The 82,096-nt window shown below is 59.0% G+C and carries 82 protein-coding genes, 1 tRNA gene, 1 pseudogene and 1 other annotated feature; of the genes and pseudogenes, 48 read left to right on the top strand and 36 right to left on the bottom strand.

Annotated elements, in window-relative coordinates; translation table 11 throughout:
- The 10 genes from AB5Y92_RS10585 to AB5Y92_RS10540 form a co-directional block, all read right to left on the bottom strand.
- The coding region (locus AB5Y92_RS10585) for an SDR family NAD(P)-dependent oxidoreductase (RefSeq protein WP_368226736.1) at window positions 1-439 on the bottom strand (439 nt) is incomplete at its 3' end.
- Entirely contained in the window at window positions 436-864 is a 429-nt protein-coding gene (locus tag AB5Y92_RS10580) for a nuclear transport factor 2 family protein (RefSeq protein WP_164537548.1), read from the bottom strand. The genes AB5Y92_RS10580 and AB5Y92_RS10585, both read right to left, overlap by 4 nt.
- 1 nt (window position 865) lies before the next feature.
- Window positions 866-2,287, bottom strand: coding sequence for a deoxyribodipyrimidine photo-lyase (gene phrB, locus AB5Y92_RS10575; RefSeq protein ID WP_164537549.1), 1,422 nt, complete (start codon window positions 2,285-2,287; stop codon window positions 866-868).
- Complete coding sequence (locus AB5Y92_RS10570) at window positions 2,284-3,171, bottom strand: MerR family transcriptional regulator (RefSeq protein ID WP_164537550.1); 888 nt, start codon at window positions 3,169-3,171, stop codon at window positions 2,284-2,286. The genes phrB and AB5Y92_RS10570 overlap by 4 nt, the downstream gene beginning before the upstream one ends.
- Window positions 3,172-3,240: 69 nt before the next feature.
- On the bottom strand, window positions 3,241-4,188 hold the full coding sequence (locus tag AB5Y92_RS10565; protein WP_005343644.1) for a DUF523 and DUF1722 domain-containing protein: 948 nt from the start codon (window positions 4,186-4,188) through the stop codon (window positions 3,241-3,243).
- A 180-nt stretch (window positions 4,189-4,368) separates the two neighbouring features.
- Window positions 4,369-5,016: an autotransporter gene (locus tag AB5Y92_RS10560; RefSeq protein ID WP_005349637.1), complete on the bottom strand. Its 648-nt coding sequence runs from the start codon at window positions 5,014-5,016 to the stop codon at window positions 4,369-4,371.
- Window positions 5,017-5,205: 189 nt separating this feature from the next.
- The gene (locus AB5Y92_RS10555; RefSeq protein WP_118854234.1) at window positions 5,206-5,778 is read right to left on the bottom strand and encodes a DUF3157 family protein; all 573 of its coding nucleotides are present in this window, start codon (window positions 5,776-5,778) and stop codon (window positions 5,206-5,208) included.
- Between the two features lie 106 nt (window positions 5,779-5,884).
- Window positions 5,885-6,721: a hypothetical protein gene (locus tag AB5Y92_RS10550; RefSeq protein WP_042080710.1), complete on the bottom strand. Its 837-nt coding sequence runs from the start codon at window positions 6,719-6,721 to the stop codon at window positions 5,885-5,887.
- A gap of 79 nt (window positions 6,722-6,800) precedes the next feature.
- The gene (locus tag AB5Y92_RS10545; protein ID WP_005338699.1) at window positions 6,801-7,079 is read right to left on the bottom strand and encodes a DUF6482 family protein; all 279 of its coding nucleotides are present in this window, start codon (window positions 7,077-7,079) and stop codon (window positions 6,801-6,803) included.
- Window positions 7,080-7,097: 18 nt separating this feature from the next.
- Window positions 7,098-7,709 carry an HAD family phosphatase gene (locus AB5Y92_RS10540; protein WP_005338702.1) on the bottom strand — a complete coding sequence of 204 codons (612 nt, stop codon included), beginning with the start codon at window positions 7,707-7,709 and terminating at the stop codon, window positions 7,098-7,100.
- A gap of 170 nt (window positions 7,710-7,879) precedes the next feature.
- Window positions 7,880-8,001, top strand: a sequence feature (Phe leader region).
- 38 nt (window positions 8,002-8,039) lie between these two features.
- Between AB5Y92_RS10540 and pheA the strand changes: the two genes are divergently transcribed.
- The gene (gene pheA / locus AB5Y92_RS10535; protein ID WP_069529655.1) at window positions 8,040-9,212 is read left to right on the top strand and encodes a prephenate dehydratase; all 1,173 of its coding nucleotides are present in this window, start codon (window positions 8,040-8,042) and stop codon (window positions 9,210-9,212) included.
- Between the two features lie 77 nt (window positions 9,213-9,289).
- On the opposite strand, the gene AB5Y92_RS10530 is transcribed toward pheA, so the two are convergent.
- Both AB5Y92_RS10530 and AB5Y92_RS10525 read right to left on the bottom strand, forming a co-directional pair.
- On the bottom strand, window positions 9,290-9,715 hold the full coding sequence (locus AB5Y92_RS10530) for an LPP20 family lipoprotein (protein ID WP_005338717.1): 426 nt from the start codon (window positions 9,713-9,715) through the stop codon (window positions 9,290-9,292).
- A 10-nt stretch (window positions 9,716-9,725) separates the two neighbouring features.
- Window positions 9,726-10,346 carry a FlgO family outer membrane protein gene (locus AB5Y92_RS10525; protein WP_005338718.1) on the bottom strand — a complete coding sequence of 207 codons (621 nt, stop codon included), beginning with the start codon at window positions 10,344-10,346 and terminating at the stop codon, window positions 9,726-9,728.
- A gap of 206 nt (window positions 10,347-10,552) precedes the next feature.
- On the opposite strand from AB5Y92_RS10525, the gene AB5Y92_RS10520 reads away from it, so the two are divergent.
- From AB5Y92_RS10520 to AB5Y92_RS10490, 7 genes are all read left to right on the top strand, one after another.
- A complete protein-coding gene (locus AB5Y92_RS10520; RefSeq protein ID WP_368226735.1) occupies window positions 10,553-11,707 on the top strand; it encodes a flagellar assembly protein FlgT in 1,155 nt (384 codons plus the stop codon).
- Window positions 11,708-11,757: 50 nt separating this feature from the next.
- A tRNA-Arg gene (locus tag AB5Y92_RS10515) sits at window positions 11,758-11,834 on the top strand.
- A 189-nt stretch (window positions 11,835-12,023) separates the two neighbouring features.
- A complete protein-coding gene (locus tag AB5Y92_RS10510; RefSeq protein ID WP_164537554.1) occupies window positions 12,024-12,908 on the top strand; it encodes a DMT family transporter in 885 nt (294 codons plus the stop codon).
- 106 nt (window positions 12,909-13,014) lie between these two features.
- A complete protein-coding gene (locus AB5Y92_RS10505; protein WP_164537555.1) occupies window positions 13,015-14,952 on the top strand; it encodes a methyl-accepting chemotaxis protein in 1,938 nt (645 codons plus the stop codon).
- 501 nt (window positions 14,953-15,453) lie between these two features.
- Entirely contained in the window at window positions 15,454-16,584 is a 1,131-nt protein-coding gene (locus tag AB5Y92_RS10500; protein WP_164537556.1) for a porin, read from the top strand.
- A 95-nt stretch (window positions 16,585-16,679) separates the two neighbouring features.
- Entirely contained in the window at window positions 16,680-17,369 is a 690-nt protein-coding gene (locus AB5Y92_RS10495; protein ID WP_164537557.1) for a DUF2057 domain-containing protein, read from the top strand.
- A gap of 89 nt (window positions 17,370-17,458) precedes the next feature.
- Window positions 17,459-18,286 carry an SDR family oxidoreductase gene (locus AB5Y92_RS10490; protein WP_368226734.1) on the top strand — a complete coding sequence of 276 codons (828 nt, stop codon included), beginning with the start codon at window positions 17,459-17,461 and terminating at the stop codon, window positions 18,284-18,286.
- An 82-nt stretch (window positions 18,287-18,368) separates the two neighbouring features.
- Here the strand turns inward: AB5Y92_RS10490 and AB5Y92_RS10485 are convergent, their stop codons facing one another.
- On the bottom strand, window positions 18,369-18,701 hold the full coding sequence (locus AB5Y92_RS10485; RefSeq protein ID WP_201987937.1) for a DUF1904 family protein: 333 nt from the start codon (window positions 18,699-18,701) through the stop codon (window positions 18,369-18,371).
- Window positions 18,702-18,789: 88 nt separating this feature from the next.
- Here AB5Y92_RS10485 and AB5Y92_RS10480 point away from each other — a divergent pair, with 88 nt between their 5' ends.
- The 4 genes from AB5Y92_RS10480 (at window position 18,790) to AB5Y92_RS10465 (ending at window position 22,378) form a co-directional block, all read left to right on the top strand.
- Window positions 18,790-19,677: a TraB/GumN family protein gene (locus tag AB5Y92_RS10480; RefSeq protein ID WP_368226733.1), complete on the top strand. Its 888-nt coding sequence runs from the start codon at window positions 18,790-18,792 to the stop codon at window positions 19,675-19,677.
- A gap of 136 nt (window positions 19,678-19,813) precedes the next feature.
- A complete protein-coding gene (locus AB5Y92_RS10475; protein WP_139730425.1) occupies window positions 19,814-19,993 on the top strand; it encodes a DUF3149 domain-containing protein in 180 nt (59 codons plus the stop codon).
- 186 nt (window positions 19,994-20,179) lie between these two features.
- Entirely contained in the window at window positions 20,180-20,761 is a 582-nt protein-coding gene (smrA, locus tag AB5Y92_RS10470) for a DNA endonuclease SmrA (RefSeq protein ID WP_201944366.1), read from the top strand.
- A gap of 138 nt (window positions 20,762-20,899) precedes the next feature.
- Window positions 20,900-22,378 carry a carboxypeptidase M32 gene (locus AB5Y92_RS10465; RefSeq protein ID WP_368226732.1) on the top strand — a complete coding sequence of 493 codons (1,479 nt, stop codon included), beginning with the start codon at window positions 20,900-20,902 and terminating at the stop codon, window positions 22,376-22,378.
- A 118-nt stretch (window positions 22,379-22,496) separates the two neighbouring features.
- On the opposite strand, the gene AB5Y92_RS10460 is transcribed toward AB5Y92_RS10465, so the two are convergent.
- The 6 genes from AB5Y92_RS10460 to AB5Y92_RS10435 form a co-directional block, all read right to left on the bottom strand.
- Window positions 22,497-22,898, bottom strand: coding sequence for a VOC family protein (locus AB5Y92_RS10460; RefSeq protein ID WP_159143128.1), 402 nt, complete (start codon window positions 22,896-22,898; stop codon window positions 22,497-22,499).
- A 94-nt stretch (window positions 22,899-22,992) separates the two neighbouring features.
- Window positions 22,993-24,624: a hypothetical protein gene (locus AB5Y92_RS10455; RefSeq protein ID WP_368226731.1), complete on the bottom strand. Its 1,632-nt coding sequence runs from the start codon at window positions 24,622-24,624 to the stop codon at window positions 22,993-22,995.
- Window positions 24,621-25,181: a PilW family protein gene (locus tag AB5Y92_RS10450; protein ID WP_368226730.1), complete on the bottom strand. Its 561-nt coding sequence runs from the start codon at window positions 25,179-25,181 to the stop codon at window positions 24,621-24,623. The genes AB5Y92_RS10455 and AB5Y92_RS10450 overlap by 4 nt, the downstream gene beginning before the upstream one ends.
- On the bottom strand, window positions 25,175-25,567 hold the full coding sequence (locus AB5Y92_RS10445) for a prepilin-type N-terminal cleavage/methylation domain-containing protein (RefSeq protein WP_368226729.1): 393 nt from the start codon (window positions 25,565-25,567) through the stop codon (window positions 25,175-25,177). The genes AB5Y92_RS10450 and AB5Y92_RS10445 overlap by 7 nt, the downstream gene beginning before the upstream one ends.
- Complete coding sequence (locus tag AB5Y92_RS10440; protein ID WP_368226728.1) at window positions 25,564-25,983, bottom strand: GspH/FimT family pseudopilin; 420 nt, start codon at window positions 25,981-25,983, stop codon at window positions 25,564-25,566. Before AB5Y92_RS10440 ends, AB5Y92_RS10445 begins: the two co-directional genes overlap by 4 nt.
- Before the next feature lies 1 nt (window position 25,984).
- On the bottom strand, window positions 25,985-26,374 hold the full coding sequence (locus AB5Y92_RS10435) for a type IV pilin protein (protein ID WP_368226727.1): 390 nt from the start codon (window positions 26,372-26,374) through the stop codon (window positions 25,985-25,987).
- Between the two features lie 411 nt (window positions 26,375-26,785).
- Between AB5Y92_RS10435 and AB5Y92_RS10430 the strand changes: the two genes are divergently transcribed.
- Both AB5Y92_RS10430 and AB5Y92_RS10425 read left to right on the top strand, forming a co-directional pair.
- A complete protein-coding gene (locus AB5Y92_RS10430; protein ID WP_368226726.1) occupies window positions 26,786-28,330 on the top strand; it encodes a DNA-3-methyladenine glycosylase 2 family protein in 1,545 nt (514 codons plus the stop codon).
- Window positions 28,327-28,800: a methylated-DNA--[protein]-cysteine S-methyltransferase gene (locus AB5Y92_RS10425; protein WP_368226725.1), complete on the top strand. Its 474-nt coding sequence runs from the start codon at window positions 28,327-28,329 to the stop codon at window positions 28,798-28,800. The genes AB5Y92_RS10430 and AB5Y92_RS10425 overlap by 4 nt, the downstream gene beginning before the upstream one ends.
- Before the next feature lie 66 nt (window positions 28,801-28,866).
- Here the strand turns inward: AB5Y92_RS10425 and AB5Y92_RS10420 are convergent, their stop codons facing one another.
- The 3 genes from AB5Y92_RS10420 to AB5Y92_RS10410 all read right to left on the bottom strand — a co-directional run bounded on the left by AB5Y92_RS10420 (window position 28,867) and on the right by AB5Y92_RS10410 (window position 32,501).
- Complete coding sequence (locus AB5Y92_RS10420) at window positions 28,867-30,726, bottom strand: U32 family peptidase (protein WP_368226724.1); 1,860 nt, start codon at window positions 30,724-30,726, stop codon at window positions 28,867-28,869.
- Between the two features lie 97 nt (window positions 30,727-30,823).
- On the bottom strand, window positions 30,824-31,432 hold the full coding sequence (locus tag AB5Y92_RS10415; RefSeq protein WP_368226723.1) for a LysE family translocator: 609 nt from the start codon (window positions 31,430-31,432) through the stop codon (window positions 30,824-30,826).
- 127 nt (window positions 31,433-31,559) lie between these two features.
- Window positions 31,560-32,501, bottom strand: a complete 942-nt coding sequence (locus AB5Y92_RS10410; protein WP_107682532.1) for a LysR family transcriptional regulator — start codon at window positions 32,499-32,501, stop codon at window positions 31,560-31,562.
- Window positions 32,502-32,727: 226 nt separating this feature from the next.
- On the opposite strand from AB5Y92_RS10410, the gene AB5Y92_RS10405 reads away from it, so the two are divergent.
- From AB5Y92_RS10405 to AB5Y92_RS10355, 11 genes are all read left to right on the top strand, one after another.
- Window positions 32,728-33,816 carry a ketoacyl-ACP synthase III gene (locus AB5Y92_RS10405; protein ID WP_201987874.1) on the top strand — a complete coding sequence of 363 codons (1,089 nt, stop codon included), beginning with the start codon at window positions 32,728-32,730 and terminating at the stop codon, window positions 33,814-33,816.
- A gap of 253 nt (window positions 33,817-34,069) precedes the next feature.
- Window positions 34,070-35,284 carry a methyl-accepting chemotaxis protein gene (locus AB5Y92_RS10400; RefSeq protein ID WP_201987875.1) on the top strand — a complete coding sequence of 405 codons (1,215 nt, stop codon included), beginning with the start codon at window positions 34,070-34,072 and terminating at the stop codon, window positions 35,282-35,284.
- A gap of 9 nt (window positions 35,285-35,293) precedes the next feature.
- Window positions 35,294-35,662, top strand: a complete 369-nt coding sequence (locus AB5Y92_RS10395) for a response regulator (protein WP_005338778.1) — start codon at window positions 35,294-35,296, stop codon at window positions 35,660-35,662.
- Window positions 35,663-35,675: 13 nt separating this feature from the next.
- On the top strand, window positions 35,676-36,002 hold the full coding sequence (locus AB5Y92_RS10390) for an STAS domain-containing protein (RefSeq protein ID WP_005358513.1): 327 nt from the start codon (window positions 35,676-35,678) through the stop codon (window positions 36,000-36,002).
- A 22-nt stretch (window positions 36,003-36,024) separates the two neighbouring features.
- Window positions 36,025-38,235 carry a chemotaxis protein CheA gene (locus AB5Y92_RS10385; RefSeq protein ID WP_201987876.1) on the top strand — a complete coding sequence of 737 codons (2,211 nt, stop codon included), beginning with the start codon at window positions 36,025-36,027 and terminating at the stop codon, window positions 38,233-38,235.
- 10 nt (window positions 38,236-38,245) lie between these two features.
- Window positions 38,246-40,171: a methyl-accepting chemotaxis protein gene (locus tag AB5Y92_RS10380; RefSeq protein WP_201987877.1), complete on the top strand. Its 1,926-nt coding sequence runs from the start codon at window positions 38,246-38,248 to the stop codon at window positions 40,169-40,171.
- 12 nt (window positions 40,172-40,183) lie between these two features.
- Window positions 40,184-40,753, top strand: a complete 570-nt coding sequence (locus AB5Y92_RS10375) for a chemotaxis protein CheW (protein WP_164537572.1) — start codon at window positions 40,184-40,186, stop codon at window positions 40,751-40,753.
- 43 nt (window positions 40,754-40,796) lie between these two features.
- Entirely contained in the window at window positions 40,797-42,551 is a 1,755-nt protein-coding gene (locus AB5Y92_RS10370) for a methyl-accepting chemotaxis protein (protein ID WP_164537573.1), read from the top strand.
- Between the two features lie 56 nt (window positions 42,552-42,607).
- Complete coding sequence (locus AB5Y92_RS10365; protein WP_164537574.1) at window positions 42,608-43,411, top strand: protein-glutamate O-methyltransferase CheR; 804 nt, start codon at window positions 42,608-42,610, stop codon at window positions 43,409-43,411.
- 3 nt (window positions 43,412-43,414) lie between these two features.
- Window positions 43,415-43,906: a chemoreceptor glutamine deamidase CheD gene (gene cheD / locus AB5Y92_RS10360; RefSeq protein ID WP_164537575.1), complete on the top strand. Its 492-nt coding sequence runs from the start codon at window positions 43,415-43,417 to the stop codon at window positions 43,904-43,906.
- Window positions 43,903-44,970, top strand: a complete 1,068-nt coding sequence (locus tag AB5Y92_RS10355) for a chemotaxis response regulator protein-glutamate methylesterase (protein WP_101531219.1) — start codon at window positions 43,903-43,905, stop codon at window positions 44,968-44,970. The genes cheD and AB5Y92_RS10355 overlap by 4 nt, the downstream gene beginning before the upstream one ends.
- Window positions 44,971-44,981: 11 nt before the next feature.
- Here AB5Y92_RS10355 and AB5Y92_RS10350 read toward each other — a convergent pair.
- The 3 genes and pseudogenes from AB5Y92_RS10350 to AB5Y92_RS10340 all read right to left on the bottom strand — a co-directional run.
- Window positions 44,982-45,699: pseudogene (locus AB5Y92_RS10350) on the bottom strand (transposase); the annotation flags it as partial.
- Between the two features lie 173 nt (window positions 45,700-45,872).
- On the bottom strand, window positions 45,873-47,027 hold the full coding sequence (locus AB5Y92_RS10345; protein WP_164537576.1) for a 3-phenylpropionate MFS transporter: 1,155 nt from the start codon (window positions 47,025-47,027) through the stop codon (window positions 45,873-45,875).
- A gap of 289 nt (window positions 47,028-47,316) precedes the next feature.
- On the bottom strand, window positions 47,317-49,386 hold the full coding sequence (locus tag AB5Y92_RS10340; RefSeq protein ID WP_040066752.1) for a TonB-dependent hemoglobin/transferrin/lactoferrin family receptor: 2,070 nt from the start codon (window positions 49,384-49,386) through the stop codon (window positions 47,317-47,319).
- A 193-nt stretch (window positions 49,387-49,579) separates the two neighbouring features.
- On the opposite strand from AB5Y92_RS10340, the gene AB5Y92_RS10335 reads away from it, so the two are divergent.
- From AB5Y92_RS10335 to AB5Y92_RS10325, 3 genes are read left to right on the top strand one after another with little or no spacing between them, the layout of a single operon-like run.
- Entirely contained in the window at window positions 49,580-50,551 is a 972-nt protein-coding gene (locus AB5Y92_RS10335) for a ChaN family lipoprotein (RefSeq protein WP_368226722.1), read from the top strand.
- Window positions 50,552-50,576: 25 nt separating this feature from the next.
- The gene (locus AB5Y92_RS10330) at window positions 50,577-51,131 is read left to right on the top strand and encodes a cysteine hydrolase family protein (RefSeq protein WP_005348211.1); all 555 of its coding nucleotides are present in this window, start codon (window positions 50,577-50,579) and stop codon (window positions 51,129-51,131) included.
- Window positions 51,132-51,168: 37 nt separating this feature from the next.
- Complete coding sequence (locus AB5Y92_RS10325; RefSeq protein ID WP_005335256.1) at window positions 51,169-51,552, top strand: hypothetical protein; 384 nt, start codon at window positions 51,169-51,171, stop codon at window positions 51,550-51,552.
- Between the two features lie 87 nt (window positions 51,553-51,639).
- On the opposite strand, the gene hutZ is transcribed toward AB5Y92_RS10325, so the two are convergent.
- Window positions 51,640-52,197 carry a heme utilization protein HutZ gene (gene hutZ, locus AB5Y92_RS10320; RefSeq protein ID WP_005335257.1) on the bottom strand — a complete coding sequence of 186 codons (558 nt, stop codon included), beginning with the start codon at window positions 52,195-52,197 and terminating at the stop codon, window positions 51,640-51,642.
- On the bottom strand, window positions 52,194-52,706 hold the full coding sequence (hutX, locus tag AB5Y92_RS10315) for a heme utilization cystosolic carrier protein HutX (protein WP_005362516.1): 513 nt from the start codon (window positions 52,704-52,706) through the stop codon (window positions 52,194-52,196). The genes hutZ and hutX overlap by 4 nt, the downstream gene beginning before the upstream one ends.
- Before the next feature lie 170 nt (window positions 52,707-52,876).
- Here hutX and AB5Y92_RS10310 point away from each other — a divergent pair, with 170 nt between their 5' ends.
- The 8 genes from AB5Y92_RS10310 to pepE all read left to right on the top strand — a co-directional run bounded on the left by AB5Y92_RS10310 (window position 52,877) and on the right by pepE (window position 62,863).
- The gene (locus AB5Y92_RS10310) at window positions 52,877-53,728 is read left to right on the top strand and encodes a hemin ABC transporter substrate-binding protein (RefSeq protein WP_040066746.1); all 852 of its coding nucleotides are present in this window, start codon (window positions 52,877-52,879) and stop codon (window positions 53,726-53,728) included.
- Window positions 53,725-54,756 (top strand): iron ABC transporter permease, encoded by a 1,032-nt coding sequence (locus AB5Y92_RS10305; RefSeq protein WP_005335261.1) that lies wholly within the window; start codon window positions 53,725-53,727, stop codon window positions 54,754-54,756. Before AB5Y92_RS10310 ends, AB5Y92_RS10305 begins: the two co-directional genes overlap by 4 nt.
- An 11-nt stretch (window positions 54,757-54,767) precedes the next feature.
- Window positions 54,768-55,580 (top strand): heme ABC transporter ATP-binding protein, encoded by an 813-nt coding sequence (locus tag AB5Y92_RS10300; protein WP_368226721.1) that lies wholly within the window; start codon window positions 54,768-54,770, stop codon window positions 55,578-55,580.
- Between the two features lie 230 nt (window positions 55,581-55,810).
- Entirely contained in the window at window positions 55,811-57,172 is a 1,362-nt protein-coding gene (locus AB5Y92_RS10295; protein WP_368226720.1) for an endonuclease/exonuclease/phosphatase family protein, read from the top strand.
- A 246-nt stretch (window positions 57,173-57,418) separates the two neighbouring features.
- The gene (locus AB5Y92_RS10290) at window positions 57,419-59,113 is read left to right on the top strand and encodes a sensor histidine kinase (protein ID WP_164537582.1); all 1,695 of its coding nucleotides are present in this window, start codon (window positions 57,419-57,421) and stop codon (window positions 59,111-59,113) included.
- A complete protein-coding gene (btsR, locus tag AB5Y92_RS10285) occupies window positions 59,107-59,844 on the top strand; it encodes a two-component system response regulator BtsR (protein ID WP_164537583.1) in 738 nt (245 codons plus the stop codon). Before AB5Y92_RS10290 ends, btsR begins: the two co-directional genes overlap by 7 nt.
- A gap of 212 nt (window positions 59,845-60,056) precedes the next feature.
- Window positions 60,057-61,865: a carbon starvation protein A gene (locus tag AB5Y92_RS10280; protein ID WP_368226717.1), complete on the top strand. Its 1,809-nt coding sequence runs from the start codon at window positions 60,057-60,059 to the stop codon at window positions 61,863-61,865.
- Window positions 61,866-62,125: 260 nt separating this feature from the next.
- Window positions 62,126-62,863: a dipeptidase PepE gene (gene pepE / locus AB5Y92_RS10275; RefSeq protein WP_164537585.1), complete on the top strand. Its 738-nt coding sequence runs from the start codon at window positions 62,126-62,128 to the stop codon at window positions 62,861-62,863.
- Window positions 62,864-62,987: 124 nt separating this feature from the next.
- Here the strand turns inward: pepE and AB5Y92_RS10270 are convergent, their stop codons facing one another.
- The 3 genes from AB5Y92_RS10270 to dnaB form a co-directional block, all read right to left on the bottom strand.
- Window positions 62,988-63,407 (bottom strand): secondary thiamine-phosphate synthase enzyme YjbQ, encoded by a 420-nt coding sequence (locus AB5Y92_RS10270; RefSeq protein WP_164537586.1) that lies wholly within the window; start codon window positions 63,405-63,407, stop codon window positions 62,988-62,990.
- Window positions 63,407-64,480, bottom strand: coding sequence for an alanine racemase (alr, locus tag AB5Y92_RS10265; protein ID WP_164537587.1), 1,074 nt, complete (start codon window positions 64,478-64,480; stop codon window positions 63,407-63,409). The genes AB5Y92_RS10270 and alr overlap by 1 nt, the downstream gene beginning before the upstream one ends.
- A gap of 191 nt (window positions 64,481-64,671) precedes the next feature.
- Window positions 64,672-66,066 (bottom strand): replicative DNA helicase, encoded by a 1,395-nt coding sequence (dnaB, locus tag AB5Y92_RS10260; RefSeq protein ID WP_026035132.1) that lies wholly within the window; start codon window positions 66,064-66,066, stop codon window positions 64,672-64,674.
- 363 nt (window positions 66,067-66,429) lie between these two features.
- On the opposite strand from dnaB, the gene AB5Y92_RS10255 reads away from it, so the two are divergent.
- Window positions 66,430-67,290 (top strand): Tim44 domain-containing protein, encoded by an 861-nt coding sequence (locus AB5Y92_RS10255; RefSeq protein WP_005335275.1) that lies wholly within the window; start codon window positions 66,430-66,432, stop codon window positions 67,288-67,290.
- A 196-nt stretch (window positions 67,291-67,486) separates the two neighbouring features.
- Here AB5Y92_RS10255 and ushA read toward each other — a convergent pair whose 3' ends face one another.
- On the bottom strand, window positions 67,487-69,211 hold the full coding sequence (ushA, locus tag AB5Y92_RS10250) for a bifunctional UDP-sugar hydrolase/5'-nucleotidase UshA (RefSeq protein WP_164537589.1): 1,725 nt from the start codon (window positions 69,209-69,211) through the stop codon (window positions 67,487-67,489).
- Window positions 69,212-69,471: 260 nt separating this feature from the next.
- On the opposite strand from ushA, the gene AB5Y92_RS10245 reads away from it, so the two are divergent.
- From AB5Y92_RS10245 to AB5Y92_RS10235, 3 genes are all read left to right on the top strand, one after another.
- Window positions 69,472-69,816: a DUF2956 domain-containing protein gene (locus AB5Y92_RS10245; protein ID WP_139428679.1), complete on the top strand. Its 345-nt coding sequence runs from the start codon at window positions 69,472-69,474 to the stop codon at window positions 69,814-69,816.
- Between the two features lie 144 nt (window positions 69,817-69,960).
- Window positions 69,961-70,296 (top strand): hypothetical protein, encoded by a 336-nt coding sequence (locus tag AB5Y92_RS10240; RefSeq protein WP_005358483.1) that lies wholly within the window; start codon window positions 69,961-69,963, stop codon window positions 70,294-70,296.
- A 112-nt stretch (window positions 70,297-70,408) separates the two neighbouring features.
- Window positions 70,409-71,278 carry a hypothetical protein gene (locus tag AB5Y92_RS10235; RefSeq protein WP_368226714.1) on the top strand — a complete coding sequence of 290 codons (870 nt, stop codon included), beginning with the start codon at window positions 70,409-70,411 and terminating at the stop codon, window positions 71,276-71,278.
- 55 nt (window positions 71,279-71,333) lie between these two features.
- Here the strand turns inward: AB5Y92_RS10235 and AB5Y92_RS10230 are convergent, their stop codons facing one another.
- Window positions 71,334-72,740 (bottom strand): sigma-54 dependent transcriptional regulator, encoded by a 1,407-nt coding sequence (locus AB5Y92_RS10230; RefSeq protein ID WP_005348258.1) that lies wholly within the window; start codon window positions 72,738-72,740, stop codon window positions 71,334-71,336.
- A 151-nt stretch (window positions 72,741-72,891) separates the two neighbouring features.
- Window positions 72,892-73,695 (bottom strand): FKBP-type peptidyl-prolyl cis-trans isomerase, encoded by an 804-nt coding sequence (gene fkpA, locus AB5Y92_RS10225; protein ID WP_005335283.1) that lies wholly within the window; start codon window positions 73,693-73,695, stop codon window positions 72,892-72,894.
- 118 nt (window positions 73,696-73,813) lie between these two features.
- Here fkpA and AB5Y92_RS10220 point away from each other — a divergent pair, with 118 nt between their 5' ends.
- Window positions 73,814-74,782: a hypothetical protein gene (locus AB5Y92_RS10220; protein ID WP_236767669.1), complete on the top strand. Its 969-nt coding sequence runs from the start codon at window positions 73,814-73,816 to the stop codon at window positions 74,780-74,782.
- Between the two features lie 14 nt (window positions 74,783-74,796).
- Window positions 74,797-75,012, top strand: coding sequence for a SlyX family protein (locus AB5Y92_RS10215; protein ID WP_005335285.1), 216 nt, complete (start codon window positions 74,797-74,799; stop codon window positions 75,010-75,012).
- 100 nt (window positions 75,013-75,112) lie between these two features.
- Here AB5Y92_RS10215 and slyD read toward each other — a convergent pair whose 3' ends face one another.
- Complete coding sequence (gene slyD / locus AB5Y92_RS10210; RefSeq protein ID WP_100645229.1) at window positions 75,113-75,784, bottom strand: peptidylprolyl isomerase; 672 nt, start codon at window positions 75,782-75,784, stop codon at window positions 75,113-75,115.
- 143 nt (window positions 75,785-75,927) lie between these two features.
- The gene (locus tag AB5Y92_RS10205) at window positions 75,928-76,131 is read right to left on the bottom strand and encodes a YheV family putative zinc ribbon protein (RefSeq protein WP_005335287.1); all 204 of its coding nucleotides are present in this window, start codon (window positions 76,129-76,131) and stop codon (window positions 75,928-75,930) included.
- Window positions 76,132-76,170: 39 nt separating this feature from the next.
- Here AB5Y92_RS10205 and AB5Y92_RS10200 point away from each other — a divergent pair, with 39 nt between their 5' ends.
- From AB5Y92_RS10200 to AB5Y92_RS10190, 3 genes are all read left to right on the top strand, one after another.
- A complete protein-coding gene (locus tag AB5Y92_RS10200; RefSeq protein ID WP_368226712.1) occupies window positions 76,171-76,830 on the top strand; it encodes a hypothetical protein in 660 nt (219 codons plus the stop codon).
- 152 nt (window positions 76,831-76,982) lie between these two features.
- Window positions 76,983-77,882, top strand: a complete 900-nt coding sequence (locus AB5Y92_RS10195; RefSeq protein WP_368226710.1) for a chemotaxis protein — start codon at window positions 76,983-76,985, stop codon at window positions 77,880-77,882.
- 65 nt (window positions 77,883-77,947) lie between these two features.
- Complete coding sequence (locus AB5Y92_RS10190) at window positions 77,948-78,934, top strand: hydrolase (RefSeq protein WP_368226708.1); 987 nt, start codon at window positions 77,948-77,950, stop codon at window positions 78,932-78,934.
- Here the strand turns inward: AB5Y92_RS10190 and AB5Y92_RS10185 are convergent.
- A complete protein-coding gene (locus AB5Y92_RS10185; protein ID WP_368226706.1) occupies window positions 78,913-80,064 on the bottom strand; it encodes a membrane-associated sensor domain-containing protein in 1,152 nt (383 codons plus the stop codon). The two genes, AB5Y92_RS10190 and AB5Y92_RS10185, sit on opposite strands and share 22 nt — an antisense overlap.
- A 97-nt stretch (window positions 80,065-80,161) precedes the next feature.
- On the opposite strand from AB5Y92_RS10185, the gene AB5Y92_RS10180 reads away from it, so the two are divergent.
- Genes AB5Y92_RS10180 through AB5Y92_RS10170 form a run of 3 tightly spaced genes read left to right on the top strand, consistent with a single transcriptional unit; the run spans window position 80,162 to window position 81,858 of the window.
- Window positions 80,162-80,386, top strand: coding sequence for a YheU family protein (locus AB5Y92_RS10180; protein WP_005335298.1), 225 nt, complete (start codon window positions 80,162-80,164; stop codon window positions 80,384-80,386).
- A 52-nt stretch (window positions 80,387-80,438) separates the two neighbouring features.
- Window positions 80,439-81,308, top strand: coding sequence for a phosphoribulokinase (locus tag AB5Y92_RS10175; protein ID WP_005335299.1), 870 nt, complete (start codon window positions 80,439-80,441; stop codon window positions 81,306-81,308).
- 16 nt (window positions 81,309-81,324) lie between these two features.
- Window positions 81,325-81,858, top strand: coding sequence for a DUF4136 domain-containing protein (locus AB5Y92_RS10170; RefSeq protein ID WP_123172456.1), 534 nt, complete (start codon window positions 81,325-81,327; stop codon window positions 81,856-81,858).
- Window positions 81,859-82,096: the final 238 nt, after the last annotated feature.

Genomic DNA, 82,096 nt, shown 5'->3' with positions numbered 1-82,096 from the left:
GGGCCGCCTTGGAGGCGCCATAGGCCTCGGCTCGTGGCAGCGGCAGCCAGCTCACCGACGAGCTGACGATGGCCAGCCGTGACCCAGCCCCGAGCAACGGCAAGAAGGCGGCCAAAGCATGGCCGGTAGCGGTCAGATTGGTGTCGATGACACGGGCAAACAGCTCGCTGTCAAACCCATCGCCGACATCCATGTACTCGCAGTTGCCTGCGTTGAGGATCAGCAGATCGAGGAATGGCAGCGTAGCAGCCACCCCGTTCATTGCGGCCAGATCCCGGGCATCAAATTGCAGCGGCGTGACGCCATCCAGCCCCAGCGCCTGCAGCCGTTCGCCATCGCGGCCACAACCCCACACCTGCCAGCCTGCCCGCCGGTAATCCAGCGCCAACTGGCGACCGATGCCGGAGGTCGCGCCGGTGATCAGCACCCGGCCGCTCATGCGCCAAGCCTCATCTTGATGGTGCGCACCACGGGCCCAAGCAGCGGCAACTGCTCGTAGAGCATGGCGCCCAGGTCAAAATAGTCCCGGTGCTGGCACACCTTGCCCGCCTCGTCGAATTCGAGGCGGGTGGCCCCCTCCACCGTCACCGGCTCACCACCACGCAATCTGGGGTGAGAGAAGGTCATGGCCCAGCCGAGCCAGGCCTGTCGCCCTTGCTGCTGCTGACTGGTGATGACGAAGCGACAGTAAGCGAGGCGCTGATAGAGGGCGGCAAAATAGTCGCCAAGGGCCGCCAGCCCCTCGATACGGTGAGCCGGGTCGGTAAAGACCACATGCTCGGCATAGACCTCGGGCAAGCGGTGCAACTGCTGTTTGTCCAGTTGCTGATAGAGGCCAATAAAGCGGGCCAGCGGCTCGTTCATCCTATTTCTCCAGAGAGCGAAACATCTCGATGGCTCTCACCCGGGCAACGGCGTGATCCACCATGGGTGCCGGATAATCCTGTCGCCCCTTGAGTCGCAGCCAGTCGTGGGGCTGATGCACATAAGCGGCGGGAATATCGGCCAGTTCAGTTACCCAGGTACGGATAAACTCCCCTTGTGGATCAAATCGTTGCCCCTGAGTGGTGGGGTTGAATACCCGAAAATAGGGCGCCGCGTCGGCGCCGGTGCCCGCAGCCCACTGCCAGCCGCCGTTGTTGGCCGCCAGATCCCCGTCGATCAGTCGACTCATGAAGTAATCCTCCCCGAGCCGCCAGTGGATATGGAGATCCTTGGTGAGAAAGCTCGCCACTATCATCCGCAGCCGGTTGTGCATCCAGCCGGTGGTGTTGAGACAGCGCATCGCCGCATCGACGATGGGGTAGCCGGTACGGCCCTCGCACCAGGTGGCGAAGGCATCCGGATCCCAGCTCCACGGCAAGGCGGCAGTCTCCGCCTTGAATGGGCGATTCATGGAGAGGGTCGGGATCAGCACCAGCAGGTGGCGATAGAACTCGCGCCAGACCAGCTCATTGAGCCAGACAAAGCCGGGCTGGGCCTTTGACTGGGGCCGATAGCCAAGCCGCTGCTGAAGAGCCGCCACACACTGACGAGGACTGATGATGCCCGCCGCCAGATAGGGGGAGAGCACAGAGGTGCCCGCGATGGCAGGAAAATCCCGGGTCTCGCCATAGTCGAGCACTGCCTGCTCCAGAAAAATGTTCAAACGACGCAGAGCTTCCGCCTCCCCCACTGGCCAACGCGGATCAACCGTCAGCTCGCCGAGCGCTGCATCAACCCACTCCCGCTCGGCCAGCGGCTGCCACGGCAACGACTCGCCACGCGGTGTCGGCGCCCGATGAATGACAAACCCCTCTTCATCGAGGGCCTTGAGCCAGGCTCGGCTGAAAGGGGTGAACACCTTGAACATCTCACCCGAGCCGGTCAGCACCCGCCCCGGCGGCAATACGCAACAGCCGTTGAACCAGTGACAGCTCACCGCCAGCTCTGCCAGCACCGCGCTGACGGCATGGTCGCGGCGCTGCTCATCGATCTCGATAGCCTGATTGGCGTAGAGCTGGGTCACCCCCTGCTCGCGGCAGAGGTTTGCCAACACAGCGGGCACCTCGGCAAAAGTCTCCACTCGCAGCAGATGGAGCTGGATGCCGAGCGCCGCCAGCTCACGGCCCAACTCATCCACCTGCGCCAACATAAAGCGCTGACGGATGGGGGCCATTTTGTGCTGCCGCCATTGGGTAGGAGGGATGATAAAGAGCGCGGCGACCGGCTCATCACCGGCGCAGGCATGCCGCAGCGCGGGGTTGTCGGCAAGGCGCAGATCGTTGCGAAACCAGACCAGCTTCATGATTTTTTCCTCCCGCGTCCGCTGGCGCCAGCCGCATCTGGGGCATCCGCCATCAGCTCGGCAAGGCTCGCCTGCCAGCCGTGGCCTTTAAGCAACACGCTATCGTAGAGGCGCCCCAGCTCGCCAAACAGGCGTGTGCCGGCGGGCCAGTCGGTAGCCAGCTCCTGCTTGCCAAGCCCGGCCCCCAACAGCACCAGCCAGGGAGTGGCCGCACGTCCTTCCAGCAGGCTGGCATGGCGCGGCTCCACCGCCCCCAGCAGTTGCACCTCATAGCCCTGACCGATCAGCTCGTAGGCGGCCCAGACCAGATCGAGGGGGCCAACCTGTCCCCAGCTCGCCAGCGTGATCGGCACGCCCTTCTCCTGCTCGATCAGGTGGCGGGCGAAGCGGGTATGGAGCCAGCCCAGCCACACCTGTTGCAGCAGCTCGCCATCGGGCCGCTCGCGCCACAGCCCCAGCAGCCGCTCCACCAGCGGTTGCAGTATCCGGCTGCGCACCAGCTCGAACGGGTAGCTAGCCAGCAAATCGTTGAGCTCAGCCTCCGCCTTGCGCTGGTTGAAGGCGAGCAGCGCCTGACTGAACTGCTCCAGGGTTTGCTGCCAGTGATCGCTCACCGGCTCGGAATGGGGTTCACTCAAGAGCCCCTTCACCTGCCCGATACTCACTCCCCGCTCCAGCCAGCTCAGGATCTCGCCGATTTGGCGAATATCCAGCTCGCTGTAGAGACGGTGGCCCTTTTCGGTGCGGGCCGGTTGCACCAGACCGTAGCGGCGCTGCCAGGCACGCAGGGTCACGGCGTTGACGCCGGTGAGACGGGAGACCTCGCGAATGGGGTAGATCCCCTCATCAGCGAGAGGAGCAACTTCTTGCGATAAATCAGACATGACAACGTCCATCAAACAGAGGGGTAAGGCTCCCCGGCGCAAACTATGCGCCGGGGCAACAGAACGGATTCAGAGCCCGTAACGCAATTTCAGCGTATCGGGGTGCGGATTGAGATAAACCTGCTCGGCGAGATAGGGATTGGGGTACTCGCGCAGGTAGTGGCGGATCAGGGTCAGCGGCACCAGCAAGGGGAAGATGCCGGTGCGGTACTTGTCGATAGTATCGGCAAGCTCCTGCTTCTGGGCCGGGGTCAGCACCCGCTTGAAGTAGCCCTGCAGGTGCATCAGCACATTGGTGTGGCTGCGGCGGTTGGCTCGCAGAGTCAGCGCCGTCATCAACCCCTTGATGTAGTTGTCGGCCACCTCCTGCAAATTGGTAGACTTGCCCAGATTGCCGAGCAGCTTGCCGAGCGCCCGGTAATGGGTGGTGGCGTGGGAGAGCACCAGATACTTGTAGCGGGAGTGGAAGCGGATCAGCGCAGAGGCGGTGATGCCGCGGGCACAGAGCTGCTGCCAGTCGTGGTAGGCAAAGACCCGCAGCACGAAGTTCTCGCGCAGGATGGGGTCGCACAGGCGGCCATCCTCTTCGACCGGCAACAGGGGGTTGGCCTCCATTAACGCCTTGGCAAAGAGGCCAATCCCCTCCTTGGCGCTCCCCTCGTTGTTGGCGCCATAGACCTTGACCCGCTCCATACCACAGCTGGGGGATTTGGCACAGAGGATATAGCCGGAGATAAAGTCGAGCTGACGGGCTTTCTGCTCGCTAAAGGCAATCAGCTTTTCGGTGACATCGAAGCTGCCGTTGCTCGCCTCGGCGCGGATCTCGCCGTTGCGCTTGACCAGCCGGATGGCGGCGCGAGGCGCCCCGAGGCCAATAGCCATCTCGGGACAGACGGGGTGATAGTCAAAGTGAGCGCCAAGATCCCGTTCACAGAAGCTGGAGCGCTTGTGGCCCCCATCGAAACGTACCTCTTGTCCCAGCAGGCAGGCACTGATACCGACTTTAATCTTGTACATGATGGCACTCCTTGTATAAACCTTGATTCAGTTATAGCAGTTATACAAAAAAATGGAAGTTGTATAACTATCGCCGACTGATACGACACAAGGAGAAAAAAGAGATCACTGGAAAACGAAAAAACCCATGGCGAACGCCATGGGTAAAAATCAAGACACTACGGACTACTGGAAGGGGGATTAGAAACTGTATTTCACACCCAGGCTGGAGATGGAGCCTTTTTGCAGATCCCAGTTGCGATAGGTGTAATCGGCAGTCAGCGCCCAGTTCTGGTTGAGCTTGTAAGCACCGCCTACCTTGAAGTCATGCATATCGTCGGTCATGTTGGCGTAGCGGTAGGCAGTGGAGAGCTCGACATTGCCGATGTCATAGCGCAGACCCACTTCACCGTACATGCTGCCACTGCTCTTGCGGCTCACCAGATCCCAGCCCTTGACGTCATACGCCTGCTCGCGCTCCATGGTGTAACCCATCAGACCGGTTTCACCGTAGAGGTTCAAGCCAGTGCTAAGCGGGGTGAAAACACCGATACCCAGGCTGCCGATACCCATGCTGTCATTACCGTGCTGGGCAGAGGTGCCCTCGGATAGCAGACGACCGTAGAAGTTGTTGGAGAACGATTTGGAGAGATCCAGCGTCACACCGCCAAAATCGCGAGTGCCCTGATTGCTGGCATCACGTGGGAACAGCGGGTTGTTGTTCAGATAGTCGGATTTGGTGTGCGCCCAGGTAGCCGCGCCCTTGGCATAGCTGAAGGCATCCTGCGCCATGACGGAAGTAGAGGCAAACCCGGCCAGAACCAGAAGAGAGACAGTTGCTTTTTTCATGATGATAACTCCATGTGATTGGGCCCGTTGCTAGCGAGCTGGTATGGAGTCATTTTGCGATCAGGTTTCCAGCTTGCCGAGCTGCAAGCTGTTGCAGAACCATGTCAGATGTAAGCAGATATTGCAGGGGGTGTCAGCGGCAACAAGTTGCCGGCCCAAGCGGTTTGCATGGGCCGGCACAACGCCAAATCAGCGGAAGACCACCTCGTCAATTTCGACCCGCACCAGCGGCTGACCAGTCAATCCGGCAGGACGGGGGATCTCGAGGGCCAGCGAAGGACGGGCTTGCCCCTTGCGCAGATAGGTCTCCGGCAGACGATTCTCGGCAACCCAGAAGCGGGCCTCCTGACGGCTCAGCTGCACCCCGTCAGCACTGAACAGGGTCACCATGCCACGTACCCCGACCACATTGCGGGTGCCGGTATTGCTCACCATAAAGGTCAGCACCAGCGGGTCAGATCCCTCGATCTTGTCCAGCTTGACCACCACACCGTCACGCGCCATCTGGGCAAGCAGTTCCGGATTGGCCTTGGCCTGATCGGTCAGCACCGGAGCAGCGACGGCCACCACGGCCCCAGCCTTCCCATCAGCAGCCACGCCCTGCACGGGCTCGGCCGGTTTGACCACCAGATACTCCCAGGTGAAGTCGTCGTTGAGCTGAACCTGCCGACCATCGGGCAGCGTCACCTGAGAAAGAGGGGCTGCCTGCGCCAATACGGGGGAGAGGCACAGGGCAATCAGCAGACGGGAGAAGGGTTTCATTGGGCGAAGCTCGGTAACGGGTGAAAGGGCAACAGTATAAACAGTCCCGTCGCCCCTTGCCTATGACGGCACTCACGTTCTGGCACCCGCATCGCTTGCCCGCAGGCTAGATGGCGAGATCGTGCCGCTCTTTCTGTGCCATATCCAAGGTCACCAGATCGAACTTGCTCCCCTTGAGGGCAGACAAAATATCCGATTGCATATCAAAGGCCTGCGCACGCTGATGCTCGGGCAAACGCACCCGGGCCAAGGTGGTTGAGCAGTCACACAGGGTATGGAAAAAAACCTGTGCCTCGTCCAGCCCCATGTCGGCCAGCATCTGCTCTGCCTGATCCACCATTCGCAGATAACGCTGCTCAAGCTGCCGTGGATTGGTGAAGCGATTGCTGAGGCAACCGTTGCTCCCCTTGCCCCAACGACCGAGCTGACGCTTGTTGAAGCCGTAACGATAATCGCGGCGCATCAATCCGTTGTCGGCAAAAAACCAGATGGAGTTGGCAGGCAGAGACCCGAACTGGGCAAGATAATCATCACGCTCCTCCACCGCTGCCGGAACCAGCAACGGCAGATGAGTCCATTCCGGACGAGTCTGCACATACTCACCAATGCGGCGAACCGGGTCGATCAGCCCTTCAATATTCGGCAGGCGATCGCAAAAGACGATCTCGTCACTCTTGATGACCCAGTGATCGATGCCATAACGCTGGCAATAACGGCGGGCACGGGCCACTTCGCTGCGACTGCGGGTCGGATTATCGAGGGTAATTGCGTGGATTTTCACACCAGCAGCGCGGCACAGCTCGATGCTGTAGCAGGATTCCAACCGTCCCGAAAAAGAGACAACCAGCTCGTCAAAACTTGCCAGTCGCTCAATCAGCAGCTGTTCCCTGGCTTGAAAAGAGTGATCATATCCCTGATTCAGTACAACTACATTGGCACCCATTAAACAGCTCCGGATGATGAACAGGTGCAGTATTGTGCGGCAAACAAACTGAATAGACCCTTAAAGAGTCAGGTTAAAATTAAAACTTGATGATTATTTCCTGTGATTCTGCTGCTAAATCTTCATTTTGGGCGTCATAAATTCGTAATCTTGCTTGGTGAACCCGATGGGCTCGCAAGAAACCCTGCGCCTGATCCAGCGAGGTAAAGGTCAGGCGCCCTCCCTCGCTGTCGGTCAGGCAGAGGCACTCCCCTTCTGCCTCAACACAGAGCTGATAACCGCTGCCATCCTTGCAGGCGATGATCAGGGTCGCCTCGGGATAGTGACTGAGCCAATTGCGAAACCGGCCATGCTCCATAGTGCTCCTAGAGGGACATCACCCCTTGCCGGTGGCGGGCAAACAGCCCAGCTCACCCAGTTGCTGGCGGCAACTCGCCGCGTCGGTAAAGACGATCCCCCTGATACCGAGGGCCTCGGCGGCCGCGATGTTGGCAGGACTGTCATCGATGAAGATGCACTCTGCCGGTTTCAGATCGAACGACACCAGCAGATAGCGGTAGATATCCGGCTCCGGCTTCATCATCCGCACCCGCGCCGAGACCACCTTGCCGCTGAAGAAGCGCCAGAAATCCTGATGCTGCTCCAGCCAATCGATGCTGGCATGACCCATGTTGGAGAGGGCATAAAGAGTGTGCCCCGCCCCGTGCAGCTCGGCTATCAGGGTTAGCATAGCGGGATCTGGCAGCAGGGAAGCGGGAACTGCCTGTAAAATGGCCAGATTCTCCGCCGTCGAGAGGCCGGTGCGCGCTTGCGCTTCCCGGGCCATGGTGTGGAGCGACATGGTGCCTCTGTCTACCTCCAGCCAGTCCGGGTGGTTAAAGAGCTGCTCGGCCAACTGTTCAGCCCCTTGCGGGCCACGCACCGAACGCACTATGCCTACCGGATCCCAGCTCACTACTACCCGTCCCAGATCGAAAATAATCGCCATCGTCTTTACCTCCCCCACTGGGTGTCAGTCATCAAAACAGAGTCAATAGAACATCATTCATACGCCATTTTCTTAACCGGATACCCTGCCCCCATCCCTGCCCGCGGGCAAGTTTTACTTGCATCAAACCGGCAAATCCCTTAATGGTTATGACGTTACTTCAAGGACACACCTATGCACGCACTATTCTTCTTTGCTTTCTCGTTTATCCGGCCCGCTTGAGGGAAGGCCTGTCGTCGTGTGAACAGAAAGCAAAGACGAATCGAGCCTCCCCTAGCGGAGGCTTTTTTTTGCATTAATATCAATCGATTACTTGGATAGGGAACAATCATGGCAACGCTCGACGAGATCAGACAAGACATCACCCGGTTGGATCAGGAGCTGCTTGCCCTGCTGGCGAAACGCAAGACCCTCAGCATCGAGGTCGCCCGTGCCAAGCAAGCCAACCCGCGCCCCATTCGTGACCACCAGCGGGAGCAGGAGCTGCTGGTTGCCCTGATCCAGAAAGGGCGCGTGCTGGGGCTGGATGCCCAGTACATCACCCGTATCTATCACACCATCATCGAAGACTCAGTGCTCTCCCAGCAGGCCTATCTGCAGAGCCTGCTCAACCCGGAGCAGCAGGAGCCGATGACCAGCGTCGCCTATCTGGGGCCGCGCGGTTCCTACTCCAGCCTCGCCGCCCGCAAATATCTGGCGCGCTACAAGGATCAGGTGATCGAGGTGAACTGCCAGAACTTCCGTGAAGTACTGGATGCGGTGGAGTCGGGTCGCGCCGCCTTTGGCGTGCTGCCCATCGAGAACACCAGCTCGGGCTCCATCAACGAAGTCTATGACGTGATGCAGCATACCAGCCTCTCCATCGTCGGCGAGCTCACCTATCCCATTGAACACTGCATTCTCACCGCCGTGCCGACCGAGCTTGGCCGCATCAAGACCTTCTATGCCCATCCGCAGGTGTTCCAGCAGTGCTCCCACTATCTGAGCAAGCTGGAAGGAGCCCGTCACGAGATCTGCGACTCCTCCTCCAGTGCCATGATGAAGGTGAAGGAACTGGCAAGCCCGGAGGCCGCCGCCATCGGCAGCGCCGCCGGTGGTGAACTGTATGGTCTGGACGTGCTGGCCGAGCAGCTCGCCAACCAGAAAGAGAACTACAGCCGCTTCATCGTGGTGGCGCGCAAGCCCATCGACGTGGCGCCGCAGATCCCGGCCAAGACAACTCTCATCATGTCCACCTCCCAGAAACCGGGCTCGCTGGTCGAGGCGCTGCTGGTACTGCGCAACCACGAGATCAACATGACCAAGCTCGAATCCCGTCCGGTGCAGGGCAACCCGTGGGAAGAGATGTTCTATCTGGATGTCTCCGCCAACCTGCAGACCCCGGCGATGCAGGCCGCACTGGTGGAACTGACCAAGATCACCCGCTATATCAAGGTGCTTGGCTGCTACCCGAGCGAGGATGTGAAACCCACCGCAGTGCCGCCGGTGCTGATGGGGAGCTAACCAGCCCACAACGACAAAAGGCGAGCACACTGCTCGCCTTTTGTTTTGATGCCGGTTTTCACGGCAAGCCCATCAACTCAGAACTGACCCGCCATCAACTGATTGATGTTGTAGAGGGCGCGGGTATCGAGCTCCATCTCGGTGGCATAGGTGTTGCCACGCGGATAGGAGGCAACTACCCGGGCACCACGCACCACACCGGCGACCGACACATCCAGCGAGTTGGAGGTCTGTGTCAGATCGCGGTAGCTGCTCTGACCGCGCACCTGCTGACCATTGAGCTGCTCTGCCAGTTCGCGATAAGCATCCATCTTGGAAGCGCGAATGGCTTGCAGCATCTTCTCCGACTGGGAGGGGCCGGGCTGGATGTCGATCACCGCATAGCCCACCGCCTTGAGCACCGGAAAATCATCGGGCTTGCCACCCTGGGTGTAATCCACCACCCGGTTACCGCTGCAACCGGTGAGCAAGAGTGCCAACAGGCAACCAAACAGGATCTTCATGACTCGCTCCTCACGGGGTCAGGTTGACCAGATGACCGCCCGGCCGGGCCTGACTGTCACGCATCAGATAACCGCGATTGATCGATGCCCGACCAAACGAATTGTTGGCACCGAACAGATATTTTTGCGGGATCAGGCTCTGGGCCGTGGTCTCCACCATCTTGGTGCGCATGTCGATAACGCGGGCATTGACCAGAATTCCCTTGCTGTTGCGGCTGAAGGTGCCGACCAGAATGCGGGAGATCGGCAAACGGGAAGAGAGCTCCTTATAGTTGCGGCTCAGCACGAAGTCCCCCTGCGGCGTCACCTTGATGCTACCGGTCAGCTTGAAGTCCACCACCACCTCGCCGCGACGATTGAGCTCGTAGATAAAGCTCTCCTCAATCTGCTGCCCCATCCAGTTGGTATCCTGCAGGGTATCGAGATCGACGAAAGAGGCCACCGCGATGGGTTCGGTCAGGGTGGTCAGCGATTTGCGCTCCATCAGCTGATCGGTCATGCGCGCCACCAGCCAGTTGAGTTCCATCCCCTGCGCCGCCTGGCGGGGGTCACCCTGATCCCGATTGATAGGGTCGGAGCCACACCCGGTCAATGCCAGGGCGAGCGCCAACGCCGTGATGAGTTTGTTCATGGATACCTTTCCTGTATCTGCACCTGACTTATTATCGGACGCGCCGGACAAAGCTTGAGCCGGGAATGAGGCATGATTCTTGCTTTTTAATGGACATCGTCAGCGCCAACGTGCGCTGCCACTTGGAACGTGTTGTGATCCATGTCGGCCAGCAGGCGCCATTTCCTCAAAATGGCTCGGCTGCCCGCCAACTCAAGGTATCTGCTATGAAATTACCGCTGCTGTTGACCCTGCTGCTGGCCAGCCTGAGCGCCCGAGCCGAGCTTATAGAAGCGCAGGGCAGCGCCGCCATTCTGGGGGGCGATGAGGTCTATGCCCGCGAGCAGGCGACCCGCGACGCCCTGCGTCAGGCGCTGCTGGCCAGCGGCGCGGCCGTTTCCAGCGTCCAGCGTCTGGAAAATGGCAGCCTTCGCTCCGAGCAGATCCAGATCCGCTCCGGCGGCGACATTCGCCAGTACCGGCTCAAGCGGGAAGAGGTGCGCAACGGCCGCATGTATATCACCCTGGTGGCCGACATTCAGGCCGAGCGCCAGATCTGCCAGACCCAGCACTTCGCCAAGGATTTGACACTGGTGCGGCTGCGGATGCGCTATCCGGACCAAGCTAGCTACGGCGCCATGGACGACATGCCGGAAAACCTATCGCGACGACTGTTCGAGACTCTCGCCAACGCGCCGCAAGGGGTCGCTGTGCGCCAGTGGCTGGATGAAAACCTGCGCATCGATCCGCTCCATCTGCAACAGGGGGATCGCAGCGCCCTCGAGGAGATCAAGGCACTCAGCCTGCGTACCGACAGCCAATATCTGGTGCTCGGCAGCATCGACGATCTCTCCATAGAGCCGCAGGGCAACCAGCTGACCAGCTGGTATGAGGATCCCGTGCGCAACTTTCGCATGCAGCTCTACCTGTTCGATGGCATCAACGGCAGTCTGGTCAACCGCAAGGTCTACGAAGGACGCGCCACCTGGACCTTTGGCAAGCGGGAGCAGGTGGGCAGCAGCAGCGGCCAGTTCTGGCAGTCAAGTTATGGCCAAGAGGTCAACTACCAGTTGCAACAGGCGGCTCAGGATCTGGTAGCCCAGCTCACCTGCGCCCCGGTCACCGCCCGGGTGGTCGGCCAGAACGAACGCGGCCCCTACATCAATCTGGGACGGCGCAATGGTGTCAAAGTCGGCGACCAGTTCCGCATCCAGCACAACGCCGACTTCATCGACCCCTACGGCAAGTCGCGCATGATGCGCAACCCGGCCGATGGTCTGTTCGAGGTGGTGCAGGTATTCGACGATGGCGCCATCATCAGCAGCCAGAACAAATATTCGCCGTTTAACATCCAGAATGGGGATTTGGCAGTATTGGAATAAGAATCAAGGGTTTAAAAGGGAGTTGCTTCTTGTATAATGCCTGCCACACAGCTCCCGTAGCTCAGCAGGATAGAGCGGTCCCCTCCTAAGGGACAGGCCACTGGTTCGACTCCAGTCGGGAGCGCCATATAAAACAAGGGGTTGGCATCATTACGATGCCAACCCCTTGGTCGTTTTTGGCGACAATAAATCCGACCATCCAACCGTAATGACCCTCTCCTTTCTGCGTTCAGAGCATGCGCTCTCTCTGATAGACTGCTTCTCTTTGGCTTGTCTTTGAGGCCAAGCCCTGTTTCATCTTGCAAAGGAGTGTTGGATGTCCGGATGTTCCTGGTGGGATAGATCCACCGGTTTTGCACTGCTGACCATTGTGCTGTGGGCCTCGTTGGCGGCGCTGACGTCACGGGTCACCAGCGTGTCACCACTGGTGCTGGTCGGGCTGGTGCTGTTTTTCTGCGGGGTCGGGGCCTTGCCGTTCTGGCGCCAGTGGCGTGCTCGCCCTATTACCTGGCTGGTGACGGTTACGGCATTGCTGCTCTACCATCTGCTGCTCTTTATGAGTTTTCGCCATGCCCCGGTGCTGGAGGCCAACCTCATCAACTACCTCTGGCCGCTCTGCATCATTCTGTTCACCCCGCTGTTGTTGCCCGGCCATCCACTCCATGCCCGTCATCTGCTGGCTGGCGCCTTTGGTCTGGCGGGCTCCATGCTGGTGATGGTCAATGGCGAGCTGCAACTGCAACAGACCTATCTGCCGGGATACCTGTTGGCGCTCGGTGCAGCTGTCGTCTGGGGGGCCTATTCGGTATTATCACGCCGTCTGCCGCCAGCCCCCGCCGTGGTCACTGCGGCAGCCTGTCTGCCCGCGGGTTTGCTGGCGCTGCTGCTTGCCCGTCTGCTGGAGGGGCCCCTGCCGCTCGCGCAGATCCCCACCAGTGACTGGTGTCTCATCATCGGGCTGGCGCTGGGCCCTATGGGGGCGGCCTTTGTGACCTGGTATCTGGCACTGCGAGACGGCGATCCACGCCGGATCGGTGCCCTTGCCTACCTGACACCTCTGCTGAGCACCTTGCTGCTGGTGTTGCTCAATGGAGAAGCACTGACCTCGCGCCATCTGCTGGCCGGTGCACTTATCATGGGCGGCGCCCTGCTCGGTATGCTTGGCCAACGCAACAGAGCACTGGCATCCCCAGCCAGTTAATCTGGCAAAAATAGGGCTATCTGACCATGCTGTCATAAAAACGCCATCATCCCTGTTTAGGCTCGGGCCACGCTCCCCCATGGTCTGTGCTGACAGGAATTACCCCGTGAAAATCGCCCATTACGCCACCCTCTCCTCCCTTGTTTTGTTACTGGTTGCGGGGGGACAGGCGCTGGCCCTCTACCACGGCTGGCAACAGCTTGCCCATACCAATCAGGCACAGCATCAGCACGAGACGCTGCAACAACTGGTGACAGTGACCCTGCAAAACAGTCTGCGTGACTACCTCAACAGCGGCGATCCGCAACAACTGACAGCTGCGGAGAAGATCCGCCAGCAAGCGCTCTCCTCGCTGGCCGCTCAGGATGATGCCGTGGCGGCCCCGCTCAGGCAGCAACTCGAGCAGATGGCGCAGCGCATCGCGCACGACTATCAGGTCGCAGGCAAGCTCTCGGGCAACAGCCAACTGCTGCTGCAAAATGCGGAGAGTGAGCTGGGCAGCCAGGCCATGGCGCTGATCCGCTATGGGGAGCAAGGCGCCAGCACGGAACAATCTGCCGCAGCACAGCAATATCGCCGCGCTGCAACCGCGATCCTGGCGAGCCTGCCGCGCCTCGCCCATTTGCGCCAAAGCTATATGGAACAGGGCAATGAAAAGCTGCTCGAAGGGATCCGCTTCGAGCTGGAGGCACTGCAAAAACAGGCGCAAGCGCTGCAAGCCTTGCCGCTGCTCGGCCTGTATGAAGAGGCGCCCGCCGATGAGTTCACGCTGGGGGAGCCGGTGCGAAAGGAGCTGGGAGATCAACCGCGCAGCGAATTACGCTCGCTGCTGGGCCGCTATCCGCAGGAGCTGGCCAACAGCCGCACGGCGCTTCAGCAACAACAGGCTGGCCGCCAGACCGTGCAGCAAGACATCATGGCCATGTTGCAAGCGACCAGACAGATGGGGGAACAACTTTCCCGCGATCGGCAAGCAGTCAATCAGGAGCTGGCCACCATCCTCGGTACGCTGGCGCTCTGTCTGGTGATAGTCGCCCTGCTGTTTGCGCTGGTGCAACGACGCTGGCTGCTCACCCCCTTGTTGCGACTGCGCGGAGCCTTTCTACAGCTCGATCAGACGGGGCAGGCCGAGCCGTTGCCTGACGGGCGCGATCGCAACGAGCTGGCCGATATCGTTGCCAGCTACAACCGGCTGATCGGTCGTCTGCAACTGGACCAACAGCAAAAAGAGGGGCAGCTGTCAGCGGTATCCCTCAGTCTGCAAGGGATGGTCAGCCAGGTTGACGAGATCCACCACAGCACCCGCACCACCGAACAGGTGGTCGACGAGAGCGGCCAGATGATGGATGAGCTGAACCAGCTGGCCGGAGAGGTCCATCAGGTCGCCGCCGACATCGCCCAGCATGCCCACCATAACGAACAGGCGATGAGCCAGAGCGAAGATCTGGTGGGGAGCATGCTGCACGCTACTCGTCAGACCGGGCTGGCAATTGACGAGAGCGATGAGGCGCTGGAAGCCCTCACCCGCTCGGTTGCCGATGTGACGGACATTGTCGATGTCATCAGTCATATCGCCCAGCAGACCAACTTGCTGGCCCTCAACGCCGCCATCGAAGCGGCCCGTGCAGGGGAACAGGGGCGCGGCTTTGCCGTGGTTGCCGATGAAGTGCGCCACCTCTCGGCCAATACCCAGCAATCCCTCAACCAGATCACCGATATTCTGGGGCGCCTGACCCAATCCGGTGAACAGCTTGGCACTGTACTGAACCGGATCACCAGCGAGTCAAGCCGCCAGCGGGCGCAGGCGGAACAACTGCGCCAGACTACCCAGGCGGTGCGGGAGATCGCCCGCAACACCGCCGTGATCGCCCTGCAGGGCGCCGACAACGCCAAAAGTCAGGAGCACAAACTGGCCAGTTTTGCCGATCTGATCGCCCGTATCCATCAGCATGCCCGTCAGGTGAGTCAGCTCTCGGTGCAGGTCTCCTCCCATATCCACCATCAGGCGCAGCAGATCCCCCGCATCCTCGGCCAGCAAGGCTGAACCCTATTCGCCCCGAATCCTCACCAGATCACTTTCCCTCAACCAGAGGGAAAGTTTTTTTGTAGCACAAAATTATCTGTTATCGGCAGGTTAACTGACACCTCTTCCCCCGTACCGGATGAAAACCCGCACTGGCGCTGGTCGCGGCCTCAAGAAAACGCTCTCATCACCGTGATACCTGCCATGAGGCTGTTTACGACCTTGCCCATGATTATTTGCACTCGGTCATACTTTTGAAACGTTGAGGGAACTTTTCATTGATATTTCGCACCGCGAACGTACTCTTGGGGTTGTCCGATAGCCAAGAATCGGAACATAAAAAAACAACATGTGATGATCAGGACTGCCAACTACAGATGTGCCAAGACATCTGGGTTTGCAGGTAGCTAAGACAAGATCTTTTGCCCTTCGGGGTGTTGATTGCAATACCGATAATCGAGCGGAAGGCACACAGCCAACTGCCGAAAAAAAAGCTAAGTCCATAAAATCAGGAGCTATCTTATGTTCAATAAATCCGCACTGGCTGTTGTCATTGCTTCAGCTTTCGCACTGCCTGCTCATGCAGATATCAAGAATGTCGACATCTATGGCCAGATCGCAATCTCTGCCTGGACTGGTGCTGACTGGGCAACCGTTGATGCCAATGGCGGATACGAGAACCCCATCAAGATCGAAAATGAATCTCGCATCGGTTTCCGTGGCAGCAAGGATTTTGCCAACGGCCCCAAGTTTATCTGGCAAATCGAATCCGGCAACGTCGGTGAGTCTGGCGGTGACGGCAAGCTGGGGGTGCGCGATACCTTCGGTGGTTTCGAGTGGGAAGGGATAGGTAAAGTTCGCGCAGGCCGTATGCTAACACCGCTCTATGAAGTGCTTGACTGGCCGTACAGCAGTATCTCTACCGGTAAAGTGATGGACTGGCGCGGCGACATCATCGGTGGTGGTAACTACGACCGTCAATCCAACATGATCCGCTTTGACTCCGCCAACCATAGCGGCTTCAGCTACAACCTGGCGCTGGGCCGTGGTAACAATACCGATGATGCGAGCTCCAACTTCTATGGCTTGGGCGCCCACTACAATACCGGTCCGCTGACTCTGCACGCGACCTATGAAAAAGGAACTGACCGCAAAATCGGAGATGGCGCGTTTAACAAAACCCAGAAGGGTGGCGATACCATCCTTACGCATACTAGCGGAAAAGGCGACTCAAATGCCTATCTGCTGGGCTTCGAGCTGAACTTTGACAATGGCCTCGGCTTCTACGGTGCCTATAAGCGCCTGACCGCCGATTATACCGACATGGACTTGAATGTTATCGGTGTAGGCACCTCACAATTGAACGGCATGTCACAAGATAGCTATACCTTGGCCACGATATACAACACAGGTCTGTGGCAGTTCAAACTCGCCTATGCCGCCAACCTGAATCCTGAATTTGAAACGGCGGCTGGCGACTTTAAGGTGACCGAGTTCAGCGACTCCATCATCTCCGGTCAAGCCATGTACTTCCTGGATGACTCCGCCGTTGCCTATGTTCGTCCTTACTATCTGCAGCGCCGTGGTCTGTCAGTGGTACAAGATGGCGATAAAGAGTTTGGTCTGGGCATGGGCGTAGAATACTACTTCTAAACCCTGGCTTGTGTTCCCTGTATTTAATGCCTACTTGGCGGGCCCTTACAGGGCCCGCCTTTTTAGTTGTGATGAAGACAAGAGGTAAACCAGAAATGAAAAAGACCATTATGGCAGCATTAATCGCCACACTACCCTCTGTCAGTCAGGCTGCAGTCAATCTGGAAATAGGCAGAGGGGTAGAACTCGTTGCGGTCAATGGTATTCCGGTTGACTCCCCGCTGTTTATTGGCAAGGTAGACAATCAATCTTTGCCCGACGGAGACAATCAAATTGCGATTAAAATCTCTCAATTAGTCAAAGATAAAAACAATACAAAAAAATATAACTCTCATGTACATGTATTGACATTTAATGCTGCAAACCAAGCAATATCGGTAGAAGCACCGAGGTTGCAAACATGGGAGCGAGGAGAGGCGTTTGACAAACAACCACAATGGAAACTCTCGTCATCCGGCAACACCGTTTCATACAAACTTGGTGAGCTGGTCTCTATGACCAATATGTCCGTGCTTCGTAATTTTGGCGAAGAGCTTGACGCATTTAACCGTAGCAACCAACCAGCGGCGCTACCTCAACTGGCAGGAGCAATGCAGGGTAATGTGAAAAACATATATGACTTGCCGACACAAAGCAGCAACGTGATTCCCGCAGCAGTAGCCACAAAACCCATTCAGCCTTCCGATATCAGTGGCTCAGCTTCCCAACAAGCTCGATTCTGGTTTGACAAAATGACCCCAACCGAGAAACGCGATTTTATCTCTTGGGCAGCGCAAAACCTGTAAGAAGTACTGTTTATCACACTTAGCCCGCTTTTATGCGGGCTTTTGTTTCATGTATCCTCAAGCGATACATCGTATAGAGATTTCCCATCATGCCCCGTTTTGTTCTGATCACCGGTTGTTCCAGCGGTATTGGCCTCGCCGCCGCACAGGCGCTCGGGCAGCACGGTTTTACCGTGATCGCCTCGGCGCGCAAGGCGGAAGATGTGGCCCGTCTGCAACAACAGGGATTGCTGGCGGTACAACTGGATCTGGCGGACCCTGCTTCCATCGAGCTGGGTACCAGTGCGGCGCTCCATCTGGCAGGCGGGCACCTCTATGGCCTGTTCAACAATGGCGCTTATGGCCAACCCGGAGCACTGGAAGATCTGCCCACCGAAGCGCTCAGGGAGCAGTTCAATACCAACCTGTTTGGCTGGCACCATCTGATCCGTCAGGTGCTGCCGCCGATGCTGGAGGCCAAAGAGGGTCGGATAGTACAGAACAGCTCGGTACTGGGGCTGGTTGCCATGAAGTATCGCGGCGCCTACAACGCCAGCAAATTTGCGCTGGAAGGCTATAGTGACACCCTGCGCCTCGAACTGGCGGGCAGCGGGGTACATATCAGCCTGATTGAACCGGGTCCTATCGATACCCGTTTTCGTGCCAATGCCCGCAGCGCCTTCTTGCGCCACATCGATCCGGCCCAGAGCCGTCATCAGTCGGCCTACCGTCAGACCCTGACGCGGCTGGAAAAAGAGGGGGCCACCAGCGGCTTTACCCTCTCCAGCGAAGCCTGCATCCCGCCGCTGCTCCATGCGCTGACCCACGCCCATCCCAAGGCACGCTATCCGGTGACCACTCCGACCCGGCTGTTTGCCTTCTTGCGACGGGTATTGCCCACTCGCTGGCTCGACAAACTGCTGGCCAAATCGGCCTGATCCCGTGATGGGCGGCAAACATCCTGCCGCCCGGATTGGGTTAGCTGTATAGCGGCATCACCAACCTGGTTTTACCCTCTCTTCAATAGTGCTCGCCATTGCTGTAGTAGGCGCTCTTGACCAGAGGGATCACCTGCACCACCACATAGGTCTGCTCCCCCAGCACTCGTTTCAAATGGCGCGTGATAAGGCGCGCGGCGGCGTCCTGCATCTCTTGTGGCCGCTCGAACCAGTGCAACTCGACAAACGGAAAACCCGCCTCTGGCTCACCGTTGCGGATCCAGCAACTCTCCACCCGCTCCATGGTGACAAACTCCGGCTTGCCGCCGGTCAGCTCGCAAAGCTCGGCCAGCAGCAGGCCGCTCACCTGTTGCAGGGTATCGAGCGTCACGGCGCGAAAACGAAGATGGGGCATGGCAAACCTCTTGGTTATCTGAAATGAGGACTTATCATAGGAGTTATTGTCAGCAAGAGAAGTCACCCGGCGCATATTAAGGATCCCCATGAGATTTCATCGCACCCTCTTTGCCTTCCTGCTCTGCCTGCAGCTACCGCTGCACGCCTTTGCCGATCCTGCGTTCTATCGGGTGAGCAAGGGCAACCAGCAACACTGGCTGCTGGGCTCCATCCATGCGGGCAAGCCTGCCCTCTATCCGCTGCCCGAGCCGGTGGAGCGCGCCTGGCTGCAGAGCCGCGCACTGGTGATGGAGGTGGACATGAACAGCATCACGCCGGATCAGTGGCAACAGACCGGCTCCCTCACCCGGCTGGTGGATGGCAAACCGCTCAAGGATCATCTGCCTGCCGAGCTCTATCAACGCACCCTGATGGCAGGTGCCCGCTATGGCATCGACGAGGCGACCCTCGCCACCCTGCGCCCCTGGTTTGCCGCCATTACCCTAACCCAGGCCGCCATGGCCCGATCCGACTTCAAGAGTGAACTCGGGATAGACCAGCACTTTGCCGTCCGGGCCGCCAAAGAGGGCAAACCGGTAGTGGGTTTTGAAACCCTGCTGGAGCAGCTCGGTTATCTGGCCAGCGTGGGTGACAACCAGACCCTGATGCTCGCCAGCACCCTGGATGAGCTACCGATGCTGGAGAGTGGTTTCGCCGCCGTGATGAAGGCGTGGCAGCAGGGAGATGAGGCGACGCTCATCAATCTGCTCAAGGAGGAGATGGCTCCCCCCGCGCTACAAAGCTGGATGGAGCAGACTCTGCTGGCCGAGCGCAACCATAACTGGCTGAAGAAATGGTCCACCCTGCCCAACGAGAGCTTTATCGTGGTAGGCGCCCTGCACCTTTACGGCGAACAGGGGTTGCTGGCGTTGCTGGAGCAGCAAGGGTGGCGCATTACCCCGCTCACCACACCAGGCCCTGTGCAGGCTCGATAGCAAGGAGTCCAGTGAGAACGATCACAGATCGCGCTGGTTATTAAACAACCTGCAAGGGAGTTGATCGGGATCATCCCGGACGGGGCAAAGAGGTATTTATCATGCCTGTCATCAACCGGGTGACAGGAGCAATAAAATGGACTTTTGGCTGGACCTGATGTTTGGCAACAGCGTGGGATTGATGTCGATGCTGGTGATTATCGGCACCTTCTTGCTCATCAGCTCTTACGCGGCCTACTTCATCTACAAGGTGATGCACTCGCAACCGCCTCATTCACAGCAACCCCATTCTCATCAGCCCAAAGAGGGAAAATAATCCTCTGACCACAGGCGGCAGCTCACACTGACCGCCTGTGCTGTTTTATTGTTCGCGACTGTGCTTCCCGGGCCAGACTGCACCAGTGTCCATGCTGGGCGCCCCTTATCCCTGCCCCTTTCCCCGTTTTCTGTGCCGGTTGCGGCCGTTATAATGGCCCCCACTTTTTCTTATGGGGAGCCTGCCGTGTCTCATAACGACGAACTCTCGCTATTTATGAATGAAGTGGCCGACGTGCGGCCCATTCGCAGCGACAACATCCATCCCCATGCGGCCAAATCCGCCCCGACCGAGGCGCAGCTCGCTCGCCGTCAGGCTGCCACCGCCGAACAGCTCGCCTTCGACCACCTCACCATGGAGGCCATCGAGATGCGCGATCCGCACGAAATCGTCGGCTTCAAACGCGATGGGGTGCAGGAGGGGGTCTACAAGAAGCTGCGGCTCGGCAAATACGAGCTGCAGGCAAGCCTGGACTTGCACCAGAAAACCCTCAACGAAGCGCGCCAGACGCTGGTGCAGTTCATTGCGGATTGTGAAGTCCGGGATATCCGCTGCCTGCTGATCCTGCACGGCAAGGGGGAGCGCAGCACCCCGCGCGCCCTGCTGAAAAGCTATGTCAGCGCCTGGTTGCCGCAACTGCCAGCCGTCATGGCGATCCACAGCGCCGAGCGTCGCCACGGCGGGAGCGGTGCCCTCTATGTGCTGCTGCGCAAAAGCGAACGCAAAAAAGCGGAAAATCGCGAACGGCACCAGAAGCGGCTCGGCTAACCCGCCTCTCGCCACTACGCCTTTGGCCCGCCTGCATGAAGGTGGTCAACTATACAGCGGCGGTGTTAGCATCGAACGGCCCCAAGCATGCCAGGTACGGGGCGGCATACCATCAGGGACGATAACAAGGACAATCCCATGTCATATCAAAAGCTTGAACAACATCAGCAACAGATCCACCGCTTTCGCCACCTCGCCGCCATCTGTGGCTGGGATCAGGCGGCCATGATGCCGGAAGGGGGCAACGATGCCCGCGCCGAAGCGATGGCCGAACTCGGTCTGCTGATCCACCAGAAGCGCACAGCTCCCGAGCTGGGCGACTGGATTGCCAGGGCCGAGAGCGAACCGCTCGATGAAGTACAACGGGCCAACCTCGGCGAGATCAAGCGCCAGTGGCAAGATGCCAGCCTGCTGCCCGGTGAGCTGGTCGAAGCGCTGTCGCTCGCTGGCAGCAAGTGCGAGCACGCCTGGCGCAGCCAGCGCAAGAACAACGACTGGGCCGGTTTTGCCCCCAATCTCGAGGAGGTGGTGAAACTCTCCCGTGAAGTAGCGCAGCTGCGGGCCGATGCGCTTGGCGTGCGCCCCTACGACGCCATGCTGGCCCTCTATGAGCCGGGCATGACCAGCACACGACTTGATCAAATCTTCGGCGATCTCGCCAGCTGGTTGCCGGATCTTATCCTGACCGTGAGTGAACAACAAAAGGGCGATGCCTTGTTGCTGCCGCAAGGCCCCTTCCCCATCCCGACCCAGCAAGCGCTCGGTCAGGAGGTGATGGGACTGCTCGGCTTTGATTTCGCCCACGGCCGGCTCGATGTGAGCAGTCACCCCTTCTGTGGCGGCGTGCCGACCGACGTGCGGATCACCACCCGCTATAACGAGCAGGAGTTTGTCTCCAGCCTGATGGGCATAGTGCACGAAACCGGTCACGCCCGTTACGAGCAGGGGCTGCCGCGCCATCTGCTGGGTCAGCCGGTGGCCGAAGCGCGCTCCATGGCGATCCACGAGAGCCAGAGCCTGTTTTGCGAGATGCAGCTGGGGCATCATCCGGCCTTCCTCGCGCTGCTGGCACCACGCATTCGTCACCACTTCGGCGAGCAGGCGGCGTTTGCGCCGGACAATCTGGCCAAGCTCTACAGCCGGGTCGAGCCGGGCTTTATCCGGGTCGATGCGGACGAGGTGACCTATCCGGCCCACGTTATCCTGCGCTACGAGCTGGAGCGCGATCTGGTGGAAGGGAAGATCGAGGTAGCCGACATCCCCGAGCTGTGGGACGCCAAGATGCAGCAGTGGCTGGGGCTCTCCACCAAGGGCAACTACCGCAATGGCTGCATGCAGGATATTCACTGGACCGACGGCTCGTTCGGCTACTTCCCGAGCTACACCCTGGGCGCCATGTATGCCGCCCAGCTGCGTTTTGCCCTCGAAAAAGAGCTGGGCAGCATGGGGGAGGTGATCGCGGCGGGTCGCTTGCCGGAGATCTTCGGCTGGCTCGGGCGCCAGATCTGGTCACAGGGGAGCCTGCACAGCACCGACGAGCTGGTGCGCCGCGCCACCGGTGAAGCGCTCAACCCGCACTGGCTGCGCCAGCATCTGGAACAGCGTTATCTGAAGTGATGCTTGCTACACGGGTAACAAAAGACGGGGCCCTTTTAGTTGACCACTACAGGGCCCCGTTTTTATGGCGGTGCATGGCACAGCACGCCGCCACAACCATGCTGTAAAAAGAGAAAATTCAGAGAGGATCAGGGGAACCCAGCAACTCGCGCAGTTGCAGGATATTGCCCTCAGGGTCGAAGGCGTTGCGCACCACAAAGCCGGGCCCCGTCCACTGCTGTGGCAGCAGGCCGCCGCCGAGATCCGCCGCCTTCGCTTCTGCCCAGGCGAGGCTGGAGACGGTGAAGAACAGCTTGATGGCCCCCTCTTCCCGCAATTCCGGCGGCCGCTTGATAACAACTTGCCCGGTATAAGGCTCGGGAATGGCGTGGATCAGCAGCTGGATATCGCTGTTTTCCAGCACCACCAACTGCTCATCCTGACTGCAGACCACCATCTGCAGCAATGTACGGTAAAAGTGGGTCAGCAGGCCCGGATCCTTGGCATAGATCAGGGCACCGGCACGAGCTGGGCCTGGCATGGAGCACTCCTCAACAGTGAACGACTGGGTGGACAGATCTCCACCTTCTCACAGTTGCGCGCCCCATTCGATCCTTTTTAGCGGCTCGCCAGCCTCACTGCACAAAGTGCCACTGCCGCAGTGCCAACGTCGGAGGCGGCCCCTGATCGTCCCCCAGATCTGCCATGCCCAGCGCCTCGTCATAGTGCACACCGCCCGCACCGCTCTCGGTCAGGTGCTTGGCACGCACCGCCCCGTACAGACCGCCAGTTCCGCTGATCTTCATCTCGGTGAGCGGGGCATAGAGAGCGGCATAGAGCGGCGTATTGCCCGACAGCTTGACCCCATCCTTGCCGCTATACGCGGAATAGATGGAGATAGCGGGCGTACCGCCAGCGGTCAGCCCCTGTTTGGCTGCCGTCACCTCGGCACCGGCCCCAAGATCGACCTTGCCGCTGACGATCAGGGTCAGGCTGCTCCCCTCGCTCACCGTCAACTTGTTGCTGCCAGTCATGGTGAAATCCTTGTCGATCAGCAGCACCACATCCCCCTTGATGGTGAGACTGGCATCGGCCCCCATATTGAGGCTGTCGAGCTTGTAAACGGTCTGCTCCTTGCCAAACAGCTCCCCCTTGCCGGGTAGCGGTAGCCCGGGCTTGTGCTGGTTGCTGCTGGTGACCGAGCCAGTGGCAGGATCCGTGGTCAGCACCATCTGCTGGGTGGCGCCCAGCGTCAACGGGCCATTCAGCGGCAGATTGGCCAGCTTGGGAGAGTTCGGCAGCGCGGTCACATTGAGCGGGTCACACACCTGCCCGGCCACGGGTGGCAGCTTGGGATGAGTGCGGTACTGGGGATCCAGATACTTCTGATGCTTGGCATCAAGGAATGCCCCGTTCCCACCATAGTTCAACTTGTCGCCAGCAATGCTTGTGCCATGACCCATAAAAACATCACCATTGATCGCAACAGCTCCGGCAATATGCCCCCCTTGCAAGGCAAAATTTCCACTCCCGTTTACGCTGCCCTCAACCCTGACGACCCCATCAGAGGGAGAAATGGTGATATCGCCGCCAGCAAGTACATTACCTGCAACAGGTGAAGAGCCGTTCAAGGTCACTGAGCCGGTCGCCCGCACATCACCCCAGATGGGGGAGTGCCCGGCGAGCACTACATTGGCCTTGTCGCTGACAGTCGCCACCTTGGCGTTTTGCCCCTGATTAAGAGTCCCGGAAACAGATTCCTTGTACGCCCCCTTGCGCGAGTCATAGCTGTCGATAAAACCGCTACCGGAGAGGCTCAGCCCTTCACACGCCACCACCGAATCCTGAAAGATGAGATTGCCGGGCTCACGCTTGAGGGCAAACAGCGCGTTGAGGCTGGCATTGCCCTCCAGATAGCGGCCATGGCTCTGCAACGCCAGCTTGCTGCCGGCGGAGGCATCAAGCTGCTCGATGCTGAAGCGGCTGCCCGCCATGGCTCCTTCCCCCTTGCCAGGCACCTTCTGCACCAGTTGAGCCCACTCGATGCGCGGTTCGGCGCCAAGGGCCTGATGCAGGGCTCTATAACTCTCGTTCATCCCCTGCTCGGCACTGAGCTGCGCATTGATCTTCTTGTGAAAATTGCCGCTCAGGCGAGTCTGCAACTGGTTCTCCTGAATGCTGGTAAACACCAGCAGGCTCGACAGCAGGCTCACCACCAGCACCACCAGCAGTACGGCTCCCCGCTGCCCCTGCAATCCCTTGTTCATCCCGCTCCCCCTGCTGTGGCGTTGGCACCGGATGTGGCCAACGCTGCCTCCCAGACCGCCTTGCGGCGGGCCACCTGCACCTCTACTCCCGGTGCCAGATAGCTGGGCAGCCCTTCGGGCAAGATGCGGATATTGACCAGCGCCCCCTGCTGGCCGAATTCAAGATCCTGAAGATGGGCCAGCAACAGGCGCGGGCCATCCCCGTCATCGCAACTGAGTACCGGCGGCGTGAAGCGGTACTGCTCGGTAAAATCGGTGGTTTTCTGGTTGCCAAGGCAGGAGAGCACCTGACTGCCCCCCTCTACCTTGAAGGCCAGCGTCAGGCGATCAGGGGTGACCGCTATCAGCTGATCCGCCTGCTTGATGCTGTTGGTAAAGGTGAGAGTGGCAAAGCGCAGCACTTCGTTCGCCAGCTCAAGCGCCTTGCTCTGCTCGACCGTGCTCTTGATCGGGGCGTAACCGGCAAAAATCGCCAGCATCAGCATCAGACCGAGCACCATGGAGATCATCAGCTCGACGAGACTGACGCCTCGTTGCCGTAAGGGGACGCTCAGCATAAAGGCGGAAATCCTGCATTCAACTCCACCCGCTTGGCGCCGGAGACCCGCTCATCCTGCCACTCGATAGCGACCACAAAGTTGTCGCTATAACGGTTCGGTAGCACCAGCTGGTGGCCATCCTGCAGGATGAAGCGGGCAAGAAAATCGGCCTGGGTGAACCGCTCGGGCTTGCGCTGCACTTCACACAGCGAGCTCCAGATCTGCTCCACGCTGTTGCTCGCCTCGATCGTGGCCAGCGTGCTCTGCAAGCTGTAATGCGCCTGCTGCAACGAGACCACCTGCCCCTTGGCGAGACCGAGAAACACCATCACCGCCAACACCATGGAAACCATGATCTCCACCAGATTGAAGCCCTGCTGGCGGGCAAGTGCGGCGTGTCTCATGAGCAGCTCCCTTGCAGCAGCTGGCCGCTCGGGGCCACGCAGAGCACCCGCTGCTCACCGAGGCGATTGGCCAGAATGATCTCGGCGTGGCTGCTGCTGCCGGTTGGCGCGATCTGGATGGGGTCAAACGGCTTGATCACCACTCCGCCAGCAGGTGCTGCTGCCTGACGCAGCAACTTGCTGCCAGCCATCACCTCCCAACCACCGTTCTCGGTGCCCTGCAGTACCACCGGCAGGGTCAGCTTGACCGCTTCGCTGCGGGCAAAGCGGTAGGCTGAAGCGAGTTCGGTCGCACTGCGATCGAGCCGTTCGGCCGCGAGGCGCTGACTCATGGAGGGCAACCCGACCAATAGCAAGATGGCGGCGATGCCGACCGTGATCATCAACTCAATCAGAGTAAATCCGCGCACGTTCATCCTATGATCCCCAGCAGTCATGGCGATTGGCCGCGCGATAACCGGTCTGCTCGAGGGTCAGAGTGCCGCACTCATCCTGTTGTCGCGTCGTTGGAATGGCTTTGAGCAGGTAGTCGCCAGCATCTTGCTGGCTGTAGCTGAACTGGTAGAAATCCGTGTTGGAAGGGGTGGCAAACGTGTCGGGATAACGGCCCTGCTGGGTATAGATACGTTCGAGGGCGAGCGCCTGCTCCAGCAATTGCTGCTGCGCTTCGTAACGACGTCCCTGTTGCAGATAACCCTGATACGCTGGCAATGCGATGGCCGCGAGAATGCTGACAACCGTCATGGCGATCAACAACTCGATCAGACTAAACCCCCGGCAATGGGGCCATGCCTTACAGTCGTTCACTTATCATCCTTGGCAAGTGTTGTTGTTATTGGTCGGCCTAAGGCCGCAGATGTGATGACTTAATAATCATCAAAAATTAACTGACTCGATTGAACAACACAAAATCGCCACACTCAACGTAAAAAAGATAGTTATGTGATCTGTTATTAATTTTTAAGCAGCTTTCGCCGCCACTAATCTCGCTAAGCAAATAAAGCTAGGCCAATCGTGCCTCCGACCCGTCCGTTATGCCCCCTTCTGTCGAGCCGCGATACATGAATAACAGCGTGACGAAGAGTGAAACCCGGCCGTGCAATGAAAGAGCAAAAAAACCTTTGGCCAATTTTTGCTATCCCTGTCCGTTTCTGGCTAGTCACGGCCCCCGAGCCCCCTTACTCTTTTGCCATCTATTCCAGCAAAGCCGCCAACACCATGAATGCAAAGCCAAGCCCAGAGTCGTCACAAGATGGGGTGATCAACACCCTCAGCCGTGAACAGTGTCACGCCGCACGGCTCGCTCGCGACGCTCGCTTTGATGGCCGCTTCTTTACCGGCGTGCTCTCGACCGGCATCTACTGCCGGCCAGTCTGCCCGGCACGGCCACCCCACGAGCACAATGTGCGCTACTTCCAAAGCGCCGCGGCCGCCGAGCAGTATGGGCTGCGACCCTGCCTGCGCTGCCGCCCTGAGCTGGCCCCCGCCGCCCGTGGCGATCTGCCGGTTGAACTGGCACGTCTGCTGGCGCGCATCGATCGCGGAGAGCTGGCGGAGGGCACTCTCGCCAAACTGGCCACTGAGGCAGGGATCAGCGAACGCACGCTACGCCGCCAGTTCGAGCAACATCTCGGCGCCTCACCAAAACAGGTGGAGCAGACGCGCCGCCTGCTGCTCGCGAAACGACTGCTGACCGAAACCGGGCTGCCTATCACCGACATCGCGTTTGCCGCTGGCTTTGCGAGCATTCGCCGCTTCAATGACGCCTGGCTCAACGCCTACGGGCTGGCCCCACGCACCCTGCGCCAGCAGGAGCAACACGATGACGAGCCAGAGCACATGAGCGCGCAGCCCCGCGGCGCAACCCTGACGCTGCAACTGCCCTATCGCCCCCCGTATGACGTAGCTGCCATGCTGACGTTCTACCGGATGCGGGCGATCCCGGGGCTGGAGCGGGTAGATGGCGAGGTGTATGAGCGGCGCTACCGGGTCGGCGATCAGGTCGCGCTGGTGCGTATCGCGCAAGGCAAGGGGCACAGCCTGCTGCTTACTGTCCATGACCTACCGCTCGCGGCGCTGCCCGATCTGCTCTATCGGGTGCGCAGGATGTGGGATCTCGATGCCGATATGCAGCGGATCGGTGATCTGCTCGGTCAGGATCCGCTGCTCGCCCGCTTGCAGGCGCGCTGGCCCGGCGTGCGACTGCCGGGTGGCTGGGACGAATACGAGGTGATGCTGCGTGCCATCGTCGGCCAGCAGGTGTCGGTCAAGGGGGCCATCACCATACTCGGGCGGCTGGTAGCTCGTACCGAGGCGCAATTCGGGGTGGCGCAACTGCCGACCCCCGCCCAGTTGTGCGAACTCGATCTCGACGGCATCGGCATGCCCGGCAGCCGTATTCGTACCCTGCGGGGAGTGGCGAAGGCACTGGCCAGCGGCGAACTGACCCTCACGACAGCCAGTGACGACCAGTTGCTAGCGCTACCGGGCATAGGTCCCTGGACGGTCGCTTACTGGCGTCTGCGCTGCGGGCTCGATACCGATGCCTTCCCCGTCTCCGATCTGGTACTGCAAAAGGCGCTGGGAGGCGGTGCCAAGCTGCCGGTGAAGGATGTGTTGGCGCAAAGCGCCGCATGGCAACCGTGGCGCAGCTATGCGGCAAGCTGGCTGTGGCACGCCATGAGTGAAGCGCCCGATTTGCTACTCCGTGCCACTGGCAACGAAAACCAGCCAGATAACCCACAACAGGAGATAACCCCATGATCCGCTACGATATCCTGCCGACCCGCTGCGGCGATCTGCTGGTTGCCATCAATGAATCTGGTCTGGTGCACGTAGACTTTGTGGCGGGCCTGCGGGCACTGCCCGATATGAGTGGCTGGCAGCAAGATCACAGAGCACTGGCTCCCTTCCTCGCCGAATTTGACGCCTATTTTGCCGGTCGCTTGCAGCGCTTCTCCCTGCCCCTTGCCGCCCGCGGCACCGCATTTCAGCAAGCGGTATGTCAAGCATTGTGCGACATCCCCTACGGCGAGACCCGCAGCTACAGCGATATCGCTCGCACCATCGGCAAACCCGATGCGGTGCGGGCAGTGGGCGCGGCGAATGGCCGCAATCCGCTCTCGATCATCGTCCCCTGCCATCGGGTGATCGGCCAAAACGGCAGCCTGACCGGCTATGCGGGGGGATTGGAGATTAAAAAAACGCTGCTGGCGCTGGAGAGGGACAATTAAAGGAGGGTATGCAGAGAACCTGCGATAAAAATTGCCCCTTTCCGGATGGAGAAAGGGGCTCATTGATCAGCGTTTCAGGCTGCCCATCACATGCATTTCGCAGCGGTTGCAGTCAAAGCGCAGGCGGAAGGTATCTTTACCCATCTTGAGCTCCAGCGGCTCGGCCTTGAGACCGGGCACCTCGTTCGGACAGAGGTTCTGGCTATAGCGGATGCAATGCTTGGTGATCATCAGCACCACTTCCCGCTCCTCCTTATTGGCCTCATAGGCGGGAGCGATGCGCTCCACCCCGTGTTCGCGGAAGAACTGCTCGGCGGCACTGTTCAGCACGTTGCCAAGGTAGGAGAGACGGTGCTGGGGATAGTTGATATCCCGCAGAGCGATCCGTCGCTCGGGGCGCTGGTAGCTGGCCACGCGAGCCGCCTCCAGCGCAGCAATGCCATCCCGGCGCAAACCGTTGAGCTGTGATGCGGCGATAAATAGCGGGTGAGTGAATGCCAACTCAATCTTGCGTGCCACAAACAGGGTATTGCCGAGTTTGCCAAGCTGATCCCGCGCCTGTTGCAGCGCCCGCTCCGGGTTGTCGGCAGGCTGTTTGTCACAGGGAAGCGTCACCGCGGCTCTAATGCCCTGCTCGTCGGTGAGCGTGAGAATCACGCCCTCATCGCACTCTGCCAGCACCATATCGACCCGGATGCGGCGATCCGCGCTCGCCTTCTCCAGCATCTTGCTGAACGCCTGATCGTGGTTGCGGTAGATTTCGGTGCCCACCTTCAACCCCGGCATACGTTCAGACAGGAGTAACTGCTTACCTTCGACCTTGTTGAGGCGCATCCCCACCAGCTCGTTGTTCGGCTTGAAGAAGCCCAAACCGTCGCCGTTGTTGAGGGTGACCGGTTTGCCATCAATCTCGATACCGTCACGGGTCACCTTGGTGACACGTCCCAGCGGTTCACCCACATATTTCGGGCTTTTGGTGGAGTCGATACCCTGATGACGGCCATGGAGGAAGTAGTCTGTGCTGCCGCGGTTGAAACTCTTCTTGGGGTCAGGCGTGAAGCTGTAGCGGCAACGACCCGCCGAGGCAGCGACCAGATCGGAGCGGCTATCCAGAATGGCGTCCAGCTTCTGGCGATACCAGGCGGTAACGTTTTTAACGTAGTCGAGCCCCTTGAGTCGCCCCTCGATCTTGAAGGAGCGGATCCCCGCTTCGATCAAGGCCTCCAGGTTGTCGGTCTGATCCATATCCTTGAGGGACAACAGGTGGCTGTCGGCCACCAGCACTTCGCCATCCGGCTTTTGCAGCGAGCAGGGCAGACGGCAGAGCTGGGCACACTCGCCACGGTTGGCACTGCGGCCGGTACGGGCATGGCTGATGTTGCACTGGCCGCTGTAGGAGACACAGAGCGCGCCGTGGATAAAGAACTCCAGCTGCACATTGGTCGCCGCGCTGATCTCGCGGATCTGCGCAAGAGACAGTTCGCGCGCCAGCACCACCTGAGAGAAGCCCACATCCTGCAGAAACTTCACCTTCTCCGGCGTGCGGTTGTCGGTCTGGGTACTGGCATGGAGCGCGATGGGAGGCAAATCCAGCGCCAGCAGCCCCATATCCTGCACGATGAGCGCATCGGCACCGGCTTCGTAGATCTGGTGGGTCAGCCGCCGGGCCTGCTCCAGCTCATGATCGTGCAGCAGGGTGTTGAAGGCGACAAAAACCTGGGCGCCGAAACGGTGGGCGTGACGTGCCAGCGCTTCGATATCCTCAATGGTGTTGCCTGCCGCACTGCGGGCGCCAAAGGCTGGGCCCCCCATGTAGACGGCATCGGCCCCATGGTTGATGGCTTCGATGCCGTAGGCGAGGTTCTTGGCCGGAGCCAGCAGCTCCAACCGGTTGTTGTGGCTTAACGGGTGCTTGTTCTGGTGCATGGTCTCGGGATCAGGGCGGACAGCAAATGGGCGCTACTCTAGCCCATTCACCACCCGCGTGCCTTGATCCCGCTTAAGGTATCTGCGAAATACATGATTACATGACCACCTTGAGTGCCAGCCCGAGCAGCACCAGCCCGCTCACCTTGTCGATGACAAAGGATTTGGCTTTAAGCCACGCCAGCACCGGCCCGCGGGAGAGCACCAGCGCCACCAGCACGTACCAGACTGCATCGATCCCGCCAGCGGTAAGCATCATGATGCCCCCTTCGCTCCAACCGGTATCGGCCCGCACAAACTGGCTGAACAGGGCGATGAAGAAGACCGCCAGCTGGGGATTGAGGAAGGCCACCATAAAACCTTCAAAGGCCCCTTGCCGACCACGCAGCTGGTGCACCTCTTCACTCACTTCACCACTGGCTGGTTTTGCCAGCAGGGCTTTCACCCCAAGCCAGGCAAGAAACGCTGCACCGCCGTAGCGGATCAGATCAAACAAGATCGGGGTCTGGGTGATCAAAATGGAGAGGCCCAGTGCGGTAACCAGCGCATAGATACCAACCCCGAAGCCGTGGCCGAGCGCGGTGGCGACGCCATGCCCCTGCCCACCCTGCACCGTGTTGCGGATGATCAGCGCCAGACTCGGCCCCGGGCTGATGGCGCCCATCACGCAGATTGCGGCCAGTGCCAGCCAACTCGTCAGTTCCATGCTTTTCCTCTTTATATGCTCGATAGGATGCCTGCATTCAGGGTACGGGCTGAGCCGTTATGCCAGTAGTGAAAGTTATGAATAGAACCCATAACCCATGGCTATAACGCAACACAACTGACCGAGGCTAACCGCCGAGATCAAGCAGCTTGCGACTCTCGCCGACGGTGCGTTGCAGGTGATCCCGCAGGAAGGGGTAAGCCAGCTCGCGAAACCAGCGGTGGGCCGGATCCTGATGGTGGCGCTGATGCCACAGCAGATGATACTGCTGATCGCGGGTCGCAAAGGGCAAGTCGACAAAGGTGAGCTCATGACCGCAGGAGAGCTGCCAGGCGATATGGGCCGGGGTGGTCATCAGGCAATCGGTGCGCAGCAACACCTCCACTGCCGCCTGAAAGAAGGGGACTCGGGCAAACCAGCGCCGACTCAGTCCCTGCGGCGCCAATACCTGCTCCACCGGACTGTCCTTGTCCCCTCCCCCGCTCACCTGCAGGTGAGGCCAGGCGAGATAGTCATCGAGACTCAGCGCCTTGCCCGCCAGCGGATGGTGACGTCCCATCAACACCGCTAGCCGATCTTCCCCCTGATGCAGACCTCGGATCTGCTCCGGTACCTGCTCGGTGATGGTAGATACCAGATCCAGCTCGGACTGCCACAGCTGCGGCAGCTGACGTTTGTCCCACAGGCTGTACTCCAGCGCCGCCAACGGCGCCTCTTTGGCGAGCGCGGCACAGATATCGGGCAGGATATGCTGGGCCACATAATCGGAGGAGGCGAGCCGAAATACCCGCTCGCAGCGGCTCGGGTCAAACCCGGGGGCCTCGTAGAGCCGCTCCAGCGCACCGAGAGAATCCGCCAGCTGGGCGGCCAGCGCTTCGGCTCGCGGCGTCAGCAGCCAGCGTTGCCCCTCCCGCACCAGCAACTCGTCATCAAACTCGCTGCGCAACTGAGCAAGCTGCTTGCTGATGGAGGGCTGACTCAGGTGCAGCAGCTCTGCGGCGCGGCTGATATTGCGGGTCTCCAGCAGCACCTTGAGGGTCGGCAACAAGTTGAGATTGGCTCTGAGCAAGGAGATACCCTCATCGGTGGCGAAACGCCTATCTTAGGGCAGAGGAGTCCCGCGTTTTAAGCAAAATTTCCTGCCATGTTCAGCGCGTTGCAGCCCTTTGCGACCAGATGGCACAGCAGATCCCCCCGCACATAACCATGACCACAAGATGACAGTGGTTGTCTCGTACGGCATAATTGCACGATTTTCCGCCCGCGGGCGATCCACTTTAAGAAGCGGTAACAAGATGAAATACGCCAATATCACCGGCTGGGGCAAATGCCTGCCTCCCTCCGTGCTGACCAACGATGACCTCAGCACCATCATGGATACGTCAGACGAGTGGATCTATCCGCGCACCGGCATCAAGGCCCGCCGGATCTCCCATGTCAGCACCTCGGATCTCGCCACCCTGGCCGGTCGCCGCGCACTGGCCTGCGCCGGTCTGGAAGCGAGCGATCTCGATGGCATCATCCTGGCGACCGCAACCCCGGACAACCTGTTGCCAAGTGCCGCCTCTGCGGTGCAGAAGAAGCTCGGTGCCGTCAATGCCGCCGTGTTTGATCTCAATGCTGCCTGCACCGGTTTCGTCTACTCCCTCTCCGTCGCCACCTCGCTGGTGCAGACCGGCATGATGAAGAAGGTGCTGGTGATTGGTGCCGAGCGCCTCACCTACCTGCTGGACTGGGCGCGCCGCGATACTGCCGTGCTGTTTGGCGATGGTGCCGGTGCCGTGGTAATCGAGGCGAGTGAGCTGGAGTGTGGCCTGATCGCCAACAAGCTCGGCTGTGACAGCGAAGCGCGGGAGATCCTGCATGTGCCGAACTTCGGTACCGATCGGGTGCGTTTTGCCGACATCGATGGTCTGTTCACCTTCAACTTCGAAGGGCCGGAGATCTTCAAACGCGCCGTGCGCGGCATGGGGGAAGCCACCAGCACTGTGCTGGCGCAGGCCGGTATTGCGCCGGAGCAGGTCGATCTGATCGTGCCGCACCAGGCCAATATCCGCATCATCGAGACCCTAGCCAAACGGATGAATGCGCCGATGGAGAAGGTGATGGTCAACATCGAAAACTACGGCAACACCTCCGCAGCTACCGTGCCCATCGCCCTTTGCGAAGCGCTGGAGCAGGGCCGCGTCAAGCCGAACTCCTATCTGCTGACCGCCGCTTTCGGTGCCGGCCTGACCTGGGGGGCCGCCATCATCAAATGGGGCGATCGTGTTACCCCTATCAGTAAATGCGAGGCTGAACTGCCACCGTGCGACCAGAGCGCGCTGGAACTGATTGCTCACGCCGTCGAAGGGTGCCAGAAGGCCCACGCCAACGAGGCTTGATCCTCATCAGGAGCCTGAATCCTCAGGCTCCCTCTCTCCTCTTCATCCCCACCAAGCTCTGCCCCCCACTTCGCAAGCCGCTTGATACGGCAATCGCTGATACAAACAACTCCGATTTGCAGCCAATTAATTTTTTTCCGCTAACCTTATTGTGCCAACTATAAATAAAGAAAAGAGCGTCAAGGGGCACCATGACTGTTTCGGTCCTGCGCCTTTACCTCTTACCAAATAATTGCACAGGGATAAGCTACGTATGGCACAACACAAAAGTGGCGTGAACACACCGCTTTGGGAACCGGTTTGCTGGATTTGCTGCATCGGGCTTGCTCTGCTCAGCTGCCTGTTGCTGCAGCTCGTCGATGCGCTGTCACCTCTCTACCTGCTGCTCAATGTGCTGGTTGGTATTGCCGCCGCGCTCTGGACATCGAGTCACTTCCACCAGCACACACTCCGACATCGTGCAGGAGAGGAACAAACCGTCGCGACCGATCCTCTCGCCCACTCCATCATCGGGCTCGAACAGGTGTGCGAGAAGGCTCTACCTATCTGGTCCCAGCAAATTGAAAGCTCTCGTCAACAAACCGAAGCCGCGATGATTGACCTGACCCAACGCTTCAGCGGCTTGGCCAACAAGCTGGAGGAAGCAGTCAATGCTTCTCATCTGGCAGCCGGAGAATTGGGTGATGCCAATTCCCGTGGCATGGCAGGAGTCTTGAGCGAGAGCCAGCAGCAGCTCAATGAAGTGGTTGCCATCCTGCACTCCGCCCAGGCCAATCGGGACGCCATGCTGGGTGAGATAAAAAGCCTGACCACCTACACCATAGAGCTCAACACCATGGCCATGGATGTGGCCAAAATCGCCTCCCAGACCAACCTGTTGGCTCTCAACGCCGCTATTGAAGCGGCTCGTGCAGGGGAAGCAGGCCGTGGCTTTGCTGTGGTCGCTGATGAAGTGCGTAACCTCTCCCGCCTCTCCAGCGAAACCGCCCAGAAGATGACCGACAAGGTAGACACCATCAATACTGCTATCGGTCGCGCCTTCCAGATTGCCGAAAATGCTGCCGCACGGGATCACGCCTCGGCGCTCAATTCGGAGCAGACAATTGAACAGGTACTGGCCCGTTTTCGCCATGCCACTGACAGCCTGGCGGAATCCGCCTCCCTGCTGCAAAACGAGAGCACCGATATCCATCGCGAAATCTCCAGCGTCATTGTCTCGCTGCAATTTCAAGACAGAGTCAGCCAGATCCTCAGCCACGTCAGACAAAACATGGAGAGCCTCTCCAGCCATCTGGTTGCTTCGGAGCAGAGCAGCAATGCGACAGGGCCAATCCAGATCGATGCCAATCGCTGGCTGGCAGAGATGGAGCTCTCATACGCCACCGACGAACAGCGCAATATTCACCATGGTCGCACCACCCGTACAGTCAACGCGCAACCAAGCAGCGCCGACATCACATTTTTCTAGGAGAGAGATATGGGCAAAACGATCCTGATCGTGGATGACTCGGCAACTATTCGCCAAGTCGTGGGCATGACCCTCAAGGGAGCCGGTTATGAGGTCATGGAAGCCTCTGACGGCAAAGATGCGCTCAACAAACTAGATGGCAAGAAGATCAACCTGATCATCAGTGACGTCAATATGCCGAACATGGATGGCATCACCTTCGTCAAAGAGGCCAAAAAGCTGGCCAACTACAAATTTACCCCTGTCATCATGCTGACCACCGAGTCTCAGGACAGCAAGAAGCAGGAGGGACAAGCTGCAGGAGCCAAGGCCTGGGTGGTCAAACCCTTCCAGCCCGAACAGATGCTGGCCGCAGTCGCCAAGCTCATCATGCCGTGATCCGGAGCGCATCATGCAACTACAGAGTGAGCTACTCGACAACAAGGTAGTGGTGACCATGCCGGACGAGATCACCATTTATACAGTCAGCGAGCTGAAAGATGCCCTCTCGCCCTTATTGCATCAGGGGAACGAACTGGAGCTGAATTTGGCGGCGGTATCCGAGATAGACAGCGCCGGGCTGCAATTGCTGCTGGCAGCAAAGAAAACCGCTCTGCAGCAAGGCTCCTCCCTGGCGCTGGTCTGGCACAGCCATGTTGTGCTTGAACTGCTGGAGCTCTGCCAGCTCTCGGCCTTTTTTGGCGACCCCACCCTCATCACCCATGGCGAACGGCCCTGAGCCACCATGACAAGGAGTCACCGTGAGCATCGATCTTGATCAGGCTTTACAAACCTATATCGCCGAGGCACGCGAGTTGCTTGAAGAGATGGAGTCAGCCCTTCTATCACTGGAATCTGACCCTGACAATAGCGAGCTGATTGGTGCCATCTTCCGTGCTGCTCATACCATCAAGGGGTCGGCTGGCCTGTTTGGTCTGCAACCAATCGTCGGGTTTACCCATATCGTCGAGGATCTGCTAGACCAGATCCGCAATCAGCAGCTCACCGTCACCTCTCCTCTGATCAAGGATCTGCTGGAGAGCTGTGACCATATCCAGACGCTCATCAGTGTCGTTGCAGAACAGGGCAGCACCTTAAGCGATGGCGATGCCAACCAGGATGAACGGCTGAGGCTCGCTCTCACCCGTCATCAGTGCGTCCCCCATGCCACGCTGCCAGATACTGTACATACGCCTGAACCCAAGATCGAAAAAGAGGGAGGGATTACCAGCTCCGCCTCCCTGTGGCATATCTCCCTGCGTTTTGGTCCTGATGTGCTGCGCAATGGCATGGATCCGGCCGCATTTCTGCGCTATCTCGGCACCCTCGGAACCATATGTTCAGTGGAGACCATCCATCAGGCGTTACCGGATTGGGAACAGTTCGATCCGGAGAATTGCTACCTAGGCTACGAGATAGACTTCGACTCGCAGGCAGACAAGACGGCCATCAGCGATGTCTTTGAATTTGTCAGAGATGACTGCCAGATCACCATCTTGCCACCCCACAGCAAGATCGCCGAGTACATCAACCTGATCGAGTCGCTGCCTGAAGATAGCGCCATGTTGGGACAGTTGCTGGTCAACACCGGCGCCCTGACGGCAGAGGAGTTAGCAAGCGGTCTGCAGGCACAACAAGCGACCCCGGCAGAACAAGCGCCAAGACTCGGAGAAATCCTTATTGCGCAGGGTGCCGTCAACGAAGCCGTCGTCGATGCTGCTCTGAAAAAACAGAACCAGACCAAGGAGAGCAAGAGCAAAGAGGGCCGTTACGTCAGGGTGCATGCCGACAAGCTGGACGATCTGATCAATCTGGTCGGGGAGTTGGTAGTCGCCAGTTCAGGAGCCAATCTGCTGGCCCAACGCACCCGCGAAAGCCAGCTGCAGGAAGCCACCTCGGTCATTGCCATGCTGGTGGAAGAGATCCGCGACAGTGCACTGCGCCTGCGCATGGTGCCTATCGGCGATACCTTCAACCGCTTCCAGCGGGTGGTGCGCGATGTCAGTCAGGAACTGAACAAGGATATCACTCTGGTGATCTCCGGTGCCGAGACTGAACTGGACAAGTCGGTGGTAGAGAAGATCGGCGATCCGCTGATGCATCTGGTCAGAAACTCGATGGATCATGGCATCGAATCGGCAGAGCAACGGCTACTGGCAGGCAAACCCCCCCGTGGCACCCTGAATCTCAATGCCTATCACGACTCCAACAGTATCGTCATCGAAATTCGGGATGACGGCGCTGGTCTCAACAAAGCCAGGATCCAGCAAAAAGCCATCGAGCGCGGTCTGATCAGCCCAACCACCACGCTGACTGATCTGGAGATATACAACCTGATCTTCGAACCGGGGTTCTCCACCGCCGAGGCGATAACCAACCTCTCCGGTCGCGGGGTGGGCATGGATGTCGTCAAACGCAACATAACTGCCCTGCGCGGCACAGTCGATCTGGACAGCATCCCAGGAAAAGGAACCCGTGTGCAGATCCGCCTACCGCTTACCCTTGCCATCATCGACGGCTTCCTGGTGCGAGTCTGCGACACCCACTACGTTATTCCCCTCGATATGGTGATCGAGTGCGTTGAATTGACCCAGAGTGCACTGGCCGATACCCAGGGTCGCAATTACATCAATTTGCGTGGCGAGGTTCTGCCCTTTATCCGCCTGCAACACTACTTCGATACCAATGGCAGCAAAGGGAGGCGCGAGAACATTGTCGTGGTCAGCCATGCAGGCAAAAAATCCGGACTGGTGGTGGATGAACTGCTGGGAGAATTCCAGACCGTCATCAAACCGTTGGGGAAATTGTTCCAGCACCTGCAGGGCATCAGTGGTTCAACCATTCTGGGGGGGGGAGAGGTCGCCCTGATCCTCGACATTCCTTCGCTTATCCAGCACGCAATCACTCAGGAATCCTGTCAGCTCAACAGGTTGACAGTGTCGCGCAACCTGCCTCAATCCAGCATCAACTGAGGGGACCATCATGTTAAAAAATTCCACCATCAAATTGCGTCTTATCGTACTGCTCTGCATGCTCTGCCTGCTGCTGCTGGCCGTTGGCAGCCTCGGGTTATACAACATGCAGAGCAGCAATACCGGGTTGCAGCGCGTTTACAACGACAGGGTGGTTCCCCTCAAGCAGCTGAAGACCATCTCCGATAACTATGCCGTCTCGATCATCGACAACCTCAACAAGGCCAATGCGGGGCTGATCCCGGCAGAAGAGGCTTTGAAGCAGATACAACAGGCCCAGCAGACCATCAAAAACGAGTGGCATCACTACCAGTCCACCACCCTCACACCGGAAGAACAGCGCTTGTCAGCCGAGGCGACAACCCTGTTCAACGCGGCCGATACCGATATTGGCAAGCTGGAGAAATACCTCGCCACCCAGCACGGCATGATTACTGGCATGCTGAACAATTTTGACGGTGCCCTCTATGGCTCCATCGACCCGATAGGCAACAAAATCACCGAGCTGGTCAACCTGCAGCTCAATGTGGCCAAGTCGGAATATACCGCAGCGCAATCTTGGTATGACGTGATGCTGATAACCATGGCGGTGGTTATCGCGGTCGGCATCGCACTCGCAGCCTGGTTTGGCACCCTACTGATCAAAAGCATCATCACCCCCATCGAACAGGCTCTACGCGTGGCCAATAGTCTGGCTGAGGGCAATCTGGATGTATCGATCCGGATAGAGTCCAACGATGAAGCGGGTCAGCTCTTGATGGCGATGGATAACATGGTCAAGAAACTCGGGGCCTTGATCACGGATATCGAGACCCTAGTCACTGCCGCTGTCGAACAGGGCGACTTCAGCCACAAGATTGCCCTAGAGGATCGTCAGGGATATATCAAGCGGGTATCCGAGCTGCTGAATCGCCTCTCCCATGTGACAGATACCAGCCTGGAAGATGTGATGCGCATCGCCACCGCGCTCTCCAAGGGTGACCTGACCCAACGGATCGATGAGCCCTACCCAGGTATTTTTGGCCAGACCAAAGACGGCCTCAACCGGACCATTACTGCGCTGACCAATATCATCGAAGAGGTACGCAACGCCGCCGACAACCTGACCAATGCCTCCAATCAGGTGAGCAACACGGCGCAGGCATTGAGCCAGGCCACCAGCGAGCAAGCGGCCAGCGTTGAAGAGACCAGCGCCTCTATTGAGCAGATGAGCGCCAGCATCAATCAGAACACCGAGAACGCCAAGATCACTGACAGCATGGCCAGCAACTCGGTGTTGGAGGCCACCGAAGGGGGCCAATCCGTTCAACAGACGGTGACCGCCATGCAGCAAATCGCCAAGAAAGTCAGCATCATCGACGACATTGCCTACCAGACCAACCTGCTTGCCCTCAACGCCGCCATTGAGGCGGCTCGCGCCGGAGAGCATGGCAAAGGCTTCGCGGTGGTTGCTGCCGAGGTGAGAAAACTGGCAGAGCGCAGCCAGATCGCTGCGCAGGAGATTGGCGAGCTCTCCTCCGACAGCGTCAGCAAGGCAGAGCGGGCTGGCAACCTGCTGGAGAGGATCGTCCCCTCCATTCGCAAAACCTCTGATCTGGTACAAGAGATCAATGCCGCCTCAGGTGAACAGGCCAGCGCAGCCAACCAGATCAGTCTGGCCATGAACCAGCTTAATCAGGTGACACAGCAGAATGCGGCCAGCAGCGAGGAGCTGGCGGCCACGGCTGAAGAGATGAGCTCACAAGCCAGCGAACTGCAGCAAACCATGGCCTTTTTTGCTCTGGAAAAAAGTGCGCAACTCAACACCAGGTCCCATGAAACAGGTCACAAGGGCATTCCCCCCAGAGGCAGTTTCATCGCCCCCCCACAACGGGCCAGCCAGCCCAATCAACCATCACCCAATTCCATTGATGACGCGGATTTTGTCCGCTTTTAACCGGAGGCGACCATGCATACATCCACCGACATCACGGTGCCAACAGTGGCCGCTGACGAGAGCAGTGGCGATGCCCAGTACCTGACATTTCTGATCAACAACGAGATGTTCGCCATCAATATTCTGGGGGTCAAAGAGATCATCGAATACGGCAACATCACTCCGGTTCCGATGATGCCGGGTTTTATTCGCGGCGTAATCAACCTCAGAGGAGCGGTAGTGTCGGTCGTAGACTTGAATGCCCGCTTTGGCAATGCACCTTCGGTCATCACTCGCCGCAGTTGCATCGTCATTATTGAGGGGGTGGCCCCGCAGGGCGATGAACCTGTAGGTCAGGATATTGGCGTTGTGGTGGATTCCGTATCGGAAGTACTGGGTATCCCACAAGCAGATATCGAGCCCCCACCCAGTTTTGGTGCCCGCATCCGGGCAGATTTCATCAGCGGCATGGGCAAGGTCAACGGCAAATTCGTCATCCTCATCGATACCGGGAAAGTGTTGTCACTCGATGAGATGGCTCAACTCAACGAACTGGCCCAGCCACAGGCAAGGTTGCCACAAGGCAACCTGCAACCCTCCTGAACAGGCCTCCATACTCCACGACATGCAGCATAAGGAAACGCTCATGACCCAATCATTCTTAGGAAAACTCTTCGGAGACAATACCACCGAAGTGAGGCAGCGGACCCAGTTACTCGACGCAATCAGCCAGCTGCAACACGCAGTCCTGGCAGAGCAGGTTCCAGCACCACTCGATCTTTCCGGTATGGACAGTCCCTTTCGTGAAGTAGGACATGCCATCAACGAGGTGGTCACCTTGCTCAGCGACAAGCTGGAACAGAGCCGCAACGACATTAAAAAGAACCTGGTGCTGCTCCATGAGAACCAGCTGGTTCGCAAAGCCCTCGACTGCGCCAGCACCAACGTGATGATTGCCGATACCAACCTCGACATTATCTATATGAACGAGGCTGTGACCGGCATGCTCAATCAGGCTGAGACCGACATCAAGAAAGAGCTATACAGCTTCAACGCCAATCAGCTGATGGGCGCCAACATCGACAGCTTTCATAAAAATCCCGGCCATCAGCGCGCCATGCTGGCCAAACTCAACAGCACCTACCGTACCCAGATTCAGCTGGGGGGGCGCACCTTCTCCCTGATCGCCAATCCGGTCTTCAACGATACCGGTGAACGGTTGGGAGCCGTGGTCGAATGGGCCGACAGAACCAAGGAGGTGATGATAGAGAAAGAGATGTCCGACATTGTGCAGGCCGTGATCAATGGCGAGCTGCACCGCAGGATGGAACTTACTGGCAAGAGCGGCTTCTTTCAGGCGATGGGAGAAGGGATCAACCAGATTGCCGAAGTGATCGACAGCACCCTCAACGACGTCATCCGGGTCGTGCAATGTCTGGCAAAAGGTGACCTGACCCAACAGATTGAGGCGGACTACCCTGGCGTGTTTGGCACCACCAAGGATGCGCTCAACAAAACTATCGCTTCGCTCACCAACATCGTCACCGAAGTGCGCGGCGCCTCTGACAACCTCTCCAGTGCCGCCGAGCAGGTAAGCGCGACCGCCCAGTCGATCAGCCAATCCAGCAGTGAACAGGCCTCCAGCATGGAGGAGACCAGCGCCTCCATCGAGCAGATGAGCGCCAGCATCAACCAGAATACCGACAATGCCCAGGTCACCGATGGCATGGCCAGCAAGGCAGCCAAAGAGGCCGTAGAGGGAGGAGAAGCGGTCAAACTGACTGTGGATGCCATGAAGCAGATCGCCAGACGGATTGGCATCATCGATGACATCGCCTACCAGACCAATCTGTTGGCACTCAACGCAGCTATCGAAGCGGCGCGGGCAGGCGATCACGGCAAAGGCTTTGCCGTAGTGGCGGCGGAGGTGCGCAAACTGGCCGAACGCAGCCAGGTGGCAGCACAGGAGATTGGCGAGCTGGCCTCCAGCAGTGTCGAGATGGCGGAAAAAGCAGGTCGTTTGCTGGATCAGATGGTTCCTTCCATCAACAAGACCTCGGATCTGGTGCAGGAGATCAGTGCCGCTTCGGTAGAGCAATCCACCGGTGTCAGCCAGATCAATCAGGCCATGAACCAGCTGAGTCAGGTTACCCAGCAGAACGCTTCTTGCAGCGAAGAGCTGGCTGCCACAGCAGAAGAGATGAGCAGCCAGGCTGAACAGCTGCAGCTGGCCATGGAATTCTTTACCCTGGAAGTCCACGCCAAAGAAGGTAAAGCAGCCACCTCGCATCTTCACCCCAATACCCGAGGTCGCTTCATGAACGAGAGCACTGCCAACAGTCGGGAACGAGCCGCCACAGTCCAACGCCCCACGGGCGATGGCGATTTTGTCCGGTTCTAGTCACGGGAGAGGCGTTGCCTCTCCCGTCTCCGACCACACAGGTAGAGGGATAGTTTTTGTATCAAACCCAGCTGCATGATGATGAGTTCTCCCGTTTCCAACGCTGGCTTCATCAAACGGCGGGGATAGAGCTGTCTCTTGCCAAGAAGGCGCTGGTGGCCAGCCGCCTGGCGAAACGCCTCTGCCACTATGAGCTGGATAGTTATGACGACTATTTCCAGCTCATCATGAACGATCGCAGCAGCGAACTGCAGCTGGCGCTTGATCTCCTTACCACCAACGAAACCTACTTTTTCAGGGAGCCCAAACACTTCGAGTTTCTGACGCGGGAGATAGTCTCAGCGCTCCCGCCCGAGCAATCGCTGCGGGTCTGGAGCGCTGCCAGCTCATCCGGCGAGGAGCCCTACAGTCTGGCCATGACCCTCGCGGAAAAACGCAGCACCTTCAACTGGGAGATCCTGGCCTCCGATATCTCGTCCCGGGTGCTGGAACAGGCGATGAGCGGGCGCTACCCCATCGAGCGGGCGCAAAATATTCCACTGCCCTTTTTGATGAAATATTGCCTCAAGGGTGTGGGCCTACAGGAAGGCATCTTCATCATTGATCGCAAGTTGCGGGATAAGGTGCAGTTCATGCAGATCAACCTCAATCAGGATCTGCCGGACATTGGCATGTTTGACGTCATCTTCATCAGAAACGTGATGATCTACTTCAACAAGGAGACCAAAGGGCAAGTATTGCAGCGGCTGGTACCCAGACTCAAACCCGGTGGCTACCTGCTGGTGAGCCACGCCGAGAGCCTGCATGGCCTGCACCACGGCCTGCAGCTTGTCTCTCCTTCCATCTATCAGAAGAGATAAGTCATGGCACGGGAGGTGATCCTGCAACCGGGAGAGCTCTTTTTTGGCAAGGAGGATGTGGTGGTCCGAACCGTACTGGGCTCCTGTATTGCCATCACCTTGTGGCATCCGGAGCAGAAACAGGGAGGAATGTGTCACTACATGCTGCCAAGTCGGCGCAATCCCTCTGCCACGCTGGATGGGCGCTATGCCGATGAGGCCCTCGCCTTGCTGCTGCAAGCGGCCAGTCACTATCCCGCCCCCATCCATGAATATGAGGCCAAGTTGTTCGGGGGTGGCAACATGTTTACCGAACCTCAATACGCACAGAGCGACAACAATGTCGCCGCCAAAAATATTCAGGCAGCCTGGCAGCTGACCCGACACCTTGGCCTTGATATCAAGGCTCATCATCTTGGCCATAGCGGCCACCGAAGCTTGCTCTTTGAGCTCAGCAACGGCAGTGTCTGGCTCCGCCATCATCGTCTGCCACATCAACGGGAGTCGCGAGAATGAAGCAGATCCGGGTCATGCTGGTGGATGATTCCGCCGTGGTCAGACAGGTATTGCAAGCGGTGCTGGAGCAGGAGCCTGATATCCGGGTGATCGCCACAGCATCAGATCCCCTGTTTGCCCAGGAAAAACTAAAGAAAGAGTGGCCTGATGTCATCGTGCTCGATGTGGAGATGCCCCGTATGGATGGCATCACTTTTCTCACCAAGATCATGGCAGAGCATCCAACCCCGGTGGTGATCTGCTCCTCCCTCACCGAAAAAGGGGCCGAGACCACCTTGCAGGCAATGGCTGCCGGCGCGGTGGACATCATCACCAAACCGACCATGGGGATAAAAAGCTTTCTGCAAGAATCTGCCCACGACCTGGCGATGGCGGTACGTGCTGCGGCCCAAGCCAATCTCAAGCGCGTGGGCAAGCCCTCCTCTGTGCCGGTCAGCACCAAACTCAACGCAGATGCCATGCTGGCGCCCAACCAGCACGCCATGGCACAAACCACCGAGCGGCTCATCGCCATCGGCACCTCGACCGGCGGCACCCAGGCGCTGGAAGCCGTGCTGACAGCCTTGCCCCGGGTCAGCCCCGGCATTGTCATCGTGCAGCACATGCCGGAGAAATTTACCGCCATGTTTGCCGAGCGGTTGAACGGGGTCTGCCAGATAGAAGTGCGGGAGGCGAGGAACAATGACCGAGTGATCCCGGGGCTGGCGCTGATAGCCCCCGGAGGCAAGCATATGCTGCTCAAACGCAGCGGAGCCTACTATCATGTCGAGGTGGTCGACGGGCCGCTTATCAACCGCCATCGCCCCTCGGTGGATGTGCTGTTTCGCTCCGTCGCCAAATATGCCGGCAAGAATGCCACCGGCATCATCATGACCGGCATGGGGGATGATGGTGCCCGAGGATTGCGCGAGATGCTGGATGCGGGTGCCAACACCTATGCCCAAGATGAGGCCTCCTGCGTGGTCTTCGGCATGCCCAAGGAGGCGATCAAGCTGGGAGCAGCCCGCCATGTGCTTCCCCTGCAAGAGATGCAATACGCCATCCTCGGCAAGTTAGTATCATGACACACCGCTGTCAGGTAATGCCAACGACCACCTGCACAGACATAGCTGATATCGCTACACCTGATTGGGTTGCGGAACATCAAATTCGCGGGCCAGCAGCTTGGGAATGTCCGGTCGTTCTGACCGTGCCACCTTATAGCGGTGTACGCCCGGCGGTTTGGATGCCAACCCGGCATCCTTCATCAGGGGCCGCACTTTGAATCGGCCAATCTGATACCCCAACGCCCGCATCATCGACATCAAGGCGCGGCTGCCCGCTGAGTTCCGGCTCTATTTGAACAAACGGCGCAACTCACAGCGCAGCTGCATACGCTCACGGTTAATCGTCCGCCTGCGGGCCAGATAGTCTTAAAAACAGGAAGTGGGCACATCGAAAGCGCAGCAGACCAGAGTGATGGAGGCCCGCTCCCTTAATCGGTCTATCAGCGCGTACGTGTGAACTCGTCCGCTATCAAGAGAGCAGTAGCTTTTAGTATGTCCTTTTCGCGCTCGAGCCGGTTGATGCGGGCTTCCAGCTCCTGGACTTTCTGCTGCTCCGGAGTCAGTGCTTTACTGATATGGGGAGTGCCGGTTCGTTCGGATTGCAGTTGCTGAACCCTGCGGCGAAGCACGGTTTCACCGACATCCAGTGAACGGCTTGCTTCGGGGGACTGAATATCCCTGGTAGAGCACCAGGGATGCGGCTTCCAGTTTGAACTCGGCTGTAAATGAGCGACGCAATCTTGTCATTAAACACCTCAGGTTATGGTGGCGACTGTACCACCTAAAATGGTATTCGGGATGGTTAAACCACAACAAATCAATCCAAAAAAGCGAACAACAATGTCATTAAGGCTTAACTGACTTACATTTGAGTCGAGAAGCTTCTTTTTGGCTGTTGTTACGATTCGGACTGATAAGTATCAGGCTGGAGCCCTCTCCTGCGCAGAGGGTGCAAAGGGGCGCAGCCGCAGGAAGAAGACCGGCAACACCACCAGCACCATCAGGAAGAAGATGCCGCCGCCGAGAGGCTCGAACAGCACGCCGCAGAGTGCCATCAGGGCCGCCACCGTCATGCCGAGGCCAAGGGCCGCATAGAGCGCCTGAGTCGGGATCAACTGCTCGGCCGGTAGCTGACGGGTCATAAAGCGCACCGCCCCCAGATGGCTCATACCGAACGTCACCGAGTGGAGCAGTTGCCCCAGCACCAGTACCCACAACTCGGTCGAGGCCCCCAGCAATACCCAGCGCACCACACAACCGATGGCACCGGCGATAAAGAGACTCTGGGCGCCAAAGCGCTGCAAGAAACGCTTGTCGGCGGCAAACATACAGATCTCCGCCACCACCCCGAGCGCCCAGAGATAGCCGATGATGGTGCCGCTATATCCTTGCGCCTTCCAGTAGATGGCGCTGAAACCGTAATAAGCGGCGTGGCTCCCCTGCAGCAAAGCTGTCAGCAGCAGGAAACGGCGCACCGGTGCGCTGCGCAGGGTTGCCAGCAAGGACGCCTTGGCGCGCTCGCCCTGACTATCCTGTGGCGCCGGATAGAGCGGCAGCCAGCTGAGCAGCAGCATCAGCACCAGCCCCGCCACCATGGTGTGCAAAATCCAGTCACTACCGAAGTTGCCCACCAGCGCCCCCACCAGAGTCGAGGCAACGATAAAGGCAAAGGAGCCGCACAGCCGCACCTTGCCGTAATCGAGGTGCGCCTGCACCACCATGCGGGTCGCCAGCGCCTCACCCACCGGCATCAGAGTCGGATAGATAAAGTTCGCCAGCAGGGTCAAGCTCACCAGCCACCAGAGGTTATGACTGAGGTAGAAGCCGAGAAACGCCAGCAGACTGAGCAGGGAGAGCAATCGGGTAACTGGCAACAGATGCCCTGCCCCCTTGATCTGCCCCATTACCATCAGGTTGCCGGCAAAGCGGATCGCCATCCCCGCCCCCAGCAGCAGACCTATCATCTCGGCACTGACGCCCACCCCTTCCAGCCAGAGCGACCAGAACGGCAAGTAAGCGCCGTAGACAAAATAGAAGGCGCCGAAAAAGAGCGCTAACCAGGAGAACGCGGGCATAGATCCTCTGCAACCGGATGACGGGAGCAGAATGATAACTCATCCGCCCCCGCAGATCCCGATGGAAACCCTGCGCAGAAAACGAAAAAACTTCAATAAAATTGAACTATTACCGAAGAGGTGGGGTCTACTTGGTAACACCTCCTCCTGGTTAGTGTTGCAATCCTTCCACCCGCCCATGGCGGGTTTCTTTTTTAGGCAAACATCTGCTCTGCTCCATCGTCACAACATGGCGGCGACAAAAAAGGGGCCGAAGCCCCTTTGATCATCTGCGTCTGTTGTTTGCTCTTTAGAATACGTATTTGACCCGTGCACTCAGGTTGCGGCCCGGTTCAGTAAAGGTACTAATATCAGTTCTGACTTCTTTCCCTGCGAGACGATTATATGTAGCGTATTCCCGATCAAACAGATTGAAGACCCCAACGTTGAGTTGCAACTCAGGCAAAGGATTAAACTGAGCGTACATATCCACCGCCCCCCAACCCGCAGACTTAATAAGCTCCTTACCGTCCTTATCCTTACCGTCCTTACCGACCTTATCCATATCATCAGCAAAGCGAAGGGCGGTATTGAAATTCCAGAGTGCTTGTTCAAAACGTACACCGACATTCCCACTCAAAGGGTTCAGAGAGTTAATGTAGTTCCCATTTTGATCTTTTCCGTTGATGTATGACAGAGCACCCCAAGTATATATATTATCATCGAACCAGTAACCAAGTTTCAACTCAGCCCCATTTGTATTGACTTTCTTCACGTTGACATACTTAGTCACCATTGTCATACCTGTGCGACCAAAGGATGATGTGTTTTCTTCATCAATAAAATCTTTATATTTTGTCCTGAACACAGAAATATCATAGTCAAAGGTGTCTGACTGACCGCGAGCTCCGAGATCAATACCATCACTACTTTCTGGACGTAAGTCAGGGTTAGGGATAAAGATATGAGTAAAACCTGGTGAACTATAACTACCAGATGCTAAAGACTCACTATATGTTGGAGCCCGGAAACCATGGCTATATTGAGAATATATATTCACCAGTTCATGGGCCTTATATACAAGGCCAAGCTTTGGAGATAGTTCACCTTCCTTGATCTCTCCAAATGATGATTTACCGTTACTGGAAGTAGCTTGCAGTTCATAATGATCATACCGCATGCCCGGAGTTAGCAGCCATTTATCATTAATCTGGATATTATCAAAGAACCACACAGCAGCACGCAGCGTATCGCTATCCGGAAAGAGACTTCGGTTCGCGATTGCACCACTCGGGTAACTGGTTTTTGTCTTTTCACGTTCTGTGGTTAATTTTTCATACTCAAGACCCCAAACAATATTGCTTGCCCCAAAATGCTTGTCAAACTGCAGCTGTGCACCCAAGGCATTCTGTAAAAACGTACTATGTTCTGAACTTCCATTTGCTGTATTGCCAATATTTTTATTATTGCCCTGGTCAAATTTACTGATGTAAACCTTCGAAGAAACTCGATCTGTTAGCATTGAGCTAATTTTAAGCTGGTGATCCAACATGATGCGATAGTTTTCACTTTTCTCATCTTTCAGTCTCAACTCTTTAGCGTTATCAAACGGATCGGATTCTTTATCCTGATCGTAATAATCAAATGTCAGCTTCAACTGTTGCGCTGCTGATATATTCCATTTGCTTTTGAGCAGAACGGAACGGTCAACAATATCAAAGTCATACAAACTTGATTTATAGTTCTGTTTGACGCCGCCATTACGCTCTGTATATCGTAATAGATGCTCAAAATCACCGGTACGCAATGCGGTTGTAAAACCGCCCATCCATTGACCGTTTTCGGATGCATAACCACTGGTCACATCAACATAGCTATCTTTATTACGCAAAAAATCCGCTGCATCTTTGGTCGTAATTGCAATAACCCCACCAATAGCATCTGAGCCATACGCAGTTGAAGCAGGTCCTTTAACAATTTCAACCTGCTTGATCATGTCAGTATCGAAGTAGTTCTGTCCTACACCACCTTTGTCATAAGCATCGTTTTGACGAACACCATCGCTCACCACTTTGACGCGATTTCCACCCATACCACGCAATGAGAAGGTCTGACCATCAGTAGCATTATGGCTACCACCATTCACGGTCACACCGGGTTCGTAGCGGAACAGGTCGGCGACGTTGGTGACGACCTGCTCTTCAATCTGCTTGGCGGTGATCACCGAGATGGGGCCGGAGACATCTTCCAGTTTTTGCTCCATCCGTGAGCCGCTGACGACCACGACTTCATCCGCCTTCTGGGTGGCAGCAAAGACCTGGGAAGAGAGACCGGCCGCCACGGCGAGGGCAACCAGAGAGAGTGCGTTATGATGGGTCACAGCGAATCCTTATTGAGAACTGTTATCAAACAGGCCGCATATTACCCGGCTCTCGACAAAGATCAACAAGAAACGAAATCATTCTCATTTGTTTTGAACCAAATTGGTTTTACACTGTCGCCCTGTGTTGCCCTTATTCTCTATTAGCCCCCCGAGATGCAACGGCATCCGGGCATATCAGCCGTGAGATCCCATGATTAGACGACTTCCTCTGCTCGCCCTGCCGCTGCTGCTGGCAGCCTGTGCCACCCCCATCCAACCGACCCAGTCATCACAGTTGCAGACGCTCTATGACTACCGGCTAAGCAGCGAGGGAGACGCAGACCTGACGCTGGAGCAGGCGATCGCGCGCATTGCCGACGCCGACATCATTCTGGTGGGTGAGCTGCACAGCCATCCCGCCGTGCATCTGTTGCAATCGCGCCTGTTGAGCGGGCTCTACACCGCAGGTCAGCAGCACGGGCGGCCATTGGCCCTCTCCATGGAGCAGTTCAGCCGCGCCGATCAGAAAACGCTGGATGCCTATCTGGCGAACCAGATTGGTGAAGCGGCCTTGATCCGCGAAGGCAACGCCTGGCCCAACTATCCTAGCGACTACCGCCCGCTGGTGGAGTTTGCCAAGGCTCACCAGATGCCGGTGATCGCCGCCAACGCCCCCAAGCCCCTGGTGATCTGTGTCGGTCAGGAGGGGGCTGAGTGGCTCGACAAACTGCCAGCCACACGTCGCAACCAGCTGGCCCGCCAGCTGACGCTGGGGGATGACCCCTACCGCCAGAAATTTATGGCCTCCATGCACCACGGCGATGCCGACAGCAACGCCCGCCGCTTCGCCGCCCAGACCAGCTGGGATGACACCATGGCCGAGAGCATGGTGGATTATCTCGCCAAGCACCCGGGCCAGCAGCTCATGCATATCGCCGGCAATTTCCACGTCGAGGGGGGGCTTGGGCTCGCCAGTCGCATCGCCAGCCGCAATCCTGCCCTCAAGGTGGCGCTGGTCGTGCCCCGCACAGATGAGACCTCTGTTGCAGATCCCGCAGCCGATGTGCAGGTAACCATCATGCCGCTGCCTAAGCGCTGGCAAAACAGTGACGAGATGAAGCAAGATATGGGCGCGCTGCATCAATCCCGCAGTCGTGACTGCAGCCAGTGGCTGCAACCCTAATCTTCCAGGAAACGGCGGGTAAAATATGGATGTGTTACTGATCATCGATGTGCAGCAAGGCTTGTTCAACGAGCCCCGTTACCGCCAGGAGCAGGTGCTGGCCAATATCAATCGGGCTGCGGCCCATGTCAGGCAGCAACAGGGACGGGTCATCTATATCCAGCATGACTCGCCCCCCGGTACCGAACTGGAACCGGGCACCCCGGGTTGGCAGCTTCACAGTGCGCTGCAACCGGCCAAGGGAGAGAGCCGGGTGCGCAAAACGGCCTGTGACAGCTTTCTCGATACCGAGCTTGCCTTCCTGCTGGCCGAGCAGCCGGTCGATCGACTCATTCTCTGTGGCTGCGCCACCGATTTTTGCGTCGATACCACGGTGCGCAGTGCCGCCTCCCATGGGTACGAGGTGCTGGTGTTGAGCGATGGTCACACCACCGCCGATCGCCCCCACCTGAGCGCGGCCCAGATCACCGAGCACCATCACTGGATGTGGCGCCACCTCAGCCTGCCGGAGGGGCGCAGTGTCACCCTGCTCACCACCGACGAGCTGCTGGCAGTAACACCCGCCCTGCAGCCGTGCTAATCTGCGAGCCTCGCCTCGTTTCTCACTGGAGTCTGTCGTGCGCCTGTTGTCTGCCACCCTGTTGTTGATTGTTCCCCTGCTGTCGGCCTGCTCCAGCTTGCCCGGCCAGAAGTATGACGGGCCGGAACCCCTGTTTCTGACCCACATCAACGAGGAGGGGAGCAAGCGGTTCACCTTTGAGGCCGCGCCTAACGACACCTTGCCGCGCGGCCTCTCGGCGGCCCAGAGCCAGCGGCTGCTGGAACAGCGGGAGGCGTTACAGGAGAACCTGCTGACCGAGACCCTGGCGACCAAGCAGTATTGCCGCCAGGGCTACATCGTGCTGAGCCAGACCTCCTGGAAGGTGCGAGGAGAATGCAACGAAACGGCCACCGACGCCGATCGTCGCGCTTTTCCCAACAAGGCCTCCTGGCAGGATTGAACAGGCCGGATGAGATAACGCAATAAAAACGGGCAGCCCAGTGGCTGCCCGTTTTGTTATGACAGCTGTCGTGGTCGACAGGGATTATCAGACCGGCGCATCGGCCGGGCTGGTGAGCTCGGCACCGTTGTCGATGCGCTTGTGCCCTTCCACCAGATGGACGAAATCCACCAGCTCGTCACCGGAGACCGCGAACGCCTGTCCGAAGCCCTTGACGAACAGCCCCTGTTCCGGCTTGAGGCGGAACAGTTTGAAATCCTTGAGGTTGGAGAGACCCTTGATGATCTCGCCAAAACGACCTTCCAGTGCCGCCACCGCCTTGCTCCAGCGGGCGTCGTCACGGGCCACCACTTCAGCCACCGCATCGAAGGTCAAGCGCTTGCGGGCAAACAGCTCGCGGGCACCGCTCTCATCCTCGATCAGCATCAGGGATACCCGGGGCACCTGTTGCAGGTTGCGGGCGTGGCGGGCGATCTCGGAGATCAGCACATAGTAGCCATCTTCCTGCAGCACGAACGGGGCATAGCTGGCGTTGGGATTGCCTTCGCCATCGACGGTGGCGAGCTGCAGGGTGCGGCAGCTGTCGCGAAACTCGCGGATCTCCGGTTGCAGACGGTTCTGCAGACGCTCCTGACGTTCACTCATGCTTTGACTTCCTCTTGAGAGTTGTGGCGCAGCGCCATGAAACGGGTGACCTGATCGGCCAGCAACTGGCGTTTCTCGTCGCGACCCAGATAGACCTTGAAAATGCAGCGGCCGGAGTGACCGAAGAACTGGAAGGAGTGCCCCTCCTTGCCCATGAACAGCTTGCTGACCAGCGCAATCCCCGCCACGTTGTCGAGCTTGAGGTGACCATGCAGCTCACCGTCGCGGCCCATCAGGTTGTAGTAACCGCGTGCATCCTTGCCTTTCGGGAAGGGGGCTTTTACCTCGAAGATGGAACCTTCTGATTCGACGATGGTGGTCACCGGGCCCCAGTCGGCCAGATCTTCCAACAGACCTTGTGCGCGATCGGCGGGCAGCAGGGTAACCAGCTCGGCGGGCAGATGGCGAACCACCTCCCATTCGCTGATGGCAAGCTGGGCAGCTAGGGTGGACGGATGAGCGCCGGGATCCTGCTCCAGCAGCGCGTGAATGCGTTGTGCAATGCTCATGTTTTCTCCCTCTGCGGGACCAGGTCGTCCCGCTGTTTATCATGGCGGCTACTCTAATAAAGCACTGGAATCAATGCAATTGATAATTGCTATCATTATCAGTGCATTTTTTCCAAAGCCTTGATATTCTCGGCGGCACACCCGTTTCATTCACCCCTTCGGAGGTTAGCATGGGCCGTCGTCTTGCCCTCGCCATCACCCTGCTCTGCAGTTCACTCTCTCCCTTCTCTGCCGTTGCCGCCGACGGACAGAAAGAGCGTATCGTCAGTATCGGCCCCGCCACCACAGAACTCATTCTGGCCCTTGGCGGTGAATCGAGCCTGATCGCCACCGATGTCAGCAGCCCCTTGCCAAAAGGGTTGCCCAAGGTGGGTTATCACCGAGCACTGGCCGCCGAAGGGATCCTGAGCCTATCCCCCACCCGACTGGTGGGCAGCGACGAGATGGGCCCGGCCCCGACCCTGGATCAGCTGCGTCGTGCCGGGGTCAAGGTGGAGGTGCTGGATACCGCGCCGACCCTCGCTAACCTCAACCAGCGTATCGACACCCTCGCCAGCCTGCTGGGCGACAAAGCCGCTGGCGATCGCCTGAAGGCAGAGATCCAGGCCCAGACCGATCAGCTGGCGGCGCAAGCCAAACAGAACAAACCGCTCAAGGTCGCCTTCCTGCTGCTGCACAAGGGGCAGCCCACCAGCATCGCCGGGGGGGACACCACCGCCAGCGCGCTGATTTCGCTGGCAGGCGGCATCAATCCGGTCGCCGAGTTGCGCAACTACAAGCCGGTATCCGCAGAATCCCTCATCGAGATGCAGCCCGATCTGGTGCTGGTCAGCGGTCGTGACTGGCAGCAATATGCCGATCCGGCCAAGGTGCTGGCGGAAGTGCCCGCCCTGGCCGCCACCCCGGCTGGCAAGCGTAACGCCATTCACGCCATCGACGGCCACGCCCTGCAAGGGGGCCTGAGCCTCAACTCCCTGCAACAGGCGAACCAGATCGCCCAGTGGATCAAACAGGGGTCATGATGCGCTTGCCCCTCTCCTGGCTGCTGGCCTTCACCACGGCTGCACTGGCACTGTTGCTGCTCGGTTCGCTGGCAACCGGCCCTATGACCCTCACCCTGGGCGAGAGTCTGCGGGCGCTGTTTGCCGGGCAGGAGAGCGGGATAGAGTCACACAAGCTGCTGATCGTGCAAGAAATTCGCCTGCCGAGAACCCTGCTCTGCATCGCAGTGGGGGGGATCCTCGGGCTCTGTGGCGCCGTGATGCAGGGGCTGTTTCGCAACCCTCTGGCTGACCCCGGCATCATAGGTGTCTCCGGCGGTGCGGCACTCGGTGCGGCGCTCGCCATCGTGCTGCTGGCCCCCCTCGGCCAGCAGCTGCAAGCCACCATCGGGGTTGGCCTGCTGCCGCTGCTCGCCTTTCTCGGCGGCGCGCTGACCACCACCCTGGTCTATCTGCTCGGCACCCGTGAGGGCGGCACCTCGGTGACCGTCATGCTGCTGGCCGGGGTCGCCATCACTGCGCTCTCCGGTGCGGTGATCGGCCTGCTCACCTATCTGGCGGACGATCAGATGCTGCGCAACCTGAGCCTGTGGCAGATGGGAACGCTGGCGGCAGGCAAACCGGCCGATGTGGCGCTGGCCCTGCTCACCCTGGCGGCCCTGCTGTGGCTCTTTATGCGCGATGCCAATCCCCTCAATGCCCTGCTGCTGGGTGAAGGAGAGGCCCGTCATCTGGGGGTCAATGTGCAATCCCTCAAACGTCGCCTGATTCTGCTCACCGCGGCGGGCGTCGGGGTGGCGGTGGCGGTATCGGGGATGATCGGCTTCGTCGGGCTGGTAGTGCCCCATCTGGTGCGCCTGCTGGCGGGCCCCAACCATGTCAGGTTGCTGCCGCTATCGGCCCTGCTTGGCGCCGCCCTGCTGCTGGCAGCCGATATGCTGGCACGTACCCTGCTGGCCCCGGCCGAACTGCCGGTGGGCATCATCACCGCCCTGCTCGGCGCCCCCTTCTTCATCTGGCTGCTGGTAAAAGGCCGCCGCGCCCTGTGATACGGACTGTTATGCAACCACTCTCATCCTCACTCTCCTCCCCCCTGTTGAGCTGTACCCGACTCAGCCTGCGCCGTGGCCAGCGCCAGATCCTGGATGGGTTCAATCTCGACCTCGAGAGCGGCACCCTGACCGCGCTGCTCGGCCCCAACGGGGCGGGCAAGAGCTCGCTGCTCAAGTGCCTGACCGGCGAGCTGGAATATGAAGGCTCCATCACCCTGTTTGGCGCGGATCGCCAGCAGTGGGACAGCAGCCAGCTTGCCCACCGGCTCGGGGTATTGCCGCAAAGCTCATCCCTCAACTTCCCCTTTCTCTGCGAGGAAGTAGTCGCCATGGGGCGCTTGCCCCACAGTGAACCGGCGGCGCGGCGTGACGAGATAGTGGCGGCGGCCATGACCCATGCCGGGGTCGAGCATCTGGCCAAACGGCTCTATCCCGGGCTCTCTGGCGGCGAGCGGCAGCGGGTGCAGTTTGCCCGGGTGCTGGCGCAGATCTGGCAGGCCCCCCCCCCGACCGAGCAAGCCGAGCAACCCCGCCTGCTGCTGCTCGACGAACCCACCTCGGCGCTGGATCTGAAATACCAGCATCAGCTGCTCACCATGGCGCGCGCCCTGGCCAGCCGCAATACAGCTGTGCTGGTGGTGCTGCACGACCTCAATCTGGCGGCGCGCTATGCCGATCGGCTGGTGATGCTGGAGCGGGGCAAGCTGATGGCCGATGGCACACCTGCCGAGGTGCTCACCCCTGAGCTCATCGCCCGTCTCTATGACTATCCGGCACAGGTGATCCACCATCCCGAGAGCGGCCTGCCGATGGTGGTGTGACAAATTCAGAGTGCGGTAACGGCAGGAAGTGCGCCATTCATCCCGGAAACTGCAGCGTATAAACCGGTTTTTCACACCCCATATCGCCCTGCTAACATTCATCATCGCCAGATATGTGGTGTGAATATCCTCACACTTTGCTCAGGCAAAACCCCCGCAGCATCGCCGTCTACTTATAATGGCGCCGCCTCACAGAAGGCATAACTCATTGATGCTACGGAACAATTACAATGAAAGATATCAACAAGACCCTACTAGCCGCCGCCATATCCCTCGGGATGCTGGCAGGCTGCAACAGCGACAACGACTCAAAAGCAGCTGATCCCATGGTTCGTTTTGCCACCTTCAACCTCTCTTTTGACCGCACTGCCGCCGGTATGCTGACCGGTGAGCTGGCATTGACCCGCACCGAGCAGGATGCCCTGCTGGCCCGCCTCGCCGAAGGGAGCCTGAGCGGCGCCACTGAAACCAAAGCCAAGAACGTGCAGCAGATCCGCAACGTGGCGGAGATCATCCAGCGCACCCGTCCGGATGTGTTCCTGCTCAACGAGTTCGACAACGACGGCAAAGGCGAGAGCACCGCCGATCTGAAAGCCTTCAACGACAACTATCTGGCCCACGCCCAGCACGCCGAAGTGACGGCTATCAGCTATCCGGTGATGCAGAACTTCGCCACCAACACCGGCCTGATGAGTGGTTATGACCTCAATCTGGATGGCAAGGTCAACAGCGGCCCCGACGATGCCTGGGGCTTTGGCAACTACCACGGCCAGTACGCCTTTGCGGTGATGTCCAAATACCCCATCGACACCAAGCAGATCCGTACCTTCCAGAACTTCAAGTGGAAGGATATGCCGGGCGAGCAGAACCCCATCATCGATGACTGCAACAATCCCAAGGTCAAGATCCCGGCCAGCCGCCAGTGTGGTGATGCCTGGTATTCAGACGCAGCCTGGCAGCAGTACCCGCTCTCCTCCAAGAACCACGCCGATGTGCCAGTGCGCGTGAAGACCGATAAAGGAGAAGAGGTCATCCATTTCCTGATCTCCCACCCTACGCCCCCCATCTTCGGTAACGCTGCACGCCACAACGTCAAACACAACCGCGCCGAGATCGCCTTCTGGAATGACTACGTCAAGGGTCTCAACTACATGACCGATGACAAAGGCACCAAGGGTGGGTTGGCCAAAAACGCCAAGTTCGTCATCGCCGGGGATCTCAATGCCGATCCGCTCACCGGTGACGGCGACCTGACCGCCATTCAGGATCTGCTAAACAACCCGCTGATGAATCAGGCCATCACCAATGGCACCCTGATCCCGGTCAGCGAAGGGGGCCCGGAGTGTGTCAGCAAGGGGGCCGACTGCAAACGCAACCTCAATCGCCCCAACCCGGAACGCATCACCAACTCCAGCGTGCTGCAACTGGATCACGTCATCCCCTCCGCCAACCTCAACGCAGTCAAGAGCGGCGTCTTCTGGCCGGCCAGCTTCGAGGCCGGTTATCACCTGGTCTATGATGCAAAACTCGGCATCGCCAAGGGAGTCAGTTCGGATCACCGCATGGTGTGGGTCGATCTCAAACTCGATTGAGCCACCCACTGACTGCCAATTCGGGGGCCTCTTGGCCCCCTTTTTGTTGCCGCCATCTCGCCACTTCTGCCGCAGGCTCAAGCGCCATGCTGAGTAACCAGACAGTTACCGCCTGCCACGGCGGCAGACGATTCGGCAAATCGTGCGCTACGCCACCATTCCGATAACCCTGCCTTGCAAGGGGGTATGGGGTTTGCTAATACTCCGCGTCCATTAAATGACCAATCATTACCGGGGCAACGAGCCGTGGCGTTTGAACAATTCACTCTGGTGATCTCGCTGTTCCAGCAGCTCTGCGTCTATCTGGTGATCGCCTGGCTGCTCTCCAAGACGCCGCTGTTCATGCCGCTCACTCAGGTGACCCTGAGCTGGCCCCACAAGATCCTCTGCTACCTCATCTTCTCCGGCTTCTGCGTCATGGGCACCTACTTTGGCCTCAGGGTCGAGGACTCCATCGCCAATACCCGCGCCATTGGCGCCGTGCTGGGGGGCATAGTCGGCGGCCCGGTGGTGGGGCTGCTGGTAGGGCTCACCGGCGGCATTCATCGCTACTCGCTGGGGGGCTTTACCGCGCTGGCCTGCACCTTCTCCACCATCGCCGAGGGGCTGCTCGGCGGCCTGGTGCATCGCCACTTCGTCGCCCGCCACCGGCTCGACCTGCTGTTCAGCCCCTGGGTAGTCGGCTCGGTGGCCCTTATCGCCGAACTGATGCAGATGGGGATCATCCTGTTGGTGGCCCGCCCCCTCGATGATGCCATCCACCTTATCGAGAACATCATCGCGCCCATGCTGGTGGCCAATACCCTGGGGGCCGCCATGTTCATGCGGATGATCCTCGATCACCGCGCCATGCTGGAGAAGTACTCGGTCGCCTTCTCCGCCCGCGCCCTCAAGATCGCCGAGCGGGCGATGCGGGTGCTGGACAAGGGCTTCACCCAGGAGGCGTGTCAGCAGATGGCGCGCATCCTCTACGAGGAGACCGGAGTCGGTGCAGTGGCCATCACCGATCGGGAGAAGCTGCTCGCCTTTATCGGCATCGGCGAGGATCACCATCTGCCGGGCACCGCCATCAACTCGGCCCACACCTTTAAGGCGATCCAGCACAACGAGGTGGTCTATGCCGACGGCAACCTTATCCCCTACAGCTGCAACCTGCATCCCCAGTGCCGGCTCGGCTCCTCGCTGGTCATTCCGCTGCGGGGGGAAGAGGGGTCGGTAGTGGGCACCATCAAACTCTACGAGCCCAAGCGCAAGTTCTTCTCCTCCATCAACCGCACCCTGGGAGAGGGGATCGCCCGGCTGCTCTCAGGCCAGATCCTGGCAGGCAAATACAACGAGCAGAAGCGGCTGCTGGCCCAGTCGGAGATCAAGCTGTTGCAGGCGCAGATCAATCCGCACTTCCTGTTCAACGCCCTCAACACCCTGTCGGCGGTGATCCGGCGCGACCCCGAAAGCGCCCGCACCCTGGTGCACAACCTCTCCACCTTCTTTCGCAAGAACCTCAAGCGCCAGGGGGACGAGGTGACCCTGGCCGACGAGCTGGAGCATGTGAACGCCTATCTGCACATCGAACAGGCCCGCTTCGCCGAGCACCTGAGCGTACAGATCCAGATTCCCGAGCCGCTGCTGGAGTACCGGCTGCCCACCTTCTCCCTGCAGCCCATCGTCGAGAACGCGGTCAAGCACGGCATCTCCCAGATGTTCGAACCCGGCCTGCTGACCCTGACAGCCCGGATCGAGGCGCAGCGGGTGGTACTGGAGGTGTGCGACAACGCCGGGCTCTATCAGACGAAACAGGAGGGAAGCGGCCTTGGCATGAACATAGTGGATCGGCGCATCAAGGCCCGTTACGGCGCCGAGTACGGGGTCGCCATCGACTGCGTCCCCCATCAATCAACCCGGGTGAGGATCACCCTTCCCCTGCAGGAGAGCCCATGCTGACCGCCCTGATCGTTGACGATGAACCCCTCGCCCGCGAGGAGCTGCGCCTGTTGCTGGAGCAGGCGGGCAATATCCGCCTGCTGGGAGAGTGCGCCCACGCCATGGAGGCGCTGCCCGCCATCCACCGCCTCAAACCCGACCTGCTGTTTCTCGACATCCAGATGCCGCGCATCAACGGGCTGGAGCTGGTGGGCATGCTGGACCCGGACTTGCGCCCCCACATCGTCTTCATCACCGCCTACGACGAGTTTGCTCTGCGCGCCTTTGAGGAGAACGCCCTCGACTACCTGCTCAAACCGGTCACGGCAGAGCGGATGAACAAGGCGCTGGAGCGCATCCAGCGGCTGCTTTCACCAAAAGGTGAACTTGCGGGCCAGCCACTGCCGGATCCGACACGCATCGCCCAGCCCCTGCGCAGCATCCCCTGTAGCGGCCACAACCGGATTCTGCTGCTACCTCTTGGCGAAGTGGAGTTCATCCACAGTGATCTCACCGGCAACCGGGTGATCAGCGGCCAGCAGCAGGGCACCACCGAGCTGACCCTGCGCACCCTGGAGGAGAAGACCGGCTTCGTGCGCTGTCACCGCCAGTACCTGCTCAATCCGGGCCAGATCCGTGAAATTCTGCTGCTGGACGGCGGGTTGGCGGAGGTGGTGACCCAGGGCGGCCACAAGGTGCCGGTGAGCCGCCGCTACCTCAAGCCCCTCAAGGAGCTGCTGGAGATCCCCTGAGGGGGCGGCCACTCATCCCGTACCTGCTCCAGCTACCACTCACCTGCTTGCTACGCCCGCCGGCTCATCCCTCAAACCGCTCGGGGCCGCTTTTCTGCCACTCGCGGGCAGAACCCGGCCACTGACCTTTTCTTCGCTCCCCTTTCCCCACCGCATGGGTAGAGTACAGCCTGAGCCCGGCCAGACTGGCCACAGGAAAAGGAAACTCCCCCATGCAACACGCAATCACTTTTGTCATTGCGGCCCTCTGCATCCTCGCCATCGCATATCGCCTCTACGGCGTGTTCTTTGTGCGCAAGGTGCTGCAGGCTGACGACAAGCAAGTCACCCCCTCCCACCAGCTGGAAGATGGCAAGAACTATGTGCCGACCAACAAGTGGGTCAACTTCGGTCAACACTTCGCGGCCATCGCCGCCGCTGGCCCGCTGGTCGGCCCGGTTCTGGCGGCCCAGTACGGCTACCTGCCGAGCTTTCTCTGGCTGCTGATCGGCTGCGTCATCGGCGGCGCGGTACACGACACCGTGGTGCTGTTCGCCTCCATGAAGCATCAGGGCAAGTCCCTCTCCGAGGTGGCCAAGGCCGAACTCGGCCCCATCGCCGGCTGGTGCACGGGGCTCGCGATGCTGTTCATCATCACCATCACTATGGCGGGTCTCTCCATGGTGGTGGTACACGCACTGGAGCGTAACGCCTGGGGCGTGTTCGCGGTGTTCATGACCATCCCCATCTCCATGGTGGTGGGAATTTGGCACAAGCTGACCGGCAACCTGCAAGCGGCCTCCTGGGTGGGCTTCATCGCCGTGCTAGCCTGTGTCTTCTTCGGCCCCTACGTGCAGGAGAGCGCCTTCGGAGCCTGGCTGACCCTGCGTGCCGAGACCATCAGTCTGGCGCTGCCCATCTACGCCTTCTTCGCTACCGCGCTGCCGGTCTGGCTGCTGCTCACCCCGCGCGGCTACATCTCCAGCTTTATGAAGATCGGCGTGTTCGGCGCGCTGGTGATCGGCGTTATCTGCATCAACCCGGAGATCCAGTTCCCCGCCATGACCCAGTTTGTCCACGGCGGCGGCCCGGTACTGGGTGGCCCGGTCTGGCCCTTTATCTCTATCACCATCGCCTGTGGCGCCATCTCAGGCTTCCACGCCTTTATCGGCTCAGGCACCACCCCGAAACTGGTGGACAAGTGGAATGACATTCTGCCGGTCGCCTTCGGTGCCATGCTGGCCGAGTGCGTGGTGGGCGTGATGGCGCTGATCGCCGCCACTGCCCTGCACCCGGCTGACTACTTCGCCATCAACGCCACCCCGGAGGCCTTCGCCAAACTGGGGATGCAGGTGGTGGATCTACCGTTCCTCTCCCAGGAGATCGGTATGGATCTGAACGGCCGCACCGGCGGCGCCGTCACCCTGGCGGTGGGCATGTCCTACATCTTCACCAAGGTGCCCTGGTTCAGTAACCTCGCCTCCTACTTCTTCCAGTTCGTGGTGATGTTCGAAGCAGTCTTTATCTTAACCGCCGTCGACTCCGGCACCCGGGTCTCCCGTTACCTGATCCAGGACTTCTTCGGCGAGTTCTACCCGCCCCTCAAGCGCATCGACTGGATGCCGGGCGCCATCGGGGCTAGCGTGCTCGCCTGTGTGATGTGGGGGTATCTGCTGATGTCCGGTGATATCGGATCTGTGTGGGCGCTATTCGGGGTCTCAAACCAGCTGATGGCCTCGGTGGGCCTGATCATAGGTGCCACCATCATCTTGCGACTGGCCAGCAAGCGCCGCTACATGCTGACCTGCCTGATCCCGCTGGCCTATCTGTTCGTCACCGTCAACTACGCCGGTTACTGGATGATGAGCAACGTCTACTTCAACGCCGCGGCCAAGGGCTACAACCCGATGAACGGCATCATCTCCCTCATCATGCTGGTGCTGGGAATGCTGATTCTCCTCTCCGCCCTGCGCAAATGGAGCGAGCTGTGGAAGCTGCGCCAGCAGCCCTCCTACAAGGTGGTTGAAGCGACCGCCTCCTGATGGGCGAGTGGCTTTTCCCCTGACATGACCCCGCTGCGGCGGGGTCTTTTATTGGCGATGGCAGCGAGCGGAGCGCTGCTTATTAATCCACCACTTTGCAGTGAGTTATCCATCCATAGCTCCTCAATGGCCGTTGAATGGGCCTCGCGATCACAGAACCGCCACGCCAATGGTGGTAGGATGCCCGCTCTTGCCATCCGACCGCACGGCGGATCCGGTGGCCCTCCCGCCTCCGCTTTCAATTTTTGAGGAACGATTTGATGGAACTGCTTCTGCTTAGCAACGGTAAAGCCAACGAATTTCCGGGTCTGCTCGGCTGGGCCCGGGATCGGGTTCAAAGCCTGCTCGCGCGCAAACAGGTCAAGCGCATCCTGCTCATCCCCTACGCGGTGATCCGCAGCGGCTGGGATGCCCGCGCCAACGAGCTGCAGGAGAGTCTGGGAGTCGATGCCATCAGCATCCACCACTTCGATGATCCGGTTGATGCCATCAATCAGGCAGACGCCATCTTTATCAGCGGCGGCAATACCTGGCGTCTCAACCAGATGCTGCATGAAAACGGTCTGATCGTGCCGATCCAGCGTGCCGTGCGCGAGCGGGGCGTCCCCTATGTGGGCTGGAGCGCCGGTTGCAACGTGGCGACCCCGAGCATCCGCACCACCAACGACATGCCGGTTTGCAGCGCCGCCGTGCTGCCGGCGCTGGGCCTGTTCCCGCTGCAGATCAACCCGCACTATCTGGACGCCAGCATCAGCGGCCACATGGGCGAGACCCGCGACGAGCGTCTGGCCGAGTTCTGCGCCATCAACCCGAGCGAGCACGTGGTGGCCCTGCGTGAAGCGAGCCTGCTGCAAATCACCGGAGAAAACGGCAGTGAGCGTCTGGAGTACTGGAGCGCACGCGAGCAGGACTTCAAGATCTTCAAACAGGGCCAGGAGCCGCAAGCCTTTATGGACGCCGCCCCGCTGGCCGAGCTGACCCCCTTCAAGGTCGCCTGAGCCACGCAGAGCGCTTCACTACTGGCAAGCAGATAGCTCGCGAAATCGTAAAAACAAAAGAGGGACGGCTCGGCGCCATCCCTCTTTCTTTTTTATCGTCATCTTTCAGCTGATTGCAGCCTGATTACTCACCCTGCAGGGTCACCAGCACCTTGCGGGCACCGCCATCGATGCGATGCTCGCCAAGCCAGATCCCCTGCCAGGTGCCGAGCGCCAGCTGACCATCGCGGAGCGGCAGTTGCAGGCTCACCCCGAGCAGAGAGGATTTGATGTGGGCGGGCATGTCATCCGCCCCCTCATAAGTGTGGCGATAGTAGGGGGCATCCTCCGGCGCCAGCCGGTGCAGATGAGCCTCCATATCGCTGCGCACGCTGGGGTCGCAATTCTCGTTGAGAGTGAGCGAGGCGGAGGTGTGTTGCAGCAGCAGGTGCGCCATGCCAATCCGGTAATCCGCCAGCATCGGCAGCTTGGCCACCAGCTCGTCGGTCACCAGATGAAAGCCCCGCGAACGGGGCTTCAACGTCAGCAGGCACTGCTGCCACATCAGACGTACTCCATAAAGACGCGGGAGGTGAGTTTGGTGATGAGTTCGTAGGGGATGGTGCCAATCTCGTCGGCCACCCGCTCCACCGGTAGCCCCTCGCCCCACAGCACCGCCTCGTCGCCGGGCTTGTCGGTCGCGCCCGGGCCCAGATCGACTGTGCTCATATCCATGGAGACACGCCCCACCAGCGGCACGATGCGGCCGTTGATCAGCACGGAAGTGCCATTAGGCGCCATGCGCGGATAACCGTCACCGTAGCCGATGGCAATCACGCCAAGGCGGGTATCGCGATCCGCCACCCAGTTGGCGCCGTAGCCCACCGGCTCGCCCGCCTTGTGATCCCGCACCGCAATCAGCTGGGTCTTCAAGGTCATCACCGGCTGCAGGTCGTAATCGGCCGCCACCGTGTTGGGGAAGGGCGAGACGCCATAGAGGATGACACCGGGGCGAACCCAGTCGCAGTGGGAGTCTGGCCAGGCCAGAATGCCCGCCGAGTTGGCCATGGCCCGCTCACCTGCCAGCGGTGCGGTCAACTTGCTGAACAAATCGATCTGCTCGCGGGTAGTGGGCTGCTCCAGCTCATCGGAGCGGCTGAAGTGGGTCATGATGTTGAACGGCTGCACCACGTTCTTGCACTTGCCGAGGCGCTCGATAAAGGCGGGCATCTCGTCGGCACGTACCCCGAGGCGATGCATGCCGGTGTCGAGCTTGAGCCAGGCCACCACGGGGGCTGGCAGCTCGACCTGCTCCAGCGCTTCGAGCTGCTCCCAGGTGTGAACCGCCGTCTGCAGGTTGTTGGCCGCCAGCACCGGCAGATCGTCGGCAGAGAAGAAGCCCTCCAGCAGCACAATGGGTTTGACCACGGCGCAGGAGCGCAGCATCAGCGCCTCTTCGATACGGGCCACCGCGTAGGCATCCGCATCCACCAGGGTGCGGGCGACCGGCAGCAGTCCGTGGCCATAGGCGTTGGCCTTGACCACAGCGATGATCTTGCAAGCGGGAGCGTGGCGCTTGACCACGGCGAGGTTATGGCGCAAGGCCGCAGTATTGATTTGGGCAGTAGCCGCTTTCATGGTTTTCCCTTACGAGGGCACAAATGGTCTCCCCCTCATCGGGCCGAAGACCGCCACTCACTTATCGTCGTCGAAGGCCGGACCGGCATAATTGTCGAACCGGGAAAACAGGCCCTGAGCAGCAGTCAATGACTGGCTATCGATCAGGGCAGTCGTGGTAATGACGAAACCGCCATCACCTTGGGTTTACATCAATAATCGTCATCAAACGCCGGACCGGCGTAGTTGTCGAACCGGGAGAACTGACCCTGGAAGGTGAGACGCACTCTTCCGATAGGGCCGTTACGCTGCTTGCCGATGATAATCTCGGCAATCCCCTTGTCCGGGCTGTCATCGTGATAAACCTCATCACGATAGATAAACATGATCAAATCCGCATCCTGCTCAATGGAGCCCGATTCACGAAGATCCGAGTTGACCGGGCGCTTGTCGGCCCGCTGTTCCAGGCTTCGGTTCAGCTGGGAGAGCGCCACCACCGGGCACTGCAGCTCTTTCGCCAAGGCCTTGAGAGAGCGGGATATCTCGCCGATCTCCAAGGTACGGTTGTCAGAGAGCGCCGGCACCCGCATCAGCTGCAGGTAGTCCACCATGATCATGGATAGGCCACCGTGCTCGCGTGCCACCCGACGGGCACGGGAGCGCACATCGGTCGGAGTGAGGCCGGAGGCGTCATCGATATACATCTTGCCCTTCTCCAGCAGCAATCCCATGGTGGAGGAGAGGCGCGCCCAATCCTCGTCGTCGAGCTGACCGGTACGCACCTTGGTCTGATCGATGCGACCGACCGAGGCGAGCATACGCATGATGATCTGCTCGGAGGGCATCTCCAGCGAGAAGATCAGCACCGGCTTGTCGGCAGTGAGGGCCGCATGCTCGCACAGGTTCATAGCAAAGGTGGTCTTGCCCATGGAAGGACGGGCCGCCACGATGATCAAGTCCGAACGCTGCAAACCGGCGGTCATCTTGTCGAGATCGTTGTAACCGCTCGATACCCCGGTCACCCCGTTGTGGGGGGTCTTGAACAGCTCTTCAATCTTGTCGACAGTCTGCTCGAGGATGAGCTTCAGGGGCTGGGGCCCCTCGTTGGCGCTAGTGCGCTGCTCGGCAATCTTGAATACCTTGCTCTCGGCAAGATCCAGCAGATCGCCGGAGGTACGGCCCTGTGGCTCGTAGCCTGCTTCGACGATCTCGTTGGCGACCGAGATCATCTCCCGCACCACCGCTCGCTCGCGCACGATTTCGGCGTAGGCGTTGATGTTGGCGGCACTCGGGGTGTTCTTGGCGATCTCCACCAGATAGGCGAAGCCACCCGCCTCTTCCAGCTGTTCGGAGCGTTCCAGCTCCTCCTGCAAGGTGATGAGGTCGATGGGGTTGCCCGCGTTGGAGAGGCGGGTCATGGCCTGGAAGATCAACCGGTGCGGACGGCTGTAGAAATCCTGATCGATAACCCGTTCGGCAACCCGATCCCAGGCATCGTTATCCAGCATCAGGCCGCCCAGTACGGACTGTTCGGCCTCAAAAGAGTGGGGAGGAACTTTCAGCTGTTGTGTCTTGGCGTCTTTTTTCGCCGTCACTTGCTCTGCCATACACATAAAAACCGCAGCGGGAAGGGGACGGGAATTTTACAAAAGAAAGCCAACTACAGCGAGCCCTATCTGGCGGCTCATACCATCATAAAGGGCCAAACCAGTGTCTGCTCTACCTTGACCATTTTGATTTTGCTTCGCATTTTGCGCTCCTTGCGACTCAATCTTCTGCTTTTCATCCGGTTTACTCCTCTTGTTTGACGCCGCATCGCGGCAACCTCGTTCATGAATAATTCATGCCAGAGGTGATATTGATGAATACAAGCTGCGACACAATTAGGGACAGGCAGCCTGCCATGCGCCTTGCTGAGCTTGCCAAAGCGGAGCATGCCCCACCCACAGACGAGAGTGAAAAGAGTCAAAATGAAAAAGATGCTGACCCTGTTTGCCGTGATCCTGGCCATTGGCCTGGGGGCACCTCACGCCGAAGCCAAGAAGTTTGGCGGCGGCAAATCCTTTGGTAAAAGTTACAAAACTGCGCCGGCCCAGCCTGCGGCCAAACCGGTCGACAACAAGAATCCGACACTGAATGCCCAGACTCCGCCGAAAAAGAGCGGCATGATGGGCGGCCTGCTGGGCGGCCTGCTGGCCGGTGGCCTGTTTGCCTACCTGCTGGGCAGCGGTGCCTTTGAAGGTCTGCAAGGAATGGACTTCCTGCTGATCGCCCTGCTAGCGCTGGGTGCCGTCTTCCTGATCCGTACCCTGCGCAAGGGCAAGGTCGCGACGCCACAGCCACAACAGGCAGCCTATGCTGGCTACCAGCCACCGCAATCCGCGGCCCCGCAGCAGTTTGAGCAGAGCAACAGCGCACCGCAAGCCACCGGCTTTGCCGACAGCGACGTGCCGTTCCGCCTGCCGCCGGGCTTTGACATGAACAGCTTCCTGGCCGGTGCCCGCGATCACTATCGCACCCTGCAAGAGGCGTGGAACAAGAACGATCTGGAAAAGGTGCGCGAGTACGTCAGCCCCGAGCTGTTTGAGCAGCTCAAAGCCGAGCGCGCCGAACTGACTGGCGACCAGCATACCGAAGTGATGTACGTCGATACCCAGCTGGTACGCGCCGACTACGGCAGCGACTGGGCTCAGGTGAGCGTGCGCTTTAGCGGCCGCTACATGGACCGTCAGGAGCAGGTCGAAGAAGACATCAAAGAGGTGTGGCACCTCGAACGCGATCTGGCCAAGAACAATGCCCCTTGGCATATCGTCGGTATCGAGCAGCTGTAAAGTTTAGATTGTCACTACGCAAGAGGCGGCCAACGAGCCGCCTCTTTTCATTTCATCCCCTCACCTGACCTCATACAGGCGATTGCTATCGTCATTGATGATTGAAGAGTTGTAACCGCTCCCCAAACAACGACAAAGGGCAGCCACCGTCTGCCCTTTGGGATCACATCTGGGGGCTATGCGCCCCGCTGACGAATCAGTTGCACCCTTCGGTAGATGTTGAGTTCAGATAGCTCACCTCATTGCCTGGCTGATAATCGGCCACGTTGATGGTCTTCTTGACCTCGATGTACTCCTTCAGCACGGCAGCATCCACCAAACCGGCGTTGATGGTATCGATCTTCGGATAGCCGTCACCACCGGAGGCGCTGAAGCTCGGGATCGCGAAGCTGTAGGTTGCTGCCGGATCAAACGCCTTGCCACCGATGCTGGTGATATTGACGCTCTTGGCCTGGCAATCCACCGCCATATTGATACCGCCAAACTGGGCATAACCACCGGTATTGCGGGTCTTGCTTGCCACCTGGCCCAGATAGGTCGCCAGATCGCTTCCCTTCATGACCGCCTTGTTGACCGTGTTGCCAAAGGGGTGCACCAGCAGCACGCTGCGGTAAGTGATATCACCGGCCGGGATGCTGTCGCGCACACCGCCTGAGTTGACGATACCAAAGTCGACACCCAGCTTGCTGCTGGTCGCCGTGGTGATGAGGCGACCCAGGTTGGTCTGCTTGTTGCGAACCGAGTTGCGATCACCAACCAGCAAGCCATCTGCCGAGCCAATGACGACATTCAGCTCTTGCTGACCTTTCTCCTGATAACCCAGCAGGGTGTTATACAGCTCGGGATCCTTGGTGATCTCGTCCTGTACGAACTGCATCTTGGCCGGATCCTTGGTTACGGCGCCGTTGGCATCGATCGCCTCGCCCTTGGCGTTGCGCTTAATCAGGTTGACCGGGATCAGGTCATAGCTGGTCAGGGTCAACTTGCCATTCTGGTACTCAAACTGGGCACGGCCCACATACTTGCCCCACTCGTGGGCCTGCATGATCCAGGTGCCGTTTTGCTGGTCCGGTTGGCAGTTATCACCCGGTTTGAAATTGGCGTACTTGTTGGTGGTACCCGGTTCCATACAGACCGGATTCTGGGAGTGGCCACCAATGATGGCATCCAGAGTCCCTGCCGGCAGAGCACGAGCCATCTCTACATCGCCCGGCGCATTGCTGCCGTGCTGACCATTCTCGTAATGGCCCATGTGAGTGATGGCGAAGACCAGATTGGCCTCCTTGTTGCTGCGGATCTGCTGGCCCAGTTTGGCCGCCTCGCTGGTCGGATCGCGGAACTCCAGGGTCTGCACGTTGTTGGGATCAACCAGCTGGGCGGTATCCTCGGTGGTCAGACCCAGTACGGCGACCTTGAGACCGCTCTCCAGCTTGAACACCTTGTAGGGGTCAAAGTAGTGCTTACCGCTGGCCTTGTCATAGATGTTGGCCGAGAGCATGGGGAACTGGGCCCACTTGCGCTGCTTCTCCAGTACGTTGAGGGGGTTGTCGAATTCATGGTTGCCCACCGCCATGGCATCGTAGCGAATGTTGTTCATCGCCATGAAGTCAGGCTCGGCATCCTGCAGATCGGACTCCGGCACGCCGGTATTCACATCACCACCGGAGAGAACCAATACGTCACTGCCAGCAGCCTTGGCCTCGCTACGCAGCCGTTCGACCAGCGTCTTCTGGGCTGCCATGCCATATTCATTTTCCGCGTTGTTCCAGAAACGGCCGTGGGTATCGTTGGTATGCAGAATGGTCAGTTTGCAGACATTTTCGGTGCAGGGTGCAACGCTGTCGTTTTTGGAGATATTGCAACCCGTCAGTGCCGCCAGCACGGCCAGGGCCACGCCGCCTTTGATAACATTATTATTCATTTCCATATCACCTTGATTGTTTTGTTATTTAGTGACCCTATCCAGCAGGTCGGGCCCAAATATAACAAACAACGAAGAAGAAATTTTCATCAGCGACTCACAAATGTTGTTAATTGTGATCGATGGCCAAACTTACCCTTTGCTACTGATTTTTAAATGCTTTTATTGAGGCGTTTCTCATTTGTAGCCATGCCTGGCCAAGCCCCACGAAACAGGGTTTTGTGGCATACTCCCTCCCCCATGCCCGAGGAGATGATTTGATGGCCAAGTACGACAAGATTTCCCCCGAGACCCAGCAGGAGGCGATGAAAATTGCCCGTGCCAACCAGAAGCCGGGGCAGACCAAGGAGCAGACCCAGCTTATCGCGCAAGGTATCCAGAAAGGCATCGACGAATACAAGAAACAGATGAAGGCGCGGGCCCGTGAAGCGAGCCGCCAGAAAAAATTGCAGGCCAAAGCCAGGCAGCCACAGGGCGCGCCCCAAACCGAAGAACAAGACGATCAGCTGGAGCTGGTTGAAGTAAGCCATCAGCATCCCCTGCCCTGGATATTGCTGGTGTTGAGCTGGCTGGGATTTGCTGCAACCTGGTTCTGGTTGCACTAAGAGTGCGCTAGCAAACCTTTATCCGGGATCCTCTTCACAGCCCGGACCCAGGCTGCTGGTGATTACCTGCGAAGAGTGATTAAATCCCGCGCCTCTTGCACCGGACAACCGGTTTTTTGACGATCAGTTTTCAGGAAAGATGTTATGAACCCCGCTCCGCTCTATCTGCTGGCCCCTTTTGTACTGTTCCTTGTGACCATGCTGCTCTATCGCATTTCGCCGCTGCGGGCGGTCGCCGCCGGTGGGGTACGCTGGTTTATCCTCCCCGCCTTCACCCTGTTTATTTTACTGATCATCATCAACGGTGCCGCCGATCCCGCCCTGCGCGATCCGGCATTCCACTGGTTGATGCCGGGCCTTGGCTTTGCCCTGAGCCTGTTTCCGGCCCTGCCCAAGGCGCTGGTGCCACGGCTCGCCATCAAAGAGGGGGCCTTTGCCGCCCTCGGCCTGATGCTGATGAGCCTGGCCATGGTCTACTGATCGGCTGGCACAACCGTTAGCATGGCTCAAGGGGCGCTCTGTGACGGGCGCCCCTTGTACAAACAATGGCCTGCAGGCATCTTGGTGACAGGATAACCAGCAAGGAGGCCAAATGGACAATCCGCCCGATTTCATGGCGCTGTGGGATTATCAGGATCCCTCCGCCAGTGCCCTTCGTTTTCACACCCTTCTTCCCGAAGCGCGCGCCGCCGCCGACCTGCAACTCGAACTGGAGTTGCTGACCCAAATTGCCCGTACCCACTCGCTGCAGCGCCAGTTTGCCGAAGCCCATCAGCTGCTCGACGAGATAGCGCCTCGCCTCACAGATACAACCCCCAGAGCGCGGATCCGGGCCCTGCTGGAACGAGGCCGCACCTTTAACTCGGCGGGCGACAAAGCCAGTGCCAAACCGCTGTTTGAACAAGCCTGGCAATGGGGGCTCAAGGAGAAGGAGACCTATCTCGCCATCGACGCCGCTCACATGATCGCCATCGCCGCACCACTGGAAGAGCAGAGCCGCTGGCATCAACTGGCGATGGAGCTGGCGGAACGCAGCAGTGACGAGAAGGTGCGCGGCTGGCTGGCTCCCCTTTACAACAATCAGGGCTGGACCCTGTTCGAATTGGGCCGCTTTGATGAGGCGAAAATCCAGCAACAGAAGTGCCTGGCCTGGCATCTGCAGCATAACCAGCCGGCCAAGGCGTTTATCGCTCGCTGGAGTCTGGCTCGCCTGACCCGGGCCCAGGGTCAGCACCAGCAGGCACTGGCAGAGCTGCACCAGCTCAAGGCCGATATGGCCGAGGCAGGCGAACCTGAGGATGGTTATCTGTTCGAGGAGCTGGGGGAGAATGCCTTGGTGCTGGACGATCCGCTGGCCGCGGAATACTTCTCCCGCGCCTGGTTTCTGCTGTCGCAAGACCGCTGGTTCAGCGCCAACGAGGGGGAACGACTGGCCCGCCTCAAGCGCCTCGCCAAACTCTGATCCCCAAAATAGCAAGGGCGGCACGCTAGCCGCCCTTATCTGCTGGCAAGATGGTTCAGGCCCGATTGGACTCCTCCCACCCCTGCTTTTTACGGTAAATGGTGGAGGGGCTGATCTCGAGCAGGGCCGCCGCCTTGGGAATGTTGCCGTCACAACTGGCGATGGCCTGTTCGATCACCTCTTTCTCCACCAGCCAGAGCGGACGAATCGGCCCGTTGGCCACGCCAGTGGCGGCCGGAGCCGATGCCACCGCTGCCGCAATCGCAGCCGGCAGTTGGGGGCGCACCCCATTGAGCGGTGGAGGCAGAATATCCGGGCTCACCAGCTCCTTGTCATTGAGCACCACGATATTGCGCACCACGTTCTGCAGCTCGCGTACGTTGCCAGGCCAGGGGTAGTCAAGCAGCACTCGCGCCGCCTCGACATCGAAATCCTTGAAGCGTTTGTTCTCCTCCTTGGCGTAGCTTTGCAGCAGGGTGCGCGCCAGCAGCAGGATATCCTCACCCCGCTCCCGCAGTGGCGGCAGGGTAAGCGGAATGACGTGGAGCCGATAGTAGAGATCCTCGCGAAAACGGCCCGCTTTTACCTCGACCAGCGGATCCCGGTTGGTGGCGCAGATAAAGCGCACATCCACCGTCTCGAGCTTGCCGCTGCCGACCCGCTGCACTGTGCCGGTCTGGATAAAGCGCAGCAACTTGCTCTGCAGATCCAGGTCCATCTCGCAGATCTCGTCGAGAAAGAGGGTACCGCCATCGGCCAGACTGGCCGCCCCCTTGCGATCCCCCTGCGCACCGGTAAAAGAGCCCTTCACATGACCGAAGATCTCGCTCTCCATCAAATCATGGGGAATGGCGGCGCAGTTGAGGGCAATAAAGGGCTGCTCGCTGCGGGGACTGCACTGGTGAATAGCTTCGGCACACACCTCTTTGCCGGTGCCGCTCTCGCCAGTGATAAAAACGGTCGCCTTGCTGGGCGCCGCGCTTTCGATGATGCGATAGACCGCCTGCATCGACATGGAGGCACCGATAAAACCGAAGAAGGAGCTGCGCTCGAAGTTCTCCCGATAGTGGGCAACCAGCGAGCTCAACTGCTGGTGTTTCAAGGCATTGCGAACGGTGGCGCAGAGCCGCTTGCTGTCAAACGGCTTGGTCAGAAAATCGAAGGCACCGAGGCGCATCGCCTCCACCGCCACATCTACCGAGCCGTGGGCGGTGATCACCACCACAGAGCAAGGCAACTGCTGTTCGGTGATCATTTGCAGAATATCCATACCAGACATATCCGGCAGCTCCAGATCCAGCAGCACCACGGGGGGAGGACTTGCCAGCAACTGCGCCAACGCCTGCTGACCACAGTCGGCCAGCACCACCTCATACCCCTCCTGGCGCAGGTACTGTTCATAGACCACCGCCAGACTACGGGTATCTTCCACCAGCAGGACACGCGATTTATTTTCAGCCACTGGACTCATCCTTGTATTTGATTCTGCGATCTATTTTGCCTTATTTTCGCGCGCAAACCCAACGCCAAGACAGCTCTGTTATCCCGCGATTGCAGGGAATACACAAGTAAAAACGGCTCCTTAAGGAGCCGTTTTTAACTACAAGAAGGGATTACTTCTTGGCGTCGTCAGCAGTCGGCTTCTCGATAGCCAGCAGCTCAACGTCAAACACCAGCACGGCATTCGCCGGGATGGAGCCTGCACCATGCTCGCCATAGGCCAGCTTGGACGGCAGGAAGAACTTGAACTTGGAACCAACCGGCATCAGCTGCACACCTTCAGTCCAACCCGGGATAACCTGGTTGAGCGGGAAGGTAGCCGGCTCGCCGCGATCGACGGAGCTGTCGAACTTGGTGCCGTCGGTCAGGGTACCGGTGTAGTGAACCTTGACGATATCGGTAGATTTCGGCTTGGCGCCAGTGCCCATCTTCTCGACCACGTACTGCAGGCCGGATTCAGTGCTCTTCACACCCTCTTTCTTGGCGTTGGCAGCCAGGAACTCTTCGCCCTTCTTCAGATTCTCAACGGCGTCTTTCTCGGCCTTGGCCTTGGTCAGCTCGTTGATCTTGGCGTCGTAATCCTGCAGTACCTTCTGGATCTCTTCATCAGTCATCTTGGCTTCTTTGCCCAGACCGTCAGTCACCCCTTTCAGGATCACAGCATTGTCCAGTTTGATGCCCAGTTCCTGCTGACGCTCCAGGGTATTGGCGATGTAACGACCCATGGAGAGGCCAATTGCGTAGCCAGATTGCTCTTCAAAGCTCTTGGCTTCGGCCTTGGTCGCCTCTGCCGGCTTGCTGGCTTCTGCCTTCACTTCGGCGGTATTGGCCGCAGCAGGCTTCTCGTCTTTTTGGCAAGCAGTCAGACCGACGGCAACGGCCGCCGCCAACAGGGACACCTTCAGAAATTTGTTCATCAGTTTCTCCAAACTCCAAATACCGCTCTCGGTTCCATCGTGAAATGAGAGGTTTATCGTGATAAGCGCCTTATACTAACGCCGTGATCGCAGGTAACAAAAGCGTGAGACCGCAAAAATGATAAAAAGTGCCATTTATCTGGTGAGCCTCTGTTTAATGCTCACCGGTTGCGAGCAAAGCTCCCAACCCAACCAGCAAATGACCCTCGCCAGCACGGGTCTGCTGACCGCAGATCTATCCAGTGATGGCAAGCAGGCCATCGTCTCCAGCATCAGCCAGGGCATCATCGTCTGGGATCTGGAACAGAACCGTCAACGCTGGCGCTGGAAGCAATCCGACTCGGCGGATGATCTGGTATTCATTACCCGCTTTTCTGAAGGCAACAGCCATGCCGTCACCGCCACCCCAGACACCTTTGCAACCTGGCGGCTGAACGACGGGCAATCACAAGGCTACTACTCACTTCCTGAATCCAGGCTGAGGGACATTGCCCTCTCGGCAGATGGACGCAATGTGCTGATCGGGCGGGAAGATGGCAAGGCCGAGTGGCTCGACACCCGAAGCGGCCGTCGCCTGCAGTTTCTGGGGCACACCGAACAGGTCAATACGGTGGATCTCTCCGCCAACGGTCGCTACGCCCTGACCGGCGGCAACGACTACAGCGCCTATCTGTGGGATACCCGTAGCGGGCAGGTGATCTGGCGGTTCAACCATGGTGGCCGGGTGATCATGGCCAGGCTGGAGCCGAGCGGCCGCTACGCCTTCACCGCCGACAGCAGCCGGGCCAGCATCTGGGATCTGAAAACCGGCAAGGAGGTGAGTCAGCTGCAATATGATCACCGCTTCGAGGTCTACACCAGCGCCCGCTTTGCCAACGATGGCAAGTGGCTCATCACCGGCGCCCCTTCCCGTCAGCTCTCCCTGTGGCAAGTGAGCGATGGTGCCCTGCTGCAGAGCTGGCGCGTCTCGCCGCAACCCAAGGTGAAACCGCCCAGCGCAGTGGTCTACGGCGTCGCTTTGCGCGACAATAGCCACCTTGTCAGTGCCAGCTCCAGTGGTCTGGCCGAAATCTGGACAATCAAGTAAGGACCCGAAGGCCCATGAGTCAGCAACTTAACGATCGCATCGAAACCCTGGAAACCCGTCTCGCCTATGCGGAATACACCATAGAGCAGCTCAACGACGAGGTGACCACCCAGGGCCGTGAACTCGATCGGCTCAAATACCAGATCCAGCTGCTGATCGACAAACTGCAAAGCGTACAACCCAGCCAGATTGCCAGCATGGCCGAAGAGACCCCTCCGCCGCACTACTGAACCGGCGCTATCTCTGGTCAGGCAACATGGTTCGGCATCACTGTCAGCCAATAAAAAACCCGCGATTATCGCGGGTTTTTTATCATCGGCGTGGCCGTGATCAGTGGTGATGGCCCTTGCCACCACAACCGCCGCCACCGCAGCAGCCGCCGTGACCATGGTCATCACCGTGGTCGTGGCCATGATCGTGACCGTGGCCAGCACCACCGCAGCAACCGCCGTGGCCGTGATCCTCATCGTGGTCGTGACCATGACCGCCACAGCAGCCGCCGTGATCGTGGTCATGACCGTGATCGTGACCGCAACCACCGGCACCGTGAACGTGGCCGTGGGCCAGCTCTTCGGCAGTGGCGGCACGCACGTCCTTGATCTCGACCTTGAAGCCCAGGGTTACGCCAGCCAGCGGATGGTTGCCATCCACCTTGACGAACTCTTCGGACACTTCAACCACGGTCACAGGACGGTGGCCATCGTCGGTTTCAGCCACAAAAGTATCCCCTTCGGAGACTTCCATGCCGTCGAACAGCTCGCCCGGTACTTCTTGTACCAGGGTCTCATCATATTCGCCGTAGGCCTGGCTCGGTGCCAGAGTCACTTCGAAGGCTTCACCTACCGCGCGACCTTCCAGCTCGGCTTCCAGGCCTGAGACCAGGTAACGGGTGCCGTGCAGATAGACCAGCGGCTCTTTGCCGACAGTGCTGTCGATGACTTCACCGTGCTCGTCGGTGACTGTGTATTCCAGCGTAACCACGCTCAGAGGAGCTACTTTCATGTCAGGATCCTGCGGATAGAAAAAAACGGGCTCAGAATACCCTAAAAAGCGGGCCGCGCATATGCCGTGCCGCGCCACGGAGTGACGAAAAAAACGGCAACAGCGTCAGCGAGGAGACCCGCATTCAACCCGCCGTTGCCTTATCAGGGGCGAAACACCCCGATCACCTCTTCCGCCTCGCGAGTCTGCTTGTCGACCTCGGCAGGCGTTTGTACCTGGGTATCGCCACAGGCGACACAGGTCACCTTCTCGACTCCATGCTCCAGATACAGCATCATGTTGTCCAACTTGCCGCACGCCGGGCAGACAGCACCGGCAATGAAGCGTTTTTTACGTCTGGTTTCCATATTTGTTACCTCCAGGCAGCATCATATCAGGGTTTTTACATGCATCACGCCATCGAGTATCACCATTTTTCCTGCCAGGGCCTGCACGCCGGCAACCGCAAACGAACTCCGGTCGGGCAGCTGTTGCGGATCACCCGGGGCGCCGCGCTGCTGAGACTGGGCCAACATGAGCTGTTGCTGCCAGCAGGCAGCAGCTTCTGGCTCTGCGCCGATGCCCTCGCGGCCTTCAGCCCCCTCAGCGGTTGCGAGTACGATCAGCTGAATGTCTCTTTGCGCGTGGCTCAGCCGCAGCAGGCAGGCTGGCTGCAGGCCACGCCCCTGCTCGATGCCCTGCTCGACTCGCTGGCCCGTTGGCAACGTCCGAAAGAGTGGCAAGGGGCCTACGGTCAGCGACTGCAGGTGATCCTGGATGAGCTGCAACAGTGTGCCATCAGCCAGCAGGGTCACGGTGAGCTGCAAGCCTGCTGGCAAGCGCTGGCCAATGGCCAACCGGAGTCTCTGCAACTATGGGCACAACAAGCCGATACGCCGGTGGAAGGGAGTGAATTGCAACAACAGTGGCAGCTGCTGCAGGCGCTCAGATTGCTCAAGGGCGGCAGCAAGCCCGCGCAGGTGGCCAGCAAGCTGGGTTATGCCGATGAGGCCGCGTTGCAAGCGGCCTGCCAACAGTGGGGCGTTGGCGAGGATAGCGATCAATAACCGGACGCCGATGGAATACGCCAACGAAATTGGCTGAATGAGTCCAGTTTTTTGCCAGATGGTCGTTAACAAGGAAGGGCCATTCCCCCCGTAATCCTTTATGCTAGAGGCCTGAAGTGACTGCCAACGTTTCGACCAACAGGACATCTGCCATGACGAGCAAAGCCAATCAATCCCAGGGCATGTTGCTGTTTCACCTTTCAGCCAAACAATCCTTTGCCATCGGTACCCTCAAGGTGAAGGAGATAGTGCCCTACACCCAGCTGACGGCAATGCCGCACTCGCACCCGACCGTGTTGGGGGCCGCCAATATGCGCGGCTCCACCATTCCGGTGATCGACATGGCGATGGCGGTGGGCTATCGCCCCATCAGCAAGGAGGAGATGCCCCACTGCTTCATCATCATTACCGACTGCCGCCGCACCCTGGTGGGCTTTCTGGTACGGGGCATCGACAAGATCACCGAGTGCAACTGGCGCGATATCGAATCGCCCCCCGCCTCCCTCGGCCACAATGTGTTCGTAACCGGCGTGACCTGGGTCAATGACCAGCTGATCCAGCTGCTGGATGTGGAGCTGATCCTCTCCCGGGTCTATCCGGATGATCCGAGCCACCTCTATCCGGTGCTGACCGATGTGCAGCGGGAGCGGATCAAGCCAATGCGGATCCTGCTGGTTGATGACTCTTCGGTCGCTCGCCGTCAACTGATGGCCGCCCTCGACTACATCAATATCCCCTATGAGGTCTGCACCAATGGCAAGGATGCTCTGACCCTGATGCAGACGCGGGCGAGCCAGAAGACCCCGATCGACATTCTGGTGAGCGATATCGAGATGCCGGGGCTCGATGGCTACGAGCTGGCCTTCGAGGTGCAGAGCGACAGCAAACTGGCGGGGGCCTACATCATCCTGCACACCTCCCTCTCCAGCGAGATCAGTGTGGAGCGGGCCCATCAGGTGGGAGCCCATGAGGCGCTGACCAAGTTCGAAGCCAATGAGCTGATCCAGGCCATGCTGCGCGGCGCCGAACATCACGATCGCCTGCTGAAATAAGCAATGACTGGCGGGAGGAACACGCCTCCCGTCCTCCTTATCTTCGACCCAGACCGACTGACCCTATGCTGACCGAGAGCCACTTCCACGCCCCCTGGTGGGCACGCAATCCTCATCTGCAGACCATACTGCCCAAATGGCTGCGCCGCCCCCCTGCCCGTTTTGTGGCGGAGCGGTTTGAACTGCAGGATGGGGACTTTGTCGACCTCGCCTGGAGCGGGGAAGTCAGCCTTGATGAACGGCCGCTGATAGTGGTGTTTCACGGGCTGGAGGGAAGCATTCACTCCCACTACGCCAAGGGATTGTTCGCCCACCTGCAGCAAGAGGGCAGAGAGGCCGTGCTGATGCACTTTCGCGGTTGCAGTGGCGAGCCCAATCGCCACCTGCAGGCCTATCACTCCGGCGCCATCGGTGATGCGCAGGAGCTGATTGCCGAGCTGAGCCAGCGCTTCCCGGGCAAACCGCTGATCGCCATCGGCTTTTCACTGGGTGGCAATATGCTGGTCAATCTGCTGGCGCGGGGCTGTCCTGCGGCATTGAAAGCGGCGGTGGTGGTCTCGGCCCCGCTGCAACTGGCGAGCTGCGCCGAGCGGGTCAATCAGGGCTTCTCGAAGGTCTATCAGAACTATCTGCTGCGCACCATGCGCCGCAACCTGCTCAACAAGATCAGCCAGCAGCAGAAAGCGAGTGAACGCTGGCAACCTCGACAAGTGGAGCAGATTGCCACCCTGCGCGATTTTGACGAGATGGTCACCGCGCCACTGCACGGCTTTAACAGTGCCAACCACTACTACCAGAGCTGCTCCGGCCTGCCCCTGCTGCGCCAGATCCCGATCCCGACCCTGGTTATTCACGCCGCCGACGATCCCTTTATGTCACACGCGGTCATTCCCCGGCCGGAGCAACTCTCGCCCACGGTACGCTATGAGCTGAGCCAGCGTGGCGGCCATGTCGGCTTTTTGCACGGCACGCCCTGGCGGCCGCGGTTTTGGCTGGATGAGCGGATCAGCCGCTGGATTGCCGAACAGAGTCACTCCGCAACACAGAACTGATTGCGTCCCGACTCCTTGGCCCGATAGAGCGCCTGATCGGCCCGCTCCAGCACCTGGCTCGCCCCTTCACCGGAAACTGTGCTGGCAATCCCCTGACTCACCGTCACCCAGGGGGCAACATCGGACGCCAGATGCTCCAGCTGCAGGCTGGCCAGGCCATCTTGCAGCCGCTTCGCCACGCTGGCCGCCGCCTGAAGGTCGGTATTGGGCAGCAGCAGCACAAACTCCTCTCCGCCATAGCGGGCCACCAGATCAGATGGCGTGCGAACCGCACGGTTGAGCGCTTGTGCCACCTCCTTGAGACACATATCCCCTACCTGATGGCCGTAGTGGTCGTTGAATCGCTTGAAATAGTCCACATCGATCAGGATGAGCGATAGCGGAGCGCCGCTCTCCTGGCTATGGGCTAACGCGCGATCCAACTCGATATTGAAATGCCGCCGGTTGGCGACCCCGGTCAGAGGATCTTGCTTGGCGAGCTGATCAAGTTTGCGCAGCAGCGTCAGATTTTCATGCTCCCGCATGATCGCCAACTCAAACCAGCGGTGCAGCATGCGGCGGCCGACCTCCAGCGCAATCACGCCAAACAACACGCCAAGCAGGTAGATCTGGGTAAAATCGACGCGTAAAAAGAGTTCCAACCCCACACCCACCGTCATTGGGCCCAAGAGATAGCCATAAAAAACCTTGCGATCGGGATAAAACGCGATGAGCGCAGCCAGCAGGTTGAGCCGCATGATCCCGTTGGCATAGCTGACCCCTCCCCGCAGCTCCACCTGACCAATCGTGTAGATGTGCAGCGTCCAGAGTCCGCCCCATAGCACCATCACCAGCGCAGCCATCCGTAACCAGAGGCGATCCTGCAGATGGTCACAAAACAGGCTGACAACAGGTAGCAGCAATAGCACCACCATGACCAGGGCCAGCTCACTCTGAAAGCGCCAGGGCAAGCTGTCATCACTGGCGAGCCCGACCTGGCTGTAAACCTCGTAGCGTATCGAAAGAAACAATACCACCAGCCAGTTCAACAACCAGAACCACACCATGCCTCGGGCAATCGCCTCTCGACGTGCGCTGTCCAGATGCTCTGTCAGGGTTAACGGCGCGCTGCGCTGCGCTTCAGACAACATCTCTCAGACTCCGGTGAAAAGGTAAAAAGTGATTGCATTCGCGGGATTCAACACAACAATAGCCTGACGATCACCTCTTTTGCTGTGAGACCTTTAAATGATCATTCCCTGGCAAGAACTGGACGGCGACACCCTGACCAACCTGATCGAACACTTTGTGTTGCAGGAGGGAACCGAATATGGAGAACAGGATGTCCCACTTGGCGTCAAAGTCGATGCAGTGAGAGAACAATTACAGCAAGGCAAAGCTGTCATCGTCTATAGCGAGCTGCACGAATCGGTGAATATCGTGATGAAAGACCGCTTCATCGAGCAGTCTTGACCCAACCGCAATCCGGACCTTATAACGGAATTCCCAAGGAAGAGAGAATCCCATGTCGGCCAAGCACCCCATTATTGCCGTTACCGGTTCGTCCGGAGCCGGCACCTCCACCTCCACCAACGCCTTTCGCTCCATGTTCCATCAACTGGGATATACCGCGGCGGTGGTGGAAGGTGACAGTTTTCACCGCTACACCCGACCGGAAATGGATGTAGCGATCCGCAAGGCGCGCGAACAGGGGCGTCATATCAGCTATTTTGGCCCTGAGGCCAATGACTTCGGGCTGCTGGAGAGCTTTTTTCAGGGCTATGGGCAGGATGGCAATGGCCAGTATCGCCGCTACCTGCACAGCTTTGACGAGGCGGTGCCCTTCAACCAGATGCCCGGCACCTTTACCCCCTGGCAGCATCTGCCCAGCAATACCGATCTGCTGTTTTATGAAGGGCTGCACGGCGGTGTGGTCACCGAGGATCACAATGTGGCGCGCCACGTGGATTTTCTGATAGGCGTAGTGCCCATCGTCAACCTGGAGTGGATCCAGAAGCTGATCCGCGATACCTCGGAGCGAGGGCATTCCCGCGAGGCGGTAACCGACTCCATCGTTCGCTCCATGGATGACTACATCAACTTCATCACCCCGCAGTTCTCGCGCACCCATATCAACTTCCAGCGAGTACCGACGGTGGATACCTCCAACCCCTTCAGCGCCAAGGTGATCCCGAGTCTGGACGAGAGTATGCTGGTGATCCGGTTTCGCGGTATCAAGCAGGTGGATTTCCCCTACCTGCTGTCGATGATCGACGGCTCATTCATGTCGCGAATGAACACCATAGTGGTGCCGGGCGGTAAGATGGGCTTTGCGATGGAGCTGATCCTGCGCCCGCTCATCCAGCAATTGATCGAAACCGGCAAAATAACCTGATTCAAAGGAGTTCACGATGCGGCTTGCTTATCTCTCTGTGGCACTGCTCGCCCTGCTTGGCGGTTGCAGCAGTGGGCCGGCGGCCCCCACGCTGGAGTCCGGCACCATGCTGGTTCGCCCGATGGGCAACTGGACCTACGGTGCAACCCCGCGCTACGCCCTGGCCGAACAGTATCAATTTGCCGGTGAGTTGGCGGAAGGGTGGCTGGAGCCGATGCAGCAGGCGGTAAGCCGGGAGCTCAATGGCAAGGGGTGGCAGAGTGCACCGCTCGACGAGGCGGATCTGTGGGTCGCCATCGGCGTCGCAGGCGGCAAGGATATGAGTGACGGCGAGATTTTCGCGCGCCTTGGCATGACGCCTGGGGTATATGCCTCGGCCAACCAGCGCAAAGGGTCGCTGGCCATCGTGCTGCTCGATCGCAAAACCCAGAAAGCGGTCTGGAGCAGCATCATCCAGCTGACCAGCGACGTGAGCATTGCAGATAGCCAGCGCCAGGCTCTCAGCCAGCAGCTCGCGGCCGAGCTGCTCCATCGCGTCCCCACCAACTAGCGCTTGTTTAGTGATAACGGATGGATAGAAAAACGGCTTGCCTCCCGGCAAGCCGTTTTTTTTGTGGTCTCAACCTCTTGACCCAATCCGGCCTAGGCCAGACCGGGGCACAAAGCTGCACACCTTCAGCTATCTGTGGTCACTTATTTAAGGCTCTGTCCCAATTACGTGTTGAAAGGCTAATCTTGAAGTAGGCCATCACCTTGAGGTCTACCATCATGGATACCCCAGCCTTTCA

It is taken from the genome of Aeromonas sp. R1-1, from assembly GCF_040908495.1.
Taxonomy (GTDB): Bacteria; Pseudomonadota; Gammaproteobacteria; order Enterobacterales; family Aeromonadaceae; genus Aeromonas; species Aeromonas veronii.
Note: the sequence above shows the minus strand (reverse complement) of the source record. Positions and strands in the feature narration are given on the sequence as shown.

Excerpts from the sequence above, each read along its gene's own strand:
- AB5Y92_RS10405 (WP_201987874.1), top strand. The coding sequence starts at position 32,728 with ATGAAATACGCCAATATCACCGGCTGGGGCAAATGCCTGCCTCCCTCC.
- slyD (WP_100645229.1), bottom strand. The coding sequence starts at position 75,784 with ATGAAAGTAGCTCCTCTGAGCGTGGTTACGCTGGAATACACAGTCACC.
- AB5Y92_RS10305 (WP_005335261.1), top strand. The coding sequence starts at position 53,725 with ATGATGCGCTTGCCCCTCTCCTGGCTGCTGGCCTTCACCACGGCTGCA.
- AB5Y92_RS10300 (WP_368226721.1), top strand. The coding sequence starts at position 54,768 with ATGCAACCACTCTCATCCTCACTCTCCTCCCCCCTGTTGAGCTGTACC.
- AB5Y92_RS10580 (WP_164537548.1), bottom strand. The coding sequence starts at position 864 with ATGAACGAGCCGCTGGCCCGCTTTATTGGCCTCTATCAGCAACTGGAC.
- AB5Y92_RS10540 (WP_005338702.1), bottom strand. The coding sequence starts at position 7,709 with ATGGCGATTATTTTCGATCTGGGACGGGTAGTAGTGAGCTGGGATCCG.
- AB5Y92_RS10175 (WP_005335299.1), top strand. The coding sequence starts at position 80,439 with ATGTCGGCCAAGCACCCCATTATTGCCGTTACCGGTTCGTCCGGAGCC.
- AB5Y92_RS10465 (WP_368226732.1), top strand. The coding sequence starts at position 20,900 with ATGTCATATCAAAAGCTTGAACAACATCAGCAACAGATCCACCGCTTT.
- AB5Y92_RS10520 (WP_368226735.1), top strand. The coding sequence starts at position 10,553 with ATGAAATTACCGCTGCTGTTGACCCTGCTGCTGGCCAGCCTGAGCGCC.
- AB5Y92_RS10550 (WP_042080710.1), bottom strand. The coding sequence starts at position 6,721 with ATGGGTGCCAATGTAGTTGTACTGAATCAGGGATATGATCACTCTTTT.
- AB5Y92_RS10200 (WP_368226712.1), top strand. The coding sequence starts at position 76,171 with ATGCATCACGCCATCGAGTATCACCATTTTTCCTGCCAGGGCCTGCAC.
- AB5Y92_RS10280 (WP_368226717.1), top strand. The coding sequence starts at position 60,057 with ATGCAACACGCAATCACTTTTGTCATTGCGGCCCTCTGCATCCTCGCC.
- AB5Y92_RS10255 (WP_005335275.1), top strand. The coding sequence starts at position 66,430 with ATGAAAAAGATGCTGACCCTGTTTGCCGTGATCCTGGCCATTGGCCTG.
- AB5Y92_RS10555 (WP_118854234.1), bottom strand. The coding sequence starts at position 5,778 with ATGAAACCCTTCTCCCGTCTGCTGATTGCCCTGTGCCTCTCCCCCGTA.
- AB5Y92_RS10335 (WP_368226722.1), top strand. The coding sequence starts at position 49,580 with ATGATTAGACGACTTCCTCTGCTCGCCCTGCCGCTGCTGCTGGCAGCC.
- AB5Y92_RS10510 (WP_164537554.1), top strand. The coding sequence starts at position 12,024 with ATGTCCGGATGTTCCTGGTGGGATAGATCCACCGGTTTTGCACTGCTG.
- AB5Y92_RS10545 (WP_005338699.1), bottom strand. The coding sequence starts at position 7,079 with ATGGAGCATGGCCGGTTTCGCAATTGGCTCAGTCACTATCCCGAGGCG.
- AB5Y92_RS10390 (WP_005358513.1), top strand. The coding sequence starts at position 35,676 with ATGCAACTACAGAGTGAGCTACTCGACAACAAGGTAGTGGTGACCATG.
- AB5Y92_RS10180 (WP_005335298.1), top strand. The coding sequence starts at position 80,162 with ATGATCATTCCCTGGCAAGAACTGGACGGCGACACCCTGACCAACCTG.
- AB5Y92_RS10460 (WP_159143128.1), bottom strand. The coding sequence starts at position 22,898 with ATGCCAGGCCCAGCTCGTGCCGGTGCCCTGATCTATGCCAAGGATCCG.
- AB5Y92_RS10400 (WP_201987875.1), top strand. The coding sequence starts at position 34,070 with ATGGCACAACACAAAAGTGGCGTGAACACACCGCTTTGGGAACCGGTT.
- ushA (WP_164537589.1), bottom strand. The coding sequence starts at position 69,211 with ATGAATAATAATGTTATCAAAGGCGGCGTGGCCCTGGCCGTGCTGGCG.
- AB5Y92_RS10395 (WP_005338778.1), top strand. The coding sequence starts at position 35,294 with ATGGGCAAAACGATCCTGATCGTGGATGACTCGGCAACTATTCGCCAA.
- alr (WP_164537587.1), bottom strand. The coding sequence starts at position 64,480 with ATGAAAGCGGCTACTGCCCAAATCAATACTGCGGCCTTGCGCCATAAC.
- AB5Y92_RS10495 (WP_164537557.1), top strand. The coding sequence starts at position 16,680 with ATGAAAAAGACCATTATGGCAGCATTAATCGCCACACTACCCTCTGTC.
- AB5Y92_RS10430 (WP_368226726.1), top strand. The coding sequence starts at position 26,786 with ATGAATGCAAAGCCAAGCCCAGAGTCGTCACAAGATGGGGTGATCAAC.
- AB5Y92_RS10420 (WP_368226724.1), bottom strand. The coding sequence starts at position 30,726 with ATGCACCAGAACAAGCACCCGTTAAGCCACAACAACCGGTTGGAGCTG.
- AB5Y92_RS10455 (WP_368226731.1), bottom strand. The coding sequence starts at position 24,624 with ATGAACAAGGGATTGCAGGGGCAGCGGGGAGCCGTACTGCTGGTGGTG.
- AB5Y92_RS10330 (WP_005348211.1), top strand. The coding sequence starts at position 50,577 with ATGGATGTGTTACTGATCATCGATGTGCAGCAAGGCTTGTTCAACGAG.
- AB5Y92_RS10415 (WP_368226723.1), bottom strand. The coding sequence starts at position 31,432 with ATGGAACTGACGAGTTGGCTGGCACTGGCCGCAATCTGCGTGATGGGC.
- AB5Y92_RS10195 (WP_368226710.1), top strand. The coding sequence starts at position 76,983 with ATGACGAGCAAAGCCAATCAATCCCAGGGCATGTTGCTGTTTCACCTT.
- fkpA (WP_005335283.1), bottom strand. The coding sequence starts at position 73,695 with ATGAACAAATTTCTGAAGGTGTCCCTGTTGGCGGCGGCCGTTGCCGTC.
- cheD (WP_164537575.1), top strand. The coding sequence starts at position 43,415 with ATGGCACGGGAGGTGATCCTGCAACCGGGAGAGCTCTTTTTTGGCAAG.
- AB5Y92_RS10565 (WP_005343644.1), bottom strand. The coding sequence starts at position 4,188 with ATGTACAAGATTAAAGTCGGTATCAGTGCCTGCCTGCTGGGACAAGAG.
- AB5Y92_RS10295 (WP_368226720.1), top strand. The coding sequence starts at position 55,811 with ATGAAAGATATCAACAAGACCCTACTAGCCGCCGCCATATCCCTCGGG.
- AB5Y92_RS10355 (WP_101531219.1), top strand. The coding sequence starts at position 43,903 with ATGAAGCAGATCCGGGTCATGCTGGTGGATGATTCCGCCGTGGTCAGA.
- dnaB (WP_026035132.1), bottom strand. The coding sequence starts at position 66,066 with ATGGCAGAGCAAGTGACGGCGAAAAAAGACGCCAAGACACAACAGCTG.
- AB5Y92_RS10190 (WP_368226708.1), top strand. The coding sequence starts at position 77,948 with ATGCTGACCGAGAGCCACTTCCACGCCCCCTGGTGGGCACGCAATCCT.
- AB5Y92_RS10235 (WP_368226714.1), top strand. The coding sequence starts at position 70,409 with ATGGACAATCCGCCCGATTTCATGGCGCTGTGGGATTATCAGGATCCC.
- AB5Y92_RS10185 (WP_368226706.1), bottom strand. The coding sequence starts at position 80,064 with ATGTTGTCTGAAGCGCAGCGCAGCGCGCCGTTAACCCTGACAGAGCAT.
- AB5Y92_RS10380 (WP_201987877.1), top strand. The coding sequence starts at position 38,246 with ATGTTAAAAAATTCCACCATCAAATTGCGTCTTATCGTACTGCTCTGC.
- AB5Y92_RS10440 (WP_368226728.1), bottom strand. The coding sequence starts at position 25,983 with ATGAACGTGCGCGGATTTACTCTGATTGAGTTGATGATCACGGTCGGC.
- AB5Y92_RS10240 (WP_005358483.1), top strand. The coding sequence starts at position 69,961 with ATGAACCCCGCTCCGCTCTATCTGCTGGCCCCTTTTGTACTGTTCCTT.
- AB5Y92_RS10425 (WP_368226725.1), top strand. The coding sequence starts at position 28,327 with ATGATCCGCTACGATATCCTGCCGACCCGCTGCGGCGATCTGCTGGTT.
- pheA (WP_069529655.1), top strand. The coding sequence starts at position 8,040 with ATGGCAACGCTCGACGAGATCAGACAAGACATCACCCGGTTGGATCAG.
- AB5Y92_RS10475 (WP_139730425.1), top strand. The coding sequence starts at position 19,814 with ATGGACTTTTGGCTGGACCTGATGTTTGGCAACAGCGTGGGATTGATG.
- AB5Y92_RS10525 (WP_005338718.1), bottom strand. The coding sequence starts at position 10,346 with ATGAACAAACTCATCACGGCGTTGGCGCTCGCCCTGGCATTGACCGGG.
- AB5Y92_RS10485 (WP_201987937.1), bottom strand. The coding sequence starts at position 18,701 with ATGCCCCATCTTCGTTTTCGCGCCGTGACGCTCGATACCCTGCAACAG.
- AB5Y92_RS10310 (WP_040066746.1), top strand. The coding sequence starts at position 52,877 with ATGGGCCGTCGTCTTGCCCTCGCCATCACCCTGCTCTGCAGTTCACTC.
- hutZ (WP_005335257.1), bottom strand. The coding sequence starts at position 52,197 with ATGAGTGAACGTCAGGAGCGTCTGCAGAACCGTCTGCAACCGGAGATC.
- AB5Y92_RS10530 (WP_005338717.1), bottom strand. The coding sequence starts at position 9,715 with ATGAAGATCCTGTTTGGTTGCCTGTTGGCACTCTTGCTCACCGGTTGC.
- AB5Y92_RS10560 (WP_005349637.1), bottom strand. The coding sequence starts at position 5,016 with ATGAAAAAAGCAACTGTCTCTCTTCTGGTTCTGGCCGGGTTTGCCTCT.
- AB5Y92_RS10170 (WP_123172456.1), top strand. The coding sequence starts at position 81,325 with ATGCGGCTTGCTTATCTCTCTGTGGCACTGCTCGCCCTGCTTGGCGGT.
- phrB (WP_164537549.1), bottom strand. The coding sequence starts at position 2,287 with ATGAAGCTGGTCTGGTTTCGCAACGATCTGCGCCTTGCCGACAACCCC.
- AB5Y92_RS10490 (WP_368226734.1), top strand. The coding sequence starts at position 17,459 with ATGCCCCGTTTTGTTCTGATCACCGGTTGTTCCAGCGGTATTGGCCTC.
- AB5Y92_RS10245 (WP_139428679.1), top strand. The coding sequence starts at position 69,472 with ATGGCCAAGTACGACAAGATTTCCCCCGAGACCCAGCAGGAGGCGATG.
- AB5Y92_RS10220 (WP_236767669.1), top strand. The coding sequence starts at position 73,814 with ATGATAAAAAGTGCCATTTATCTGGTGAGCCTCTGTTTAATGCTCACC.
- AB5Y92_RS10480 (WP_368226733.1), top strand. The coding sequence starts at position 18,790 with ATGAGATTTCATCGCACCCTCTTTGCCTTCCTGCTCTGCCTGCAGCTA.
- AB5Y92_RS10375 (WP_164537572.1), top strand. The coding sequence starts at position 40,184 with ATGCATACATCCACCGACATCACGGTGCCAACAGTGGCCGCTGACGAG.
- AB5Y92_RS10270 (WP_164537586.1), bottom strand. The coding sequence starts at position 63,407 with ATGTGGCAGCAGTGCCTGCTGACGTTGAAGCCCCGTTCGCGGGGCTTT.
- btsR (WP_164537583.1), top strand. The coding sequence starts at position 59,107 with ATGCTGACCGCCCTGATCGTTGACGATGAACCCCTCGCCCGCGAGGAG.
- AB5Y92_RS10370 (WP_164537573.1), top strand. The coding sequence starts at position 40,797 with ATGACCCAATCATTCTTAGGAAAACTCTTCGGAGACAATACCACCGAA.
- AB5Y92_RS10215 (WP_005335285.1), top strand. The coding sequence starts at position 74,797 with ATGAGTCAGCAACTTAACGATCGCATCGAAACCCTGGAAACCCGTCTC.
- AB5Y92_RS10345 (WP_164537576.1), bottom strand. The coding sequence starts at position 47,027 with ATGCCCGCGTTCTCCTGGTTAGCGCTCTTTTTCGGCGCCTTCTATTTT.
- pepE (WP_164537585.1), top strand. The coding sequence starts at position 62,126 with ATGGAACTGCTTCTGCTTAGCAACGGTAAAGCCAACGAATTTCCGGGT.
- AB5Y92_RS10450 (WP_368226730.1), bottom strand. The coding sequence starts at position 25,181 with ATGCTGAGCGTCCCCTTACGGCAACGAGGCGTCAGTCTCGTCGAGCTG.
- AB5Y92_RS10570 (WP_164537550.1), bottom strand. The coding sequence starts at position 3,171 with ATGTCTGATTTATCGCAAGAAGTTGCTCCTCTCGCTGATGAGGGGATC.
- AB5Y92_RS10500 (WP_164537556.1), top strand. The coding sequence starts at position 15,454 with ATGTTCAATAAATCCGCACTGGCTGTTGTCATTGCTTCAGCTTTCGCA.
- AB5Y92_RS10205 (WP_005335287.1), bottom strand. The coding sequence starts at position 76,131 with ATGGAAACCAGACGTAAAAAACGCTTCATTGCCGGTGCTGTCTGCCCG.
- hutX (WP_005362516.1), bottom strand. The coding sequence starts at position 52,706 with ATGAGCATTGCACAACGCATTCACGCGCTGCTGGAGCAGGATCCCGGC.
- AB5Y92_RS10445 (WP_368226729.1), bottom strand. The coding sequence starts at position 25,567 with ATGAGACACGCCGCACTTGCCCGCCAGCAGGGCTTCAATCTGGTGGAG.